At 71.3% G+C, this 115,343-nt stretch carries 95 protein-coding genes and 2 pseudogenes (2 of these 97 cut by a window edge); 33 read left to right on the forward strand and 64 right to left on the reverse strand.

Annotated features, from left to right (window positions below):
• Positions 1-30, forward strand: partial view of a TIGR04222 domain-containing membrane protein gene (locus ACFYXK_RS08115; protein WP_389410334.1) — the 3' portion only. The gene continues 1,083 nt to the left of window position 1, outside the view; only the last 30 of its 1,113 coding nucleotides appear in the window; its start codon lies beyond the left edge, outside the window; the stop codon is at positions 28-30.
• A gap of 136 nt (positions 31-166) precedes the next feature.
• On the forward strand, positions 167-1,882 hold the full coding sequence (locus tag ACFYXK_RS08120; protein ID WP_389410553.1) for an alpha/beta hydrolase: 1,716 nt from the start codon (positions 167-169) through the stop codon (positions 1,880-1,882).
• Between the two features lie 131 nt (positions 1,883-2,013).
• On the opposite strand, the gene hemQ is transcribed toward ACFYXK_RS08120, so the two are convergent.
• Together hemQ and hemG are read right to left on the reverse strand one after the other, a co-directional pair.
• Positions 2,014-2,727, reverse strand: coding sequence for a hydrogen peroxide-dependent heme synthase (hemQ, locus tag ACFYXK_RS08125; protein WP_389410335.1), 714 nt, complete (start codon positions 2,725-2,727; stop codon positions 2,014-2,016).
• Positions 2,728-2,750: 23 nt separating this feature from the next.
• Positions 2,751-4,217 (reverse strand): protoporphyrinogen oxidase, encoded by a 1,467-nt coding sequence (hemG, locus tag ACFYXK_RS08130; protein WP_389410336.1) that lies wholly within the window; start codon positions 4,215-4,217, stop codon positions 2,751-2,753.
• Between the two features lie 177 nt (positions 4,218-4,394).
• On the opposite strand from hemG, the gene ACFYXK_RS08135 reads away from it, so the two are divergent.
• Together ACFYXK_RS08135 and ACFYXK_RS08140 are read left to right on the forward strand one after the other, a co-directional pair.
• Positions 4,395-5,387: a DUF4349 domain-containing protein gene (locus ACFYXK_RS08135; RefSeq protein ID WP_389410337.1), complete on the forward strand. Its 993-nt coding sequence runs from the start codon at positions 4,395-4,397 to the stop codon at positions 5,385-5,387.
• A 60-nt stretch (positions 5,388-5,447) separates the two neighbouring features.
• Positions 5,448-6,845, forward strand: a complete 1,398-nt coding sequence (locus ACFYXK_RS08140) for an FAD-dependent oxidoreductase (protein WP_389410338.1) — start codon at positions 5,448-5,450, stop codon at positions 6,843-6,845.
• A 64-nt stretch (positions 6,846-6,909) separates the two neighbouring features.
• Here the strand turns inward: ACFYXK_RS08140 and hemE are convergent, their stop codons facing one another.
• Positions 6,910-7,974, reverse strand: coding sequence for a uroporphyrinogen decarboxylase (hemE, locus tag ACFYXK_RS08145; RefSeq protein ID WP_389410339.1), 1,065 nt, complete (start codon positions 7,972-7,974; stop codon positions 6,910-6,912).
• Between the two features lie 91 nt (positions 7,975-8,065).
• Between hemE and ACFYXK_RS08150 the strand changes: the two genes are divergently transcribed.
• From ACFYXK_RS08150 to ACFYXK_RS08205, 12 genes are all read left to right on the forward strand, one after another.
• Positions 8,066-8,722: a DUF3000 domain-containing protein gene (locus ACFYXK_RS08150; protein WP_383509028.1), complete on the forward strand. Its 657-nt coding sequence runs from the start codon at positions 8,066-8,068 to the stop codon at positions 8,720-8,722.
• Positions 8,723-9,027: 305 nt separating this feature from the next.
• Complete coding sequence (locus ACFYXK_RS08155; protein WP_007267191.1) at positions 9,028-9,690, forward strand: response regulator transcription factor; 663 nt, start codon at positions 9,028-9,030, stop codon at positions 9,688-9,690.
• 124 nt (positions 9,691-9,814) lie between these two features.
• Positions 9,815-11,086, forward strand: a complete 1,272-nt coding sequence (locus tag ACFYXK_RS08160) for an HRDC domain-containing protein (protein WP_389410340.1) — start codon at positions 9,815-9,817, stop codon at positions 11,084-11,086.
• Between the two features lie 118 nt (positions 11,087-11,204).
• A complete protein-coding gene (locus ACFYXK_RS08165; protein WP_389410341.1) occupies positions 11,205-11,942 on the forward strand; it encodes a ferritin-like domain-containing protein in 738 nt (245 codons plus the stop codon).
• Positions 11,943-12,117: 175 nt separating this feature from the next.
• Entirely contained in the window at positions 12,118-13,344 is a 1,227-nt protein-coding gene (locus ACFYXK_RS08170) for an acetyl-CoA C-acyltransferase (RefSeq protein WP_030234769.1), read from the forward strand.
• On the forward strand, positions 13,341-15,470 hold the full coding sequence (locus ACFYXK_RS08175; RefSeq protein ID WP_389410342.1) for a 3-hydroxyacyl-CoA dehydrogenase NAD-binding domain-containing protein: 2,130 nt from the start codon (positions 13,341-13,343) through the stop codon (positions 15,468-15,470). Before ACFYXK_RS08170 ends, ACFYXK_RS08175 begins: the two co-directional genes overlap by 4 nt.
• Positions 15,471-15,644: 174 nt before the next feature.
• Positions 15,645-16,685 (forward strand): signaling protein, encoded by a 1,041-nt coding sequence (locus tag ACFYXK_RS08180; RefSeq protein WP_389410343.1) that lies wholly within the window; start codon positions 15,645-15,647, stop codon positions 16,683-16,685.
• Positions 16,686-16,855: 170 nt separating this feature from the next.
• Positions 16,856-18,850, forward strand: coding sequence for a hypothetical protein (locus ACFYXK_RS08185; protein ID WP_389410344.1), 1,995 nt, complete (start codon positions 16,856-16,858; stop codon positions 18,848-18,850).
• Positions 18,851-18,943: 93 nt separating this feature from the next.
• Entirely contained in the window at positions 18,944-20,449 is a 1,506-nt protein-coding gene (locus ACFYXK_RS08190) for an SDR family NAD(P)-dependent oxidoreductase (RefSeq protein ID WP_389410345.1), read from the forward strand.
• Positions 20,450-20,451: 2 nt separating this feature from the next.
• The gene (locus ACFYXK_RS08195) at positions 20,452-21,270 is read left to right on the forward strand and encodes a rhamnogalacturonan acetylesterase (RefSeq protein WP_389410346.1); all 819 of its coding nucleotides are present in this window, start codon (positions 20,452-20,454) and stop codon (positions 21,268-21,270) included.
• Complete coding sequence (locus ACFYXK_RS08200) at positions 21,267-22,067, forward strand: Ig-like domain-containing protein (RefSeq protein ID WP_389410347.1); 801 nt, start codon at positions 21,267-21,269, stop codon at positions 22,065-22,067. The genes ACFYXK_RS08195 and ACFYXK_RS08200 overlap by 4 nt, the downstream gene beginning before the upstream one ends.
• Positions 22,068-22,083: 16 nt before the next feature.
• Positions 22,084-23,685, forward strand: coding sequence for a glycosyltransferase family 2 protein (locus ACFYXK_RS08205; RefSeq protein WP_389410348.1), 1,602 nt, complete (start codon positions 22,084-22,086; stop codon positions 23,683-23,685).
• A gap of 67 nt (positions 23,686-23,752) precedes the next feature.
• Here the strand turns inward: ACFYXK_RS08205 and ACFYXK_RS08210 are convergent, their stop codons facing one another.
• Positions 23,753-24,805 carry a hypothetical protein gene (locus ACFYXK_RS08210; RefSeq protein ID WP_389410349.1) on the reverse strand — a complete coding sequence of 351 codons (1,053 nt, stop codon included), beginning with the start codon at positions 24,803-24,805 and terminating at the stop codon, positions 23,753-23,755.
• Between the two features lie 221 nt (positions 24,806-25,026).
• Here ACFYXK_RS08210 and ACFYXK_RS08215 point away from each other — a divergent pair, with 221 nt between their 5' ends.
• Positions 25,027-26,094, forward strand: coding sequence for an LCP family protein (locus tag ACFYXK_RS08215; RefSeq protein ID WP_383509063.1), 1,068 nt, complete (start codon positions 25,027-25,029; stop codon positions 26,092-26,094).
• A gap of 68 nt (positions 26,095-26,162) precedes the next feature.
• Here the strand turns inward: ACFYXK_RS08215 and ACFYXK_RS08220 are convergent, their stop codons facing one another.
• The 6 genes from ACFYXK_RS08220 to ACFYXK_RS08245 all read right to left on the reverse strand — a co-directional run bounded on the left by ACFYXK_RS08220 (position 26,163) and on the right by ACFYXK_RS08245 (position 34,751).
• A complete protein-coding gene (locus tag ACFYXK_RS08220) occupies positions 26,163-27,647 on the reverse strand; it encodes an amino acid permease (RefSeq protein WP_389410350.1) in 1,485 nt (494 codons plus the stop codon).
• Between the two features lie 131 nt (positions 27,648-27,778).
• Positions 27,779-29,695, reverse strand: coding sequence for a 1-deoxy-D-xylulose-5-phosphate synthase (dxs, locus tag ACFYXK_RS08225; protein ID WP_389410351.1), 1,917 nt, complete (start codon positions 29,693-29,695; stop codon positions 27,779-27,781).
• A gap of 265 nt (positions 29,696-29,960) precedes the next feature.
• Complete coding sequence (locus tag ACFYXK_RS08230; protein WP_389410352.1) at positions 29,961-31,253, reverse strand: sugar ABC transporter permease; 1,293 nt, start codon at positions 31,251-31,253, stop codon at positions 29,961-29,963.
• The gene (locus ACFYXK_RS08235) at positions 31,250-32,038 is read right to left on the reverse strand and encodes an ATP-binding cassette domain-containing protein (RefSeq protein WP_363177442.1); all 789 of its coding nucleotides are present in this window, start codon (positions 32,036-32,038) and stop codon (positions 31,250-31,252) included. The genes ACFYXK_RS08230 and ACFYXK_RS08235 overlap by 4 nt, the downstream gene beginning before the upstream one ends.
• Positions 32,039-32,315: 277 nt before the next feature.
• The gene (locus ACFYXK_RS08240) at positions 32,316-33,431 is read right to left on the reverse strand and encodes a sugar ABC transporter substrate-binding protein (protein ID WP_389410353.1); all 1,116 of its coding nucleotides are present in this window, start codon (positions 33,429-33,431) and stop codon (positions 32,316-32,318) included.
• A gap of 117 nt (positions 33,432-33,548) precedes the next feature.
• A complete protein-coding gene (locus ACFYXK_RS08245; RefSeq protein WP_389410354.1) occupies positions 33,549-34,751 on the reverse strand; it encodes an ROK family protein in 1,203 nt (400 codons plus the stop codon).
• A 581-nt stretch (positions 34,752-35,332) separates the two neighbouring features.
• Between ACFYXK_RS08245 and mgtA the strand changes: the two genes are divergently transcribed.
• Both mgtA and ACFYXK_RS08255 read left to right on the forward strand, forming a co-directional pair.
• A complete protein-coding gene (gene mgtA / locus ACFYXK_RS08250; RefSeq protein WP_389410355.1) occupies positions 35,333-38,080 on the forward strand; it encodes a magnesium-translocating P-type ATPase in 2,748 nt (915 codons plus the stop codon).
• A gap of 33 nt (positions 38,081-38,113) precedes the next feature.
• A pseudogene (locus tag ACFYXK_RS08255) lies at positions 38,114-38,575 on the forward strand (MgtC/SapB family protein); the annotation flags it as partial.
• A 50-nt stretch (positions 38,576-38,625) separates the two neighbouring features.
• Here the strand turns inward: ACFYXK_RS08255 and ACFYXK_RS08260 are convergent.
• The 5 genes from ACFYXK_RS08260 to ACFYXK_RS08280 all read right to left on the reverse strand — a co-directional run bounded on the left by ACFYXK_RS08260 (position 38,626) and on the right by ACFYXK_RS08280 (position 46,195).
• Entirely contained in the window at positions 38,626-39,561 is a 936-nt protein-coding gene (locus tag ACFYXK_RS08260; RefSeq protein ID WP_389410356.1) for a carbohydrate ABC transporter permease, read from the reverse strand.
• Positions 39,562-39,574: 13 nt separating this feature from the next.
• The gene (locus ACFYXK_RS08265) at positions 39,575-40,519 is read right to left on the reverse strand and encodes a carbohydrate ABC transporter permease (protein WP_389410357.1); all 945 of its coding nucleotides are present in this window, start codon (positions 40,517-40,519) and stop codon (positions 39,575-39,577) included.
• Positions 40,520-40,541: 22 nt separating this feature from the next.
• Positions 40,542-41,969, reverse strand: a complete 1,428-nt coding sequence (gene ngcE / locus ACFYXK_RS08270) for an N-acetylglucosamine/diacetylchitobiose ABC transporter substrate-binding protein (RefSeq protein ID WP_389410358.1) — start codon at positions 41,967-41,969, stop codon at positions 40,542-40,544.
• 295 nt (positions 41,970-42,264) lie between these two features.
• Positions 42,265-44,979: an aconitate hydratase AcnA gene (gene acnA / locus ACFYXK_RS08275; RefSeq protein ID WP_389410359.1), complete on the reverse strand. Its 2,715-nt coding sequence runs from the start codon at positions 44,977-44,979 to the stop codon at positions 42,265-42,267.
• A 199-nt stretch (positions 44,980-45,178) separates the two neighbouring features.
• On the reverse strand, positions 45,179-46,195 hold the full coding sequence (locus ACFYXK_RS08280) for a LacI family DNA-binding transcriptional regulator (RefSeq protein ID WP_389410360.1): 1,017 nt from the start codon (positions 46,193-46,195) through the stop codon (positions 45,179-45,181).
• 104 nt (positions 46,196-46,299) lie between these two features.
• On the opposite strand from ACFYXK_RS08280, the gene ACFYXK_RS08285 reads away from it, so the two are divergent.
• Both ACFYXK_RS08285 and ACFYXK_RS08290 read left to right on the forward strand, forming a co-directional pair.
• A complete protein-coding gene (locus ACFYXK_RS08285; protein ID WP_389410361.1) occupies positions 46,300-48,207 on the forward strand; it encodes an amidohydrolase in 1,908 nt (635 codons plus the stop codon).
• Between the two features lie 151 nt (positions 48,208-48,358).
• Positions 48,359-49,888 carry a helix-turn-helix domain-containing protein gene (locus tag ACFYXK_RS08290; RefSeq protein WP_389410362.1) on the forward strand — a complete coding sequence of 510 codons (1,530 nt, stop codon included), beginning with the start codon at positions 48,359-48,361 and terminating at the stop codon, positions 49,886-49,888.
• A 12-nt stretch (positions 49,889-49,900) separates the two neighbouring features.
• On the opposite strand, the gene ACFYXK_RS08295 is transcribed toward ACFYXK_RS08290, so the two are convergent.
• From ACFYXK_RS08295 to ACFYXK_RS08365, 15 genes are all read right to left on the reverse strand, one after another.
• The gene (locus ACFYXK_RS08295) at positions 49,901-51,178 is read right to left on the reverse strand and encodes a tyrosine-type recombinase/integrase (protein WP_389410363.1); all 1,278 of its coding nucleotides are present in this window, start codon (positions 51,176-51,178) and stop codon (positions 49,901-49,903) included.
• A gap of 73 nt (positions 51,179-51,251) precedes the next feature.
• Entirely contained in the window at positions 51,252-51,482 is a 231-nt protein-coding gene (locus ACFYXK_RS08300) for a helix-turn-helix transcriptional regulator (RefSeq protein WP_389410364.1), read from the reverse strand.
• Positions 51,483-51,799: 317 nt separating this feature from the next.
• Entirely contained in the window at positions 51,800-53,338 is a 1,539-nt protein-coding gene (locus ACFYXK_RS08305; RefSeq protein ID WP_389410365.1) for a YfjI family protein, read from the reverse strand.
• The gene (locus ACFYXK_RS08310; RefSeq protein ID WP_389410366.1) at positions 53,335-53,700 is read right to left on the reverse strand and encodes a hypothetical protein; all 366 of its coding nucleotides are present in this window, start codon (positions 53,698-53,700) and stop codon (positions 53,335-53,337) included. The genes ACFYXK_RS08305 and ACFYXK_RS08310 overlap by 4 nt, the downstream gene beginning before the upstream one ends.
• The gene (locus ACFYXK_RS08315; protein ID WP_389410367.1) at positions 53,697-54,584 is read right to left on the reverse strand and encodes a bifunctional DNA primase/polymerase; all 888 of its coding nucleotides are present in this window, start codon (positions 54,582-54,584) and stop codon (positions 53,697-53,699) included. The genes ACFYXK_RS08310 and ACFYXK_RS08315 overlap by 4 nt, the downstream gene beginning before the upstream one ends.
• Positions 54,581-55,264, reverse strand: a complete 684-nt coding sequence (locus ACFYXK_RS08320) for an SAM-dependent methyltransferase (protein WP_389410368.1) — start codon at positions 55,262-55,264, stop codon at positions 54,581-54,583. The genes ACFYXK_RS08315 and ACFYXK_RS08320 overlap by 4 nt, the downstream gene beginning before the upstream one ends.
• An 82-nt stretch (positions 55,265-55,346) precedes the next feature.
• A complete protein-coding gene (locus ACFYXK_RS08325; RefSeq protein ID WP_389410369.1) occupies positions 55,347-55,526 on the reverse strand; it encodes a hypothetical protein in 180 nt (59 codons plus the stop codon).
• A 25-nt stretch (positions 55,527-55,551) separates the two neighbouring features.
• A complete protein-coding gene (locus ACFYXK_RS08330; RefSeq protein ID WP_389410370.1) occupies positions 55,552-55,881 on the reverse strand; it encodes a hypothetical protein in 330 nt (109 codons plus the stop codon).
• A gap of 6 nt (positions 55,882-55,887) precedes the next feature.
• Entirely contained in the window at positions 55,888-56,355 is a 468-nt protein-coding gene (locus ACFYXK_RS08335) for a hypothetical protein (protein ID WP_389410371.1), read from the reverse strand.
• A gap of 200 nt (positions 56,356-56,555) precedes the next feature.
• On the reverse strand, positions 56,556-58,607 hold the full coding sequence (gene traB / locus ACFYXK_RS08340) for a plasmid transfer protein TraB (protein WP_389410372.1): 2,052 nt from the start codon (positions 58,605-58,607) through the stop codon (positions 56,556-56,558).
• Positions 58,608-58,638: 31 nt separating this feature from the next.
• A complete protein-coding gene (gene traA / locus ACFYXK_RS08345) occupies positions 58,639-59,265 on the reverse strand; it encodes a plasmid transfer protein TraA (RefSeq protein ID WP_389410373.1) in 627 nt (208 codons plus the stop codon).
• Positions 59,265-59,780, reverse strand: coding sequence for a hypothetical protein (locus tag ACFYXK_RS08350; RefSeq protein ID WP_389410374.1), 516 nt, complete (start codon positions 59,778-59,780; stop codon positions 59,265-59,267). The genes traA and ACFYXK_RS08350 overlap by 1 nt, the downstream gene beginning before the upstream one ends.
• Positions 59,781-59,810: 30 nt before the next feature.
• Complete coding sequence (locus ACFYXK_RS08355; RefSeq protein ID WP_389410554.1) at positions 59,811-60,140, reverse strand: RRQRL motif-containing zinc-binding protein; 330 nt, start codon at positions 60,138-60,140, stop codon at positions 59,811-59,813.
• 14 nt (positions 60,141-60,154) lie between these two features.
• A complete protein-coding gene (locus tag ACFYXK_RS08360; RefSeq protein ID WP_389410375.1) occupies positions 60,155-61,165 on the reverse strand; it encodes a DUF2637 domain-containing protein in 1,011 nt (336 codons plus the stop codon).
• Positions 61,162-61,434, reverse strand: coding sequence for a DUF6284 family protein (locus ACFYXK_RS08365; RefSeq protein WP_389410376.1), 273 nt, complete (start codon positions 61,432-61,434; stop codon positions 61,162-61,164). The genes ACFYXK_RS08360 and ACFYXK_RS08365 overlap by 4 nt, the downstream gene beginning before the upstream one ends.
• A gap of 798 nt (positions 61,435-62,232) precedes the next feature.
• Between ACFYXK_RS08365 and ACFYXK_RS08370 the strand changes: the two genes are divergently transcribed.
• Together ACFYXK_RS08370 and ACFYXK_RS08375 are read left to right on the forward strand one after the other, a co-directional pair.
• A complete protein-coding gene (locus ACFYXK_RS08370) occupies positions 62,233-62,949 on the forward strand; it encodes an XRE family transcriptional regulator (protein ID WP_389410377.1) in 717 nt (238 codons plus the stop codon).
• Positions 62,950-62,951: 2 nt separating this feature from the next.
• Positions 62,952-63,425, forward strand: a complete 474-nt coding sequence (locus ACFYXK_RS08375; RefSeq protein ID WP_389410378.1) for an NUDIX domain-containing protein — start codon at positions 62,952-62,954, stop codon at positions 63,423-63,425.
• Here the strand turns inward: ACFYXK_RS08375 and ACFYXK_RS08380 are convergent.
• Both ACFYXK_RS08380 and ACFYXK_RS08385 read right to left on the reverse strand, forming a co-directional pair.
• Positions 63,413-63,985 (reverse strand): HD domain-containing protein, encoded by a 573-nt coding sequence (locus tag ACFYXK_RS08380; protein ID WP_389410379.1) that lies wholly within the window; start codon positions 63,983-63,985, stop codon positions 63,413-63,415. The two genes, ACFYXK_RS08375 and ACFYXK_RS08380, sit on opposite strands and share 13 nt — an antisense overlap.
• On the reverse strand, positions 63,982-64,449 hold the full coding sequence (locus tag ACFYXK_RS08385) for a GntR family transcriptional regulator (RefSeq protein ID WP_389410380.1): 468 nt from the start codon (positions 64,447-64,449) through the stop codon (positions 63,982-63,984). The genes ACFYXK_RS08380 and ACFYXK_RS08385 overlap by 4 nt, the downstream gene beginning before the upstream one ends.
• A 585-nt stretch (positions 64,450-65,034) precedes the next feature.
• Between ACFYXK_RS08385 and ACFYXK_RS08390 the strand changes: the two genes are divergently transcribed.
• The gene (locus ACFYXK_RS08390) at positions 65,035-66,519 is read left to right on the forward strand and encodes a hypothetical protein (protein WP_389410381.1); all 1,485 of its coding nucleotides are present in this window, start codon (positions 65,035-65,037) and stop codon (positions 66,517-66,519) included.
• A gap of 430 nt (positions 66,520-66,949) precedes the next feature.
• On the opposite strand, the gene ACFYXK_RS08395 is transcribed toward ACFYXK_RS08390, so the two are convergent.
• The gene (locus ACFYXK_RS08395) at positions 66,950-68,155 is read right to left on the reverse strand and encodes a DNA cytosine methyltransferase (RefSeq protein ID WP_389410382.1); all 1,206 of its coding nucleotides are present in this window, start codon (positions 68,153-68,155) and stop codon (positions 66,950-66,952) included.
• A 122-nt stretch (positions 68,156-68,277) separates the two neighbouring features.
• Here ACFYXK_RS08395 and ACFYXK_RS08400 point away from each other — a divergent pair, with 122 nt between their 5' ends.
• Positions 68,278-69,510 carry a restriction endonuclease gene (locus ACFYXK_RS08400; RefSeq protein WP_389410383.1) on the forward strand — a complete coding sequence of 411 codons (1,233 nt, stop codon included), beginning with the start codon at positions 68,278-68,280 and terminating at the stop codon, positions 69,508-69,510.
• Positions 69,511-70,236: 726 nt separating this feature from the next.
• Positions 70,237-71,619, forward strand: coding sequence for a cytochrome P450 (locus ACFYXK_RS08405; RefSeq protein ID WP_389410384.1), 1,383 nt, complete (start codon positions 70,237-70,239; stop codon positions 71,617-71,619).
• Between the two features lie 59 nt (positions 71,620-71,678).
• Here ACFYXK_RS08405 and ACFYXK_RS08410 read toward each other — a convergent pair whose 3' ends face one another.
• Positions 71,679-73,226, reverse strand: a complete 1,548-nt coding sequence (locus tag ACFYXK_RS08410; RefSeq protein WP_389410385.1) for an MFS transporter — start codon at positions 73,224-73,226, stop codon at positions 71,679-71,681.
• Between the two features lie 97 nt (positions 73,227-73,323).
• Here ACFYXK_RS08410 and ACFYXK_RS08415 point away from each other — a divergent pair, with 97 nt between their 5' ends.
• Positions 73,324-75,429: a prolyl oligopeptidase family serine peptidase gene (locus ACFYXK_RS08415; RefSeq protein WP_389410386.1), complete on the forward strand. Its 2,106-nt coding sequence runs from the start codon at positions 73,324-73,326 to the stop codon at positions 75,427-75,429.
• 48 nt (positions 75,430-75,477) lie between these two features.
• Here the strand turns inward: ACFYXK_RS08415 and ACFYXK_RS08420 are convergent.
• The 15 genes and pseudogenes from ACFYXK_RS08420 to ACFYXK_RS08490 form a co-directional block, all read right to left on the reverse strand.
• Positions 75,478-76,092 (reverse strand): annotated as a pseudogene (locus ACFYXK_RS08420) (HAD family hydrolase); the annotation flags it as partial.
• A 137-nt stretch (positions 76,093-76,229) separates the two neighbouring features.
• A complete protein-coding gene (locus ACFYXK_RS08425; RefSeq protein ID WP_389410555.1) occupies positions 76,230-77,165 on the reverse strand; it encodes an ABC transporter ATP-binding protein in 936 nt (311 codons plus the stop codon).
• A gap of 98 nt (positions 77,166-77,263) precedes the next feature.
• Positions 77,264-78,343 carry an ABC transporter ATP-binding protein gene (locus ACFYXK_RS08430; RefSeq protein WP_389410387.1) on the reverse strand — a complete coding sequence of 360 codons (1,080 nt, stop codon included), beginning with the start codon at positions 78,341-78,343 and terminating at the stop codon, positions 77,264-77,266.
• A complete protein-coding gene (locus tag ACFYXK_RS08435) occupies positions 78,343-79,329 on the reverse strand; it encodes an ABC transporter permease (RefSeq protein WP_389410388.1) in 987 nt (328 codons plus the stop codon). The genes ACFYXK_RS08430 and ACFYXK_RS08435 overlap by 1 nt, the downstream gene beginning before the upstream one ends.
• Positions 79,326-80,330: an ABC transporter permease gene (locus ACFYXK_RS08440; protein ID WP_389410389.1), complete on the reverse strand. Its 1,005-nt coding sequence runs from the start codon at positions 80,328-80,330 to the stop codon at positions 79,326-79,328. The genes ACFYXK_RS08435 and ACFYXK_RS08440 overlap by 4 nt, the downstream gene beginning before the upstream one ends.
• A gap of 20 nt (positions 80,331-80,350) precedes the next feature.
• Positions 80,351-82,093: an ABC transporter substrate-binding protein gene (locus ACFYXK_RS08445; RefSeq protein WP_389410390.1), complete on the reverse strand. Its 1,743-nt coding sequence runs from the start codon at positions 82,091-82,093 to the stop codon at positions 80,351-80,353.
• A gap of 287 nt (positions 82,094-82,380) precedes the next feature.
• Positions 82,381-83,091, reverse strand: a complete 711-nt coding sequence (locus ACFYXK_RS08450; RefSeq protein ID WP_327361363.1) for a GntR family transcriptional regulator — start codon at positions 83,089-83,091, stop codon at positions 82,381-82,383.
• A 55-nt stretch (positions 83,092-83,146) separates the two neighbouring features.
• The gene (locus tag ACFYXK_RS08455; RefSeq protein WP_389410391.1) at positions 83,147-84,109 is read right to left on the reverse strand and encodes an ornithine cyclodeaminase family protein; all 963 of its coding nucleotides are present in this window, start codon (positions 84,107-84,109) and stop codon (positions 83,147-83,149) included.
• Positions 84,106-85,152 carry a proline racemase family protein gene (locus tag ACFYXK_RS08460; protein WP_389410392.1) on the reverse strand — a complete coding sequence of 349 codons (1,047 nt, stop codon included), beginning with the start codon at positions 85,150-85,152 and terminating at the stop codon, positions 84,106-84,108. Before ACFYXK_RS08460 ends, ACFYXK_RS08455 begins: the two co-directional genes overlap by 4 nt.
• Positions 85,149-86,153 carry a proline racemase family protein gene (locus ACFYXK_RS08465; RefSeq protein ID WP_383509131.1) on the reverse strand — a complete coding sequence of 335 codons (1,005 nt, stop codon included), beginning with the start codon at positions 86,151-86,153 and terminating at the stop codon, positions 85,149-85,151. The genes ACFYXK_RS08460 and ACFYXK_RS08465 overlap by 4 nt, the downstream gene beginning before the upstream one ends.
• Before the next feature lie 17 nt (positions 86,154-86,170).
• Positions 86,171-87,106, reverse strand: coding sequence for a dihydrodipicolinate synthase family protein (locus ACFYXK_RS08470; RefSeq protein WP_383509134.1), 936 nt, complete (start codon positions 87,104-87,106; stop codon positions 86,171-86,173).
• A gap of 76 nt (positions 87,107-87,182) precedes the next feature.
• Positions 87,183-88,616, reverse strand: coding sequence for an NAD(P)/FAD-dependent oxidoreductase (locus ACFYXK_RS08475; RefSeq protein ID WP_389410393.1), 1,434 nt, complete (start codon positions 88,614-88,616; stop codon positions 87,183-87,185).
• Positions 88,597-88,911 (reverse strand): (2Fe-2S)-binding protein, encoded by a 315-nt coding sequence (locus tag ACFYXK_RS08480; RefSeq protein ID WP_389410394.1) that lies wholly within the window; start codon positions 88,909-88,911, stop codon positions 88,597-88,599. The genes ACFYXK_RS08475 and ACFYXK_RS08480 overlap by 20 nt, the downstream gene beginning before the upstream one ends.
• 50 nt (positions 88,912-88,961) lie before the next feature.
• Positions 88,962-90,113 (reverse strand): NAD(P)/FAD-dependent oxidoreductase, encoded by a 1,152-nt coding sequence (locus tag ACFYXK_RS08485; RefSeq protein ID WP_389410395.1) that lies wholly within the window; start codon positions 90,111-90,113, stop codon positions 88,962-88,964.
• Positions 90,114-90,215: 102 nt separating this feature from the next.
• Positions 90,216-92,609: a collagenase gene (locus ACFYXK_RS08490; protein WP_389410396.1), complete on the reverse strand. Its 2,394-nt coding sequence runs from the start codon at positions 92,607-92,609 to the stop codon at positions 90,216-90,218.
• 173 nt (positions 92,610-92,782) lie between these two features.
• On the opposite strand from ACFYXK_RS08490, the gene ACFYXK_RS08495 reads away from it, so the two are divergent.
• Positions 92,783-94,156, forward strand: a complete 1,374-nt coding sequence (locus ACFYXK_RS08495) for an aminopeptidase P family protein (RefSeq protein WP_389410397.1) — start codon at positions 92,783-92,785, stop codon at positions 94,154-94,156.
• Positions 94,157-94,205: 49 nt separating this feature from the next.
• Here ACFYXK_RS08495 and ACFYXK_RS08500 read toward each other — a convergent pair whose 3' ends face one another.
• The 3 genes from ACFYXK_RS08500 to ACFYXK_RS08510 form a co-directional block, all read right to left on the reverse strand.
• Positions 94,206-94,775, reverse strand: coding sequence for a hypothetical protein (locus tag ACFYXK_RS08500; protein ID WP_389410398.1), 570 nt, complete (start codon positions 94,773-94,775; stop codon positions 94,206-94,208).
• 89 nt (positions 94,776-94,864) lie between these two features.
• Complete coding sequence (locus ACFYXK_RS08505) at positions 94,865-95,290, reverse strand: RidA family protein (RefSeq protein ID WP_383509155.1); 426 nt, start codon at positions 95,288-95,290, stop codon at positions 94,865-94,867.
• On the reverse strand, positions 95,287-96,450 hold the full coding sequence (locus ACFYXK_RS08510; RefSeq protein WP_389410399.1) for an acyl-CoA dehydrogenase family protein: 1,164 nt from the start codon (positions 96,448-96,450) through the stop codon (positions 95,287-95,289). Before ACFYXK_RS08510 ends, ACFYXK_RS08505 begins: the two co-directional genes overlap by 4 nt.
• A 138-nt stretch (positions 96,451-96,588) precedes the next feature.
• Between ACFYXK_RS08510 and ACFYXK_RS08515 the strand changes: the two genes are divergently transcribed.
• The 4 genes from ACFYXK_RS08515 (at position 96,589) to ACFYXK_RS08530 (ending at position 100,445) form a co-directional block, all read left to right on the forward strand.
• A complete protein-coding gene (locus ACFYXK_RS08515) occupies positions 96,589-98,217 on the forward strand; it encodes an AMP-binding protein (RefSeq protein ID WP_389410400.1) in 1,629 nt (542 codons plus the stop codon).
• A 28-nt stretch (positions 98,218-98,245) separates the two neighbouring features.
• Positions 98,246-99,052, forward strand: a complete 807-nt coding sequence (locus ACFYXK_RS08520; protein WP_389410401.1) for a PaaX family transcriptional regulator C-terminal domain-containing protein — start codon at positions 98,246-98,248, stop codon at positions 99,050-99,052.
• A gap of 128 nt (positions 99,053-99,180) precedes the next feature.
• On the forward strand, positions 99,181-99,564 hold the full coding sequence (locus ACFYXK_RS08525; protein WP_389410402.1) for a hypothetical protein: 384 nt from the start codon (positions 99,181-99,183) through the stop codon (positions 99,562-99,564).
• 41 nt (positions 99,565-99,605) lie between these two features.
• The gene (locus ACFYXK_RS08530) at positions 99,606-100,445 is read left to right on the forward strand and encodes a GNAT family N-acetyltransferase (RefSeq protein ID WP_389410403.1); all 840 of its coding nucleotides are present in this window, start codon (positions 99,606-99,608) and stop codon (positions 100,443-100,445) included.
• Positions 100,446-100,464: 19 nt separating this feature from the next.
• Here the strand turns inward: ACFYXK_RS08530 and ACFYXK_RS08535 are convergent, their stop codons facing one another.
• From ACFYXK_RS08535 to ACFYXK_RS08575, 9 genes are all read right to left on the reverse strand, one after another.
• Positions 100,465-102,738, reverse strand: coding sequence for a bifunctional salicylyl-CoA 5-hydroxylase/oxidoreductase (locus tag ACFYXK_RS08535; protein WP_389410404.1), 2,274 nt, complete (start codon positions 102,736-102,738; stop codon positions 100,465-100,467).
• Positions 102,739-102,742: 4 nt separating this feature from the next.
• The gene (locus ACFYXK_RS08540) at positions 102,743-103,570 is read right to left on the reverse strand and encodes an enoyl-CoA hydratase family protein (RefSeq protein WP_383509172.1); all 828 of its coding nucleotides are present in this window, start codon (positions 103,568-103,570) and stop codon (positions 102,743-102,745) included.
• A 328-nt stretch (positions 103,571-103,898) separates the two neighbouring features.
• Positions 103,899-104,912: an ornithine carbamoyltransferase gene (gene argF, locus ACFYXK_RS08545; RefSeq protein WP_389410405.1), complete on the reverse strand. Its 1,014-nt coding sequence runs from the start codon at positions 104,910-104,912 to the stop codon at positions 103,899-103,901.
• Positions 104,913-105,006: 94 nt separating this feature from the next.
• Positions 105,007-106,233: an arginine deiminase gene (locus tag ACFYXK_RS08550; RefSeq protein ID WP_389410406.1), complete on the reverse strand. Its 1,227-nt coding sequence runs from the start codon at positions 106,231-106,233 to the stop codon at positions 105,007-105,009.
• A 100-nt stretch (positions 106,234-106,333) separates the two neighbouring features.
• Positions 106,334-106,801 (reverse strand): hypothetical protein, encoded by a 468-nt coding sequence (locus ACFYXK_RS08555; RefSeq protein ID WP_389410407.1) that lies wholly within the window; start codon positions 106,799-106,801, stop codon positions 106,334-106,336.
• A 197-nt stretch (positions 106,802-106,998) separates the two neighbouring features.
• Positions 106,999-109,569 carry a polynucleotide kinase-phosphatase gene (locus ACFYXK_RS08560; protein WP_389410408.1) on the reverse strand — a complete coding sequence of 857 codons (2,571 nt, stop codon included), beginning with the start codon at positions 109,567-109,569 and terminating at the stop codon, positions 106,999-107,001.
• Positions 109,566-111,029 (reverse strand): 3' terminal RNA ribose 2'-O-methyltransferase Hen1, encoded by a 1,464-nt coding sequence (locus tag ACFYXK_RS08565; RefSeq protein ID WP_389410409.1) that lies wholly within the window; start codon positions 111,027-111,029, stop codon positions 109,566-109,568. The genes ACFYXK_RS08560 and ACFYXK_RS08565 overlap by 4 nt, the downstream gene beginning before the upstream one ends.
• Before the next feature lie 144 nt (positions 111,030-111,173).
• Positions 111,174-112,109 carry a homocysteine S-methyltransferase gene (gene mmuM, locus ACFYXK_RS08570; RefSeq protein WP_389410410.1) on the reverse strand — a complete coding sequence of 312 codons (936 nt, stop codon included), beginning with the start codon at positions 112,107-112,109 and terminating at the stop codon, positions 111,174-111,176.
• Between the two features lie 16 nt (positions 112,110-112,125).
• Complete coding sequence (locus ACFYXK_RS08575) at positions 112,126-113,049, reverse strand: LLM class F420-dependent oxidoreductase (RefSeq protein WP_389410411.1); 924 nt, start codon at positions 113,047-113,049, stop codon at positions 112,126-112,128.
• A gap of 231 nt (positions 113,050-113,280) precedes the next feature.
• Between ACFYXK_RS08575 and ACFYXK_RS08580 the strand changes: the two genes are divergently transcribed.
• Positions 113,281-113,556, forward strand: a complete 276-nt coding sequence (locus ACFYXK_RS08580) for a hypothetical protein (RefSeq protein ID WP_389410412.1) — start codon at positions 113,281-113,283, stop codon at positions 113,554-113,556.
• A 90-nt stretch (positions 113,557-113,646) separates the two neighbouring features.
• Here ACFYXK_RS08580 and ACFYXK_RS08585 read toward each other — a convergent pair whose 3' ends face one another.
• The 3 genes from ACFYXK_RS08585 to ACFYXK_RS08595 all read right to left on the reverse strand — a co-directional run.
• Entirely contained in the window at positions 113,647-114,132 is a 486-nt protein-coding gene (locus ACFYXK_RS08585; protein ID WP_389410413.1) for a DUF6099 family protein, read from the reverse strand.
• Positions 114,133-114,255: 123 nt separating this feature from the next.
• Positions 114,256-114,663 carry a nucleotide pyrophosphohydrolase gene (locus ACFYXK_RS08590; protein ID WP_389410414.1) on the reverse strand — a complete coding sequence of 136 codons (408 nt, stop codon included), beginning with the start codon at positions 114,661-114,663 and terminating at the stop codon, positions 114,256-114,258.
• Positions 114,660-115,343, reverse strand: the 3' portion of a protein-coding gene (locus tag ACFYXK_RS08595; RefSeq protein WP_389410415.1) for an ATP-binding protein. Its footprint extends 537 nt past the window's final position; only the last 684 of its 1,221 coding nucleotides appear in the window; its start codon lies beyond the right edge, outside the window; its stop codon occupies positions 114,660-114,662. The genes ACFYXK_RS08590 and ACFYXK_RS08595 overlap by 4 nt, the downstream gene beginning before the upstream one ends.

Here is a 115,343-nt window from a genome sequence, read left to right on the forward strand (position 1 = left end):
GGTTCGAGCTGCGGCAGCAGCAGTTCCTGACCCGGCCCACCCCGCCCTACGGGCGGCTTGGGCCAGGGCAACGGGGGGATTGCGGCCGACACCCGGCGGTGGTCCTGTACAGGGCCCCGCCCAGGGCATCTCATCAGGTCATCCGAAGAGATGGAGGCGGCCCGTGATGCAGACTCCGCTCGCCCGCTGCGGAGTCGCCGCGGCGGTGCTCACCCTCACCCTGTGCATCCCGTCCCCACCCGCCCGCGCGGCCGCCCCCCGGCCGGACGCCAACGGCCCGGCGGCGGGCGGCGCCGCCCGAAGTGCCGGCTCCGCCGCGAGGGCGGCGGCCGCGGACGCCGGCGCCGAGCTCGTCGCCCGCCGCGCCGCCGAAGCCCCCGGGGCCTCCGGGTCCTTTGGTCTCCGCTTCCGGCGGTGTGCCTCCGTCGAGGAGCTGCCCTCCACCGTGCAGTGCGCGAGCCTGCGGGTTCCGCTCGACTACGCCCGGCCCGACGGGAAGCAGATCTCCCTCACCGTCAGCCGGGTCGCCGCCACCGGCCGCGGCGGCGCCGCGCGCCAGGGGGCGCTCGTCTACAACCCCGGCGGCCCCGGCGCCTCCGGGATGTTCTTCCCGCTCGTCGGCGACCTCCCCGAGTGGGAGCGCATCGGCGCCGCCTACGACCTCGTCGGCTACGCCCCGCGCGGAGTCGGCCGTTCCGCCCCGCTGTCCTGCGAGGACCCCGCCGTCCGCGCGAAGGGCCCCACCCAGGTCCCGGCGGAGCCCTCGGCCGCGTACAAGCAGCAGCGCATCGCCGCCGCCCGGGCCTACGCCCGCGGCTGCGCGCAGCGGGCCGGCGCGGCCCTGCCGTACTACTCGACCCGCGACAACGTCCGCGACCTGCACGTGCTCCGCGCCGCCCTCGGCGAGGAGAAGCTGACCTTCATGGGCGCCTCGTACGGCACCTACCTGGGCGCCGTGTACGCCACGCTCCACCCCGGCCACGTCCGCCGGATGGTCCTCGACTCCGCGGTCGACCCCGACCCGCGCCGCATCTGGTACCTCGACAACCTCGACCAGGCACCGGGGTTCGAGCGCCGCTGGTACGACTTCCGCGCCTGGGCCGCCCGGCACCATGCCACGTACCGGCTCGGCGCCACCCCGGCGGCCGTCCAGGCGAGCTACGAGCGCGTGCGGGACGCGGTGGCGCGCACTCCGGCGGGCGGGACGGTCGGCACCGGCGAGCTCCAAGCCGCGTTCCTGCAGGCCGCGTACTACGACGACGTCTGGGCGGAGCGGGCGGCCGCGCTCAGCGCCTTCCTGGCCGGCGATCCCGGCCCGCTGGCCGAACAGGCCCGCCCGGACCCGGAGTCGGCGGCCGCGCGCGAGAACGCGCGGGCCGTGTACACGGCGGTGCTGTGCAACGACGCCGCCTGGCCCGCGCAATGGGAGACCTGGGACCGCGACAACACCGAACTGGCGCGCCGGGCGCCCTTCGAGACCTGGGCCAACGCCTTCCTGAACCTGCCGTGCGCGTACTGGCCGGTCGGCGAGCGGCAGCAGCCGGTGGCGGTCGGCGCGCAGCCGGAGGTGATCCCCCGCACCCTGGTCGTCGCGGCGGAGCGGGACGGGGCCACCCCGTACCCGGGCGCGCTGGAGCTGCAACGGCGGCTCGGCAGCGGGGCCGCGCTGGTCACGGAGGAGGGGGCCGGCACCCACGGAGTGGTCGGCGGACGCAATGACTGCGTGGACCGTCACGTGGAGCGGTACTTGCTGACGGGTGACACCCCGGGGTGGCGTGTCACGTGTGCGCCGCATCCGGAGCCCGCACCGGTGTCGCTGGACGACCGGGCAGCACGAACCCCCGGGAAGGTACCCAGGGCTCTGCTGCCGCCAGTCGTCTGAACTTCCGGGCGGGATCTCCGGCTGCGTCGTTTCGGGGGTCAGGCCGTCATCCGGACCAGCCTCCCGATCCACCGGAGGCCGCTCCCCAGTCAAGAGAGCGGTACTCCGGTTCCTTCCCCCCAGGGGAGGTATCAGGCGAGCCCGGCCACCAGATCGGCGACGGACTTGCGGCGTCCGGTGTAGAAGGGCACTTCTTCACGGACGTGCATACGGGCCTCGGAGGCACGCAGGTGACGCATGAGGTCGACGATGCGGTACAGCTCGTCGGCCTCGAAGGCCAGCATCCACTCGTAGTCGCCCAGCGAGAAGGAGGCGACCGTGTTGGCGCGGACGTCGGGGTAGCCGCGGGCCATCTTGCCGTGGTCGGCGAGCATGCGGCGGCGGTCCTCGTCGGGCAGCAGGTACCAGTCGTACGAGCGCACGAACGGGTAGACGCTGACGTAGTCGCGCGCGACCTCGTCGGCCAGGAAGGCCGGGATGTGCGACTTGTTGAACTCGGCCGGGCGGTGCAGGGCCATGTTCGACCACACCGGCTCCAGCGCGCGGCCGAGCTTGGTGCGGCGGAACAGGTTGTAGGCGCCCTGCAGCTCGTCCGAGGTCTCGGCGTGCCACCAGATCATGATGTCCGCGTCGGCGCGCAGGCCGGAGACGTCATAGGTGCCGCGGACGGTGATGTCCTTGGCGGCCAGCTGGTCGAACAGCTCCTGGACCTCGTCGGCGTAGCCGGTGCGGTCCTCGGGCAGGACGTCCTTCAGCTTGAAGACGGACCACAGGGTGTAGCGGATGACCTCGTTGAGGTCCTTCGCCTTCTTCCCCGCGTTGGGAATCTTCTCTGGTGCAGTCATGTGTCCATTGTCCCGTGTGCTGATCAGTGGTCGGTGCCAGGGGTGCCCAACGTGGCCATCACCACGTCGGCGGCCTTGCCGGCGCTCGCGATGCACGCCGGGATGCCCACGCCGTCGTACAGCGCCCCGCACACCGCGAGGCCCGGCAGGGCCGCGACGGCGCCGCGGATCCGGGCCACGCGGGCGAGGTGGCCGACCGGGTACTGGGGCAGGCCGCCGTCCCAGCGGGTGACGGTGGAGGCGACCGGCCGGGCCGCGAGGCCCACGGCCTCGCCGAGGTCGCGCAGCGAGACCTCGACCAGCTCGGAGTCCTCGCGCCCCAGGTCGCCCTCGTCGCCGTACCGGCCGACGGAGGTGCGCAGCAGGAAGAGGTCGGGGTCGGCTCCCGCCCAGGCCCACTTGTTGCTGGAGAAGGTGGAGGCCTTGATCGTCCGGCCGTCGACGGGCGGGACGAGGAATCCGCTGGCGCCGCCCTCGGTGATCGCGGCGGGCAGCTCGGAGCGCCGGAAGGCCATCGTCACCAGGGCCATCGAGGCGTACTCGACGGACCGCAGCTCGGCGGCCGCGGCCGGCGCGAGCCCGTCCAGCAGCCGGGCGGCGGGCCCGGCCGGGACGGCCAGGACCACGGCGTCGGCGTCGATCACCTCCGCGTCGGTGACGACCGTCCAGCCCCCGGCGCCGCGCCGGACCTCGCGCACGGCCGTACCGGTGCTGATCCGTGCCCCCGCCGCCCGGCATGCCCCGGCCACGGCCTGCGGGAGCCGTCCGATGCCGCCGTCGATGCCGGAGAAGACGGGACGACCGGCCTGCTGGGGCTGCTGCGCGGCCGCCCGGTGCTGGAGTTCGCGTACGCCGTCGCCCAGCGAGGCGTGCGCACGGGCGGCCTCGAAGAGCTGCGGGACGGCGGCGCGCATGGAGATGCGGTAGGCGTTGCCGGCGTAGACCCCGCCGAGGAGGGGCTCCACCAAGCGGTCGACGACCTCGTGGCCGAGGCGGGCGGCGACGTACTCGCCGACGGCGACGTCCTCTCCGATCTCCGCGGGCGGCAGGTCGCGTTCGGCCTCGATCCGGGCCAGGCCCTCGGCGGAGAGCACCCCGGAGGCGGCGAGCGGGGCCAGGTCGCCGGGGACGCCCATGACATGGCCGCGCGGCATGGGCCGCAGCGCACCGCGGGTCCACAGGTGGGCGGTGGCGGTGGCGGGCGGCTGGAGGGCATCGCCGAGGCCCACGGCGCGGGCCAGCTCCAGGGCTTCGGGGCGGCGGGCGAGCACGGACTCGGCGCCGAGGTCGACGGGGGCGCCCGCGAGCTCGCCGGCGAGCAGCTTGCCGCCGAGCCGCGGCCCGGCCTCGAGGAGCGTGACGCGCAGGCCGTCGGCGAGCAGCCGGTGGGCCGCGGCGAGGCCGGCGATGCCGCCGCCGATGACGACGGCGTGGCGGGGCGGGGCCGCCGCGCCCGCTGCGGCGTCCGTACGCATGTCCGCTTCGTGCATGGACACATCGTCTCAGACCGTTCACCGGCCGATCACCGAGGCCGGACCGTGACCGCATCGGGATCGGCTCGGGACCGCCGGAGCGAAACCCGCGACGGGACCCTGTACGTCACAACGGCGACATCAGCCGATCCTCGGGGGGTACCACCGATGCGCACCAGCAGTAGAGGCACCGCTGTGAAACACCGCACGGCGGCCACCCTGGCCGCCCTGTCCCTGGCCGGAGCGCTCGCGCTCACCGGGTGCGGCGCCGGCCAGGACACCGCCGGCCCGGCCTCGGCCGACAAGGCCGCGGCCGGGGCTGCGCAGGGCGCGGCCCGGGGCAAGCCGGGGGCGGCCGCGGCGGCCCCCTCGGCCGCCGCCGGGACCTCGGGCTCCGATGCGGCCGGGAAGGGCCAGCCGCCGGCCGCCGTACGCCCGCACGTCATCCGTACGGCGACCCTGGCCCTCGAGACGGCGGACGCGCAGAAGGCGCTGGCCGCGGCCCGTACGGCGGCGGAGGGCGCGGGCGGGTACGTCGGCAACGAGTCCACCAGGCGCGGCGAGGACGGCCGGATGACGTCCACGCTGACCCTGCGCGTGCCGGGCGACCGCTTCGACGCGGTGCTCGGCGCGATGGAGGGCAGCGGGAAGCTCCTGAACCGCAAGGTCGAGGCGCAGGACGTGACCGAGAAGGTGGCGGACGTCGACAGCCGGGTCAAGTCGCAGCAGGCGAGCGTGGCCCGGGTGCGGGAGATGATGGACAAGGCTTCGGCGCTCGGTGACGTGGTGATGCTGGAGAGCGAGCTGAGCAAGCGCCAGTCGGACCTGGAGTCGCTGCTCGCACAGCAGACGGCGCTGAAGGACCAGACCTCGATGGGCACGATCACGATGGAGGTCTCGGAGCCGGCGCCCGAGGCGGCGCAGAAGCCGAAGGACGAGGAGCCGACCTTCCTGGGCGCCCTGAGCGGTGGTTGGAACGTCTTCACGACGATCGTGCGGTACCTGACCCTGGTGATCGCCGTCCTGCTGCCGTTCGCGGTCACGGCCGCGGTGGTGCTGCTGTGCTTCCGCGCGTACCGGCGGCTGCGCCCGGCGAAGGCGAAGGCGGGGCTGACGCCGGGGAAGGTTCCGGCCGTACCGGGGGCTCGGTCCGCGGACCCGACGGAAAAGACCCACCTCCCGGACTGAACACGCATTCGGCCGTAGCGTGTTGGGTACGAGACGGCGGCGCGCAGGACGGGGCGGACGATGGCGACGGAACGACTGGTGGTGGTCGGCGGCGACGCGGCGGGGATGTCCGCCGCGTCCCAGGCCCGGCGGCTGAAGGGCCCGGCGGAGCTGGAGATCGTCGCCTTCGAGCGCGGGCACTTCACGTCGTACTCGGCGTGCGGGATCCCGTACTGGATCGGCGGCCAGGTCCCCGGGCGGGACGCGCTGATCGCCCGTACGCCCGAGGAGCACCGCGCCCGGGACATCGACCTGCGCATGCGCACGGAGGTGGTGGAGCTCGACGTGGCCGGGGGCCGGGTCCGTGCCCGCGATCTGGAATCCGGATCCGAATCCTGGACGGGCTACGACAAGCTCGTCCTGGCCACGGGGGCCCGGCCGGTCCGGCCCCGGCTGCCCGGGATCGGCGCGCACGGGGTGCACGGCGTCCAGACCCTGGACGACGGCCAGCGCCTGATGGCTTCGCTGGAACTCACCGAGGGGCCGGAGCACCGCGAGGGCCGCAGGGCGGTGGTCGTCGGTGCCGGCTACATCGGCGTGGAGATGGCGGAGGCGCTGGTGGCGCGGGGGCACGAGGTCACCGTCCTGCACCGCGGTCGGCAGCCGATGGCGACGCTGGACCCGGACATGGGCGCCCTGGTGCACGCCGCGATGAACCGGATGGGGATCCGCACGGTGTCCGGGGCGGAGGTCACGAAGATCCTCACGGACGATCGGGGCGCGGTCCGCGCGGTGGCCACGGCGGCGGGCGAGGAGTACCCGGCGGACGTGGTCGTGCTCGGCATCGGCGTGGAGCCCCGCACGGCGCTGGCCCGCGCGGCGGGACTGCCGCTCGGCGAGTCCGGCGGGCTCCTCACGGACCTCTCGATGCGGGTCCGGGGCCACGAGAACATCTGGTCGGGCGGCGACTGCGTGGAGGTCCTGGACCTGGTGGCGGGCCGGATGCGGCACATCCCGCTGGGCACGCACGCCAACAAGCACGGCCAGGTGATCGGTTCGGGCGTGGGCGGCGGCTACGCCACCTTCCCGGGAGTGGTGGGCACGGCGGTGAGCAAGGTCTGCAACCTGGAGATCGCCCGTACGGGCCTGCGCGAGAAGGACGCCCTGGCGGCGGGCCTGCGGTTCGTCACGGCGACGATCAGCTCGACGACGACGGCGGGCTACTACCCCACCGCCGCGGACATGACGGTCAAAATGCTGGCGGAACACCGCACGGGGCGCCTGCTCGGCGTCCAGATCGTCGGCGGCGCGGGCTCGGCGAAGCGCGTGGACATCGCGGCGGTCGCCCTCACGGCCGGCATGACGGTGGACCAGGTCGTATCCCTGGACCTGGGCTACGCCCCACCGTTCTCACCCGTGTGGGACCCGGTCCTGGTGGCGGCCCGCAAGGCGGTGAGCGCCGTCCGCGCGGCGGCCTAGGCGGGCCCTGCGGACCCGTCCCCGCCCCGCCCCGGCAAAGGGCGGGGACGAGAATCCCCGGAGCTCAGCGCTGGGTCCGGGTGTGGACGTAGTCCACCAGGCGGGTCAGGGCGTCCGGCGGGGTCGTCGGGAGGACGCCGTGGCCCAGGTTGAAGACGTGGCCCTCCAGGCCCGACGCCGCCGCGAGGACCTCGTCGGTCTTCGACCGCACGGCCTCCTCGGTGGAGAACAGCACCGCCGGGTCCAGGTTGCCCTGGAGCGCCTTGCCGGGGCCGACCCGGCGGGCGGCCTCGTCGAGCGCGACGCGGTAGTCGACGCCCACGACGTCCGCGCCGGCCTCACCCATCAGGCCGAGCAGCTCGCCCGTGCCCACGCCGAAGTGGATGCGCGGGACTCCGTACGAGGCGACGGACTGCAAGACCTTCGCCGACGCCGGCATCACCGAGCGGCGGTAGTCCGCCGGGGCCAGCGCGCCGACCCAGGAGTCGAAGAGCTGCACCGCGGAGGCGCCGGCCTCGATCTGGACCTTCAGGAAGGCGGAGGTGATCTCCGCGAGGCGGTCCAGCAGGTCGGCCCAGAGCTCCGGGTCGCCGTACATGAGGGCCTTGGTGTGCTCGTGGTTCTTCGACGGGCCGCCCTCGACCAGGTAGCTCGCGAGGGTGAAAGGCGCACCCGCGAAACCGATCAACGGCGTGGCGCCCAGTTCACCCGTGAGCATGCCGATCGCCTCGGTGACGTACGGGACGTCCTCCGGTGTGAGGTCGCGCAGCTGTGCGAGGTCCTCGCGGCGGCGGATCGGCTGGGCGACGACCGGGCCGATGCCCGGCTTGATGTCCAGGTCGATGCCGATGGCCTTGAGCGGAACCACGATGTCGGAGAAGAAGATCGCCGCGTCCACGTTGTGGCGGCGGACCGGCTGGAGCGTGATCTCCGTGACCAGGTCGGGCCGCATGCACGACTCCAGCATCTGGGTCCCCTCGCGCACCTTGCGGTACTCGGGGAGCGAGCGCCCGGCCTGCCGCATGAACCACACCGGGGTGTGCGGCACCGGCTCCCGCCGGCACGCCTTCAGGAAGGCGGAATCGTACGTCTGACTCGGCTGGCCCTGGGGGCGGTGGTTGGCGCTCACGCGCCAAATCTTCGCACGTATGAAGAAGTGCCCGGCCCGGCGCGGGTGTCCCTGCACCGCGGGGACGCTCGTTCCGCCTAGTCTTCCCCGCATGGCTGCGGCTCAGGGACGATTTTCAGATGGCGCTGACGGCGTGGACAGCGCGAAGGAGAGCTCCGTTCCGCTCCCGTTCCGACGCGCGGTCGACGGCTTGAAGAAGGCGCGCCTGCGTCCGGGGATCGAGATCGACCCCACCAGACCGCCCCAGCGCCTGGCCCCGCACGCCTATGCCCTGGAGGCCGCGGTCGTGGACGGGGAGGACGACCTGGCCGACGGCCGGCTCATCCTGCTCCACGATCCGTCCGGGCACGAGGCCTGGCACGGGACGTTCCGCCTGGTGACGCTCGTACGCGCCGAGCTCGAGCCCGAGATGGCCGCCGACCCCCTCCTCCCCGAGGTGTGCTGGTCCTGGCTGACGGGAGCGCTGGAGGCGCGCGGTCTGGCGTACGGGGAGGCGAGCGGGACCGTGACCATGGCGGGCTCGCACTACTTCGGCGGACTGGCGGAGCGGCGGCCGGCCACGCAGATCGAGATCAGGGCCTCGTGGACGCCGCGCGAGGGTGTGGGCGGGGTGCCGGACACCTCGGCGCACCTGTCGGCGTGGTGCGAGCTGCTGTGCCAGATCGCGGGGCTCCCGCCGGTCGGGCCGACGGACTCGGGGACGGGCGTGGTCTCCCTGCCACAGCGGCGCGGTCCGCACCACCCGTAGCCGTGGCGCCGTACGGCGGCGCCCGGGCGGCCGCCGGGGCCGCGCACCGTCCGAATGCACCGCGCCCCGTAGAACGGCCGATCGAGCGACGGCGGCGGGATGTCGGAACCGGGCAGCCGTTGTGGGCTTCTGATCACCCGATGATCGATCGTGCGTCCGAATTGCCCGAATTGTTACTCACCAAATCGTGATCATTCCCTAAAGCCGGGCGGGTGACGTGCCGAAGGAGTCAGTGACCATCCGCACGGTTCGCACCGGCTTCCTTCCCCGAGCCGGCCGTCCCGCCACTCCCCCAGGAGGCCTAGGTGTCCGTTCTTCTCGAGCAGCCCGCAAGCCTGGTCGCCTACCGCCCGAACAAGCCGACGGCCATGGTCGTCGTGGCCGACCCGCGCGTGCGTTCCACCGTGACCCGCCATCTGTGGGCCCTCGGAGTCCGTGACGTGATCGAGGCGTCGTCCATCGCGGAGGCCCGCCCCCGCGTCGGCAGCCCGCGCGACATCTGCGTGGCCGACGTACACCTGCCCGACGGTTCCGGTCTCACCCTGCTCTCCGAGACGCGGGCCGCCGGCTGGCCGAACGGCCTGGCCCTGTCCGCCGCCGACGACATCGGCGCCGTACGCAACGCCCTCGCGGGCGGAGTGAAGGGCTACGTCGTCACCGGCACGCGGACCAACATCGGGCTCCCCACCCGGCCCGGCGCCGCCCCCATCGGGGCTGCCGCCGCCCGTATGCACCGCCGCCCCCCGGGTGCCCCGAGCCACCCGGGCGGCTACCGCGAGCTCTCCGGCCGCGAGGTCGAGGTCCTGCGCCTCGTCGCGGAGGGCCAGTCCAACAAGGCCATCGGCGTCTCGATGGGCCTGTCCGCCCTGACCGTCAAGTCCCACCTCGCCCGGATCGCCCGCAAGCTGGGAACCGGCGACCGGGCCGGGATGGTCGCCGTCGCCCTGCGGACCGGGATCATCCACTGACACCTCCCGGCGACCCCCCGGCAAACCCTGGGGAAAGCCGGGGATTCGCCCCCACCTCCACCTCGCGCCCGTCGACGGAACGTTCCGGCGACGGGCGCGCCGTATCCGCGGATACCCTTGAGCGGTGACCGACGCCCAAGAGACCGCAGCAGACCTGCGCACCACCACCGGGGGCGGCCCCCCGGACGACGTCGAAAAGGCGCCGATTCCGTTGCTCGAGCCCCGCGAGGGGATCCCTCCGGTGGTCGCCGACGAGGACGCACTCGCCCGGGTGGTCGCGGCCTTCGCCGCGGGCACCGGGCCCGTTGCCGTCGACGCCGAGCGCGCCTCCGGATACCGCTACGGCCAGCGCGCCTATCTGGTGCAGCTGCGCCGCGAGGGCGCAGGATCCGCGCTGATCGACCCGGTCGGCTGCCCCGACCTGTCCGCACTGGGCGAGGCCCTGTCCGGTACCGAGTGGATCCTGCACGCCGCCACCCAGGACCTGCCGTGCCTGCGCGAAATAGGCATGGTTCCCACCTCCCTGTTCGACACCGAGCTGGCCGGCCGCCTCGCCGGCTTCCCCCGGGTCGGACTGGGCGCGATGGTCGAGAGCGTGCTCGGCTACGCGCTGGAGAAGGGCCACTCCGCCGTCGACTGGTCCACCCGCCCGCTCCCCGAGCCGTGGCTGCGCTACGCCGCGCTCGACGTGGAGCTGCTGGTGGACCTGCGGGACGCGCTGGAGAAGGAACTGGACCGGCAGGGCAAGCTGGAATGGGCCCGGCAGGAGTTCGACGCCATCGCCGCCGCCCCGCCCGCGCCGCCGCGCAAGGATCCCTGGCGCCGTACGTCCGGCATGCACAAGGTGCGCCGGCGCCGGCAGATGGCCGTCGTACGCGAGCTGTGGGAGTCCCGGGACCGGATCGCGCAGCGGCGTGACGTGTCGCCCGGCAAGGTGCTGGGGGATGCGGCGATCGTCGAGGCCGCGCTCGCGCTGCCGGCGAACGTGCACGCGCTGTCGGCCCTGCCCGGGTACGGGCAGCGGATGGGCCGGCGCCAGCTGGAGCAGTGGATGGCCGCCGTGGACCGGGCGAAGGCCCTGCCAGAGAGCTCGCTGCCGCAGCCGGGGGCGACCCCGGCCGGCCCGCCGCCGCCGCGTTCGTGGGCGGACAAGGACCCGGCGGCCGCGGCGCGGCTGGCGGCGGCGCGCACCGCCGTCTCGGCGCTCGCGGAGGGGCTGAACCTGCCCCAGGAGAACCTGATCACCCCGGACACGGTCCGCCGGCTGTGCTGGGAGCCGCCGCAGCGGCTCGAGGCGGACACGGTGGCGCAGGCACTCGCGGTCCACGGCGCCCGTCCGTGGCAGATCGAGCAGGTGACGCCGGCGCTGGTCACGGCCCTGGCCGCGACCGCCTGACGCCCCGGTTCCCCAAAGAGCCCCCGGCCCACCGGCCGGGGGCTCTCTCTGTCCCGGTTCCGCAACAGGGACGCCGAGCCACTTTTGAACATGCTCAAACCTCGCTAGCTTTTTGAACATGATCAATAGGGGGTACGGGGAATGGGTACGCGACTTCGAGGCCGAGCGGGAGCGCCGCGCCGCGGTCGGGGATCCGCAGTGGGACCGGGGGGCCGCCCTCGATCCGGCGCTCGTCCGGAGCCTGCAGCGGTTCCAGGTCGGTGAGGACGGGGACGGCTCGGCCCTGATCGGCAAGGCGGACCGAGCCGGGGACCCGGTCTACGCGCAGGCCGCGCGGCTCTTCGTGGCGGAGGAGCAGAACCACGCGCGGATGCTGGCACTGCTCCTGACGGCCGGCGGGGCCGAGACCCTGGCGGGGCACTGGAGCGACGCGGCGTTCGTACGGCTGCGGCGGCTGCTGGGGCTGCGGGTGGAGCTGCTGGTGCTCATGGTGGCGGAGGCCGTGGCCCTGCGGTACTACCGGGCGGTGCGGGACGGGGCCCCCGATCCGCTGGCCGCGGAGGTGGCCGGGCGGATCCTCGCGGACGAGGAGCGCCACGTCCCCTTCCACTGCCGGCGGCTGCGCGAGGCACTGGCGCCCCTCCCGGCTCCCGCCCGCCGGGCCGCCACCCTGGCCTGGCAGGCCATGCTCGCGGGGGCGGGCGCGTTCGTGGCGGTGGACCACGGCCCGGCGCTGCGCCACCTCGGCCTCCGGCGCCGCCGCTTCGTGGCGAACGTGATCCGCTCCTCCGGCCCCCTGGCCAGGGCGATGTCCACCGCTCCCGCCCCGGCCGGGTCCAGCCCGGCCGGCGTCTGAGGCGCGGGGCCCGGGGTCGAGCGCCCGCGCGGGAGTGTGACCTTCGCCGCTCCTCCGGGAGGGGGTGTGCACGCCGGTTACCGGCAAGTAGCATGGCCGGGTGAGCGGGCGCTCAGCCACCGGCCGACCGCGCCCCCGCGCAGCAGTGCACACCCGCACCTGGAGGAGAGCCAACGTGCCTCGTACCGTCAGGGACGTCGTCTTCGTCGACGGCGTCCGCACCCCGTTCGGCAAGGCGGGCCCGAAGGGCATCTACCACGAGACCCGCGCCGACGACCTCGTCGTGAAGGCGATCCGGGAGCTGCTGCGCCGCAACCCGGACCTGGACCCCAAGAAGATCGACGAGGTCGCCATCGCCGCGACCACGCAGATCGGTGACCAGGGCCTGACGCTGGGCCGTACCGCCGGCATCCTCGCGGGCCTCCCGCAGTCCGTCCCGGGCTACTCCATCGACCGCATGTGCGCCGGCGCGCTGACCGCCGTCACCGCCGTCGCGGGCGGCGTGGCCTTCGGTGCGTACGACGTCGCCCTCGCCGGCGGTGTCGAGCACATGGGCCGCCACCCCATGGGCGAGGGCGTCGACCCGAACCCGCGCTTCGTCTCCGAGAAGCTGGTCGACGAGTCCGCCCTGTTCATGGGCATGACCGCCGAGAACCTGCACGACCGGTACCCGACGATCACCAAGCTCCGCGCCGACGAGTACGCCGTGCGCTCGCAGGAGAAGGCCGCCAAGGCGTACGCCGACGGCAAGATCCAGCAGGACCTGGTCCCGATCTCGGTGCGCAACACCAACGAGGCGGCCGGTGAGACGGGCTGGGGCCTGGTCACCACCGACGAGCCGATGCGCCCGGGCACCACGCTGGAGAACCTGGCCGGCCTGAAGACCCCGTTCCGTACGCACGGCCGGGTCACCGCGGGCAACGCCGCCGGTCTCAACGACGGTGCCACCGCCGCCATCATCGCGTCCGAGGACTTCGCCCGCGAGAACAACCTCCCGGTCAAGATGCGCCTCGTCTCGTACTCCTTCGCGGGTGTCGAGCCGGAGGTCATGGGCTACGGCCCGATCCCGGCCACCGAGAAGGCCCTCGCCCAGGCCGGCCTGTCCATCGAGGACATAGGCCTGTTCGAGATCAACGAGGCGTTCGCGGTCCAGGTCCTCGCGTTCCTGGAGCACTACGGCATCGCCGACGACGACGCCCGCGTCAACCAGTACGGCGGCGCGATCGCGTTCGGCCACCCGCTGGCCTCCTCGGGCGTCCGCCTGATGACGCAGCTGGCCCGTCAGTTCGAGGAGCAGCCGCACGTCCGCTACGGCCTGACCACCATGTGCGTCGGCTTCGGCATGGGCGCGACCGTCATCTGGGAGAACCCGAACTTCAACGCCGAGGGAGACTCCAAGTGAGCACCACCGCTGAGCTCCTGAAGGGCGCGGCCGAGCTGTTCCCGGACGAGGTCGTCACGTCCGCGCACGTCCGCCACCTGGACCTGCCGTTCGGCGCCGGGCGCTTCGCGCTCATCACGCTGGACAACGGCTTCGACCACACCAAGCCGACCACCTTCGGCCCGCAGTCCCTCGCCAACCTGAACGCGGCGATCGACCAGGTCGAGCAGGAGGCCCTCGCGGGCTCCATCGTCGGCGCGGGCATCACCGGCAAGCCGTTCATCTTCGCGGTCGGCGCCGACCTCAAGGGTGTCGAGCTGCTGAAGCAGCACGACGAGGCGCTCGCCATCGGCAAGGGCGGCCACGACGTCTTCAAGCGCCTGTCCGCGCTGGCCGTCCCCACGTTCGCGTACTACAACGGCGCGGCGATGGGCGGCGGTGTCGAGGTCGGTCTGCACTGCACCTACCGCACCGTCTCGAAGGCCATCCCGGCCTTCTCGCTCCCCGAGGTCTTCCTCGGCCTGGTTCCCGGCTGGGGCGGCTGCGCCATCCTGCCGAACCTGATCGGCGCCGAGCGCGCGGTCTCGGTGATCATCGAGAACTCGCTCAACCAGAACAAGCAGCTGCGCGGCAAGCAGGTCTTCGACCTGGGCATCGCGGACGCCCTGTTCGAGGGCGCGGACTTCCTGGAGCAGTCGCTCCTGTGGACCGCGAACGTGCTGAACGGCACCACCGAGGTCGTCCGCGCCGAGATCGACCGCGGCGAGGCCTGGGACGCGGCCGTCGCCAAGGGCCGCTTCATCGCGGACTCCAAGGTGCACGGCGCCGCTCCCGCCGCCTACCGCGCGCTGGACATCATCGCCGCGGCCAAGTCGGGCGACCTCCAGGCCGGCTTCGACGCCGAGGACACCGCGCTCGCGGACCTCATCATGGGCGGCGAGCTGCGCTCGGGCATCTACGCCTTCAACCTGGTCCAGAAGCGCGCCAAGCGCCCGGCCGGTGCCCCGGACAAGTCGCTGGCCCGTCCGGTCACCAAGGTCGGCGTCGTCGGCGCGGGCCTGATGGCCTCACAGCTGGCGCTGCTCTTCCTGCGCCGCCTGGAGGTGCCGGTGGTCCTCACCGACATCGACCAGGAGCGCGTGGACAAGGGTGTGGGCTACGTCCACGCCGAGATCCAGAAGCTGCTCGGCAAGGGCCGCATCAACCAGGACAAGGCCAACCGCCTGACCGCCCTGGTGACCGGTGTCCTGGACAAGGCCGAGGGCTTCGCGGACGCGGACTTCATCATCGAGGCCGTGTTCGAGGAGATGTCCGTCAAGCAGAAGGTGTTCGCGGAGGTCGAGGCGGTCGCCCCGGCGCACGCGATCCTCGCCACCAACACCTCCTCGCTGTCGGTGTCGGAGATGGCCTCCAAGCTCCGGCACCCGGAGCGCGTGGTCGGCTTCCACTTCTTCAACCCGGTCGCGATCCTCCCGCTGCTGGAGATCGTCCGCGGTGAGCAGACCGACGACGCCTCGCTGGCCACGGCCTTCGGCGTCGCCAAGAAGCTGAAGAAGACCGCGGTCCTCACCAAGGACGCCCCGGCGTTCGTCGTGAACCGCATCCTGACCCGCTTCATGGGCGAGATCCAGAACGTCATCGACGAGGGCACCCCGGTCGTCACGGCGGAGAAGGCCATCGAGCCGCTCGGCCTGCCGATGTCCCCGCTGGTGCTGCTGGAGCTCGTCGGCCCGGCGATCGGCCTGCACGTCTCGGAGACCCTGAACCGCGCCTTCCCGGAGCGCTTCACCGTGTCCCCGAACCTCGCTGCGGTCGTCAAGGCCGGCAAGCGCGGCTTCTACGTCTACGATTCCGGCAAGCCGGAGCTGGACCCCGAGGTCGCCGCGCTCCTGGTCCAGGGCGATGTCGTCCTGACCGAGGAGCAGGTCCGCGACCGCGTCCTGGACGCGGTGGCGCAGGAGATCGGCCTGATGCTGGAGGAGGGTGTCGTGGCCGAGGCCCAGGACATCGACCTCTGCCTCATCACGGGCGCCGGCTGGCCCTTCCACCTGGGCGGCATCACGCCGTACCTGGACCGCGAGGGCGTCTCGGAGCGCGTGAACGGCAAGAAGTTCCTCGCCCCGGGTCTGGCGAGCGTCCCGGCCTGAGGCCTGCACGCCCGTACGTCCGCCCGTACCGCGGGCGGTGCGTGAGCACCGCGGACGCCCGTCCCCCTCGTGGGGGCGGGCGTCCGCCGTTCTGCGGGGCTGGGCGGGGCGGGGCACGGCCCAGCGCCCGGCCCGGCGCGGAACTCGCCCGTCCGGGCTGGCAGAATACGGTCCATGGCGGATGGCAAGACACCTTTCAGCCGCCGGACCCTGCTGTTCGCGGGCGGCGCCGTGGCCGCCGGCCTCACCACGAGCGGTCTGTCCTGGGCGCTGCGCACCGGGGCCGGCGAGCAGGACGATTCCCGGCCGGTGGCCGGTGAGTTCGACATGCGGACCGGTACGCAGCTGCTCGCTTCGACTCCGCTGTTCAATACGACGGGGCCGCAGTCGTTCGCGTTCGACGACACGAACGGCCAGGTCTACACCCTGCAGACCGTCCAGGCCGGTATCCGGCTCGACGACGAGGAGGACGCGGTCGACGCGGGTGACCGCAAGACTTCCGGCGACATGTGCCTGACCCGGCTGAGCAGTTCGGGGAAAACGCTCGGGCACATGTATCTGCGCGGCTTCGGCCACGGAATTTCCTGTGGCGTCGAGCCGACGGGCCAGCGCACGTACATATGGGTGGAAGGCAGGGCCGACGCCGGGAGCGGCTACGGCCGCACGGTGGTCCGGGTGCCGTTCAAGGACGGTTCGGTCCTCGACAGTTCCGACGAGTCCGTCCGCCATTTCGATCCGGTTCCCGGATCCACCGAGGTCTCCCCCGCGCTTGACCTGCCCGGCGAGCGGGTCCTGGTGAGCCACGAGGAGGAGGGCGTACACCGGTTCTCGGTGTACGGGATGGCGGATTTCCTGGCGGGGCGTTTCACCCCCGCACAGGTCATCAAGGCCGGGGTGCAGGTCCAGGAAGAGGAGTGGTTCCAGGGCTGCGCGCTGTACGGGGACTTCGTCTACGTACTGACCGGCAACCCGTATACCGGGCAGAACGGGAACAATCCCCGGAAGTCCGGTGGAAATACATATGTCTCGGCAATTGACGTCCGCACCGGCAAGGCGCAAGGGCGTCACCTCGTGACCGTGGCACCCGATCTGGCCTACCGGGAGCCGGAGGGAATCGCGGTCGGCCTGGCCGGCGGACGGCCGGCATTGTGCGTCGGATTTTCCGTGAAGGCGAAGGACCGGCGCGAGCTGGCGCTGTATCGCTACACCCTCTGAGGACCCCCGCAAGAGGGACTCGAGAGGGACTGATGTCACATGCCTTTGTGAAGAAGCCCTAAATCATTGGCCTGTGGTTCACCAGGCGTTCTAGAGCCGTCCATGAGGCTGCTTATACTACTGCGACACTTCACAGGATCCTTATACCTCCACGGGGGAGGCACCGCACCATGGGCTCCAAGCGGCTGCGAGCCGTGTTCGGCGTTCTGATCACGGCTGGGCTCATCCTCAGCTTCGTCGGGATGCTGGTCGCCGTCGCCTTCGTCTCGCTCCCCCTCTTCTCAGGCTGCGCCGCACTCAGCTACGTCGCCGACCTGATGCTCCACAACACCGAGTCGCCGACGCTGGAGAAGCTGCGCGACTCGCGCTTCGGCCTCACCATGCGCTTCCTGATCCGGCAGTTCCTGCTGCTCGGCCTGTGCGGGGCCATCGCCGACATCGAGTCGTTCGTGGCGCAGATGACGACCATCGGCCTGCTCCTGCTGTTCATCCTGCAGCTCGCGTACGGGGCGCTCCTCAAGCACGTCCGCAAGATGCGCAACGAACTCCCGTTCACCACGCGCGGGCTGGACCTGGAGGCGCTCGGCATCCGCCGCATGCCGCACCCGTTCCTGATGAACAAGCACGTCCGCAAGACGCTGCACCTGGACATCCCGCTGGTGGCCGGCTCGCTCGTCACCATCGCGACGGACGACTGGCGCTTCGTCACGTACGGCATGATCACCACCGTCTTCCTCGCCTACTTCTCGCTGCTGGTGCTGGTGCCCGACGCGCGCAACGCGCTCAAGCTGCCCACCACGGACGAGGCCATCGAGGAGCTCAACCACCAGCTGGCCGAATACCGCCCCCAGGTCGCGCTCTACTTCACCTTCGCTGCCGTCTCCAAAGACTTCATGTACCAGGTGAACATGTGGCTGGAGTCGCTGGAGTCGCTGGAGCTGCGGCCCATCATCGTGCTGCGCGAGCGGGCGACCCTGCGCTACCTGGACGCCACCTCGGTTCCCGTCATCTGCATTCCGAAGGCGGACAATCTCGCACGTATCGAGATGAACGAACTCCGTGTCGCCCTTTACCCCGGCAATGCGGGCAAGAACGTGCACATGCTGCAGCGCGCCGAGGTCAAGCACGTCTTCATCGGCCACGGCGACAGCGACAAGCTCGCGAGCAGCAACCGGGTCAGCAAGGTCTTCGACGAGATCTGGGTGGCCGGCCGGGCCGGCCGCGACCGCTACGAGCGCATCAAGCACGCCGTGTCGCACAACCAGATCGTCGAGGTCGGCCGCCCCCAGCTGATGCCCCTGCACCGCTGGACCGGCAGGGTCGCGAACGCCGTCCCCACCGTCATCTACGCCCCCACCTGGGAGGGCTGGACCGACGACGCCTGCTACACCTCGGTCATCCCGGCCGGCGAGAAGCTGATCAAGGCACTGCTCGACTACGACCGCGACATCCGCATCATCTACAAGCCGCATCCGCTGACCGGTTCGCGCTCCGCCGAGGCCGGTGCGGCGCACCGCCGCGTCATCGCCCTGCTCGAAGAGGACAACGCCCGGCGCTTCGGCCGCAACCTCACCGACTCCAAGGCCGCCGCCAAGAAGCTCGCCCGGATCGACCAGCGCATCGCCGACCTCTCCGAGCGCGGCGTCCGCTCCAAGTACCCGGACCTCACCGAGGAGGAGCGGACCGCGCGGATCCGGCGCAGCCGCAACCAGGCCGGGGCCCTGTACTGGAGCGCCGTCCCCGACGCCGCGCACCACGTGGTGACCGAGCGGATCCCGGCCCTGTACGACTGCTTCAACCAGTCCGACCTGCTCATCGGCGACATGTCCAGCGTCGTCTCCGACTTCGTCGCGACCCTGAAGCCGTACGCGATCTTCAACCTCGACGGCCTGCCGGACGACCAGTTCCGCAACGAGCAGCGGACGGCGTACGCCTCGTACCTGCTGGACGGGGACTGCAACGGTCTCGCCGAGGCCATCGAGGCCACGCTGAACCCGCGCGAGGACGTCATGGCCCCGTACCGCGAGCAGCTCAAGGAGTACCTCCTCGGCGAGGAGTACCCGCCGTCGATCGTCCGCTTCAACGCGGCCGCGAACAACCTCTACCGGCGGGGGCTGCGCGACTTCCCCATCGAGTACCCGGAGCAGGCCCCCTACCCCGTGTAGGCGAACCTCCCCGGTCCTCGCGTCGCACCGCCCGTCCACCCACCGCCCTGCCCGACCGCCGTGCCGCACCCCTCAGCTCAGGAAGAAGGAGCCTTGTCCTCCAGGCCCGTCCCCCACCGCACCGTCGCCGTCGTTCTCGCTGGGGGCACCGGCCAGCGCATCGGTCTCGAGATACCGAAGCAGCTGCTCAAGATCGCCGGCAAGCCGATCCTGGAGCACACGCTCCACGTCTTCGAGAACGCGCCGGACGTCGACGAGGTCATCCTCCTCATGACGCCCGCGTTCGTGGACGACGCCCGCCGCATCGTCGAGCGGGCCCGGCTGGGCAAGGTCACCCGGGTACTGGCCGGCGGCTCGACCCGCAGCGAGACCACCCGGATCGCCATCGAGGCCGCGGCCGCCGGGCTCGGCGAGGGCGAGGACTGCAACCTCCTCTTCCACGACGCGGTGCGCCCGCTGCTCTCGCAGCGAGTGGTGCGCGAATGCGTCGAGTCCCTCGAGCGCTACCAGGCCGTCGACGTCGCCATCCCCTCCTCCGACACCGTCATCGTGACCCGCACCCACGGCGACGACGGCGAGTTCATCACCGAGGTCCCCGACCGCTCCCGGCTGCGCCGCGGCCAGACCCCGCAGGGCTTCAGGCTCTCCACGATCCGCGCCGCGTACGAGCGGGCGGCCGCGGACCCCTTCTTCCAGGCCACCGACGACTGCTCCGTCGTCGTGAAGTACCTGCCCGACGTCCCGGTCCACGTGGTCACCGGCGACGACTACAACATGAAGGTCACCCAGCCCGTCGACGTCTTCATCGCCGACAAGCTGTTCCAGCTCGCCTCCCACGCCGCGCCCGCCCAGGCCGGCGAGGCCGCCTACCGCGAGCAGCTGGCCGGCAAGACGATGGTGGTCTTCGGCGGCTCGTACGGCATCGGTGCCGACATCTCCCGCATCGCGGAGGGCTTCGGCGCCCGCGTCTTCGCCCTGGGCCGCTCCACCACCGGCACGCACGTCGAGAACCCCGAGCACGTCGAGGAGGCCCTGGCCAAGGCCTACGCCGAGACCGGCCGCATCGACTACGTCGTCAACACCGCGGGCGTGCTGCGCGTCGGCCGCCTCGACGCGACCGACAACGAGACGATCCGCGAAGCGCTCGAGGTCAACTACCTCGCCCCCGTCAACATCGCCCGGACCTCGTACAAGTACCTGAGCGAGACCCAGGGCCAGCTGCTGCTCTTCACCTCCAGCAGCTACACTCGCGGCCGCGCCGAGTACAGCCTGTACTCCTCGACCAAGGCCGCCATGGTCAACCTGACCCAGGCGCTCGCCGACGAGTGGGCCGAGGACGGCATCCGCGTCAACTGCGTGAACCCGGAGCGCACCGCCACCCCGATGCGCACCAAGGCGTTCGGCCAGGAGCCCTCTGGATCGCTGCTCACCTCCGAGTCGGTCGCCCTGACCTCGCTGGACGTCCTGCTGTCGGAGATGACCGGCCACGTCATCGACGTGCGCAAGCAGGACCCCACCACGACGCCGGCGCAGCGCTCGGGCTTCGAGGCCGCGCTGGCGTCCGTACTGATCGCGACCACGGAGGACCAGGGGGTCTAGGCGTGACGTACGCACCCGGACAGCAGCGGCCGCCGCGCAGGATCTTCGTGGCCGGCGACTCCGAGGCGGTCGCCCGGCCGTACAGCTATCTGCCGATGGTGGGCTGGGCCCAGGCACTGCCCCTCTTCCTCACCGATGCGGTCGAGGTCGTCAACTGCGCCCGCGCCCGCGCGAGCTCGAAGAGCTTCCGCGAGCGCGGCCGGCTCCAGTGGATCCTCGACAACCTGGAGCCCGGCGACTACCTGCTGTTCGGCTTCGGCCAGATCGACTGGAAGACCGACCCCGGCCTGCACACCAAGCCGTTCTCCACCTTCCAGGAGAACATGGCCGCCTTCGTGCACGGCGCGCGCGAGCGCCAGGCCCACCCGGTGATCCTGCTGCCGTACGAACGGCGCCGCATGGACGCGCACGGCAACGTCGCCCGCTTCCTGGGCGACTACCCGCTCGCGGCCCGGCAGCTGGCCGAGGACGAGCACGTTCCGGTCGTCGACCTGTACGGCCAGAGCGTGCAGTGGTGGGAGGAGCTCGGGCCGGAGCAGTCCAAGCTCGTCTTCACCTATCTGCGGCCCGGTGAGCCGCTGCTGGAGAACGTGCAGGACGGGGACAACGTGCACCTGCGCGCCGAGGGCGCGATCGAGTGCGCCCGGTTCGTCGCGCGCAGCCTCGCCGAGCAGGGCGTCATCCCCTCCCCCTGGGTCCGCGACCTCGACCGCCGCCGGTTCTCCTACGAGGAGATGGGCTGGCTGGACGAGGAGACGTTCTCGCACCGTACGAAGTCCCGGGTGTCCGAGCCCGCGGCACGCAAGGAGTCCACCGCGTGAACCTCCTCCGCCGCGGGCAGGCCGTCGGCGACACCCCGTCACTGGGCGCCGTGTACGCGGCCCTGTACAGCTCGGCCGACCCGCGCCGCGGCGTCTCCCCGGGCGAGACCGTCCAGTTCGGCCTCTCCGTCGCCCCCGATCAGGGCGCCTCGCGCGGCTGCGCGTACCTGGCGGAGGAGCCGCTGACCGCCGTCGGCGAGATCGTCGGCGTGCAGGGGCTGGAGTACTTCCCCCGCCAGCGCTGGTTCCGGGCCCGCGCCGACGCCGGGGAGCAGACGACGGGGGTCCTGCACCTGCGCGTCGACGCCTCGGCCACGGCACGCAGCATCCGGCCCCGGATCCTCGTCGGCATCCCGGACGCCTCGGGCCGCAAGCTCGTACGGACGGGCAAGCTCGCCGCCGAGCCCCTGCCGCTGCGGCCGGCCACCGCCCGCGGCCTGCGGATCGCGACCGCACCGGACCGGCCGGGCACCGTCAACGTGCTCTCGGCGGCCCCGGCGGGAAGCACGGCCATCTCCGTGACGCAGCCGCGGGAGGGCCGGGCGCAGCTGTCGCAGGACGGCTGGGTCACGTACGCGCCCGCCCCCGGCTTCACCGGCTACGACCGGTTCGAGTACACGGTGGGCACGGCCGCGGCCGCCGAGCTGACCTCGCACGTGAACGTCTTCGTGGGCTCCCTGGAGCACATCCCGGGCGCCTTCCCGCCGCATCCGTCGGACAGCGCCCCGCGGCCTTGGCAATGGCCCGAACTCACCGGGGAAATGCCGTGGCCCCGCCCCGCCGCCCCGCAGAACTGACGAGGATCCCGCCATCATGAACACCGCCGTCGTCGGCCCCACCGACGTCAAGGACGTGACGGTCGCCGTCCGGGTCTGCAATCAGGCCGCCGCGCTCGACGCCTGCCTGGCTTCCGTCTTCGTGCAGTCCATCGGAACGGAGCGGCTGGAAATCATCGGCGTCGACGACGGCTCGACCGACGAGAGCGGGTCCGTGCTCGCGCGCGCGGCGCACCAGTACCCCGCCTTCGTCCGCGTGGGGCAGGTGTCGCACGGGCTGAGTCCGGCGGCCGCCCGCAACTGGGCGCTGAGCCAGGTGCGCGGACGGTACGTCATCTTCCTGGAGGCCACGGACCGGCTGACGCCCGACGCGCTGGAGCGGATGGTCGCCGCGGCCGACGCGAACGAGGCCGACGTCGTGCTGGGCAAGCTGGAGAGCTCGGGCCGGCATGCGGTCGCGACGTCGATGTTCCGCAGGAACCAGGCCCACACCGATGTGTACGCCTCGCGCGTCTACTGGTCGCTGACGCCGGACAAGCTGTTCCGCTCCAGCATGCTGCAGCGCCGCGGGCTGGCCTTCCCCACCGACATGGTGATCGGCGACGACCAGGCCTTCACGGCCGGCGCCTTCATCGGGGCGGACAACGTCTCGGTCGTCGGCGACGCGACCTGCGTGGTCAAGGGCCCCGCGCCGGCGGAGCGGGTGACGCTGCCGGACCGGGTCGCCCTGGTCTCCCGGATGCTGGCCCTGGTCGGCTCGCAGCTGCCCGAGGGGCCGCGCCGGGACAAGCTCCAGTCCCGCCACCTGGAGGTGGAGCTCGGCAAGGCGACCGCGGCCGCGCTGCTGTCCGCCACCGACGCGGCGGAGCGGGACCAGGCCCTGTGGGCCGCCGCCGAGGTGCTGCGCACCCAGGCGTCCCCGGGAGCACTGGCGCTGCTGCCGCGCATGGTGGCCGTACGGTTCGCCCTGCTGGCGCAGGGCCGCTTCGCCGAGGCGCAGCGGATGGCCGCCTTCGAGGCGGACAAGGAGCGTCCGGCCGTCCGCAAGACGGTGGAGAACGGGCGGGTCTACACGACGCTGCCGTTCTTCCGCGACCCGCAGGTCGCCCTGCCGGACGAACTGTTCGACATCACCGGTGACATGACGGTCACCCACCAGTTGGAGAAGGCCCGCTGGGACGGGCCGATGCTGCTGCTGGAGGGCTTCGCGTTCTTCGAGCAGCTGTCGACGAAGGACCGCGCCACCCGGGTGGTGCTGCGCGAGCGGACGAGCGGTGCGACGGAGAGCTGCCCCGTCACGGCCCGCCGGGACGATGCGCTGACCAACGCCAAGGGCAGGCCCCGGGCGATGGGCCGCTTCTCCTGCCGGGTCAACCTCGCGCAGACCTCGAGCGGCTGGCCGCTCCCGCCGGGCACCTGGGACCTGCACCTCGCGGTCGGCTTCGAGGGCGTGACCCAGGAGGTGCGGCTCGGCCCGCGGCGCGCCGCGGAGCTCGACACGACGGCCCGGATGCCGGTGCGGATCGCGGCCGCGCCCGGTGCGCAGGGCCTGGAGCTGGCGGCCACCCCGTACTACACGGAGTCCGGCGGTCTCAGCATCGAGGTGTCGCAGCGGACGCCGCTGCCGCAGCACGCCTGACGGCCGGGCGGCGCGGCGGCCGGGCCGTTCGGCGCGGCGGTCTTCCCGCCCGGCGCCGGCGTGCGCCTCAGGCGGCGTCCCAGGGGCCGAAGACCAGCCCCTGCTGGGTGGTGTCCTGACGGGTGCAGATCAGTGCGCCGTCGGCGTCGAGGGCGGCCACCACGATGCGGCCGGCCGCGTCGACCGCCACCTGGGGCGCGTGCGCGCCGTGGCCGCCGAGGGAGGCCCACCAGGTGCCGTAGCCCTCGTTCTCGGTGACGTAGGCGGTGAGCTCGATGTCGCCCTCGGCGCCGGTCTGCGCGAGCACCGTGCAGTCGTAGCCGCCGATGACGGCCCGGACCACGCCCGGCGCGCCCGTGCCGCCTGCGCCGCCGAGGGCCATCAGGCCGCCGCCCTGTGCGCCCTGCTGCCCGGCCCGCCAGGCGACCAGCGATCCGTCGCCCGGGTAGCGCCAGAAGTACGTCACCCTGCGCGGGCCCGTCTCGCACAGGACCGGGGTGCCGGGGACGACCGGCGTGGGGATGCGGTCGGCGAGCTGGAAGCGGCCCTGGCCGACACCCACCCAGCGGTCGGCCCCGGCCCGGCCGAGGGCGAGCAGCTCGAGCGGCCCGCCGGCCGACATGAGCGGGGGCACGTCGCCCGCGTACGGCTCCGGTGCCACCTGCTTCCACCCGCCCCAGGCGCCCTCGGCGTTGCGGCTGCGCCGCAGGACGCCGCCGCGGCGCAGGGAGACGAGGACGTGCGTGGAGCCCGAGCGCTGGTTGACGGCGATGCGCGGCGGGCCGGCCAGCCGGTCGTCGGCGGGTCCGCCGCGCAGGCCGGGGGTGCCGAGGCTGTGCCACTCGGTCATGGCGCGGCCCGGCTGGAACTGGGTGGAGACGATGACCTCGGGCCGCTCCGAGCCGTCCTGGGCGGTGCGAAGGGCGACGAAGTGCACGTACCCCTCGCGGCTCTGCGCCATCGAGACGGTGCCCAGCCAGCCCGGGACCCCGAACGCGTCGGGGCCGGTCCAGCCGGCGCGGGGTGCCGCGGCCTCGGTCCAGCGCAGCAGGCCGTCCGGGGTGCACGCGTAGGCCGTCAGGCGTCCGTCGCCGCCCTTGAACAGCCAGTTTCCGGCCACCGACGGCGACCGACGGGAACCTGGTCCGGCGGGGGCCGGATCCTGCGCCGTGCGGTCGGAAGTGGCGCCCCGGCTACCGCTTTTGCCTCGGATCACGCCACTGTCCACCCTTCTGCCGAGTATGTCCTGCTCAAGCGGCAGGGCTCTTCACCGGAAAGAACCAGCCACTCGAAAGTGTGTCTTATGATGCACCCCATCGATAATAGAAGGGCTCTGCCTCCATGACCGACCGGCCCTCGGCCACCACTCCCCCGTCCCGGCGCAGGCCGCGGCGCGGCGGCAGGCGACGTGCCCTGCGAATCGTGCTGCTGACGGTGGCCGTGCTCATCCTCGCGGCCGGTGGCGCGGGCTGGTGGGCCTACAGCCATCTCAACGGCAACATCGACAGCGTCGACCTGGACCAGGCGATCGGCGACAACCGCCCGAAGAAGGTCGTCGCGGGCGCGCAGAACGTCCTCGTACTCGGCTCCGACTCGCGCGCCGGGGCCAACGCGGACCTCGACCACGGCGATGTGAGCGGCGCCCGCTCGGACACCGCCATGCTGGTGCACATACCCGAGGGCCGGTCCAAGGCCACCGCGGTGAGCATCCCGCGCGACACCCTGATCAGCCGGCCCGAATGCAAGGACGCCGACGGCAAGACCGTCAAGGCGGCGAACCGGGTCATGTTCAACTCGGTCTACTCGCTGGCCGGACCGGCCTGTGTGGTCAAGACCGTGGAGCAGATGTCCGGGGTCCGCGTGGACCACTTCGTCGAGGTCGACTTCGCCGGGTTCAAGGGCCTGGTGGACGCGCTCGGCGGGGTCACCGTCACCCTGGACAAGCCGATGAGCGGGGCCAAGGGCGGGCTCAAGCTCGACGCGGGCACGCACCGGCTGAACGGCACCGACTCGCTGAAGTTCGTCCGTACCCGCTACGGCTACGGGGACGGCAGCGACCTCGGGCGCATAGGCCTCCAGCAGCAGTTCATGATGGCGATGCTCTCGGAGATCAAGAAGCAGGACGCGCTCGGCAACCCGGCCCGGCTCTACAAGCTCGCCGACGCCGGCACGAAGTCGCTGACCACCGACTCCGACCTCGCCTCCCTCACCTCCCTGGCCGACTTCGCCCAGAGCATGAAGGGCGTGGACCCGGACACCATGGAGACGATCATGCTTCCGGTCGCCTACGACAAGGTGGACCCGAACCGCGTGGTCGTGGCCGAGCCGCAGGCGACCCAGCTGTGGGAGGCCCTGCGCACCGACCAGAAGATCCCGGCGGAGGCGAAGAAGTCCCCCGCGAAGGGCTGACGCGCCCGCGCACACGGAGGCCGGCCGTACGGGTGACCCGTACGGCCGGCTTCCGTCTTTCCTCCGCGCTAGAACTTCGCGTCGGCGCCGACCTTGCCGAGGCGGCTGTGCGAGCGTCCGTAGGCGAAGTAGACGACGATGCCGATCGCCATCCAGACGCCGAAGCGGATCCAGGTCTCGGCCGGCAGGTTGAGCATCAGCCAGAACGAGGCCGCGATCGACAGGATCGGGATCACCGGCACCCACGGGCAGCGGAACGCCCGGTGCAGGTCGGGGCGGGTCCGGCGCAGGATGATCACGCCGAGGGCGACGAGCACGAAGGCGAACAGGGTGCCGATGTTCACCAGTTCCGCGAGCTTCTCCAGGCTGGTGAACCCCGCGACGACGGCGATGATCCCGCCGAGCAGGAGGGTCGCCCGGTAGGGGGTGCGGTACTTGGGGTGGGTGACGGAGAAGACGCGCGGCAGCAGTCCGTCGCGGCTCATCGCGAAGAACACGCGGGTCTGGCCGAGCAGCAGGATCATGCTCACGGTGATCAGGCCGACGGCCGCCCCGAGGCTGATCGCGCCGGAGAAGAAGGGCTGGTTCACCGATTTGAAGGCTTCGGCCAGTGGTGCGGTCGGTGACATCTCCGAGTACTTCTGCATGCCGGTGACCACCAGCGTCACGGCGACGTAGAGGAAGGTGCAGATCAGCAGCGAGCCGAGGATGCCGCGCGGCATGTCCCGCTGCGGGTTCCTGGTCTCCTCGGCGGCGGTGGCCACGACGTCGAAGCCGATGAAGGCGAAGAAGATGAGGGAGGCCGCGGTGAAGATGCCCATGACGCCGAAGTTGGTGGGCGCGTAGCCGAACAGCAACTGGACCAGTGGCGCGTGCAGGCCGCTGCCGGCCTCCTGCGGCTGGGCCGGCGGGATGAACGGCGAGTAGTTGTCGCCCTTGATGAAGAACAGGCCCGCGACGATGACCAGCAGGACCACGAAGACCTTGATGGCGACGACGACCGCGGTGATCCGCGCCGAGAGCTTCGTCCCGACGACCAGGATCGCCGTCAGCACCAGGATCAGCAGGAAGGCCAGCAGGTCGAAGCTGCCTCCCGCGTCCGGTCCGGACAGCGCGGTGGGCAGGTCCCAGCCCAGGTTGGTGTGCATGAGGTGGCGCACGTAGCCGGACCAGCCGACCGCCACGACGGCGGTGCCGAGCGCGAACTCCAGCACCAGGTCCCAGCCGATGATCCAGGCGGGCAGCTCACCGATCGAGGCGTACGAGAAGGTGTACGCGGATCCGGCCACCGGCACGGTGGACGCGAACTCTGCGTAGCACAGCGCCGCGAGGGCGCAGACGATGCCCGCCGCCACGAAGGCGAGGGAGGTGGCGGGTCCGGCGTTGTTCCGGGCAGCGATGCCCGTGAGGACGAAGATGCCGGTGCCGATGATGACACCCACACCGAAAACCGTCAGGTCCCAGGCGGAGAGCGACTTCCGGAGCGCGTGTTCCGGCTCCTCCGTGTCACGGATGGACTGCTCCACCGTCTTGGTGCGGAAGGGGCTGTTCATATCCCTACTCACCGACGCACCTCCGAAACAGGTGTCGACGCACGCGAACGGGCCGGGAGGCCCACCCCTTCAAGGGTGATCTCCCGGCCCGTGACGTGCAACCGCGCGGCGATCTAGTGGCCGGTACCGCCCTAGTCGACGGCGGCGGCCGGCTCGCTGTCGTAGCGCCCGTCCAGCTTCGCCACCAGGCCCGTGACCTGCCGGGCGATGTCCGGCGCGGTCAGCCCGATCTCGGCCATGATCTCCTTGCGCAGGGCGTGGTCGAGGAAGCGCTGCGGGATGCCGAAGTCGCGCAGCGGCACGTCGACACCCGCGTCGCGCAGCGCCTGCGCGACGGCGGAGCCCACACCGCCGGTGCGGCCGTTGTCCTCGACGGTGACGACCACGCGGTGGCGGTCCGCGAGCGGGGCCAGGGCCTCGTCCACGGGCTTGACCCAGCGGGGGTCGACGACGGTCGTGGAGATGCCCTGCTTGTCGAGCAGGTCGGCGATCTCCAGGCACATCGGGGCGAGCGCGCCGACCGAGACGAGCAGTACGTCCGGCCGGGTGACTTCGGGGGCCGGGGCGCGCAGGACGTCCATGCCGCCGATCCGGCCGACGGCCGGGACGGCCGGGCCGACGACGCCCTTGGAGTAGCGCACGACGGTCGGGGCGTCCTTGACCTCGACGGCCTCGCGCAGCTGGGCGCGCAGCTGCTCGGCGTCGCGCGGGGCGGCCAGCCGCAGGCCGGGGACGACCTGGAGGATGGACATGTCCCACATGCCGTTGTGGGAGGCGCCGTCGTCGCCGGTGACGCCGGCCCGGTCCAGGACGAAGGTGACCCCGCACTTGTGCAGGGCGACGTCCATCAGGACCTGGTCGAAGGCGCGGTTGAGGAAGGTCGCGTAGACCGCGAAGACCGGGTGGACCCCGCCGGTGGCGAGGCCGGCCGCCGAGGTGGCGCCGTGCTGCTCGGCGATGCCCACGTCGTAGATGCGGTCCGGGAAGGCCTCGGCGAACTTGTTGAGGCCGACCGGGTGGAGCATGGCGGCGGTGATGCCGACGATGTCCGCGCGCTCGTGGCCGAGCTTGACCATCTCGTCGGCGAAGACGGAGGTCCAGCTGGCGGCGGCGGTCTTGACCGGCAGTCCGGTGTCCGGGTGGATCACGCCGACCGCGTGGAAGCGGTCCGCCTCGTGCTCGAGGGCCGGGGTGTAGCCGCGGCCCTTCTGGGTGAGGCAGTGCACGATGACCGGGCCGCTGAAGCGCTTGGCGCGCTGCAGGGCGGACTCCAGGGCCTCGATGTCGTGGCCGTCGATGGGCCCGATGTACTTCAGGCCGAGGTCCTCGAACATGCCCTGCGGGGCGATGAAGTCCTTGAGGCCCTTCTTGGCGCCGTGCAGGGTCTCGAAGAGCGGCTTCCCGACGACCGGGGTGCGCTCCAGGAGTTCCTTGCCGCGGGCCAGGAAGCGCTCGTAGCCGTCCGTGGTGCGCAGGGTGGCCAGGTGGTTGGCGAGGCCGCCGATGGTGGGGCCGTACGAGCGCTCGTTGTCGTTGACGACGATGACCAGCGGGCGGTCCTTGGCGGCGGCGATGTTGTTCAGCGCCTCCCAGGCCATGCCTCCGGTCAGCGCGCCGTCGCCGATGACGGCGGCGACGTGGTGGTCCTCCCGGCCCAGCACCTCGTTGGCCTTGGCGAGGCCGTCGGCCCAGCCCAGCACGGTGGAGGCGTGGGAGTTCTCGATCACGTCGTGGTCGGACTCGGCGCGCGAGGGGTAGCCGGACAGGCCGCCCTTGGTGCGCAGGCCGGCGAAGTCCTGGCGGCCCGTGAGCAGCTTGTGGACGTAGGCCTGGTGGCCGGTGTCGAAGAGGACCTTGTCCTTGGGCGAGTCGAAGACCCGGTGCAGAGCGATCGTCAGTTCGACCACCCCGAGGTTGGGGCCGAGGTGCCCGCCGGTCTTGGAGACGGCGTCGACGAGGAAGGACCTGATCTCGGCGGCGAGCTGGTCGAGCTCCTCCTGGCTGAGCCGGTCCAGATCGCGCGGTCCCTTGATGCGGGTCAGCAGCACCCGTGCCTCCTTGCAGTTGCTTGCTGGTCTGTCGAGTCTAATGTTCCGTCGGCGACGTCGGTCATCGGGCTGCCGCACACGGGTCACAGCTTTGTCATGGCTGTAGACATCCCTGTGCAGATCACCCCGATGTCACACCTCACATTCGGGCGTATACCCACACAGGCGTACGCACAGATGTACGTACGGACGTACGCACGGATGCCCGGTGCCACACGGGGTGGCACCGGGCACTGTGACCGGTCTTACCGCAACGGACGCGGTGTCAGGCGCGTCCGGCCGTCTTCTGGGTCTTGCGGGTGACCGAGTCGATCACCACGGTGGCCAGCAGCACCGCACCGGTGATCATGTACTGGATCGGCGTGGCGATGCCCTGGAGAGCCAGACCGTACTGGATCGAGGTGATGACCATGACGCCGAGGAGGGCGTTCCAGGTCCGGCCCCGGCCGCCGAAGAGGCTGGTGCCGCCGATCACGGCCGCCGCGATCACGTTCATCAGCAGGTCGCCGCCGCCGGCGCTCTGGTTGGCCGCCGCGATCTTGGAGGCCCAGAAGAGGCCGCCGATGGCCGCGAAGGTGCCCGAGATCGTGAACACCGCGATACGGATCCCGACGACGCTGATGCCCGCACGGCGGGAGGCCTCGACGCTGCCGCCGAGGGCGAAGACGTTCCGGCCGAACGTGGTGCGGCGCAGCAGGAAGTCCGTGCCGGCCAGCACCACCACGAAGAGCACGACCGCCAGCGGCAGGCCCTTGTACTGGTTGAACACCGCGGCGGGACCGAAGGTGAAGACCGCCAGCAGGCCCGTGCGCAGGGCGATCTCGCTCATCGGACGGGACGGGACGCCCGCGGCCGCGCGGCGGCGGTTGTCGAAGAAGCTCGCCAGGAAGTACCCGATCACCGCGACCGCGGCGAGGCCGTAGCCGGCCGCCACGTCCGTGAAGAAGTACGTGGTGAGCTGGCCCACGACACCGTCGGAGTCGATGTTGATCGTGCCGTTGCTGCCGAGGATCTGCAGCATGGCGCCGGACCAGAAGAGCAGGCCCGACAGCGTGACCGCGAAGGCCGGCGCGCCGATCTTCGCGAAGAAGAAGCCGTGGATTGCGCCGATCAGGGCACCGCCGGCGACGGCGGCCAGGATCGCCACCCACTCGTTGACCCCGTGGGTGACGGCCAGGACGGCGAAGAGGGCACCCGCGACACCGCTCACCGAGCCGACGGAGAGGTCGATCTCGCCGAGCAGCAGCACGAAGATGATGCCGACGGCCATCATGCCGGTGGCGACCATCGTGATCGCGATGTTGGTGAGGTTCTCCGGGGACAGGAAGTTCGCGTTCAGCCCCTGGAAGATGCCGCAGATGATGATCAGGCCGATGACGACCGGGAGGGAGCCCAGGTCGCCGGCCTTCATCTTGCGACCGAACTCGCTCAGGTAGCCGGCCAGCCCCTGCTCGCGCACGAGCAGGCGCGGGTCCACCGCGGGGATGGCGTCCGCCGGGGCGGCGGGGTTGGCGAGCTGGGCCACCTCTTCCGCATGGGTGTGGTGTTCGGTGCTCACTTGCGGGCCTCCCCGGTACGGGCCGCCCGGCGGGTCACGGCGTTGTCCGTGGCTCCGGTGATGGCGGAGATGATCTCTTCCTGCGACGTGTCCTTGACGTTGAAGACGCCGTTGTTGCGGCCCAGCCGCAGGACCGCCACCTTGTCGGCGACGGCCTTCACATCGGCCATGTTGTGGCTGATGAGGATGACGGCGTGGCCGCGCTCGCGCAGCCGCTCCACCAGGTCGAGGACCTGTGCGGTCTGCTCGACGCCGAGGGCGGCGGTGGGCTCGTCGAGGATGACGAGCTGGGGCTCGCCGAGCATCGAACGGGCGATCGCCACGGTCTGGCGCTGACCGCCGGAGAGCGAGGCGATGGGGATGCGGACACTGGGGATCCGGATGGACAGGGTGGTCAGGAGCTCGCGGGCGCGGCGCTCCATCTCCACCTCGTCCAGGACTCCGCGGCGCTTGAGCTCGCGGCCCAGGAAGAGGTTGCCGACGACGTCGATGTTGTCGCACAGCGCGAGGTCCTGGTAGACCGTCGCGATGCCCAGGTTCTGGGCGTCGTGGGGCTTGCTGATCGAGACCGGCTTGCCTTCCCACTCGATGACTCCGTCATCGATGGGGTGGACGCCGGCGATCGTCTTGACGAGCGTGGACTTGCCGGCGCCGTTGTCGCCGACCAGGGCGACCACCTCGCCGGAGTGGATCTCGAGTTCTACGTCGGTGAGCGCCTGGACGGCACCGAATCGCTTCGAGACCCCTCGCAACGCCAGCACGGGCGCAGCGGACACATGAACCATCTCCTTCGCCGCCTGACCGGCGGGGATGTCGTGCAGAAAGTGCAGGAGCGGGGTGGGATAAGGAATCGTTTCTGCCCGGCGCCCCACGCGTGGCGGGGGAAGAAGGGCGGGGCGCCGGGCAGGCGCGGGGGTCCTGGTGGACCGGAGGCCGCGGGGGCGGGCCTCCGGCCGGCAGGACGCTGGGGCCTCGGCAGGCCCGGGGGGACCTGCGTGCGGCCGGGACGGCCCGTTCCGGGGCCGGGATGGCCTACAGGGGCCCGTGCCGGGCCCCGTCGGCCTACTTCAGGCCGAGGGTGGTGCAGGCGGCCGCGTACTTGTCGGTGCAGATCTCGTCGGCCGTGTAGACACCGTCCTTGATGACAGTGTCCTTGATGTTGTTCTTGGTCAGCGAGACGACGGGGACCAGGACCGAGGGGATGCCCTTGTCGGTCGGGCTGTCGACCTTGGAGGTGGTGACACCGTCCAGCTTCTCGCCCTTGGCGAGCGCGACGGCCATCTTCGCGGCGGCCTCGGCCTCGGGGGCGTACGGCTTGTAGACGCTCATGAACTGCTCGCCCGCAACGATCCGCTGCACACCGGCGAGTTCCGCGTCCTGGCCGGTGACCGGGGGCAGCGGGTCCATGCCGGCCGCCTTGAGGGCGGTGATGATGCCGCCTGCCATGCCGTCGTTGGCGGAGTAGACGCCGACGATCTTGTCCTTGCCGATCGCGGAGATCGCACCCGCCATGTTCGTGTTGGCGTTCTCCGGCTTCCACTCCTTGGTGTCGTACTCCTTGCCGATGGTCACCTTGCCATCGAGGACGGAGTGCGCACCCTTCTTGAAGAGGGCGGCGTTCGGGTCGGTGACCGACCCGTTCATCATGACGATCTCACCGCTCTTGGCCTTGTCGCCCAGGGCCTCGAGCAGGGCCTTGCCCTGGACCTTGCCGACCTCTTCGTTGTCGAAGGAGGTGTAGGCGTCGATCGGGCCCTCGGCGAGGCGGTCGTAGGCCACGACCGGGATGCCCTTCTCCTTGGCCTTCTTCACCGAGCCGGCGATGGCCTTGGAGTCCACGGCGTCGATGACCAGGACGTTCACCTTGTTGGTGATCATCGTGTCGACCTGCGAGTTCTGCGTGGTCGCGTCCTGCTTGGCGTTGGCGTAGACCACCTCGGCCTTGCCGCCGGTGAGTTCGGCGACCTTCTTCTCGAAGAGCGGCTTGTCGAACTTCTCGTAGCGCGCGGTCTGGTTCTCCGGCAGGAGCAGACCGATCTTGATCGCGCCACCCGCGGCGGCGGAGCCGGACTCCTTCGGCTTCTCACCGGCCTCCTTGGCGCTGCCACAGGCGGCAAGGGAAGCGGCCATCGCGGTGGCGGCGACGGCTACGGCGGCTCTACGCATGCGCGTGTTCATTTCTTGAACCTCCCTGACGAGGCCGCAACATTGCGGCCGAGGTGGACGTGAGTCAACCTCGGCCGCAGTTTGCCGTCAAGGAGTGAATCCTTAACGAGATGACAACGGTGCCATCCGTTATCTAACTGAAGGCAAGAGCTTGAGGCTCGGAGAATCGGCCAGAAGGGTCGAATCGCCCATCTCGCTCAGCACCAGGGCCAGTGCGCCCAGTACTTCTGCGCGGCCGCCCAACGACCCGGTGAGCACGGACAGTTGCCGTGCCGCGCTGGGGATCGCGTACCGCCCCACCGACTCACGTATGGGGGCCAGGATCAGTTCACCGGCCTCCGCCAGGGAGCCGCCGAGCACCACGCGGCTCGGGTTCAGGACGTTGCACAGGTTCGCGACACCACTACCCACATGGCGGCCCACGTCGGCGATGACCCGGCGGCAGCCCGGATCGCCCTCCCGGGCCAGTTCGACCACCCGCTCCATGGTGAGCTCGGGCCCGTGCGTGCTCTGCAGCAGCGGCAGCACGTAGCGGGCCGCGGCGAAGGTCTCCAGGCAGCCGCGGTTGCCGCAGCGGCAGACCGGGCCCGACTCGTCGAGGGTGATGTGCCCGATCTCGCCGGCGGTGCCGCCGGGCCCCCGGTAGATCTGCCCGTTGATCACCAGGCCGGCGCCGACACCGCTCGCGACCTTGATGTACGCGAGGTCCTTGACCCCGCGGCCGCTGCCCCACACCAGCTCCCCGAGCGCCCCGAGGTTGGCGTCGTTGTCCACGTACACGGGCACGCCGAGGCGCTGCGAGAGCTCCTGGCGCGGGTTGATCCCGGCCCAGCCCGGCAGGATCGCGGTGGAGCCGAGGGTCCCGGACTCCACGTCGATGGGGCCCGGCACGCCGAGCCCCACTCCGATGACCTTGTCCAGGCCTACCCCGATGCCCGCGATCAGCTCTCCGACCAGGGCTTCCGCCCGGTCGAAGCCGTCCGCCCAGGAGGCGTCCACGTCCAGCGGCGCGGACTCCTCGGCCAGGACCTGGTGGGCGAGGTTGCCGACCGCCACCCGCAGGTGGGTGTGGCCGAAGTCCACGCCGATCACGATGCCGGCGTCGCCGCTGAGCGAGACGCTGCGCGCCCGCCGGCCGCCGGCCGAGGTGTCCGTGACCTCGACGGTCCCACCGTCCTTGAGCTCGCGGACGATGTTGGAGACCGTGGCCGCCGACAGTCCGGTGGACCGGGCGATCTCGGCCTGGGTCAGCGAACCCGCGAGCCGCACGGCCCGCACGACCCGTTCGAGATTCGCGCGGTGCAGCGAAGACTGCGATCCGGGAGTCTGCACGACTCATCCACTCCTGCCCATAAGCGACGGCCGACCGTCGCCCCCCGAGCCGGCGATCGCGGCTTGGTGCTCCGAGACCCCGGCGTCTCTCCAACTTGTGAACCTTAAGTCGAGCCTTTGGCCCTCCAGACGTCAAGAGGCTGACACAGAACGAATCGGCCACTACCGGTCATAAGTATGAGAGACATCCCTCTAGATCGTGTTACGGTCGCTGAGGCGCCGGTCCTCTGCGGCCTTTCCGGCCGGATCGGGCGCCCTGTAAATGACGGCGCTGCGCAAGGAGGTGTTCGGGATGAGTCCCGATCGAAGTCCTTGCAGCGCTCTCGTCGGCTGACCTTGATCAGCTGAACCTTCCCTGAGTGCGCACGGTGCGGCACACCGCCGCGATCCCCGTGCGTTTCTGCATTTCTTCCTTCCCCCGCCCTTCCTTCCGCATGCCCCGGCCCTTGTGCCGGGCGTGCGTCATCCATGCCCATCGGCGTGCCCGCCGGCGCTTCGCGCCGCCCTGCGCCGACCCGTGATCACTCCACGTGACCGTGCGGCTCCGTGCTGCCCGGACGCAGTGGAGGGAGGTATTCGTCATGACCATGCTCACCCCCCGTACCCCGACCAAGCTCGCACCGCCGGGCAGGGGCCGCCGCGAGCGCAAGGCCGCCGAGCTGGAGTCCCGTACCCGGCTCGCCGGCGAGCAGCTCGCCGGATTCAGCGCCCGGCCCGGCGCCCGGGTCCTGCAGGACCTCTCCACCACCCCGGGCGGCCTCACGCACGCCGAGGCGGCGCTGCGCCTGGAGCGGCACGGCGCCAACGTCGTCGCCCACGAGCGCGCCCCGCGCTGGTGGGTCCAGCTGGCGAAGGCGTTCCGGAACCCCTTCATCGCCGTCCTGGTCTTCCTGGCCGCCGTCATGTGGTGGCAGGACCCGGCCGATCCCGGCGTCGTCATCCTCTCCGTGATGGTGGGGATCAGCGGGCTGCTGCGCTTCTGGCAGGAGTTCCGCTCCGGCCGCGCCGCCGACGCACTGAAGAAGCTCGTCACCACCACCTGCGCCGTGCAGCGCCGGGCCGGCGGCGGCGCGGGGCCGATCACCCTCGAGGTGCCCATGGACCAGGTGGTCCCGGGCGATGTGGTGAAGCTGGCCGCGGGTGACCTGATCCCGGCCGACCTGCGGCTGATCACCTCCAAGGACCTGATGGTCGGCCAGGCCGCGCTGTCCGGCGAGTCCCTGCCGGTGGCCAAGGCCGACACTCCCCCTCGCTCCGCCGCGGGCAACCCCGTCACCGAGGACCTCGGCCAGTTCGAGACCACCGACCCGGTCGAGGCAGGCAACCTGGTCCTCATGGGGACTTCGGTCACCTCCGGCACCGCCACCGGCGTGGTCGTCGCCACCGGCGCCGACACCTACTTCGGCTCGATGGCCGGCTCGCTGGTCGGCGAGCGGCCGCAGACCAACTTCGACAACGGCGTGCGCAAGGTCAGCTTCCTGCTGATCCGCTTCATGCTGGTCATGGTCCCGGTCGTGTTCGCGATCAACGGCCTCACCAAGGGCGACTGGGACGAGGCCTTCCTCTTCGGCATCGCCGTCGCGGTCGGCCTGACCCCCGAGATGCTGCCGATGGTCGTCTCCGCCAACCTGGCGCGCGGCGCGGTCGCCATGTCCAGGCGCAAGGTCGTCGTCAAGCGCCTCAACGCGATCCAGAACCTGGGCGCGATGGACGTGCTCTGCACGGACAAGACCGGCACCCTCACCGAGGACCGGATCGTCCTGGACCGCTACCTGGACGTGCACGGCAACGAGGACGACGAGGTCCTGGAGTACGGCTACCTCAACTCCCACTTCCAGACCGGCCTGAAGAACCTGATGGACCAGGCGGTCATCGACCGGGTCGACGAGGCCGAGGAGGTTGTCGTCGACGCACGGTTCTCGATGGTCGACGAGATCCCCTTCGACTTCGCCCGCCGGCGGATGTCCGTGGTACTGGGCCGCAACGGCACCGTGGGCGACCTCGGCCGCTCCGAGCACGTCATGATCACCAAGGGTGCGGTGGAGGAGGTCCTGGACCTCTGCACCCACATGACGGACCGCGGCCGGAGGGTCGAGCTCACCGACGAGCTGCGCCGGCGCGTCACCCGCATCGCCGAGGGCAACAACCGCCAGGGCCTGCGCGTCCTCGCCGTCGCCACCCGCACGATGAGCACCCCGCGCGACTCCTACGGCGTCGCGGACGAGGACGGGCTGACCCTGGTCGGCTTCCTCGCCTTCCTCGACCCGCCGAAGGCCGACGCCGCCCGGGCCCTGCAGGGCCTCGCCGACAAGGGCATCGCGGTGAAGGTCGTCACCGGCGACAACGACCTCGTCGCCGCCCGGGTCTGCGCGGACGTCGGCATCGACGTCGGGCACGTGGTGCTCGGCGCCGAGATCGACGCCCTCGACGAGGCGGCACTGCGCGCGCTTGCCGCCCGTACGACGGTCTTCGCCAAGGTCAACCCGGTTCAGAAGGCCCGGATCGTACGGGCCCTGCAGGCGGACGGCCACACCGTCGGCTTCCTCGGGGACGGCATCAACGACGCCGCGGCGCTGCGCGACGCGGATGTCGGCATCTCCGTCGACACCGCGGTCGACATCGCGAAGGAGTCGGCGGACGTCATCCTGCTCGAGAAGGACCTGACGGTCCTGGAGCAGGGCGTGATCCAGGGCCGGACCACCTTCGGCAACACGATCAAGTACATCAAGATGACGGCGTCGTCGAACTTCGGGAACGTCTTCTCGGTCCTGGTGGCGAGCGCGTTCATCCCCTTCCAGCCGATGCTCGCGATCATGCTGCTGGTGCAGAACCTGGTCTACGACATCGCGCAGCTGGCGACGCCGTGGGACCGGATGGACGAGGAGTACCTGCGCAGGCCCCGCAACTGGGACGCCAAGGGCATCGGCCGGTTCATGGTCTGCATCGGCCCGATCAGCTCGATCTTCGACATCGCGATGTTCGTGATCATGTGGAACGTGTTCGGGGCGGACAGTGAGGCCGACCAGGCGCTGTTCCAGTCCGGCTGGTTCATCGAGGGGCTGCTCTCACAGACCCTGATCGTCCACATGATCCGTACCCGGAAGATCCCGTTCATCCAGTCCCGGGCCTCCTGGCCGGTGATGGTGATGACCGTCCTCGCGGTGCTGACCGGGCTGTACCTGCCCTTCTCGCCGCTGGCCGGCTCGCTGGGCTTCGTGCCCCTGCCGGCGGGCTACTTCCCGTGGCTGATCGGCGTGCTGCTGGCGTACTGCACGCTCACCCAGCTCCTGAAGACCCTGTACATCCGCACGTTCGGCACCTGGCTGTAGGAGCCCGGTAACGGGAAGAGGAGGGGAGAGGCCATGCTGCTCACCGAATGGGAAATGGCCGGGCACCTCGCCGCCGCCCTCGGCTTCGGGGCGGCGATCGGACTGGAACGCCAGTGGCGGGCCCGGATGGCCGGACTGCGGACGAACGCCCTGGTGGCGGGCGGTGCCGCGCTCTTCGTGCTGCTCTCGCAGTACGGGTTCATCGGCGCCGTCTCGGAGGTCCAGTACGACGGCTCCCGGGTCGCGGCCCAGATCGTCTCGGGGATCGGCTTCCTCGGCGCCGGGGTGATCATGCGCGACGGGCTGAGCGTTCGGGGCCTGAACACGGCCGCCACCCTGTGGTGTTCGGCGGCCGTGGGCTGCCTGGCCGGAGTCGGCATGTTCGTGCTGGCCGCCTGCGGCACGGCGGGCGTGGTGGGGGTCAACCTCCTGCTGCGCCCGCTGGGCCGACGCATGGACCGCGAGCCCGGGCGGACGGCCGGCGCCGATTGCGCCGAACGGACGGCCGGGGGCGATCGGCGTCGCCCCCGGCCGTCGCCGCCCCGCTACTTGAGGGTGGCGGAGGTCAGGCCGGCCTGGATCTGGCGCTGGAAGGACAGGTAGACCACCAGCATCGGGATCATCGCGATGGTCACGCCGGCGAACAGCACCGGCAGGTCCGTCTCGTACCCCATCTGGTACTGCAGCTGGATCAGGCCCTGGGTGAGCATGTAGCGCTCGGGGTCCGATCCGGTCTGCGGCTGCATCAGCACGGAGGGCAGGATGTACTGGTTCCACTGGCCCAGGACATTGAATATCCCGACGCTGATCAGGCCGGGCTTGGCCATCGGCAGCATCACCTGGAAGAAGATCCGGGTGTCGGAGGCCCCGTCGATCACCGCCGCCTCGTGCACGGCCGTCGGCAGCGTGCGGAAGAACGAGTGCATGAAGAAGACGGTGAAGGGCATCGAGTAGGCCACGTACACCAGGATCAGACCCTGGTACGTGTTGAGCATGTCCAGGCGCTTGACCATGAAGAACAGCGGGACGAGCGCCAGGAAGACGGGGAACATCGCCCCGCTGACGAAGAAGTAGTAGAAGAGCCGGTTCCCCGGGAAGGGGTAGCGGGCCAGGACGTACGCCGCCATCGAGCCGAGCAGCATGGTCAGCGGGACCGAGAACACCATCACGATCAGCGTGTGGGCGAAGTAGTCGCCGATGCCCTTGTCCCAGGCCCTGGAGAAGGCGTCGAAGTGCCAGTTGGAGGGCCAGCTGAGGGCCGATCCGCCGATCTGGGAGTCGGTCTTGAACGAGCCGAGCGCCAGCCAGATCAGGGGCAGGACGATCAGTATCGCCCAGACGGCGAGGAACCCGTGCGAGAAGACGTTCAGCACCGTGCCGTCGGAGCCGGTGTTCCCGCCCCCCTTGGAGCGGCCGCTGCCGCCGGACCGCTCGGCCGAGGCCTCGCCCGGCGCCTTGATCACTGTGGACTGTGCAGTCATCGGGGAGCTCCTCTCAGAACTCGATGCGTTCGCGGCGGGTGGCGCGCAGCGTGACGACGGAGAGGATCATGGTCAGGACGAGCATGACCACGCCCATGGCGCAGGCGTAGCCGCTCTTGCCGAAGTACAGGAAGTTGCGCATCAGCACCGTGGCCATGACCTCGCTGTGGTGGTCGGGCCCGCCGCCGAACTGGCCGGAAGTCATGGTCGACACCAGCACGAACATGTCCATGGCGGCGATGCCCAGGTAGACCGCGGAGGTCTGCACGGAGTCCCACAGCAGGGGCAGGGTGACCTTGAGGAAGGTCTGGGCGCGCCCCGCGCCGTCGAGCAGGGCTGCCTCGTAGATGTCCTTGGGTACGGACTGCATGGCGGCCGAGAAGAGGACCAGGTAGAAGCCGACTCCGTGCCAGACCACCACCAGCAGCAGGCACCACAGGACGAGGTCCGGCTGGTTGAGCCATTCGACGGGGTGGGCCGGGTCGACCAGGCCCAGCTTGGTGAGGAATCCGTTGAGCAGGCCGCCCTCGTCGCTTCGGTACACCGCGCCGAACAGCACGGCGAGGATGGCCAGCGACAGGACCTGCGGGAAGAAGTAGACGATCTTGTAGACGGAGGAGCCGCGGACGCCCCGCACCCCGCCCGCCCCGCTGCGCCCGCCCGCGTTCACCATGAAGGCGAAGAAGAGGGCCAGCAGGATGGTGACGGTCGGGACGAACACCAGGAGCAGCAGGTTGTGCCACAGGGCGCCGCGGAAGACCTCGTCCTTCATCAGCGCGGCGTAGTTGTCCAGGCCGACGAAGTCGAACGTGGGCGACTGTCCGGACCAGTTGGTGAAGGAGTAGCCGAACGTCTGAATGTACGGCCAGATGACGAAAGTCAGGTACAGCGCGAGCGGCAGGATGAGGAAGCCGGCGATGAAGCCGATCCTTCCCTTGCCCTGGGCTACTTGGCTCATGGTGTCCGTCCCTTGGACGATGTCAGCTGCGGTGGTTGTTCTTGGCGTTCGGGTCCTTGGCAGCCTTGTCTACCGCAGCCTGGGCCCGCTTGATCCATTCCTTTGGCTGGATCCGCTTGGCCATCAGCTCATTGGACGCGTTCTGGATCTCGGTGTCCATTTCGCTGTACCAGTCGGGGTACAGGTAGTTGAAGGTGTTCGTCCCGGCCGTCTTGACGGCCGCGACCGCCGATGCCGTGCCGGGGCGCAGCTTGACGTTCGGGTCGACGCCGTCCTTGACGACGGTGAGGGAGTTGGCCTGCTGGGCGAAGAGGGTCGACCATTCGCGGGACAGCATCGAGCGGAGGAACTCCAGGCCGCCGGCCTTGTTGGCGGCCTTCTCCGGGACGACGAACGGCTCGCCCGCGCCGGCCCGGATGGCCTCGAAGGGCAGCTTGCTGTCGGCCAGCGTCGGCACCGGCAGGAACTTCATGTCGAAGTCTTCCGGGGTCTGCTTGAGCTGCTCGTTCTCCAGCCAGGAGCCGGAGGGGATGAAGGCGGCCTTGTACTGGTTCCAGGCGGTCTGGGACTCCGTGTGGGTGAGGCCGTTGGTGCCGGCCATCAGCAGGTCCTTCTCGACGATCTCGTAGACCGCCTCGACGGCGGCGAGGGCGGCGGGGTTGCCCTCGAAGGCGTTGGGCTCGAGGTTGTCGATCGCCTTCATGGCCTCCAGACCGCCCTTCTTGGCGATCAGGTCCATGATGACGACGTTGATGTAGTACGGGTACTTGCCCTGGTGGGCGAGCCCGCCGATGCCGGCGGCCTTGGCCTTGGTGCAGATGTCGAGGAACGCGTCCCAGGTCTTCGGCTCGGCCCAGCCCTTCTCCTTGAAGAGCTTGCCCGAGTACCAGAAGCCGAACACCGTGTAGACGTAGTAGAGGGCGACGAACTTGCCGCCCTGGGTGCCCTGTTCGACGGTGCCGGGGATGAGCATGTCCCGGACCTTCTTGCTCGGGTCGTCGAGCGAGGGCGCCTCGAGCACCGGGGTGAGCTCGGCGAGCTGGCCGCCCTTGGCGAGGACGTCGATCTTGATCTGCTGCGCGCCGGAGTCGTCGATGACGTCCGGCGGGTTGCCGCCGTTGAAGCGGGGCTGGAGCTTGGCCGCGATCTCCTGGGTGCCCAGGTGGGAGCTGGTGGTGCCCCACTTCTTGTCGAAGGCGGCCTCCCAGGCCTTCGCGTAGTCGTCGCCGAACCCGCCCTTGAAGACGACGACGTCCAGCTTGCCCCCCTTGGCCACACCGAAGGGGTTCTCCTTGGTCACCGCACCCTTGTCCGGCCCCTTCGTGGACGTGTCCTCACCCCCGGAGGCGCAGGCGGACAGGAAGCTCATCGTGGGCACCGAAATCAGTCCCAGTGCCACGGAGCGCTTGATCAGGTCACGGCGGCCGATGCCCTCACCAGTGGATCCCATGCTCATGTCCTCGCCTTCGTCAGAAGTGTGAAGGAGGCCGGAAATCGCGACGGTCACCGCGCATACGGACATCACCGCAGGTCCCCGCCATCCCCCGGTCCGGCGCCGCTCGTGACGCGGTGATCCGGACGGGCACAGGTATAGTCCACTTCCGCTCGTGTGAGCAAGATCATGCACACGGTTGTCCGTCAGCTTTTCCGAGTTGAGACCTCCCCGAAACCTGGCCCGGGCCTGGAAAAGCGGAAGGGCCGTACCCCCTTAACGGGGATACGGCCCTTTGGTGCCGCTGGGGTGATCAGCCGCGGATGAGGTTGCGGAGCACGTACTGCATGATGCCGCCGTTGCGGTAGTAGTCCGCCTCGCCCGGGGTGTCGATGCGGACGACCGCGTCGAACTCCACACCGGTGTCGGTGGTGACCTTGACCGTGCGCGGGGTGGTGCCGTTGTTCAGCTCCTCCACACCGGTGAAGGAGAAGGTCTCCTCGCCGGTGAGGCCCAGCGCGGCCGCCGAGGCGCCCTCCGGGAACTGCAGGGGCAGCACGCCCATGCCGATCAGGTTCGAGCGGTGGATGCGCTCGTAGGACTCGGCGATGACGGCCTTGACGCCGAGCAGCGCGGTGCCCTTGGCCGCCCAGTCACGGGACGAGCCCGAGCCGTACTCCTTGCCCGCCAGGATGACCAGCGGGATGCCGGCGGCCTGGTAGTTCTGCGAGGCGTCGTAGATGAACGCGACCGGCGCGCCCTCGACCGTGAAGTCGCGGGTGAAGCCGCCCTCGGTGCCCGGCGCGATCTGGTTGCGCAGGCGGATGTTGGCGAACGTACCGCGGATCATGACCTCGTGGTTGCCGCGGCGGGAACCGTACGAGTTGAAGTCGCGGCGCTCGACGCCGTGCTCGGTGAGGTACTTGCCGGCCGGGGTGTCGGCCTTGATCGCACCCGCCGGGGAGATGTGGTCGGTGGTGACCGAGTCGCCCAGCTTCGCCAGCACGCGCGCGCCGGCGATGTCGGAGACCGGGGTGGTCTCCATCGTCATGCCCTCGAAGTAAGGGGGCTTGCGGACGTAGGTGGACTGCGGGTCCCACTCGAAGGTGTTGCCGGTCGGGATCGACAGCGCCTGCCACTGGGCGTCGCCCGCGAAGACGTCCTGGTAGGACTTGCTGAACATGTCCTCGCCGATGGCGTTCGCCACGACGTCGTTGACCTCGGCCTCGGACGGCCAGATGTCCTGGAGGAAGACCGGCTTGCCCTCGGTGTCGATGCCGATGGCGTCCTTGGTGATGTCCACCTTCATGGAGCCCGCGATGGCGTACGCGACGACCAGCGGCGGTGAGGCCAGGTAGTTCATCTTGACGTCGGGGTTGATCCGGCCCTCGAAGTTGCGGTTGCCGGAGAGCACCGAGGTGACCGCGAGGTCGTGCTCGTTGATCGCCTTCGAGATCTCCTCGTCCAGCGGACCGGAGTTGCCGATGCAGGTGGTGCAGCCGTACCCGACGAGGTTGAAGCCCATCTTGTCCAGGTACGGGGTCAGGCCGGCCTTGTCGAAGTAGTCGGTGACGACCTTCGAGCCCGGGGCCAGGGTGGTCTTGACCCACGGCTTGCGGGACAGGCCCTTCTCGACCGCCTTCTTGGCCACGAGCGCCGCGGCGACCATGACGTAGGGGTTCGAGGTGTTGGTGCAGGAGGTGATCGCGGCGACGGTGACGGCGCCGTGGTCGATCTCGAAGGAGGTGCCGTCGGCCAGGGTGACCAGCGTCGGGCGGGTCGGCACGCCGTTGTGCTCGGCCGGGGCGTCGGACGCCGGGAAGGACTCCTTGCCGGCCTCCTCGTCCTCGCTGACGTAGTTGCGCACGTCCTGCGCGAACTGCTCGGCGGCGTTGGCCAGGACGATGCGGTCCTGCGGGCGCTTCGGGCCGGCGATGGAGGGGACGACCGTGGAGAGGTCGAGCTCGAGCTTCTCGGAGAAGTCCGGCTCGGCGGCCGGGTCCAGCCACAGGCCCTGCTCCTTGGCGTACGCCTCGACGAGCGCGACCTGCTGGGCGTCGCGGCCGGTCAGGCGCAGGTACTTCAGGGTCTCGTCGTCGATCGGGAAGATCGCGGCGGTGGAGCCGAACTCCGGCGACATGTTGCCGATGGTGGCGCGGTTCGCCAGCGAGGTGGCGGCGACGCCCTCACCGTAGAACTCGACGAACTTGCCGACGACACCGTGCTTGCGCAGCATCTCGGTGATGGTCAGCACGAGGTCGGTGGCGGTGGTGCCGGTCGGCAGCTCGCCGGTCAGCTTGAAGCCCACGACGCGCGGGATCAGCATGGAGACCGGCTGGCCGAGCATCGCGGCCTCGGCCTCGATGCCGCCGACGCCCCAGCCCAGCACGCCCAGGCCGTTGACCATGGTGGTGTGCGAGTCGGTGCCGACGAGGGTGTCGGGGTACGCCTGGCCGTTACGGACCATGACCGTGCGGGCCAGGTGCTCGATGTTGACCTGGTGGACGATGCCGGTGCCCGGCGGGACGACCTTGAAGTCGTCGAAGGCGGTCTGGCCCCAGCGCAGGAACTGGTAGCGCTCCTTGTTGCGGCCGTACTCCAGCTCGACGTTCTGCGCGAAGGCGTCCTTCGTGCCGAACTTGTCGGCGATGACCGAGTGGTCGATGACCATCTCGGCGGGCGAGAGCGGGTTGATCTTCGCCGGGTCGCCGCCGAGGGCCTTCACGGCCTCGCGCATGGTGGCGAGGTCCACGACGCAGGGGACGCCGGTGAAGTCCTGCATGATCACGCGGGCCGGCGTGAACTGGATCTCCTCGCTGGGCTGGGCCTGCGAGTCCCAGTTGCCGAGCGACCGGATGTGGTCGGCGGTGATGTTCGCGCCGTCCTCGGTGCGGAGCAGGTTCTCCAGCAGCACCTTCAGGCTGTAGGGAAGGCGGGCAGAGCCCTCAACCTTGTCCAGCCGGAAGATCTCGTACGACTCGTCGCCCACCTGCAGCGTGCTGCGGGCGTCGAAGCTGTTCGCCGACACGACAGTCTCCTTCATGCATGAAATTCGCGCGTTTTACCGCAATCCTGCCGCCACGCCCTGTGGCCAATCCGCTAAGGTAAGGCTAAGTTAGGCAATCCTTACCAGCAGGGGCGGCTGCGGTACGCCTTCGGCAGATATCTCGATGTCGAGATAACTCTAGTGCATTGCCGCGCCCTGGTCATGCACGGCATGGGCCAGATCACAGCGAAGGCGTGCCCGGAGCCGTGCGGGAGGACGTACGCACGGTCAGCGCGGCCGGGACCGTCAGCCGGCCGGGCGGCGGGCCCTGCGGGGACTCCAGCAGTGCGACCAGTGCGGCGACGGCGCTCTCGCCGATCACCTCCGGGCGCAGGGTCACGGTGCTCACGGGCGGGTCGCCCGCCGCGTACGAGGGGTCCTCGCTCGCGCAGACGAGCAGCAGGTCCCCCGGTATCCGCAGCCCGTGCCGGGCGGCGGCGGCCAGCACCTGGCGGCCGCCGGGGTCGTACACGCAGTACACGGCGTCGGGGCGGGAGCCGCCGGGCGCGGCGAACGCGGCGTCGAAGGCGTGCCCCTGGGTGTCCCCGGGATCGAAGGGGACCACCAGCGGGGTCGCCCCGCGCGCGGCGCACCAGCGGGTGTAGGCGGAGGTGACGGCCTGCGTGTAGTACTCCCGGCCGTACGCGGAGTGCAGCGCTGTCCGCCGGGCCCCGGAGGCGGCGAGGTGGTCGAGGACCTCGTGCGTGGTGGCCTCGTGGTCGTTGTCCACCCACACGTCCCCGGGCCGCGGGTCGGGGGGACGGCCGTCGAAGACCACCGGCAGGCCGCGTGCGCGCAGCGCGCGGAGCACCGGGTCGCCGGCCGGGCTGTCGAGCAGCAGCATCCCGTCGACGGCGAGGGTGTGCCAGAGCGGCTCGGCGCCCCGGTCGGCGGGCAGCACCGTCAGGGCGTGGCCGCGGGCGTGGGCGGCTGCGGTGGCGGCGGTCAGCAGCCGGGAGAAGTAGGCGATCTCGACGTAGTTCCAGGCGGAGCCCGCATACGTGGTGACGGCGAGGCCGAGCGTACGGGTGCGGGGGCCGCGGCGGGCGCTGTAGCCGAGGGCGGCCGCCACCTCGCGGACCCTGCGGCGGGTGGACTCGCCGACGCGGCCGGTGCCGCCCAGCGCGTGCGAGACGGTCGCGGTGGAGACCTCCGCGGCGCGCGCGATGTCGGCGATGGTCGGTCCGGGCCCGGGCACGGGGTCATCGTACGGACGGCGGTGCGGATTTCGTCGGCGGCGGCGGGTTCCGGTTAAGGGATTAATCAAACAGTGTCCTGGCCACACCGACGTTTGGAGTGGCCATGACCTCTACTTCTGCCGGGCCTTCCGCCCTCTCCCGCCGGGGCCTCCTCGGGGCCGTCGGCGCGGCGGGCGCGGCCGGTCTGCTGGGCCCGGGCCCCGCCGCCGCGGCCGCCTCCTCCGGCGGGCGCGCCTCGGCCGCCCTGGTGATCCACAACGCCCGGGTGTTCACCGGGACGGCCGGCGGCGGGGCGCCGGCGCAGGCCCTCGCCGTCGGGCGGGACGGGAAGGTCCTGGCCACCGGGAGCGGTTCGGCGGTGCGCCGGCACGTCGGGCGGGACACCGAGGTCGTCGACGCCCGCGGCAACACGGTCATGAGCGGGATCCACGACGGGCACGTGCACCCGCTGGGTGCCGGCGACCGCTCGCTGCGTCCCTCGCTGGACGGGGCCGAGACCACCCCGCCCGAGCTCCGGGAGCTGCTGGCCGGCTTCCTCGCCGACACCGGGGGCGCGGGCGCGGAGCCGGACGCCTGGCTGGTGGTGGAGGACTGGAACCCGGTCGGGCTGCTGCCGACCGGGAGCGTGCCGCACCACTCGGTGCTGGACGCGCTGGCGACCCGCAGACCCGTCGCACTGGTCGGCGGCGACGGGCACAACCTCTGGGTGAACCGGCGGGCCCTGGACATCGCCGGGATCACGGCGGCCACCCCCGACCCGGTCGGCGGCCGCATCGTGAAGGGCGCGGACGGGCAGCCCACGGGCGTCCTGAAGGACGACGCCCAGGACCTGGTGAAGCGGCACGTCCCGGAGCCCTCGCGGGCCGAACTGGTCGCGGCCTGCGCCGAGGTGCTGGAGCTGGCGGCCGCGTCCGGGGTCACCACGATGATGGACGCCCTGGTGGGGCGGCACGAGCTGGAGCTCTACCGGGACCTGTCGGCGGCGGGGAGGCTGCCGCAGCGGATCGTGCCGGCGATCCGGCTGGACGCGGAGCAGACGAAGGACCCCGCGGGCGCGCTGGCGTACGCGCACGGGCTGCGAAAGGAGTTCGAGGGGGTACCGGGCCTGCGGTTCGGGACGGTCAAGGTGTTCCTGGACGGGGTCATCGAGTACCCGGCGCAGACGGCCGCGCTGCTGGAGCCGTACCTGGACGGGAACGGGAAGCCGACGGCGAACCGGGGCGAGCTGTACACCTCGGCGGCCGACTACGGCCGGCTGACGGCGGCGTTCAACAGGGCCGGCTGGCAGCTGCACGCCCACGCACTCGGAGACCGGGCGGTACGTACCGCTTTGGACGGATACGCGTACGCCCGCCGGGTGACCGGGCAGCGGGACGCGCGCAATGCGATCGCCCACCTGCAGCTGGTGGACCCCGCGGACCTGCGGCGCTTCGCGCAGCTGGGCGTCGCGGCGTGCATGCAGCTCCAGTGGGCGGCCGAGGACACCTGGACGATGGACGCGCTGCTTCCGCACATCGGTCCGCGGCGCCACCGGTGGATGTACCCGGCACGCAGCCTGGAGCGGGCCGGGGCCCGGCTGGCCGGCGGCTCGGACTGGCCGGTGGACGCGCTCCAGGTGTGGAACCAGGTGCGGACCGCGATCGACCGGCGGGGTGCGCACGGCACGGGCGAACTGCACCGGGAGTTGGAGGGGCTGGGCCGGACCTCCGTCCTGCGGATGCACACGTCGGGGACGGCGTGGCAGCTGCGTCAGGAGGGGCTGACGGGGACGGTGGAGCCCGGCAAGGCTGCGGACCTGGTGGTGCTGGACCGGGATGTGACCCGCTGTCCGGTGGCCGACATCAGCGGGACCGGCGTACGGATGACCCTGGTCGGCGGCCGGGTGGTGCACGACGCGGACTCGGCGGCCGGCCGGGCCGCGGCGGCCCGGGCGGCCCGGGCGGGATCCGGTCCTCGCCCGGCCTCGTACGCGGCGGTGCACGGCGGCCGGCACCACGCCTGCGGGCACTGACGGGTGACGACGGATTGTCGATGCAGATAAAGGGGTAGATGTCCGTAATCGGTGGGACGAATAGGAAGGTCCGGACGGAGCTGACGGTCCGTAACACCCGTCTGCCACACCCGAAGCAGGCGGCATCTCATATCTGAGATACGGTGCACCCATGGCAGACGACTACCTCGTACGCATCGGCAAGCTCATCCGTGACGCCCGGCAGCACCGGGGCTGGACGCAGAGTCAGCTCGCGGATGCACTCGGCACCAGCCAGAGCGCCGTGAACCGGATCGAGCGCGGCAACCAGAACATCAGCCTTGAGATGATCGCCCGAATCGGTGAAGCTCTCGACAGCGAGATCGTCTCTCTGGGCTACGCCGGCCCGATGCACCTGCGGGTCGTCGGCGGGCGCCGGCTGTCCGGCGCCATCGACGTCAAGACGAGCAAGAACGCGTGCGTGGCGCTGCTGTGCGCCTCGCTGCTCAACAAGGGCCGTACGGTCCTGCGGCGGGTCGCCCGCATCGAGGAGGTCTACCGGCTCCTCGAGGTCCTGAACTCCATCGGTGTCCGCACCCGCTGGATCAACGAGGGCGTGGACCTGGAGATCGTCCCGCCGGCCCGCCTCGACATGGACGCCATGGACGCGGACGCGGCCCGCCGCACCCGGAGCATCATCATGTTCCTGGGCCCGCTGCTGCACCGGATGGACCAGTTCCGCCTGCCCTACGCCGGTGGCTGCGACCTCGGCACCCGCACCATCGAGCCGCACATGATCGCCCTGCGCCGCTTCGGCCTGGACATCACCGCGACGGAGGGCATCTACCACGCGAAGGTCGAGGCGGGGGTCTCCCCGGGCCGCCCGATCGTCCTGACCGAGCGCGGGGACACGGTCACCGAGAACGCGCTGCTGGCCGCCGCCCGGCACGACGGCGCCACGGTCATCCGCAACGCCTCCTCCAACTACATGGTCCAGGACCTGTGCTTCTTCCTGGAGGCGCTGGGCGTCAAGGTCGAGGGCATCGGGACGACGACCCTGACCGTCCACGGCGTCCCGAACATCGACGTGGACGTGGACTACTCCCCCTCCGAGGACCCGGTCGAGGCGATGAGCCTGCTCGCCGCCGCGGTCGTCACGGAGTCGGAGCTGACGATCCGCCGGGTCCCGATCGAGTTCATGGAGATCGAGCTCGCGGTGCTGGAGGAGATGGGCCTCGACCACGACCGCTCGGCGGAGTACACGGCGGACAACCACCGCACCCGCCTGGTCGACCTGACGGTCCGCCCCTCGAAGCTCGAGGCGCCGATCGACAAGATCCACCCGATGCCGTTCCCCGGGCTGAACATCGACAACGTCCCGTTCTTCGCGGCCATCGCCGCCGCCGCCCAGGGCCAGACCCTGATCCACGACTGGGTGTACGACAACCGGGCCATCTACCTGACGGACCTGAACCGCCTCGGCGGCCGCCTCCAGCTCCTGGACCCCCACCGCGTCCTGGTCGAGGGCCCGACGCGCTGGCGCGCGGCGGAGATGATGTGCCCGCCGGCCCTGCGCCCGGCGGTGGTCGTCCTCCTGGCCATGATGGCGGCGGAGGGCACCTCGGTCCTGCGCAACGTCTACGTCATCAACCGCGGCTACGAGGAACTGGCGGAACGCCTCAACTCGGTGGGCGCCCAGATCGAAATCTTCCGCGACATTTAAGTAAGCCGCAGGTCAGGACACCTCCCCGTCCTCCTGGGCCGTCTGTGGGCCGTCGCCGGTGTCTCCGCCCCCGCGGAAGACCCCGTCGACGGCCCTTCGCGCTCGCGCCTGGCTGTTGGGCATGAGGTGCGTATAGGTCCGCAGGGTGAACCCCGGGTCGCCGTGGCCGAGGTACTCCGACAGAGCCTTGACGTTCTCCCCCGCGTCCAGCAGGACGGACGCGTAGAAGTGCCGTAAGGCGTGCATCCCATGCTCGCGCGACGGAGGGAACCGCTTCCCCGGCTCGCGGGGCGGGATGACGCCGGCCGTGACCAGCGCGGGCTTCCACACCCGCATGTTGAAGAAGTTGCGGTTCACCGTCTTCCGCTCCCGCGAGTAGAAGAGCAGCGAAGCGGTGACCGGCGGCCCGTCCGGCGTCTTCCACGGCAGCGTGACGCTGATCGGCGGCCGCTGAGTAATGTGCTCGGCGAGCGCGAAGGCCACGGAGTCGGGCAAGGGAACGTCCCGCATCTTCCCGCCCTTCGGCGGGGCGAACACCAGCTTCGCCCTGACCATCTTCACCTGACGCACGACGTGCACTACGCCCCCGGGGAAGTCGACTTCGTCCACGGCCAGGCCGAAGATCTCCCCTTGCCGCAAGCCGCATCCCGCGCCGACGTCCACCACCTTCCGGTACGGCACGGGCAGGGCCTCGCGGACGGCGAGGACACGTTCCTGCGGCCACGGCTTGAGCTTCCTCACATCCCGGCGGGGCGGCCGCACAGATCCCGCACGGCAGGGATTCCGATGGATGATCCCGTCGTCGACTGCGGCGCCGAAGACCGCTGACACGTTGGCGAAGATGACCCGCTGGTACGACGTTGCAAGTCCCGCGTCTTGCAGGACGCGTCCCCAAGCCCGGATGTGTGCCGGCAGGAAGACGCTCATGGGGCGGTGGCCGATGTGCGGGAAGATGTGCAGCCGAAAGCGCTGATCGATCGCGTCGATGGTCGACATGTCGGTCGTCTGGGAGGCCAGCCACGTGGTGGCGTAGTCCTGGAACGTCACCTTGCCCGCGGCGGGATCGATGTACTGCCCGCGCGACATGTCGGCGGCGATCTGCGTCAGCCACGCCTCGGCGAGGCGCCTCTGCTTGTCGGGGAACGACTTGCTCTTCTCGGCGCCGCTCGGGCTGACGTAGCGGGCCCGGTACCGCATCCCTGATCCGTACCGGTCGCTCTTGACTCGTGTGCTCTTGCCGTCGGGGCTGGTCTCGCTCTTGAACCAGCGGTCTTGGATGTGTCCTGCCACGTGAGGGGCCTTTCGCGGGGAACGGGAGAGGGCGGGCCCGGATGGGCCCGCCCTCGGCGGTGACGGTGGTGATTCAGGCGGCTCGGCTGTGTTCGGCGGCGATCTGCTGGGCGTACCAGTCCTGTACGGCCTGGGGGTGGTAGCGGACGTGCCTGCCGACGCGAAAGCCGACCGGCCCGGTGCGCTTCTTGCGCCACTGATAGACGGTCTCGAGCGGGACGTCGAGGAGGTATGCGACTTCCGAGGGCCTGAGGAAGCGGTCGGGAAGCGGGGGCAGGGGCGTGAGCTTGGGCTGTGCAGGCATGGCGCCTCCGGCGGCCTGAGGGGCGTTGTCGGCTGGGCTGCGGGGTGAAGGCCCCGGATCCCGTGACAGAACTGACAGAACCGCGCCGTCTAGCTCCTGACCTGCGACTTCACCTTGTTCGTGATCTCTGACAGAACTGAATTAAAACTCGACAGAACCTCCTCGCGGAGGTTCTGTCACGGACTCCCGTTTGCCGGGTGGGGGAGTTCTGTCGAGTTAAAACCAGGTTCTGTCACGACCACAATCACGGGTGTTTTCGCAGTTCAGACGGCTTGTTGGGGAGTTCTGTCAGTTCTGTCAGCGGTTTGGGGGTTGCGTCAGACGCATCGGGCGATGCGTGGGTGGGTCTCGTAGCGCGGGGAGGGCGGGCGGCCGCCGCGCGTCGTGCGCGGGGGCGGGGGCTGCTGGCGGATCCACCCGTGTTCCTCAAGCAGCGCGAGGGCGGGGTCCAGGTCCGCGATGGCAGGGAAGTCGGCACGGGGCAGAGCCCTGAACAAGTCCCGCTTAGAGAACGCGCCGGCGGCAGCGGACTGCAAGTGGGCCAGGACGCTGTAGGCGGCATCGTGGGCGGGATCCGCGCTCATGGTGTCGAACACGTCCAGCGCATGGGCGGTGAAGTAGTCGCCCAGCGAGGTCGCAGCGACCATGGTCACGGCCTCGATCGGCCGGTGCCATCCGTCCTCTGGGTGGGTGGCTAGGTGAAGGAGACCCGCAATCCGGGCGACCGCCCCGTCCCGCTTGGAGGCCCACTTCACGATGGACGCGTACGACTTGTCCTTGCCGAGCCGGGATTCGGTGACCTTCTGGTAGGCCAGGATCACCGCGTCCGCCTCGGGTGTCAGGGTGAGGACCGCGGGATCGGTCCATCCGGCCAGCGCGAGCGTGAGGCCTGCAAGTTGGCGGGTGTACGTATCCGCTGTCTCCTCGGCGAGCAGGGCGGGTGACAGGTTCCGGCGGCCGACCAGGGACACGGGCTTGGAGTACAGGAACCGGGCGAGCAGGCCGCGCCCGTCGGCCCCGTCGATCCGCGCGAGGGAGTCCAGGACTTCGGGCTGGATGGCCAGGCCGACGGTGACGGCGGGGGCGTCGATGTGCTGAGCCTCTCGGCCCTGCCGGTTGACGCGGATCATGTCCCCGGCATGGCCCTTGAGGAACATGCCCATGTTGGGCTTGCCGGTGTACCGGCCGGCGATGATGTCGAACAGCTCGCCCTCGGCGGAAAGGCAGGAGATACGGCCGCCCTGCTGATCCAGGAGCGTGCCCACGTTCTCCGGGGTCACATCGTCCGCGACGAGCTGAGGGACGGCCGGGACGGTCATTTCGTCCACTGCCTGAGCCAGGCTGACGGCCTCGGCAGTGAGTGCGTCGCGCAGGCCGGGTTCGGCGGCCGCGGCTTTCTGGGCGGCCTTGTCGGCGGCGGACTTGGCCAGGTTCCTGGTGGTCTCCGCCTCCGCCCGTACGGGGCCGGAGAGTTCGATAAGGGCCTTCTCCGCTGCGAGCAGCGGGCGGACCATCAGGTCGAAGACCGCGCTCTTGCGGTTGCCGGGGTCCAGGGCGACGGCGGTGTAAATGTTCACGGGCTCGCGCCAGTGCCCGCGTACGCAGACCTTGGCCCGTCCGCCAGCGGCCGTCGCGATGACCGCCAGGGCCAGGCATCCGGCAAGGTCGACCGGGGTCTGTGTCTCCTCGGCGACCCCGCTCACCATGTCCCCCAACCACGACGGCAGGGTATGAACGGGGAAGGCAGGCAGCGCCGGGCGGGCCTTGATGGGGATGGGCTCGTCCCAGGCGGGCCCGGTGATGTCCTGCGGATCGAGGGCCTCGAACCCTTCCCACAGGTCGGACTCGGTGGTCATGCAACCTTCCTCCCTTCCTGGACGGGGTTGAGCAGCGGGCACACGGTGCGGTGCTGGTTGTGGGCTTCGACGAGCTGGAGCACTCCGGGGCGGCCAATCGCGGTCCGCTCGTATCCGCACGAGCACCAGGCCCGGGCCTTGGCCCGGGCGTCGAACGAGGGCGGGGCAACGATGTGGAGCCAGGCCACGGGCTGGCGCCCGTCGACACCGCGCGGGTCAAGGCAAACAGCAGAAGGGACGCCCTGGCGGGCGACGACCCTCGGCGCCCCACTGCCGACGGCAGCGGGGGCCGGTCCGGCGGAGCTGATGCCGTCCGGGGTGCTGGCAGTGCCTTCCAGGCGGGGATGGGGGTGGGTGCTCATGCCGTCTCCCGGGGCCGGGCCTGACGAACCGAGCCGTCGAGGGCGCTGCGGATGGTGGCGCGGCACTCGGCAGCGGTGAGTCCCCGCTCCTCCCCCGCCGCTTGGAAGGCCTGCTCAACCTCATGGCGGGGGATGTCGCCCCACGCGACGAACCGACCCACCTTGAAGGCGCATCGGTTGAGGGTGTTGTTCGCCTGCTTCGGCGGCGCGGCGCGGACGACGTCGCATTCCCGCTCCAGCGCGGCGTTCGCAGTCAGGCTGCCGCTGACGGCCGGGAGCCTCAGTGGGGTGACCATCGTGGGCTTGGGCGGTTCAAGCAGGCTGGGGATCCAGGCGGGCAGCTCCGCCAAGGGGGCGGGGTCGATGACCTCGTACATGCCGGCACGGGTGGTGCTGCCGGGGGCGACGGCGTATCCGCCGTGGGCGCGGGTGTCGATGAGCGGGCCGAGCCTGCCCGCCGTGTTCCCGAGCCGTAGCCCGGCCGGGGCGGTGAAGTACAGGTGCTGTCCGCCGCTGGGGGTCCGCACCCGGTAGGTGGTGGGGATGGCCTGCCCGGCGCGCTCGCAGAGCGCCCTGAGGGTCGCCGCGCCGTCAGGCGCGTCGCTCTTGCTGTTCGTCTTGGGCTTGTCGAGGTCCACCACGAGCAGCCCGGCGGGGCCGGTGGCGATGCCGACGTTGTACGGCTTGTGGGTCCAGCACCGGATGATCGCGGCGCGGTCGGTGGTGGCGCGCTGCTCCCACTTGACGTGCCCGCCCGTGCACGGGCCGGTCAGGGTGCACTGGTCTTCGCCGTGCAGGGCGGGGCGCTTGTCTCCGGGGCGGAGGGGGAAGACGGGCCAGCCCGCCGCGGCGGCGGTGAGGGCTGCAGTAAGCAGGGCGTTCATGCGGCCACCGCCCCGGTGCCGGTCAGGGCGAGGGCCTGGTGGCCGATCCACTGGGCGTAGGCCGGGGGGATGCATTCGCGGATGCCGTCGCGGTTCATCCAGGGCACGCCCATGATGTGGCGGGCCTGGTCGACGCCGGAGAAGTTGCCGACGTACTGCCCAAACCAACCTTCCGGGACCGGGCGGCCCATCTTGGCCTGCGGGGCGGTGTGGGCGGGATGCGGGGGCGGGGTGAGGGTGAAGCCGCCGCCGGTTTCGAAGTACCGGTGCCGGTAGGTCCGCAGGCCGAACATGGCGCCGCAGAGCATCACCGGCGACCTCAGCTTGTGGGCGGCGCCGCGGACGTTCTCCATCACCCAGGGGCGGCCGGTCGCGTTCAGGGCGTCACGGGTGGGCCCAATCAGGTCGGGGTGGGTGCGGCCCTGGATGCGCTGGCAGTCGGTGTCGTGCTGGCAGGGCGGGGAGGCGTGGATGAAGTCGAAGCCGGCACCGAACTTCAAGATGAACGCGATGGCGTCGTCCTGGTGGAAGCCGAGGGGGTAGCGGGTCTGGGCATCCTTGTCGACGCCGGTCACGTCGAATCCGGCGCGGTGGTAGCCCATGCCGGCGCCGCCCTGGCAGCAGAACGCATCGAGTAAGCGCGGCTGGTGCTCTCGCGGGGTGTCGGTGGGTTGGGTCATGCTGGTGCTCTCCAGTTCTTGAGAGTGCTGGGAGACGAGGGCGGCCCCGCTTCATTGGCGTGAGGGGGCCGCCTTCGGCGTTTCAGTGGCGGGTGTGGTCGGTGGCGAGGCCGGTGAGGCGCTTGGCTTCGTCGGGGGTGACGGCGCGGTAGCGGATGCTCACGTGGCATTCGGGGTGCGGGCAGCGGATGGTGCGCTTGCCGGCGAGCAGGGCGGCGGCATCCGTGATGCGCTCGCGCAGGGGCAGAGTGGTGCGGTCCATCGGGAGACTCCTCAGTGAGGTCGTGTCATGCGGCGAAGAGTTCGAGGGGGCCGTCATCCGGACCGAGCGGGCGAAGTTCGGTGACCGTGGTCCGGCGCAGCGTCGGGGTGTTGGGGCCGTCGTTGTGGAAGCGCCAGGTCCCGACGTCGTACTGCGGCTTGCGCTTGACGGGCAGGGTGTAGCGGCGCGGCTGGTCAGGGCTGGTGGCGTTCCAGTCCTCGGCGCACACCTTGTGGACGGGCTCGCTCGCGTGGGAGCGGAGCGGGGTGGGCCTGCCGCACAGGACGCAGGGCAGGTCCCGGGTTCGGTCGTAGTGGCTGGCTTCGCCCCAGTTCAGGTACTGGTACGCGGCCATGCCCGGCTACCGGTGGCCGATGCTGCCGGTGGCCCGGCCGAAGAAGCCGGTCGCGGTGATGTGCTGCGTGATGTAGGTAGAAGCCGGCGCCCGGCGGGTGCGGCCGAGGAGGAGGGCGGCGCCGCCGGCGGCGATGAGGGCGACGGCGGCCCAGAGGGCTTCGGTCATGGCGATCAGTCCCGGGGCGGCGTAGGAGATTCCGATTCCGGCCGCACCGATGCCCCCGCCGAGGGTCGGGGCGAGGAGCGCGGTCGTCTTCGCCCACCCCGGGATGGACCCCGCGGGTGTCGGGGCGGGGGCCGGTTCGGTGGGGGTGGGGTGGGTGTAGGCGAGGGTGCGGGCGCCGCTGGGGAGGGTGACGTACTGGACGCCGGGCGGTATCTCGGCGGGCAGCATCTGCGGCTCGGGAACGCCAGGTGGGTAGAGGACGGCCTCCCCGTACCGGAGGGGCACGGGCGGGCTCTCGTGGGACATGTCAGGGCTCCCTGGGGAAGGGGGCGGGGCCCGTGCCAGGTAGCTCGGGCCCCGCTCGGGTGTGGGTGTCAGGTGTGTCAGGCCGGGTGTCGGGTGGGGGTGTCAGATGCGTCAGACGCCCGTCTGACACCCCTCGCGCACGCGTATGACCTGTGTTTTGGCGCTGTTCGCTGTCGGGGGTGTCAGACGCGTCTGACGCGTCAGGCCGCGATCCGGTACGGCACGATCCGGTACCGGCCGACCTCATTGGTCTCGGCGAGGCGGCCGGCCATGACGAACGCGGCAACCTGTCCGGAGACCCAGGAACGGGAGCGGCCGTGGCGGTCGCAGTGCTCCATGAAGTCCGCGGGGCGGACCATCTCGCGGCCCTCCTCCTCGAACTCGTCGAGGAGGTCCTCCATCGCGGCCCGGGCCTCGGCCAGCGTGAGCTTCACCCGTGGCGCCTCTTCGGCGGGCTGAGCGAACTCGACGACTTTCTCGACCGCGGGCAGCTCCTCCTCGGGGTCGGTGAACTCCTCCTCGTGGTCCTCGGCGTCGTACAGGTCATCCTCCGGGCTGTCGTAGTCGTCCTGGTCGCCGTCGTAGCTGTGATCGTCGTCGTAGGTGTCGTCCACGTAGGGCTCCAACTCGGCGGTGCCGGGCAGGGGGTATCGGGTACGGGCGGTGAACGCCCGGTCCACGGCGCGGGCGGCCGCCCCGGCGGTGACCGGGTCGATCGCCGCCCGTACGTCGGCGAAGGTCAGCACGACCCACCGGAGGTAGTCCACGCTGCACAGGTAGTCCCGCAGCGGCGTGGCCCAGGCGTCCTCGGGGATGCCGTTGGCGACCAGGTAGGAGTAGCCGGGCTTCTTGTCCTTCCAGATGTGCGGCGCGGCGCCGGCGTCCAGCACCTCGCCGTCCAGAGCGAACTGTGCGTCCCGCTCGGTTCGTACGCCGTGGCACCAGGAGGAGCCAAGGGAGGCGCGGGTGTCGGTGGAGACCTGGTTGCCGGATGCGCGCTGCATGGAGATCACCAGGGAGACGCCGGAGGAGCGAGCCTCCTGTGCGATGCCGGTCAGGGCGTCCTCGTCGATCTCGCGTAGCAGCTTGGCGGCTTCCTCGAACCAGGCCACCAGGTAGGGCATGCCGGGCGTGCCGTCAGCCTGCACTTCGGCGCAGGCGGGTTCCCACTGCTTGTAGCCGTACTTCGCCAGCCACGCAGTACGGGCCGGGATGACGGCTTTGAGGGCTTCGACCATGGCCACGGTGGACGGCATGTCGAGTGCGGCCCAGTCGATCGCCGGAAGGAGCGGGCCCAGGGTCTGGTCTGCCTTGGCCGGGTCGGATGCCCACACGATCACGTCGCGGCGGGTGAGGATCTCCGCCAGGGCGGTCAGGCCGCCCTCGGACTTTCCGGAGCCGGTCATGCCCATGAGCAGGAGCATCATGGCGTTCCGGGCGGCCTTCGCATCGCCGGGGAACCACATCGGCACGAGGGTGCCGTCCTCGTAGATCCCCACGATGACCGCGTCCGCGATCGACCCGCCCGGGCTGGACGGTCCGGGGCAGGGCACGGTGTTCTTGAGCAGGTCCAGCGGCACGACCGTGAGGGTGACCCGGGATGCCGAGTCCGGGTTCTCCTGGACACGGATCGCGTTCCTGGGCACGTCCAGAGCGCCCGCGATGCGGGTGATGTTCTTCGAGACGTCCTCGGGAGTCAGCTCCCCGCGCGGGAGCTGCAGGTCGAAGGTCGCCTTGTTCGGACCGACCTCGGAGCGGACCACCTGTGTCTTGGCCAGCCCGACCTTTTCCAGGAACCCCCCGTCCGTCCCGGCGCTGGGGCCGTCAACGTTGCGGCGCAGGATCTGACGGATGTTCCACGACAGGGCCAGCGCCGGGGTGCCGATGAAGTACAGCTCCCCCAGCGGCCCGGCAGCCGGTCCCGCGATCGCGGCCGCCGTGAACCACGAGGACGCTGCAGCGACCGTCACCGCGGAGTGCAGGCGCCGCTGCTGCGTGGTCGAGCGGCCGGCCCACCAGGTCAGCCCTGTCAGGCCGACCGAGGCTAGGGTGAGGCCGGCAGTGACGCCAGCCTCACCGGACCAGAAGTAGTGGGCGGGCAGGGAGGCCAGGCCGACGCCGAGGCCGGACAGCCACGGGGGAAGGTGCGGCTTCGCGCGGTGGAGCAGGTACTCGCCCACCCCGGCCCCGTCGCCATGGGCGGCGCGCAGCCTCTCGTCGTACTGCTGATCCTCAGTCTTCGTGCTGGACATGGCCTAACCTCCTTACCGGTCCAGGGGTGGGCTAGGAGCCGAAGTCGAAGCGCCGGCCGCCCTGGCGGGGGCGCTTCGACTGGTAGGGGGCGAGTTCGGGGTCGAACTCCCGCTGGAACGCCGCATACGTCGCGGCCAGGTTCTTCGCGGTGTCCCGGGCGTCCTCGGCGGCCTTCTGGAGCCGCTTCGACACCCGGCGGGCCCGCATCCGCGACCCGAACGCACGGCCCTCGGGGTCCGGGACCTCCTTCAGTACGGCGTTGAGAAGCTCGGCGGCGTTGGCCAGCTCGAACGACATCTGCAGGAACAGACCCCGGCCGCTCTCGCAGTAGTTGCGGATGTCCACGTTGGAGAAGAACTCCGGATCACCGAGCGGGCTGTGAACCCGGCCGCCGCCGCCCTGGCCCCGCCCCTGACCGGCGCGGCTGCCCTGCTGGCCCCCGCCACGGGCGCCACCGCCGTTGTCGTTGATGTGGAAGTGGTACTCCCGCGACTTGCTGCGGTTCGTCGTCCGCGACCGGTTGGCACCGCCCTGGGCAGCGCCAGCGTTCTGCTGTCCGCCGCCCGGCGGGGTGGTCCTGCGCTGCCCGCTGGTCGGGGGATTGGTGGGGCGCTGAGCGCCGTTGCCGCTGGTCGGCATCCAGGAGTTGTTGGCCATCAGTTGGACCCCTTAGCGGCGAAGCGGCCGACGGTCAGCCACAGGATCTGAACGGTGAGGGCGGTCAACGACCACAGGCCCATCAGCGCAGCGCTGAGGGGGCCGAACCACAGGGCCAGCGCAAGCCAGCCGAGGCCGGCCAGGGCCAGGGCGGCGAGGGAGATTCGCCAGGCCCACACGGTCTGGCTGGCCGGGCGGGTCTTGGCCATCCACGCCAGGTACCCCAGCGGTGCGAGACCGGTCACAGCAACTACCAGGCCCGTCCACGGGGCGAACAGGTGCAGGATCGCGGCCACCACGAGCAGCCCGACGGCGACGCCGGTGGGGGCCCAGGCGCGGCGGTGGCGCCACATGAACCGGCCAGTCGCGACGGTGGCGCGGGCAGTCCAGGTGGGCTGTTCGGAGACGACGACGATGACCGGCGGCGCCTGACGGCGCCGGCCCCGCTGCCGGGGAATGTGCACAGTGGTGGGAGCAGCCGCCTGGGCGGCCTGCGAGCGAGTACGGCGAGGCACAGCAGAACTCCTTCAAGACAGGGCGGAGATTCAGGCGGCACACTGATCAGTTCGGTCGTGGCAGGGCACGCACACGCCGAGCGAGACCGGGATGACGTATCCGGCGTCGCGTCGGCAAGCCGGGCAGCGGCGGCGGGCCGCATTCGCCCGCTCCAGCGCCACCCAGCGAGCGGGGGTCATCGGCCGAACCGGCCGAGCCCTGTCGATCCGGTAGAGGTAGGCGACCAGAGGGCCACGTCGGCGGCGGGGACGCTCCACCTGTGCGGCCACCTCCTGGCCACCGGGTCGAAGCCCGGCAGCGCGAAGCTGACGCCGGGTGGCCAGACCTTCCGGAGCCAAGCGCCACCGGTAGACAGGCAGGCCGGCCGGAGACGTCACGACGCGGCCCCTTCGAGCACAGGGGCAGTGGCGTGTCCGGCGTCGCGCAGTTCCTGGTAGCGGGTGGAGATCCAGCCGACAGACCAGCCGGTCAGCTCTGCAGCAGCCCGTACAGGCAGGCCGGCCGTGAACGCGGCCTTGACCGTGGCGCGGGCCCGGTCCTCGGGAAACTTCTCTACTGCGGGCCCGGCGGACAGAAGGGCGGCGCGTTCACGCTCGGCCTGCTCGGCACGGGCTTGGCGTTCACGGTGTTCACTCTCGCGCCGCTGCCGAGCCTCCTGCTCGCGCTGCTGCGCGGCCTGGTGCTCACGCTGTTCACGCTCGCGCTGCTGCTGTTCATGCGCACGCTCACGGCGTTCACGCTCCTCCCGCTCCGCGCACGCGGCGGCCTCGGCCCGCTCCCGGTCCTCACGCCGGATGCGGTCCTGCCGCTCGTTCTCCTCACGGAGCAGCCGGGCTTCGTGCTCACGCTGTTCACGGGCGAGCTGCGCGTCATGCTCGCGGCTTTCACGAGCGGCCCGCTGCCTGGCTTCCTCCCGGTCCGCCGCGGCCTTCTCGCGATCCTGCCGCTCGGCCTTCTCCCTGGCTTCCACCGCGAGCACGGCGGCGGTCAGGGCCCGCCGGTAGGCGAGACCGGCCTCAGCCGTGACGATCAGGAGAAGCGGCGCGACCGAGTGGACGGCCACCCCGACCAGGTCCCCGACCAGGGCCGATGAGCCAACGTTCAGGGCCAGGGTCATTGCGCCGGTCATCCAGCGCAGCGTGACCGGCCAGCGTCCACCGTGCCCACCGAGGCGAGCCAAGACCGAGTCGAGGCGGACCACGATCACCACCGCCGCATCGACGACCAGCGGCAGGATCGGAGCCGTCCACCGCCACTCGGCGGGGGTGTGGATGACCATCAGCGGGGTCACTGTCAGGATCGAATAGAGCATCGCGCCGCCGACGATCAGCCACGTCCCCACCGACAGCGCGCGCTCCGCTGAACCGATGTGAACACGGTTCATGCCACACCATCCCCGACCGTGAACGCGGCGCCGACGCGGTTGGCCAGCTCCGTCCGGGCCGCCAGCACCCGGCGCCGCGCGCGCCGGAGCCGACGCCCGTCCAGTTCCGAAACGGGCCGATCCAGCAGGCTGATCTGAACATCCAGCAACTCGACCTCGGCCGAGATAACCGGCATCTCCGCCTCGATCGCATCCAGCTCCGTCAGCGTCGGCTCGCGGTCGAACTCGGCGGCGGTAACGACCGCCTGAACAGCACCGATGAACAACATTGGGTCTTGCTCCTCTCACACAGGAACGGGACCGAACAGCAGCCCCCGGCGCTCCAACGCCGGGGGCTGCACTCATTCGGGAGCGGAAACCAACGCGGCTCCCCTCACCCCGCCCGTACAGCGCAAGAGCGCCGGACGGGCGGAGGAGGCAACCGGCCGCAGCCACGCTGCGGAACCCTGACCTGCTGGAATCACCTGGTTAGCCCGGTGCGCTCAGCGGCAGCGTCAGGGGATGACGCGAGGGGCAACCGCGAACGTGCCGGTCCAGCACGATCGGGGCCCAAGGTCTTAAGTGACTCACCACAACCTCCACAGGTAGACGAGAACGGGTACTGCACTGCAAGGGGGACCACGTCCCCACTCTCCGGCCGTTGCTCGCGGTCACCGGGCCACCTCGCCAGTCGGGCCGAAGCCCTGATCTCTGGCCTTGCGCGGACTTGCAGCGTCCTCCGCCTTGCGCAGCCCGCTCTGCCGCGGGCCTTTCGTCCGTACGCACCTTCGCTCCACCGGCCGTCACGGGCAGGCAGGGCTAAGGCTTCGCACCGAGCCCTTCCGCCGATGCGGTACCTCTATTACAGGTACCGCATCAGGGTTCCGTCAAGTAGGGCTGCGAAGTACCTCGTTTTCGCGCCGGGACTTCCTGGCGCTCCATCAGAATCCCTCCAGGTCAGGGGCGTTGGTTACCCCGCGCGTAGACAGCTCCGGGCCTTCTGGCTACCGTCAAGAGCTCCCAAGACGTCCCACCCGGGGGTGCAGATGTCCAACGAACGCTTACGCTCCGCCCTCTTGGCGCGAGGCATGACGATCCAGGACCTGGCGGATGCGATCGGGGTCAACCCGAAGACCGTGGAGCGCTGGATCACGCAGGACAAGCCGCCGTACCGTCGCCACCAGTACGCCGCTGCCGCCAAGCTGGGCATGAACGTGACGTCCCTCTGGGATGACTCGCGAGCCGTCGAGAGCTCGGCAGATCTGAGCAAGGCGGAGATCGTAACCGTGTACCCCCATCGCCACCTGGTACCTGCCGGGCTCTGGCGGGAGATATACGGCCGCGCCGACAAGCACGTGGACGTGCTCGTCTACGCCGGGCTATGGCTGTCTGAAGACCCTCAATTCCACCGGCTCCTCAAGGAGAAGGTGGAGAAGAACGCTCAGGTGCGCATTCTTCTCGGGGATCCCATCTGCGCAGCCGTCCGGCAGCGGGGCATTGACGAGGGCCACGGAATCATGGACGGCAAGATTCGCAACGCCCTCATGAACTACCGCCCCCTGTTCGCGAGCCACCCCGAGATTGGGTTCCGGCTGCACGATGCGACGCTGTACAACTCCCTGTTCCGAGCAGATGACGAGATGCTCGTGAACACCCACGTGTACGGCATCGGGGCCTACATGGCGCCGGTTCTCCACCTGCGGCGGATTCCTGGCGGCGGCCTCTTCGACACGTATGCGAATAGCATCGAGCAGACCTGGGGAGGCGCGCGCCAGGTAGCCGACCACGACATCACGGGAGCATGAGCATGGGACGCATCGACTATCTCCACGATCCTCAGGCGCCGGCGGCCAACTCCGTCGTGCCCTCCGTCGTGGCTTTCGTGCAGAACGACGAGGGTCAGGTGCTCGTGATCCAGCGCTCCGACAACGGGCGATGGGCCCTTCCGGGCGGTGGCCACGACGTCGGTGAATCGATCAGTGACACCGTGGTGCGCGAGGTTTGGGAAGAGACCGGGATCAAGGCCGAGGTGGTCGACATGTCGGGGATCTACACCGACCCCGGGCACGTCATGCTCTACGACGATGGCGAGGCCCGGCAGCAGTTCAGTATCTGCTTCCGGGCCCGGCCGATCGGCGGAGACATCCGTACGAGCAACGAGACGACCCAGGTGCGTTGGGTGGATCCGGCAGATCTCGCGGCGTTGGACATCCACTCGACCATGCGCATGCGCATCGAGCACGCGATGGACACGTCTCGGAGCGCGCCTTACATCGGCTGACGCTTGGCGGCGGCCAGCCGCTCGTGCACGCGCGCACAGCTCAGCAGGATCTCGGGCTCCGCGCGGCGGATGAACATTCCGATCAGGCTGTCCGGGCCGTACCGACCAGCGATCTCGTCCACCCGGTCCACGGGGTTGGTGGGTACGCCGTCGGGGGTGGTGTTCATGTCGCAGAAGCAGAGCGCATCGGCCAGTTCGGGGGCCTCGCGCGGGAACTCGTCCTCGAGCTCCTCGCGGAGCCCGCGGGCCTCCGCCTCCATCCAGGCACAGGAGTGGTGAGCGACCAGTCGCACCACCCGTTCGTCCGCGCCGGCCGTGTCCCGGAGATACCGCGCACCGTCGAGCGGATGGAACCCCGTCTTCGCGAGAGCGGAGGCGTAACCGATGTCGTGCAATACCGCCGCGGCCTCCAGCAGCTCAGCGTCCGCACCCAGAATCGGCACCAACTTGCGAGCCCTCCCCGCGACCCCGAGGGAGTGCTGCCACCGGCGCGGGAGTTCTTCGGCCAGCAGCGACTCCGCGAGCGGGTATGCCCACTCAGTCAGCGTTGTGGTGCTCAAGACTTCGAGTCCTCCTCCTGGTTCGGAAGAGCCCGAACCGTTCGCCGCTTGCCCTGCCCACCCTCGCTCAGCACTCCTGCAGCCTCAAGCTGCGTCAGCGCTTTGCCGATGGTGGGGCGGGACGCCCCGAGTCGCGAAGACAGCTCGCCTGCGCTCAGAAACGCTGCCCCGACTTCTAGCCGTTCAGACACGATGAGTGCCGCCACGCGCTCAGCCAACGGCCGCCGGTCCGCGCTCTCACCTTCGCGGACCACTCGCCACCGAGCACCGGGCACCGGCTCGGCTACCCCTTCCTTCTGGAGCACCTGAAACGCCCTGAGCGCCACGCCCCGTGAGACGCCATAGGCGTCCATCACTTGCGCCAGTGACGGCAACTCGGCCATCTCCGGGGTAGACGCGATCTGGACCTTCAGCGCGTCAGCGACCCTCAAGAAGGTCCCGCGAGGGCTGGCCTGCTCCGACACATGATCTCCCTGTCCGCTCCCGACGTCGCCCTTAAGACTCGCATGAACGGATGGAGGGTCATCGTCGTCTGCAAGCTACTGGCACCAGCGCACACCCCGAACCTCCAGGACAATTGGAGCGCGGTGAAGCCTTCCCCTCCCGTGACGGGGCCCACTCACACGCGGCGAGCTCGGCCCGTCGCCCTCAGAGTGCCCCGACAGCGGTGAAGGTGGATCCTGATTGTAGGCAATGCCGAGTCTTGGTAGCTGCCAGAGTCGCATCACGCCGGGCGGGGTGAACGGTATGGCGGGGCAAGGAATTATTGGACTGCCAATTCCGCTCCTGGCGCCATTGACGACTGCAGCAAGGTGCGGTGGGAATCGCCATCAAAGACCGCCGCATGCCCTGCCGAATGCAGGAACTGATCCGGGACATTGAGGCGCCTCAACGAAAAGCCGCGGATACTCTTCGGCTTGAGGAGCGCTCGGACGAAGAACAGTAGAACTCGAGCGCCGAGTTAACGTGAGGATTGAGGAGCCCCCCCCCCGCAGTATCTGCACCGCATATCTGGCGAAACGGGGGCGGCGCGCGGAAGGCGAATAGCGATGGCTAACATCTCCCAAGATTCACCCAGGGCGGAAGGAACACGGACAGAGACGCTCACACTGGCCGATCGGAATCAATTTGAGGATCCAGATGCCGGTAGGCGGCTGGGGTTGAATTGGCTATCCCGATCACAGTGGATGCATCGACGGGTAGATACGCTTGAGCTTATCGATGCAGAGATCGTTCGCTGCAAGATTGGATTCCATTTCACCATTCCATCGAATGGCGTGATACTCGAAGGTTCAACAGGCCAGCGTCAGTCCGTCGTTCCCTTGATGCTTCTAGACAAGGCAAAACTCTCGTATCGATTCTGCATGCGGGATTCGGAGGGTCACACGCTGCCAAGGCTACGCAGCAAAGAGTGCGCGGCCCTGGAGTTTAATTTTCTAAATGCCATTACTGAAGCTATCATTGGCGAGGCAATCCCTCAAACACCCTGGCTTCCAGGCCTCCCGGATGGCCTCACATCGGCTTTCAGGCGCATAACGACCTCTACAATCCGCGACGGCGAGACTACTTACAACCTGATGCGCTCCACGCCTTGGGGCTTGAGGGACGAACAACATGATCTCCTCTTTGGAGAGTCTAGCAATCCGGCCTCCGAATTCTTCAGGCTCTCCGTAAAGGTCCTGACCGAATGCCACATGCTCTGCGCCTTAGTTCCAGGCGAGCCGGACAGTGAATGCATGGTCAAAATAACTTCAGACACCGCTCATGACTGGTTCCTAGATAGAGGGAAGCTGTGGCGCGGAATTCCGCGACGCCTCGGATGGGTACCATTGGAGTTTCGGATACAACCTCCTGTAGGTGACCCCAGAAGTTATCATTGCGAGTTTTGGACCCCTTCAGGGGTCGAAATTGATTCTCGTTCACCAGGATTGACGCCAGCGCTCCCCAAAGCCCATTTCGGATTTCTGAGCAAACATGGGTTTCACCTGGCAGCCCACGATTTCAGTAACCGTCAAGCGTACACCTTGGTGTTGCAATTGAGGTCTGAGCTCACAGGCTGGCTGTCCGCCACCTTGGCGACTTGCCTGGTCGTACTCGCGCTCTTGTGGGTCGGCCGCGCGAAGAGTCCAGAGCTAGTGGATGCCAAGAATTCCACCGACGCACTATCCGGAACACCTTTGAATCTAACGGTGCTACTGACGACGATCTTTCTGGCAGTTGGGGCTGCATCCATCACAGTGCTGGCGAGATCATCCTCAAAGACCCACGCCCTAGAAGACAAAATTCTTGCGGCCCTTCGAGGTGTTTCGTGGTGCATTCCGATCGTCTGCTTCTCTGCGGTCCTCATCCTGTTTTGCGTAAATTCATCGGAGCGGATGAAACTAGGCTTTCTGGTGCTCCTCCTGATTCAATGCGCAATCTTTGTGCTCTTGATACTGCCGTCATATATACGCAGAATTACGAACCCAGGGCACAGGGTGACGGATGCGCGGCGGGAGGCCACGTACAGTCCAGGGCTTTCGTCGGACGAGTGAACGTGGGACAGTGGTGGCTTAAACGAGAGGAGGTGCGGCTATGCCCCGCAGCATTAAGGGACAAGGAGAAGGCGAGTTCGTGTGGGTGCAAACCCTCGATGGACGCCAGGCTTGGCCTGATGATGGTCTGAGTGATCAAGGCAGGGCGTTCGGGATCGAACTCCTCAGCAAGGCCTACAAGAGGCCTTCAAAAAGCACTAAGGCCGTCGCCTCCACCAGCAGGATCCGCGTTTCAGGTGGCAGTCGGAGCGATGGTTAATTGATCTTCCGTGCCCTCATGGACGGTACTCAGTCGTCACCTGGTTCGCGGGCGCTGACTTCGAAGCTTGAGCACTCCGTAAGCAGTGCTTCGCGGATGGTAGCCGTCGTAGCTCATCGCAAGTCGTAGGTTTCTACCAACGGCCCTGGAGGCTCCACGTGAGCAGCTCCGCTAGAAAACCCTAGCCCGTTCGCAGTCGCCCGTACCGAGTGCAAGCCGCTCATAGATGACACCGGCCAGTGCTCGGGCGAGGCCGACCGGGACGGCGTTGCCGATCTGCCTCGCAATGTCGGTCTTCGTGCCGTGCCACAGGTAGTCCTCGGGGAACCCCTGGATGAGGGCGGCCTCATAGTGAGTGATCGGGCGGTGCTCCACGGGGTGGAGGTACCGGCCCTTCTCAGGCTTGAAGAACTCAGTCCGGATCGTGACCGAAGGCCGGCCCAGCCTCAGACGCCCCATGACGTCGCCCGATCCGGTGTTGTGCCGGTCCCAGCTGTCCGTGCTGAGGTACGCCTCGCGACCGTCGATCAGCGCATGCTTTCCGCGCAGATCCATTCGGTTGCCACCAGGCGGGATCGCCATGTACCTCGCCAGCGACAAAGCCTCAGGCGTCCGCCCTATGTGCAGCTCAGACGTCCGAAACGGGCCAGGAAGACCATGAGCACCGGAACGGTCAGGAAGCGCTGTCCCCTTGATCGCCAGACGGCGGGAACGGTCGAACACCTCGTCCACAGGCTCCCAGGGCTGGAACGCTGCCTCGTCATCGAACGGCAGCATGCCAGCAGCCGGATGGAGAGCATCCCGGCTGTGGGTCGGCCTGGGCAGGGGAACAGGCGCACCAAGATTCCGGTGCGTGCCGATGACGATCATCCTCTTCCGCGCCTGCGGGACCCCGTAGTCGGCCGAGTTGAGCAGGCCCGAGACGAGGGTGTAATCGCCGAGCGGTCCGCCGGACTTGACCGTGTCCAGAAGCCCGGCGTACTCGTGCGATGTCTTGAAGCGGTCTACGTTTTCCATGACGAAGACCTTCGGCTGAAGGGTGGTGACGACCCGGACATACTCCCGCCAGAGGCTGTTGCGCGGATCGTCCCAATAGCCTTTGCCCAGGCCTGAGAAGCCCTGGCAGGGGGGTCCTCCGGTGATGACGTCGACGCGGTCCGCGAAGTGGCGGGGGTCGAACTGCTCGATGCTCAGCTCCATCACGTCGGCTGAAGGGTGGTTGGCCTGGAACGTCGCCAGCGCCGCGCGGTCAAAGTCCACTGCTGCGATGGTTTCGAACACCGCTCGGGTCCTTTCGCTGCCCACAGCGTAGGAGCGAAAGCCCTCTGAGAATCCGCCGCATCCAGCGAAGAGGTCCATCACGCGCACCGGCTCCATCAACCATCCCCCAAGGTCGTCCAGCAGTGGGCATGGATCCTACGTTCCGCCACTGACAGCCCAGACCGGAGAGGGGCAGCCAGCCAACCGGAGTGTCAGTGGAGCCTGGTAGATCTAGCAGCATGACCCTTCCTGTCGCTGCTGTGCCGCACGTGGCGTTCTCCGATTTGGAGACCGCCGACCTTCAAGTCGATGCGCTCTATGCCGGCGGGACGAACGGCAACTCCGGCGACGATCCGATGTCCAAGCTCATAAAGGGGATCGGCAACCAAGGAGGCTTCCGGTACGCCGGCTCGCCGACCAATGGCACGGTGAAGCTGGCCGTCCTCTACACCAGCGGCGGCGAGGTGGACTGGCCCGACTACCTGGACGTGCAGACCGGGACCTTCACCTACTACGGCGACAACCGGAAGCCGGGGCAGCGCCTTCACGAGACCCCGCGCTCGGGAAACGTCCTGCTGCGCGATGCCTTCGCAGCCTCCCACGAGGCGCCAGCCATCAGGGCCAAAGTGCCCCCGTTCCTGCTGTTCGAGAAGGCTGCGAAGTCAGGCCGTTCGGTGCTCTTCCGCGGACTTCTGGCACCGGGGGGCCCGACGATGACCTCGGACGACGAGCTCGCCGCCATCTGGCGGGCTACCGCGGGCAAGCGCTTCCAGAACTACCGCGCCCACTTCACCGTGCTCGACGTGGACAGGATCCCTCGCAGCTGGATTCAGCACCTGCTGGCAGGCGGCAATCCGCTGGGCGGCGAGTGCCCAGAGGTGTGGCGCACCTGGGTAGAGAGCCGGGTCTACCGCCCCCTGCTGGCACCCTCCACCACCACGATCCGGTCCAAGGCGGACCAGCTGCCGCAAGACACTGCTGGCCGGGCCATGCTGGAGGCGATCCGAGAGTACTTCCGCGGTCACGAGCACGATTTCGAGGCGTGTGCGGTGGCGGTCTGGAGGCTCATCGCACCGAGCACGGGCGCCGTTGACGTGACCCGGCCGAGCCGTGACGGCGGGCGGGATGCAGTCGGTACCTACGTCCTTGGGCCGGTGGCAAACCGGATCGCCATCGACTTCGCCCTTGAGGCCAAGTGCTACGCCGCGGACAACTCGGTGGGAGTACGGGAGGTCTCCCGGCTGATCTCCAGGATCCGGCACCGCAACTTCGGCGTGCTGGTGACCACTTCGTTCTTCAACAAGCAGGTGCAGGACGAAGTCCACGAAGACGGCCATCCGATCGCCCTGGTATGCGGACGGGACATCGTCGACGCGCTTCGTCAGCAGGGACGAACGACAGTGGACGCTGTACAGCAGTGGCTCAAGCAGAGCTTTCCCCAGCAGAAGCCGCGGCCTATTTGTGACTGCTGAGACCATCTCTGACCCCCTCGAGCCTCTGGCCTGGTGAAATGTTCGAGCATTCCAAACCCTCCAGAGCACTGTGCATGGCCGTGCACCCGTCCGCATGCAATGCGCCTCCCCCCGTGACGTCAACGGAGGCACGATGCCCGAGTCCGTGCGGCAGATATGGAAGACGGGTGGTCGAGTGACGCAGCCGACATGTGGAGCCCGCAACGCGGGCGGAGGGCGGTGCAAGAACAAGGCAATGTTGGGTAGCGGCCAGTGCGCCAAGCATCAGGGGGCTTGGACGGCCCAAGCCAAAGCGCAGCGGCAGAAGAAGGAGGCCGAGGAGAAGCTACGGAAACTTCGCAAGGGGCGGTAGTTTCCAGCATCCCTGGGGCGCTGGCATCGGGCCGTAACCGATGCACCCGCAGGGAGCCGCCCTCGAAGGCAGCGCCTGTCGGGCCGCCGCTGGGCCGTCAGAGGGTGGCCCAGGGTGGCCGGCGACGACCATCGTCGACCACTCCCGGGCTGGTCAGGCGTGGTTGAGGATTCATCCGCTCAGGTCGCGGCGCTGCGGTGTAAGTTCCGCGACATCTAGGTCGGCCGCAGGTCAGGCCCGATCGCCCTGCGACAAGTCGTGACGAAAAGGCAAGCCGGACGGTGGGTTTCAGCCGCATGGCGGAGCGATCCTCGCCGCCTGCGGCGCGGGCCGGGCAGAATCGGCCCCGTCGGTACGGTGTCGAGGGGGCGGCCATGGCAGCAGTGGATGCACGGACGGAAACCGGTACGGAGGTCCCCGCGCTCGGGGGGATCCCCCTGCTCGGTTCCCTGTTCGACCTGAAATCGGACTCGCTCGGGACCTACCTGCGCGCCCAGCAGCAGCACGGTGACGTCGTGCGGATCACCGCCGGCCCGCCGGGGCTGCGCGCCGAGCTGTACTGCGTCTTCTCCGCAGAGGGCGCACAGCAGGTCCTGGCCTCGGAGTCGGCCAACTTCCGCAAGGACAACGCCTTCTACCAGGAGCTCCGGGACTCCTTCGGCAACGGCCTGCTGACCAGCCAGGACGAGGACTACCTGCGCCAGCGCCGGCTGGTGCAGCCGCTGTTCACCAAGCGCCGGGTGGACGGCTACGCCGGCGCGGTCGCGGCCGAGACCCGGGCGGTCGTCGCGGGCTGGGAGCAGGCCCCCGGCGGTGTCGTCGACGTCGGCGAGGAGATGATGCAGCTCGCCCTGCGCGCGGTCGCCCGGATCCTCTTCGGCACCGACGTGGAGGCCACCGTCGACGTCGTCGACCGGTGTTTTCCGGTCATCACGGAGTACGTGCTGCGCCGCGGCTACTCCCCCGCCAACTTCCCGCGCACCTGGCCCACTCCGGGCAACAAGCGGGCGGCCGCCGCGATGGACGAGCTGTACGCGGTCTGCGACAAGATCATCGCCGAGCGGCGCAGCGGGGACGGGGCCGAGGGCGAGGACCTGCTGAGCCTGCTGGCCGCCGCGACGAGCACGGACGACGGGGAGTTCGACGCCGCCGAGCTCCGCGACCAGGTACTGATCTTCCTGCTCGCCGGCCACGAGACGACGGCCACCTCGCTCGCCTTCTCCCTGCACCTGCTGGCCCGCCACCCCGAGCAGCAGGGGAGGGCCCGGGAGGAGATCTCCCGCGTGCTGGGCGACCGTACGCCGCAGGCCGCCGACCTGGACCGGCTCCCGTACCTCACGCAGGTCCTCAAGGAGGCGATGCGGCTCTATCCGGCCGCGCCGGTCATCGGCCGCAGTTCGGTCGCGGCCACCGAGGTCGGCGGACGGACCATCCCGGCCGGCTCGGACGTGATCCTGGCTCCGTGGGTGACGCACCGGCACCCCCGGTACTGGCCGGACCCCGATCGCTTCGACCCGGACCGCTTCACCCCGGAGGCGGAGGCCGGCCGCCCGCGCTACGCCTGGTTCCCGTTCGGCGGCGGCCCGCGCGCCTGCATCGGGCAGCACTTCTCGATGCTGGAGTCGGTGATCGCGCTGGCGATGGTCCTGCGGGCGTACGAGTTCGAGGCCGTGGACACCGACGTCCCGGTCAGCGCCGGGATCACCCTGCAGGCGGACGGCCCGATCCGCTGCCGGCTGCGGGGCGCGGCCGGTTAGCCGCCGGTCAGGGGCCGGCCGGCGGCCGGTCGGCGGCCCGCTCCCGCCGTCCGCGCGTCTCAGGCTGCGGCCGGCGCGTGGTGGCCCTTGAGGCGTTCGAGGTCCGATGGGCGGACCTGGATCGCGAGCAGCGCGATGACCGCGGCGATCAGGGCGAACGCGGCCGCGACGACGAACGCGGCGCTCACTCCCGAGGTGAGCACCTGGTCGCCCCACGGGTCCGGAAGCCGGCCGGTCCGCAGGAAGAGGGCCTTCTGGGCGGGGGCGGCCTGACTCAGGAAGGCCGGCACCTGATCGTGGGCCTCGTTGCGGCTGGCCGTACCGAAGACCGTGACCAGGATGGACAGCCCCAGCGACCCGCCCACCTGCTGCGTCGTGTTGAGCAGTCCGGAGGCCGCGCCGGACTCCCGGTCGGCGACGTTGGACAGGGCCATGAGGGTCAGCGAGACGAACTGCATGCCCATGCCGAGGCTGAAGACGAGCATCGGGCCCAGGATGCTGCCGAGGTACGTCGAGTCGATGTCGGTCTGCGTCAGCCAGGCCAGGCCGGCCGCCGAGCACAGCGCGCCCGTCACCATGAAGGGTTTGGGTCCGAGCTTCGGCAGGAGCTGGGAGGTGATGCCCGCGCCGACGGCGATGACGACGCTCACCGGCAGGAACGCGAGGCCGGCCTGGAGCGGGCTGAAGCCCAGGACGTTCTGCACGAACAGGGTCAGGAAGAAGAACATGCCGAACATCGCGCAGGCGAGGAAGAGCATGATGCCGTAGGACCCGGCCCGGTTGCGGTCGGCGAACATGTGCAGCGGGGTGATCGGCTGCGGGGAGCGCCGTTCGTTGAGGAAGAACAGCAGGAGCAGGACCACGGCCGCCCCGAAGGAGCCGAGGGTGATCGGATCGGTCCAGCCGTCCTGCGAGGCGCGGATGAAGCCGTAGACCAGCGCGACCATGCCGAGGGTGGACAGCAGTGCGCCCGCGAGGTCGAAATGTCCGGGGTGGCGTTCGGATTCGTGGATGACCCGGCGGGCCATCACGGCGATGGCCAGGGCGATCGGCACGTTGACGAAGAACACCCAGCGCCAGTTGAGCCATTCGACGAGGATGCCGCCGGCCAGGAGTCCGATCGCGCCGCCGCCCGCCGAGACGGCGGCGAACACGCCGAACGCCCGGTTGCGCGCCGGGCCTTCGTGGAAGGTGGTGGTGATCAGTGCCAGGGCGGTCGGGGAGGCGATGGCGCCGCCGACGCCTTGGAGGGCGCGGGCGGCCATCAGCTGGCCCTCGTTCTGCGCGAGCCCGCCGAGCAGGGAGGCCAGGCCGAAGAGCAGCACGCCGGAGATGAACACGCGTTTGCGGCCGAGGATGTCGCCGGTGCGTCCGCCGAGGAGGAGCAGTCCGCCGAAGGTGAGGGTGTAGGCGTTGACGACCCAGGACAGGCTCTCGGTGGAGAAGCCGAGGGCGGTCTGGATGTGCGGCAGCGCGATGTTCACGATGGTGATGTCGAGAACGACCATGAGCTGGCACGAGGCGATGACGAACAGCGCCAGCCCGTTGCCGCTGCCCCGGACCTTGCCGTCGGTCCCGTTGCTGGTCGGCGTCGTGTTCCGGTCCACCTTTTCGACGCTAAACCTGCTACCGGGGGTACACCACTCGAATGGCCTAGGCTGCATGACATGTACAGTGTGCCATTTCACATGACACACTACGATCATGGATGACTTCCTCAGGCTCTCCGCGAGCACCGGCCGCTTCACGTACGGCGCCCCGCGCGCGTTCTCCTTCGGGGACGACGGCCGGCTGCTCTGGTTCCTCCGCTCCACCGGCCCCGGCGACGCCTTCGACGGCCTCTGGGTCCTGGACACCGCCACCGGCACCGAGACCCGCCTCGCCGACCCCCGCGAGCTGTCCCCCGAGCCGGGCACCCTGCCGGCCGGCGAGCGCCGGCTGCGGGAGCGGATCCGGCTGGTCGCCGCCGGGATCGGCTCGTACGCGCTCTCCGGCGACGGCCGCAGCGCGGTGTTCCCGCTGTACGGGCGGCTGTACCGGGTGAGGTACGAGGACACCCCCGCGGGCGCGGCCGGCGCCGCCGGGCAGCCGGTCGGGAAGCCGGTCGGCCGGCCCGAGGAGATCCCGGCCGCCGGGCCCGCCCTCGACCCGCGGCTCGACGCCGACGGCTCCCGCACCGCGTACGTCACCGGCGACGCCCTGTACACCCACCCGGGCGGCCGGGTCAGCCCCGCCGACGGAGCCCGCTGGGGCGTGGCCGAGTTCGCCGCCGCCGAGGAGCTGGACCGGGGCCGCGGCCACTGGTGGTCCCCCGACGGGCAGAGCCTGCTGGCCGCCCGCGTCGACGAATCCGCCCTCCAGAGGCGCCACTTCGCCGACCCCGCGCACCCCGAGCTCCCGCCCGAGGACTTCGCGTATCCCGAGGCGGGCGGCCCCAACGCCGGGGTCCAGCTGTGGGTGCTCGGCCCCGGCGGCGCCCGGGTACGGCTCGACTGGGACGCCGAGGCGTACCCGTACGTCTCCGACGCCGACTGGGAATCGGCGTCCGAGATCCTGCTGACCGTCCAGGACCGGCTCCAGCAGAACGTCCTGCTGCTCTGCGCCGACCCGGCCACCGGCCGGACCCGCGAGCTGTCCCGCACCACCCACCCCCACTGGGTCGACCCGATGCTGCCCGGCACCCCGGCCCGGCTCGCCGACGGCCGGATGCTCACCGCCGCCGACACCCCGGACGGCGCCGCCCGCGGCCTCGCCGTCGACGGGAAACCGCTGACCGGGGACGGGATCCAGGTCCGCCGGGTGGCCGGCACCCACCGCGACCGGCTGGTGATCGAGGCCGGGCTGCGCGATCCCGCCGAACAGCAGGTGCTGCTCCTCGACCCCACCACCGGGGAGCTGACCCCGCTGGCCGACGGACCGGGGGTGCACAGCGTCCAGGCCTCCGCCGGAACGCTGCTGCTGACCTCCGCCGACGCCGACGGGATCCGGCGGACCGTACGCACCGCCGACGGGCGCGAGTTCGCGCCGGGCGACCTCTCGGCGCCGCTGCCCTACCGGGTGGTCCCGCTGCTGGAGCGGGTCACCGAACACGCCGTCCCCACCTCGGTGGTGTTCCCCCGCGGCCACGTCCCCGGCCGGCGGCTGCCCGTCCTCATGGACAGCTACGGCGGCCCCGGTTTCCAGGACGTGTGCGCCGAGCCGCGCCGCTGGCAGCACCGCCAGTGGTGGGCCGACCGGGGCTTCGCGGTGGTGACCGTCGACAACCGCGGAACCCCGTACGTCTCCCCCGCCTTCACCCACGCCGTGTACCGCGGGTTCTCCGAGGTCACCCTGGACGACCAGGTCGCGGCCCTGCACGCACTCGGCGAACGCCACCCGGACCTGGACCTCGGCCGGGTCGGGGTACGCGGCTGGTCGTACGGCGGCTACCTGTCCGCGATGGCGGTGCTGCGCCGCCCGGACGTCTTCCACGCGGCGGCCGCCGGGGCCGCGCCGACCGACTTCCGGCACTACGACACGGCGTACACCGAGCGCTACCTCGGGCTCCCGCAGGAGAACCCCGAGGTGTACGAGCAGGACTCGCTGATCCCGGACGCCCCGAACCTGGTCCGGCCGCTGCTGCTGATCACGGGCCTGGCCGACGACAACGTCCACCCCTCGCACACCCTGCGCCTCTCCCAGGCCCTGACGGACGCGGGCCGCCCGCACCAGCTCCTGGCCCTGCCCGGCGTCACCCACATGACCCCGAACGGCACCAAGGAGAAGCTCATGGCCCTGGAACTGGAGTTCTTCCGCCGCGAGCTGGCCTGACCGACGGCGCAGCCGGTGACGTCGCTCAGCCGGTGACGTCCCGGTGCGCCCCCGCGCGAAGGCGAGGATCGCCGGCGCCGCCTCGTGCAGGCTGCTGAAATGCCGGTGCACCCCGTCCACCGGCGTCGGCGTGTTGACCCCCCAGACCGTCATCCCGGCCCGCAGCCCCGACTCGACGCCGGACGGCGCGTCCTCGATGACCAGGCAGTCCTGCGGCGCGGCGCCGAGGCGCTCCGCGGCCAGCAGGTAGGGCACCGGCGACGGCTTTCCCTCGGCGACGCAGGCGGCGTCCACGACGACGTCCGGCACCGACAGGCCGGTCCGGGCGAACCGTCCGCGCACCCGGTGCCCGTAGTTCGAGGTCACCAGCGCCCAGCGGCCCTGGGGCAGGCCGGCCAGCATCTCCACCGCGCCGTCGAACGCGGCGTAGACACCGGACCGGACGTCCTCGTCCTCCAGCTCGTGCAGCGCGGCGAGGCAGGCCTGCGGGTCCTGCTCGGGGGCCACCTCCGCGAAGGTCTCCAGGGGACGCGTCCGCAGCGCCACCCGGTGGACGGCGGCGGGGTCGAGCCCGTGGCGCGCCGCCCACGCCTCCCAGACGCGACGCTGGTTGGCGACCGCGTCGATCAGCGTCCCGTCGACGTCGAAGAGGACGTACGGCACCGGGGCGGGACGGGGCGGTCCACTGTTTTCGTCGATCACGCCGCGATCATGTCATCGGCCCGTCGTACCGCGGGTGGCGGGAGGGCCCCGGGCCGATCGTGTCGGCCCGGGGCCCTCCTTCTTCCCCTGGATCCCCGTCAGTCACCGGGGAAGTGGCAGGCCACCTCGCGCGAGGCGGCGATGCGCAGCAGCGGGCGCTCCGTGCGGCAGATCTCCTGCGCCTTCGGGCAGCGCGGGTGGAAGGTGCAGCCCGGGGGCGGTGCGGCCGGGCTCGGCGGGTCGCCGAGCAGCACGATCCGCTCCCGCCGCCGCTCGGCCGCCGGGTCCGGCAGCGGTACGGCGGACAGCAGGGCCCGGGTGTAAGGGTGCTGGGGGTTCTCGTACAGGGCGCGCTTCTCGCCGATCTCGACGATCCGGCCGAGGTACATGACGGCGACCCGGTCGCTGACCCGTTTCACCACGGACAGGTCGTGCGCGATGAACACGTAGGCCAGGCCGAGTTCGCGGCGCAGGCGCTCCATCAGGTTGACGATCTGCGCCTGGACGGAGACGTCGAGTGCGGAGACGGGCTCGTCGGCGACGATCAGCCGGGGGCTGGTGGCCAGCGAGCGGGCGATCCCGATGCGCTGGGCCTGGCCGCCGGAGAACTCGTGCGGGTAGCGGTCGATGTGCTCCGGGATCAGCCCGACCAGCTCCATCAGCTCGGCCGCCCGGCGGCGCGCGTCGGACGCCGACCAGCCCTGCACGAGCAGCGGGTCGGAGATGATCCGGGCCACCGTCTGGCGGGGGTTGAGGGAGGAGTGCGGGTCCTGGAAGACCATCTGGAGGTGGCGGCGCAGCGGACGGAGTCTTCCCTGCGGAAGCCGGGTGATGTCCCGTCCGTCGAACGCGATGCTGCCCGAGGTGGGCTCCAGCAGTCGCACCAGCATCCGGCCGGTGGTGGACTTCCCGCAGCCCGACTCGCCCACCAGGCCGAGGGTTTCGCCCGCCGCGAGATCGAAGGAGATCCCGTCGACGGCGCGCACGGGCGCTCCCCGGCGCCCGGCCCCGGAGCGTCTGCCGGGGAAGGCCATGGTGAGATCCCGTACGGACAGCAGCGGATCGGGCGCCACCGGATCCGTCCCGGCCCGGTCCGGCCGTGCGGTGGTGTCCGGTGGACGGGCCTCTACGGTCATCGGGACGCCTCCGGGGCGGTCGGCGCGGTCAGGGCGGTCGGGGCGGTCGGGGCGGATGCAGTGCCCGGCACGGCGTCCGCCCCCGTGAAATGGCATGCGGCGGTGCGCCCGGCGGCGCCGTAGGGCCGTGGCTCGGGCCGCTCGGTGGCACAGCGGCGCTGCTGCTGCGGGGTGCCCGCCGCGGCGAGGTGGCAGCGCGGTGCGAACGCACAGCCCGGGGCGGGCGCGAGCAGGGAGGGCGGGGAGCCGGGGATGGCCCGCAGGGGCTCGTCGTCGGCGTCGTCCAGCCGGGGCAGCGAATCGAGCAGCCCCCGGGTGTACGGGTGCGCCGGGTCGGCGAACAGTTCGTCGACGCCTGCCTGTTCGGCGGCCCGGCCGCCGTACATGACCAGCACCTCGTGCGCGACGCGGGCGACCACCCCGAGGTCGTGGGTGATCATCACGACGCCGAGGCCGCGCTCCTGCTGGAGCCGGGCGATGAGCTCCAGGATCTGCGCCTGCACGGTCACGTCGAGGGCGGTGGTGGGCTCGTCGGCGATCAGCAGATCCGGTTCGCAGGCCAGCGCCATGGCGATCATCGCGCGCTGGCGCATGCCGCCGGAGAACTGGTGCGGGTACTCCCCGGCCCGGCGGGCCGGTTCCGGGATGCCGACCTCGCCGAGCATGTCGACCGCGCGCCGGCGCGCGGCGGCCCGGCCGGACTTGAAATGGACCCGGAAGTGCTCGGCTATCTGCTCGCCGACGGTGTAGTAGGGGTGCAGGCTGGACAGCGGGTCCTGGAAGATCATGGCCATCTTCCGGCCGCGCAGCCGGGACAGCTCCTTCTCGGACATGCCGGTGAGTTCCTGCCCGGCCAGTGCGATGGAGCCGCCGACCTCGGCGCCCCGGTGCAGGCCCATGACGGCGAGCGAGGTGACCGACTTGCCGGACCCGGATTCACCGACGATGCCGAGGGTCCGCCCGGCCTCCACGGTGAAGCCGAGCGCGTCGACGGCCCGTACGGAGCCGCGCGGGGTGGTGAAGGTGACGTGCAGGTCGCGCACTTCCAGCAGGGGGGCGGCGGCTGGTGCGGCCATCAGTACCTCACCCTCGGGTCGATGACGGCGTACAGGAGGTCGACGACGAGGTTGGCGACGACGATGAAGAAGGCGGCGAGCAGCGTGACCCCGAGGACCACCGGCTGGTCCGAGCTGACGAGGGCTCCGTAGAACAGCCGACCGATGCCCGGGAGCCCGAAGATGGACTCGGTGATGACGGCTCCGGCGAGCAGCCCGCCGAGGTCCATGCCGAAGATCGTGAGGATCGGGGTCATCCCGGAGCGCAGCCCGTGCTTGACGACGACCGTGCGCTCGGGCATGCCCTTGGCGCGGGCGGTACGGATGTACGGCTCGGCCATGGCCTCGATCATCGAGCCCCGGCTCTGGCGGGCGTACATGGCCGCGTAGAGCAGGGCGAGCGCGGTCCAGGGCAGCAGCAGGTTGGCCGCCCAGGCGCCCGGGTTGTCGGTGAAGGCCTGGTAGGTGGGGTAGGGCAGCAGCCCGGCGACGCGGATGACCCCGTAGATGAGCATCACGGAGGTGAAGTAGACGGGCAGCGAGGCGGCGGCGACCGCGCCGACCATCAGGGCCTTGTCGGTGGCGGTGTCCTTGCGCAGGGCCGCGGTGACCCCGGCGCCGAGGCCGAGGACGAGCCACAGCGCGGCGGCGCCGACGGCGAGGGAGGCGGAGACCGGGAGGCGGTCCATCAGCAGGTCCCACACGGGCAGGGAGTTCTCGTACGAGTAGCCGAGGCACGGGAAGTCGCACTGGACGGCGTACTGGCCGGTGCCGAGGGTGCGGCCGGTGAAGATGCCGGTGAGGAAGTCGGCGAACTGCCGCCACACCGGCTGGTCCAGGCCGAGGTACTCCCGTACGTCGGCCAGCCGTTCGGCGCTGCAGGTCTTGCCGCAGGCGGCCGCGGCCGGGTCGGAGGGCAGGACGTAGAAGATGAGGAAGGTGACGGCGGCGATGGCGAGCAGGACGCCCGCGAGGGCGAGCAGCCGGCGCCCGAGGTAGAGGATCACGTGCGGCCGCCCCTCGGGTCGAGGATGTCGCGCAGGGCGTCGCCGAGCAGGGTGAAGGCGAGGACCGCGAGGAAGAGGAAGGTGCTCGGGATGACGAAGTACATGGGGTCGGTCTCGTAGAAGGCGACGGACTCGGCGATCATCTGGCCCCAGGACGGGGTGGGCGGGCGCACGCCCACCCCGAGGTAGCTGAGCGCGGCCTCGGTGCTGATCATGCCGGGGATGAGCAGGGTGGTGTAGGCGATGACCGGGCCGGAGACGCCCGGGAGGATGTCGCGGGTCAGGATCCGCCAGGAGCTCGAGCCGCCGACGCGGGCGGCGTCGACGTACTCGCGGTGTTTGAGGGAGAGGGTCTGGCCGCGGACGACGCGGGCGACGCCGGGCCAGCCGAACAGGCCGATGACGGCGGTCATGAGCACGATCCGGTTGACGTCCTTGGCCACCGACAGCATCGCGATCATGAAGATGAGGGAGGGGAAGGACATGGTCAGGTCCATGAGCCGGGACAGGGCCGCGTCGGTGCGGCCGCCGAAGTAGCCGGCGGCGATCCCGGCGGCGGTGCCGGTGACCACGACGATGGCGGTGGCGGCGAAGGCGATGAGGAGGGAGACCTGGGCGCCGTGGACGACGCGGGCGAACAGGTCGCGGCCGGTGACGGGTTCGACGCCGAGCCAGTGCTCGGGGCTGATCCCGCCGAGGGAGCCGAGGGGCTGGCCGCCGAGGTAGGGGTCGATGGCGGACTTGTCGAACTCCTCGGGGGACCAGCCGCCGAGCGCGCCCAGCCAGGGGGCGGTGGCGGCCATCAGGACGAAGAGGAGGACGACGCAGAGGCTGACGCGGACGGCGGGGCGGCGCCGGAGCTCGCGCCGGGCGAGCTGCCAGGGGCTGCTGCCGGTGGCTGCCGCCGCGGGAGCGCCCTCGGCGGCGCCGGGGGCCGGTGCCCCGCCCGGAGCCGGTGCCGGGGCCGCCTGGCCGCCGGCACCGGGTGCGGTGGTGGTCATGGTGTGGGGGCCCGTCTTCCTCAGCCCTGGCTCTTCGAGGGGTCCTTGAGGCCGACCGTGCCGTAGTCGATGGTGCCGGTCCACACGGGGTGGCCGTAGGCGCCCGCGATGTTGGGGCCGACGAGCAGCGGCTTGCGCTCGAGCAGGATCGGGACGGACGGCGACTTCTTCATGATCTCGGCGTCGAGGTCGATCCAGGCCTGGTTGGCCTGCTTGGCGTCGGCCATGGCGTTGATCTCGTCGATCCGCTTCATGGTGGCCTCGTCGCGGAACTGGCTGTAGTTGCCCTGGTTGCCCTTGTCCTTGATGGTGCGTCCGTCGAAGACGAAGGGGATCCAGGTGGAGCCGGACGGGTAGTCGGGGCACCAGCCGGTGAGGGTCATGTCGGGGGTGGTGGAGAGGTCGCCGATGACGTCGTAGTACGCGCCGGGGTCGACGGTGTCGATGACGACCTCGATGCCTACGCGCGACAGGCCCTGCTGAACGGCCTCGGCCTTGCCCTTGTCGCCGGTGGAGACGGCGAGGGAGACCTTCAGGGTCTCCTTGCCGGCGGCCTTGAGGAGTTCCTTGGCCTTCGCCGGGTCGCCCGCCGGGGCGATCTTCAGGGTGTCGGCCTGCTTGCCGCCGGAGAGCGCCGGGGGCAGGTAGGCGGTGGCGACCTCGTTGAGGGCCGGACCGCCGCCCGCGGTGACGATGGCCTCCTTGTCGACGGCGTACTGGAGGGCCTCGCGGACCTTCGGGTCGTTGAAGGGGGCGCGGGAGTTGTTGAGGTGCAGCATCTCCGTACAGCCCTGGGACTCGGCGAGCAGGCGCGCCTTGACGTCCGGCTTCGGGAGCACCTTGGGGGCGCTCTCGGGACGCATGTCGGCGTACTGGACGGCGGAGCCGTCGGCGCCCTCGCCGGCGATGATGCGGTCGTCGATCTGGCCGCCCTTGAGGCCCATGACCACGACGAACTTGTCGGGGTAGGCCTTTCTGACCGTGTCGGTCTTCGGGTCCCAGTGCTCGTTGCGGACGAGGACGAGCTTCTTGTCGCGGTCGTACGACTCGATCTTGTACGGGCCGGAGGAGAACGGGCGGGCGTCGTACTGGGTGCCCTTCTCCTGGGACTGCGGGACCGGCGCGAAGGTGGGCAGGGTGGCGGTGGCGGAGAACTCGGCCACGGGACGCTTGAGTTCGAAGACGATCGTGCGGTCGTCGGGGGTCCTGACGGAGTCGAGGTGCTGCCCCTGGAGGGGCCCCTTGTAGCCCTCGGTGCCGGCCAGGTACTGGGCGGCGTAGTCGGGGCCGCCGGTGAGGTCGGGGGCGAAGGAGCGCTCGACGTTGTACTTGACGTCCTGCGCCTTGATCGGCGATCCGTCCTCGTACTTCACGCCCTCCTTGAGGGTGAAGGTCCAGGTCTTGCCGCCGTTGGAGGGGGTTCCGAGGTCGGTGGCGAGGTCGGGGACGAGTTCGCTGCCGGCCTTGCCGGGCTCGGCCTTGAAGGTGACGAGCGTGCGGTAGAGGAGGCGGGTGCCGAAGTCCATGGTCGGCATGACCCAGTTGCGGGCGGGGTCGAGGTGGGCGAAGTCCTGGTTGGACAGGACGGTCAGCGTCCCGCCCTTGACCGGGGTGCCGCCGAGCACCTTGCCGTCGTTGGCGGCGGCGGGGTTGCCCGCTCCGGCGCCGGTGGAGCCCTTCTTGGGGTCGGAGCAGCCCGAGGCACCCAGTGCGAGTGCGGCCACCAGGGCGGTGGCGAGGGCGAGTTGGGTGCGCTTGGTCATGGGTCACTCCAGTGAAGGGCCGCGCTCTATGATGTGACCGGTAACATAGTAATGTGAAATTGCACTGACAAGAGGTTGGTGCCGCCGTTACCCAGCCGTGTCCAAGTCCGGCCCCTCGAACGGGAGTCGAGGCCGTCGGACAGCCGCCCGGGTGCGGCGACCACCCGACGACGCGCAGCGCCAGGCGGTCGACGGTCGTCATCCCGTCACCACCTGGCGCTGCGCATCACGACGAACGGCTGAGCGTCACCCGCTCCCGCCGGGGATCAGCTCAATGCGGAGACGACCTAGACGCCCGAGCCGAGGCCCCCCGGAGTGCGGCCCACCGGCTCGTCGCGGCCCTGGGCCCACAGGGAGCGGACGTGCCCGAGGTGGCGGACCATGCAGGCCTCCGCAGCCTCCGCGTCCCCGGCGATCATCAGGTCCAGCAGCTCGATGTGCTCCTCGGCGGAGGAGACCAGCTTCCCGGCCTCGTCCAGGCCCGTCAGTCCGTACAGCCGCGAGCGCTTGCGCAGGTCGCCGACCGTCTCCACCAGCCGGTCGTTGCCCGCCAGGGCGAGCAGCGAGAGGTGGAAGCGACGGTCCGCCTCCAGGTAGCCGATGAGGTTGTGCTCGCGGGCGCTGGTGACGATCTCCTCCGCGATGGGGCGCAGCGCCTCGAGCTGCTCCGCCGTGGCGATCTTCGTGATCCGGCCGATGGTCGGGACCTCGATCATCGTGCGCAGTTCGGTGTACTGGTCCAGGTCGCGCTCGCTGACCTCGGTGATCCGGAAGCCCTTGTTGCGGACGGGTTCCACCAGGCCCTCGCGGGCCAGGTCGAGCATCGCCTCGCGGACGGGCGTTGCGGAGACCCCGAGTTCGGCGGCCAGGCCGGGCGCCGAGTAGACGCTGCCGGGGCGCAGTTCGCCCGCTATCAGGGCTGCTCGAAGGGCGTGGCCGACCTGGTCGCGGAGCCGTTCCTGAGCCTTGATGAGACTGTGCTGCTTCAGGTCACCCATTGCTGTTCCTCCGAACCCCTGTGCACCACCGAGTGCAGAGGAACAGCGTACAATGTCACGTTGCGCTTATTCCCCGGGCGGCGGTGTCCCCGGCGGCGCGATACATCGCCACCGCCACAGCGAGATCTTCCCAGGCCATGCCCACGCTCTTGAAGAGCTGTGGACAACTCGGAGGTCCGGCCGCCGGCATCCGGCCCGTCACCAGGTCGGCCAGGGTTCCGCTGATGTGACCGGGTCCGATGGCCCCCTCCGCCTCCGGCACCAGCAGGTCCCCCGCCTCGCGCAGCGCCGCCGCCCGCGACTCCACGTACACCGCCGACCGCCGCACGAGCGCGGTGTCGGTCTCCCGGGCGTCCGGCTCGTGGGAGCCGACGGCCACGACCGTCGCGCCCGGGGCCACCAGGCGCCCGTCGAAGAGGGGTTCGCGGGCCGTGGTGCAGCACAGCACCAGGTCCGCGCCGGCCACGTCCGCCGGGCTGCCCGTCCGGGCCTCGACCCCGAGGGTGCGGGCGTGCTCCGCCAGTTTCTCCGCGGCGACCGGATTGCGGGCGACGACCACGGCCTGCGCCAACTCCCGTACGGCCCGCACGGCTTCGAGGTGCCCGTACGCCTGCGGGCCGGCGCCGAAGAGCACCAGCCGCAGGGCCCGCCCGGCCGGCGCGAGGTGGCGCAGGGCGAGCGCCGAGACCGCCGGGGTGCGCAGGGCGGTCAGCGCCGCGCCGTCGAACAGGGCCAGCGGGCGCAGGGTAGGGCTGTCCAGCAGCAGGTACGAGCCGGTGATGCGGGGCAGGCCGAGAGCCGGATTGCCGGGCGCCACACCGGCGATCTTCACCCCGGCGTACGCCCCCGCCGCGGCCGGCATCAGCAGCAGCTCGCCGCCGCCCGGCACGGGGACGGACGAACGCTGCGGACAGGCCTCCGGGTCCAGCCCGGCCCGCAGTACTCCGGCCAGTGCGTCGGCGGCTGCGGCCGGGGTGAGCAGCGCCGCCGTCTCCTCGGCCTCGAACTGCGGGATCACAGCAGGAATCCGGGGCCGAGGGCGTCCTGCGGATCCAGCAGGAAGGTGTGCTCGCCGGTGCGGTACGCCGTGCCGGTGACCTCCGTGACGAGGCCGTCGCGGGAGCCCCCCGCCGCCACCCGGCCGGTGAACACCGTGCCGGCCACCGACTCGTGGAGCAGGTCCTCGCCCGCCCCGAGCCGCCCGTCCTCCGCGAGCAGCACGAGGCGCGCCGAGGTTCCCGAGCCGCACGGCGAGCGGTCGATCTGCCCGTCGGCGAACACGGTGACATTGCGCTGGTGCGGCCCGAAGGGCGTGTCGGGCAGTTCCTCGTGGAGGATCACCCCGTAGACCCCGGAGAGCAGGGGCCCGCCGGGGTGCCAGGTCCCCGGGTGGGTGGCCAGCGCGGCCCGGATCTCCTGCCCGGCCCGGACGAGTTCGGGCAGCGCGGCCCGGGAGACCTCCAGGCCGAGGTCCCGGGCGGCGACGGACGCGTAGCAGGCGCCGGCGTGCGCGAGGTCCACCTCCGCCATGCCCAGGGTGGTCGCCACCGGCACCTTGCGGGCGCCGACCCGGGCGGGGACGCCCCGGAAGGTGACCCCGGTGGTGCGGCCGCCGCTGCGGTGCACGGTCGCGGCGACCCGGCCCGAGGGCACGTCGATCCGCACCTGTGCGTCCCCGTCGTCCGGGGCGGCGACGCGCCCGGTGGCCACGGCCCAGGCGCCGAGGGCCATCGTGCCGTGGCCGCAGGCGGTGGAGTAGCCGTCCTTGTGCCAGAACAGCACGCCGAAGTGGGCCCCGTCGTCGTCCGGGGGCACGACGAACCCGCCGTACATCCCGGCGTGTCCGCGCGGCTCCTGCACGAGGAGCCTGCGTACGTCGTCCAGCGGGCTCCGGCGCGGGGCCGTGCCGGAGCCGCCGGGACCGATGGCGGTGGCGCAGCGCTCGGCGACGGTGTCCCCGGGTACGGGCGGCAGGCCGGCCGCGGCGACGTCGACGATCCGGAAGGGCTCCCCGGCCGTGTGGTAGTCGACCGTGCGTACGACGGCGCTCGCGCCGCTCACAGCAGGAACCCTGCGGGGAACGGGTCGGACGGGTCGAGGAAGTACTGGGCGGTGCCGGTGATCCATGCCCGCCCGGTGACGGTGGGGACGACGGCGGGGAGCCCGCCCACCGTGGTCCGCCCGATCAGCCGGCCGGTGAACTCGGTGCCGATGAAGGACTCGTTGACGAAGTCCGCGCCGAGCTCGAGGAGGCCGCGGGCGTGCAGCTGGGCCATGCGCGCGCTGGTGCCCGTACCGCAGGGCGAGCGGTCGAACCAGCCGGGGTGGATGGCCATGGCGTGCCGGGAGCGGCGGGCGTCGGAGCCGGGGGCGGCGAGGTAGACGTGCTTGACGCCGGCGATGGAGGGGTTCTCGGGGTGGACGGGCCGGTCGCCGGAGGCGTTGATCGCGTCCATGACGGCGAGTCCGGCGGCGAGCAGTTCGTCCTTGCGGTCCCGGTCGAAGGGGAGCCCGAGGGAGTCGAGGTCGACGAAGGCGTAGAAGTTGCCGCCGTAGGCGAGGTCGTAGGTGACCGTGCCGTGGCCGGGGACTTCGGCCTTCAGGTCCAGTCCGACGCAGAAGGAGGGGACGTTGGTGAGGGTGACGGCGGTGGCCGCCCCGTCCTCGACCCGGACGTCCACGCTCACCAGCCCGGCCGGGGTGTCGAGCCGGACGGTGGTGACCGGCTCGACGACCTCCACCATGCCCGTCTCCACCAGGACGGTGGCGACCCCGATGGTCCCGTGCCCGCACATGGGGAGCAGGCCCGACACCTCGATGTAGAGCACGCCGAAGTCGGCGTCGGGCCGGGTGGGGGGCTGGAGGATGGCGCCGCTCATCGCGGAGTGGCCGCGCGGCTCGTACATGAGCAGGGTCCGGACGTGGTCCGTGTGCTCGATGAAGTGGAGCCGTTTCTCGGCCATGGTGGCGCCGGGGATCACCCCGACGCCGCCGGTGATCACCCGGGTCGGCATGCCCTCGGTGTGCGAGTCCACCGCGTGGTAGATGTGGCGCGTACGCATTCCTGTTCCCCCCGTGACTAGTTGAGGCCCTCGGCGAGGGCCTTCTCGGTGGCGGCGCGGACGGCCGCCTCGGTCTCCCCGGTCAGGGGGAAGCGGGGCGGGCGGGTGGCGCCGCCGGGGCGTCCGGCGAGGTCCATGGAGAGCTTGATGGCCTGGACGAACTCGGTCTTGGAGTCCCAGCGCAGCAGGGAGTGCAGCGACTTGTACAGCGGCAGTGCGGTGGCGAGGTCGCCGGCGACGGCGGCCCGGTAGAGCTCGGCGCAGGAGCGCGGCAGCGCGTTGGGGTAGCCGGCGATCCAGCCGACCGCGCCGGCGAGGGCGAGTTCGAGGAGGACGTCGTCGGCGCCGATGAGCAGGTCGAGGCCGGGGGCGAGTTCGGCGATCTCGTAGGCGCGGCGGACGTCCCCGCTGAACTCCTTGACGGCGACGATGCTGCCGTCGCCGTGCAGGCGGGCGAGGAGGGCGGGGGTCAGGTCCACCTTGGTGTCGATGGGGTTGTTGTACGCGACGACGGGCAGCCCGGCGCGGGCGACCTCGGCGTAGTGGGCGCGTACGGCCTGCTCGTCGGCCCGGAAGGCGTTGGGGGGCAGCAGGAGCACGGAGCCCGCCCCGGCCTCGGCGGCCTGGTCGGCCCAGCGGCGGGCCTCGGCGCTGCCGTAGGCGGCGACGCCGGGCATGACGCGGCCGCCGTCACCGCCGGCCGCCTCGACGGCGGTGCGGACGACGCGGGCCCGCTCCTCGTCGGTGAGGGTCTGGTACTCCCCGAGGGAGCCGTTGGGCACCACGCCGTCGCAGCCGTTGGCGATGAGCCAGGCGACGTGCTCGGCGTAGGCGTCGTAGTCGACGCCGAGGTCCTCGCGCAGGGGCAGCGCGGTGGCGACCATGATGCCGTGCCAGGGGCGGGTGCGGGTGTCCGTACCGGTGGTGGGCGCGGGGGTGTGCGCGTCGGTCATGTGAGAGCTCCCTAGAGTGGTGTGTGACATTTTACTAGTGGGTGCGAGGTGGCCACAAGGGCTCCGGCCGGGTGGATCAGCCGTCCGCCGGGGGCAGTTCGGCCAGGAGGCGCAGCGGGACCGGACAGGACAGCGGCCGCCGGTCGGGGGCGGGCTCTCCCCCTGGGCCTGACGGCCCGGGAGGTACCCCCACCCCGGCCAGGGCGGCGACGGCCGGACCGCACATCCGGCCCTGGCACCAGCCCATTCCGGCCCGGGTCAGGAGTTTGACCGTACGGGCGTCCCGGGCGCCGAGGCCGGCGACCGCCTCGCGGATCCGGCCGGCCGGGACCTCCTCGCAGCGGCACACGTCGGTGTCGTCGCACAGCCAGTCGGTCCAGCCGGCGCCCGGGCGGTGGGCGGCGCCCATGGCCCCGGCGAACGCGCGCAGGCGCGCGCGGCGGCGGCCCAGGGCGGCCGGGACGGGCCGGCCGGCGATGGCGTGGGCGGCGATCTCCCCTTCGATCAGGGCCAGTTGGGCACCACCGATGCCGCCGGTCTCACCGGCGGACCAGATGCCGGGGACGGAGGTCCGCTGCTCGGCGTCCAGCGCCAGGGCGGCGGTGGCGTCGGCGCTGCGGCGGGTGGCGCAGCCGAGGCCGGTCGCCAGCTCCAGTTGGGGGACGAGCCCGTGGCCGACGGCGAGGGCGTCGCACGGGATCCGGCGGGCGGTGCCGGGCACGGGCCGCCAGTCCCGGTCCAGGCGGGCCACGGTGACGGCCTCGACGCGGTCGGTGCCGTGGGCGGCGGTCACGGCGTGCCGGGTCAGCAGCCGGATGTGGCGGCGGAGCAGGGCGCTGCCGTACGTGGCGGCCTCGGCGAGCTTGCCGGGGTTGCGCAGCAGGGCGGGGACGTGGCCGGCGTAGCCGCCGTACGCGGCGGCTTCGACGACGGCCGGCACCCGGGCCCCGGCGGCGGCGAGCGACCCGGCGACGGCCAGCAGCAGCGGCCCGCTCCCGGCGACGACGACCCGCCTGCCCGGCAGTACGAGCCCGCTCTTGAGCATGGCCTGCGCCCCGCCGGCCCCTACCACCCCGGGCAGGGTCCAGCCGGGGAAGGGCAGTTGCCGCTCGTAGGACCCGGTGGCGAGGAGGACGGCCCGGGCGTGCAGGGTGGCGGCCGCCTCGTCGGGGCCGGCGACGGCGTGCAGGGTCCAGGCGGGGCCGTCCGGCACGACGGTCCACACGTGGTGGGCCGGGAGGTACGTGATCCGGCCGGCCTCCTCGTGGGCCCGCAGGGCGGCTTCGCGGGAGGCGAAGGCGGCCCACCCGTGGTGCAGGGCTTCGGGACGGTCCGCCCCGAGCCCCGGCGCGGGGTGGCGGTAGTACTGCCCGCCGGGCCGCTCCCCCGCGTCCAGGAGGGTGACCCGCAGCCCGAGCCCGGCGGCGGTGACGGCGGCGGCGAGCCCGGCGGGGCCCGCACCGACGATCGCCAGGTCGGACGGGGCGGTGTCAGACGCCGAGCTCGGCATGACCGGTTCCCTCCTGGGTGGTGACGGTGTCCCCGGGGCGGGCGGGGACGAGGCAGGCGCGCTGGTTCGGGCGGCCGTTGACGGTGACGAGGCAGTCGTAACAGCTGCCGATCCCGCAGAACGCCCCGCGGGGGGCGCCGCCTTCGCGGGTGGTCCGCCAGGCGAGGATCCCGGCGCCCCACAGCACGGCGGCGATGCTCTGGCCCGCCTGGGCGGTGAGCTCGCGCCCGTCGAAGCGGAGCACGTACGTGGTTTCGGGGGCTCCTCCGACGAGGGTGCGCGGGGTCTGGCTCATCGGCGGTTCTCCTTGGGCGTGTTGCAGGTGGCGGGCCGGCGCCGGGGCCGTCATCGGGCTGCGTCCCCGGCAAAGCGGGCCGGGTGGAACGGGGCCGAGGGGAGCGGGGGTTCAGTGCCCGTCAGGGCGGCGGCGATCAGGACGCCCGTGGCCGGCGCCAGGCCGATGCCCGCGCCCTCGTGGCCGCAGGCGTGCAGCAGCCCCGGGACCCGGGGGTCCGGGCCGATCGCCGGGAGGTGGTCCGGAAGGTAGGGGCGGAAGCCGTGGTAGGTGCGCAGGATCCGGGCGTCCGCCAGGACGGGGAACAGGGCCGCCGCCTGTGTCGCCAGGCGGCGCAGGGCCTCCACCGACAGGGACCGGTCGAAGCCGACCCGCTCCCGGGTGGCCCCGATCAGCACCGGGCCCGACGGGGTGCCCTCCACCACCGCCGAGGACTGGAGCGCCGCCGAGCCGCTCGCGACGTCCGCGATGTAGTCGGCGGCGTAGACCTTGTGCCGGACCACCCTCGGCAGCGGCTCCGTCACCAGGACGAACCCGCGGCGCGGGAGCACGGGCAGGGACACCCCGGCCAGCTCCGCGATGCGGCCGCCCCAGGTCCCGGCCGCGTTCACCACGGCCGGGGCGAGGAGTTCACCACCGCGCGTGCGCACCCCGCGGACGCCCCCGGGCCCCGTCAGGATCCCGGTCACCTCCTCCCCCAGGTGCACCGAAGCCCCCGAGGCGGCGAGCAGCCTGGCCGCCGCCTGGGCCGGCTGGACCTGGGCGTCCTGCGGGTACAGGAACCCCCCGGCCGGCCCCGGGGCCAGATGGGGCTCCAGCTCGCGGAGGTCGCGGGCCCCCGCCTCGAGGGCTTCGACCCCGGCGGCGCGCTGGCCCTCGGCGAAATCTCGCAGCGCCTTCAGCGAAGCCTCGTCCGGGGCGACGACGAGCCCGCCCTTGGCCTCGTACTCGATCTCCTGCGGGAGGACCGCGGCGAGTTCGCGCCACAGGCCGGCCGACAGCAGGGCCAGGTCGAGCTCCGGGCCCGCCTCCTTGTCGGAGACGAGCAGGTTGCCTTCCCCGGCTCCCGTCGTGCCGCCCGCGACGGGGCCGCGGTCGACGACAGCCACGGAGAGTCCGGAGCGGGCCGCGTAGTACGCGATCGCGGCTCCGACGACGCCGGCGCCGATGATCACGACGTCCAGGGGATGTCTCTTGGGCACGGCAGTAATATGTCACATTCTTTAGTCGGTGCCTAGGTCGGCCGGCCGGTCCGCGGGCCGGTCCCTCCCCCCGTTGCGGAAGGGACCGGCCCGGTCGTCGGATCAGCTGCGCAGCGGGCCCTCACAGGTGTAGCCCGACGTCCCCGCCCGGTGGTCGGTCCAGATCTCCACGGGGCCGAAGGAGCAGTTCATGTCGGCCAGGTTGTTGGAGGCCGCGCCCGCCCGGTCGAGGATGAAGTAGTCCACCGTCTCCGACATGTCCTTGAAGTTCTGGTCGTCGCTGCGCCAGTTCTTCAGGTTCGCGGTGATCCGGCCGGTACAGGTGAACCGGCGCTTGCCCGGGTCCCCGTTCTCCACGCAGTCCGGGGTGTTGTACGTGGCCGTCGCGAAGGCCGACTTCACGTTCGCCAGCGCGGAGTCGCGCAGCTTGTCGTTGGGCGTGAAGACCGTGTTCGGCACGTAGAGCTGGTCGACCTTGGCGATCTGCGCGTCCAGGAAGCGGTCGTAGTCGCGCTGGAGGTAGGTGTCGGCGCCCATCCGGTGACGCCACGCGTCGTAGCCGGCGACGTCGTTTGCCCGCAGGTGGGTGTACATCTCGCGCAGCAGCGAGGGCTTCTCGGTCCACAGGAACTCGAAGAACGTGCCCGCGTAGTTGTAGAAGCGGAAGCCGTCGCCGTCGTACGTGGCGTTCAGCAGCTGCTCGACCGACATCCGCGGGCCGCCGCCGGCGGTGTCGTTGATGATGCCCTTGACCAGGGACTTGCGGACGGCGATGCCGTTGTCGCGGGTGGCGCCGTCGAAGAACTCGGCGGTGCCCTCGTCCATGGCGGTGGTGCGGTCGCCCTCGTACCAGGGGCCCTCGCCGAAGAACCCGGGGACGGCGAACCGGCCGTTGAGGTAGTGCGTGTACTCGTGGCGGAAGAGCTCCTCGAGGGTCAGGGAGGAGTCCTGCGGGACGCGCCGCTGGTACGTGTAGAAGGTGGCGCCGTTCTCGATGTACATGCCGCCGTTGCTGGTCCCGTAGCCGTACAGCATCGTCTGGTAGGTCACGTAGTCGGCGCGGGAGGCGTACAGCACGATGTTCAGCGTGGTGTTGGGGTCGCCGGCCAGCGGCTGGTCGGTCCCGAGCACCCGGTGGAACTGCGTCTTGACCTGCTTGCTCGCGTAGTACAGCTGGTCGACGGTGGCCCGGTCGAGGGCCGTGCGGACCTTGATGGCGCCGCTGTCGTAGGTGTAGGTGTTCGGGAAGAGCATCTTCTCGATGTCCTCCTTGCACACCCCGTACTGCTTGCACGCGTTGTAGGTGTTCAGCCAGGAGACGATCTTGGCCCACTGCTCGCTGCCGTTGCCCCACCCGGCCTTGACGGGCTCCAGGAGGGCTCCGAGGTCGGCGGCGATCTGGTCCTGGAGGCCGTCGATCTGGCCGAAGCGCCCGTACTCGCCGAGCGCGTCGCGGGCCGTCCAGTCGTTGGCGGTGCCCTTGAGGTGGGTGTATCCGGCGAAGGCCTTGAAGGCGGCCCGGTAGGAGGGGTCGGCCTTGGCCGCGGCCTGGAAGGCGCTGTCCTGGTTGCCCGGGTACACGCCGAGGTAGTTGACGGTGAGGGCGGCGAGGGCCGCGCCGCCCCAGGCCGCGTCGGTGTTGGTCGCGGCGTGCGACGCGTCCAGGGTGGCCAGGACCTTCTTGATCAGCCCGAGCTGGGTCTGGCGCATGCCGGGGCCGGTCGCGTAGAGGGCCTCGCGCAGGGTGCGGGCGTTGGAGGCGGTGGCGTCGAAGGAGCGGGCCGCATTGCCGAAGTCGGTGACGGCCTTGCTCATGACGCCGGCGGTCGCGGCGTCGGTGAGGTCGATCTCGGAGCGCGAGAAGTCGTGGTACACGGCCGCGTGCAGGTACGTGAACATCTCCTCCAGGTGCGAGGAGCCCCGGCCGTCGTGGGCGGCGGCCAGGCCGGATATCCGGCGGGAGACGGCCTGGACGTGCGCGTCGGACATGACGGGAGCCAGTCGGGCGTCCCAGGTCCAGATCAGCCCGCGCAGACAGCCGTCGGCGGTGACGGCCGGGTCGGCCAGGAAGTCGGCGAGCTGCTCGGGGGTCAGGCCCGTGATCCCGTCGAGGGTGCAGGGGACGCCCGCGGCGACGCTCTGCGCGGTGGGCGCGGCCTGGGCGGCGGCGAGCTTGCGGCTCTTCTCGGCGCGCTCGGTGCGCCCGGCGGGAGCGGTGGCGGCCGGGGCGGCCCCGGGGACGCGGCCGTCCGCGGCCAGCCCGCCGGGAGCCTGGGCCGTGGCGGGCGCGGCCTCCTTGGGCGAGGCGAGGTGGTCGACCTCGTCGAAGGGGTTCGGGGCGGGCGCACCCGAGGTGAAGGTGCCGGGCACGGCGGCGGGGGCGGCGAGCGCGGGCCGCTCGGCGGTCTGGGACACGGCCTGGCCCGCGGAGGCGAGCAGAGTCACCGCGACGGCGGCGGAGAGGAGAGACGTACGCACAGCTCTGTGCTGAGACACCAAAGACTCCTGGTTGGGAGGGGAGGTGGGGGAAGTGGTGCGTGAACTGCCCTGCGTCACGCGGCGTTTGACGGGGATTAACGTGCCGCGGTGTGAGCTGTAACATAGTAATGTGAAATTGCACTGACAAGACCTGTGCGCCCACCAGTTCGCATCTTCTCGAGGGAGCCCCTGTGACCGACACCCCCTCCCGCCTCAACATCGGCAGCCACGACCTGCCGGTGTCGCCGGAGTTGTCCCGCTTCATGGCCGCCGACTGGGCGGCGTCCCCCCTCCCCGATGCCGCGCGGGTCTCCGCGTACGAGGTCACCCCGGCCCGGCGCGCCCGGCTCTCGGCGCGCTTCCCGGGTGAGCGGCTGATCGTCCCGGCCGGCGAGCTCAAGGTCCGCTCCAACGACTGCGACCACCGCTTCCGCCCGCACAGCGCGTACGCCTGGCTGACCGGGCTGACGGGCGAGGACCAGGTGGGCCACGTCCTGGTGCTGGAGCCCTCGGGCCCGCACGGCCACGAGGCCGTGCTCTACCTGCGCCCCCGCTCCCCGCGCGTCGACGGCAACGAGGAGTTCTACCGGGACCGCCGGTACGGGGAGTTCTGGGTCGGCCGCCGCCCCGACCTGGCGGAGGCGCAGCGCCTGACCGGCCTGCGCTGCGCCCACCTGGACGACCTCGGCTCCCCGGCGGGCCGCAACGCCGCGGCGGACCCGGAACTCGCCGCCGCGCTCAGCGAGTTGCGCCTGGTCAAGGACGCGTGGGAGGTCGGGCAGCTCCAGCTCGCCGTCGACCACACGGCGGCCGGTTTCGAGGACGTCGTACGGGCGCTGCCCCGCGCCCTGGCGCACCCGCGCGGCGAGCGGTGGATCGAGGGGGTCTTCGGCCTGCGCGCCCGGGCGGAGGGGAACGGCACCGGGTACGACACGATCGCGGCGTCGGGCGCGCACGCGTGCGTCCTGCACTGGATCCGCAACGACGGCCGGCTCGACCGGGACGAGCTGCTGCTGCTGGACGCAGGGGTGGAGACCGACAGCCTCTACACGGCGGACATCACGCGCACCCTGCCGCTGTCGGGGCGCTTCTCCCCCGTCCAGCGGCAGGTGTACGAACTGGTGCTGGCGGCGCAGGACGCGGGCATGGCGGCGCTGCGCCCGGGCGCGAGCTTCCGCGACTTCCACCGGGCGGGCATGCGCGTGATCGCGGAGGGCCTGGCGGAGTGGGGCGTCCTGAAGGACGCGCGGGGCGACCTGCACCGGCGGTACACGCTGTGCAGCAGCGGTCACATGCTGGGGCTGGACGTGCACGACTGCGCGAAGGCGCGCGCGGAGACCTACCTGGACGGGGTCCTGGAGGAGGGCCAGGTCCTGACGGTCGAGCCGGGCCTCTACCTGCAGCCGGACGACGAAACACTGCCCCCTGAGCTGCGCGGCATCGGGGTGCGCATCGAGGACGACCTGGTCATCACGGCGAAGGGCGCCCGACTGATGTCAGGCGCCCTGCCCCGCACGGTCGCGGGGATCGAGGAATGGATGGGGACCCTACTGGAGAGCCGCTGAGGGCGGACCGCCAGTGGCGGGTGATGCCGGAAGGCCGGCGGCCGAGTGGTCAGCGGCCGCCGCCACCGCCACCGCCGCCTCCGCCGCCCCCGCCTCCGCCGCCGTGGCCGCCACCGTCGCCGCCACCGCCGCCGCCGTTGCCCCCGCCTCCGCCGCCGTCGTGGCCGCCGCCACCGCCACCGTCGCCGCCACCGCCGCCACCGTCGTGGCCGCCGCCACCGCCGTCGCCGCCGTATCCGCCGCCGTCGTGGCCGCGGTCACCGGACCAGCCGTTGTCGTGGCCGCCGCCCCAGTTGTCGTTGTTCCGGTTGTCGTGGTTGGAGCGGCCGTCGTTCCAGTGGTCGTTGTTCCAGTTGTCGTTCCAGTTGGCATTGCTGTGCCGGCCGTCGTTCCAGGAGTCGTTGTCCCAGCACCAGCTGGGGCGGTCGTTCCAGTTGTGCCAGCGGGAGGAGTCGCAGCAGTCACGCCAGTTGTCCCCGCGCCAGTTGTCGGAGCACCATCCCGTGTTGTTCTGCTGGGTCTGAGGAAGACCCGCGGCGAACGCCCCGCCGACAGGCATCAGGCCGAGCGCGAGGCCCGCGGCTCCTGCCACGACCGTCGCGGTGATCACACGGCGCATGACCATGCACCTCCGAGCATTGAGACATTGGTTACAAAAAGGTCATTTCCACCCTCACCCCTCCGTGGCCCGCTGTCAAAACCACCTGGTCAGCGATCCGGCAACTCGAAGACGGATGTGCCGAGTACGGCAATACCGTCCAGTTCGACCAGCGCGGGCTCGTCCCAGAGGCGGACGACCCCGATGACCGCCATGGCCGGGTAGTCGCGGCCGGCCAGCCGGCGCCAGAGGCGGCCGAGTTCGGGCGCATGGGTGCGGTACGCCTCCACGTCGACCGTGTAGACCGTCACCCGGGCCAGGTCGGCCGGGGTGCCGCCGGATGCCGCGAGGGCCGCCAGGAGGTTGGCCAGAGCGCGTTCGAACTGCTCGGGCAGGGTGTCCCCGACCACCTTGCCCGAGGCGTCGAGCGCGGTCTGGCCCGCCAGGAAGACCAGCCGGGAGCCGCTCGCGGCCACGGCGTGGGAGAAGCCCGCCGGCGGGGAGAGCTCCGCCGGGTTGATCCGCTCGAGACTCACCGGTACAGCTCCTTCGCGATGATCGTGCGCTGGACCTCGCTCGCGCCCTCGTAGATGCGCGGGGCCCGGACCTCCCGGTACAGGTGCTCGAGCAGGTGGCCGCGCTGCAGGGCGACGGCGCCGTGCAGCTGGACCGCGTGGTCCACCACGTACTGGGCCGTTTCCGTGGCGAGCAGTTTCGCCATCGCCGACCGGCGCGGGACGTCCGGCGAGCCGGCGTCGTACGCGCCCGCCGCCGCGTAGACCAGGAGCCGGGCGGCCTCGGTGCGGGTGGCCATCTCGGCCACCCGGTGACCCACCGCCTGGAGGTCTCCCAGCACCCCGCCGAACGCGGGCCGCGCCGCCGTGTAGGCCAGGGTCGCGTCCAGGGCGGCCCGGGCCATGCCGACGGCGAAGGCGCCCACGCTCGGCCGGAACAGGTTCAGCGTGTCCATCGCGACCCGGAAGCCCCGGCCGGGCTCGCCCAGCAGGTCCTGCGGGCCGACCGGGACCCCGTCGAAGGTCAGCCGCCCGATCGGATGCGGGGAGAGCATGTCCAAGGGCTCCCCCGACAGGCCGGGGCGGTCGGCCGGGACCAGGAAGGCGGTGACCCCCTTGGCGGCCGGACCCTCGCCCGTGCGGGCGAACACCGTGTAGAAGTCCGCCTCGGGGGCGTTGGAGATCCAGCACTTCTCACCGCTGAGCCGCCAGCCGCCGGCCCCGCCGCCGCTGCGGCCGCCACCGCGTCCGCCGCCGCTCGCCGCACTCCCGGTGTCCCGTACGGCCTGCAGCGCCAGCGCCGCCGCGTCCGAGCCCGCCCCCGGCTCGCTCAGCGCGAAGGCCGCCACCGCGCGCCCGGCCCGTACCTGCGGCAGCCAGCGCGCCCGCTGCTCCGGTGTCCCCGCACTGAGCACCGGATGGGCCCCCAGCCCCTGGAGGGCGAGGGCCGTCTCGGCCTCCGTGCACCCGTACGCAAGGGATTCGCGGAGCAGGCACAGCTCCAGCGCCCCCGAGGTGAACACCCGCTCCAGCAGGCCCAGCTCACCGAGTGCCGCGAGCAGCGGACGGTTGACCCGTCCCGGCTCCCCCTTGTCGGCGAGCGGCCGCAGCCGGTCCGCCGCCAGCGCGCGCAAGTGCCCGCACCACTCCTCTTGTTCCGCCCCGAGCGCGAATCCGGTCATCCGAATATCCCCGCTTCTATCGCGTCCTGTTGACTGCCGTCACCATCACGATACGCTCGTAGCGCACGTGCACGGCCTGCTCCGCCACTTCGGTCCCCCACCCGGGGGCCGCTGCCGTTGCAAGGGGGCGAACCCGCCTTGGAGCTCAAGCCTTCCGCCCACGCCGACACCTTCGCGCGCGACCACCTGCCACCGCCCCACGCCTGGCCGCGGCTGCTGTTCGAACTCCCCGAACTGGCCTACCCGGACCGGCTCAACTGCGGCGCCGAGCTGCTCGACACCACCGTCGCCCGGTTCGGGCCCGACCGCCCGGCCTTCCGCAGCGGCACCGGCGAGGTGTGGTCGTACGGGGAGCTGCGCGAGCGCGTGGACCGCCTCGCGCACGTGCTCACGGCCGACCTCGGCGTGGTCCCCGGCAACCGGGTGCTGCTGCGCGGCCCCACCGGCCCGTGGCTCGCCGCCTGCTGGCTGGCGGTGATGAAGGCGGGCGCGGTGGCGGTGACGGTCCTCGCCCAGCAGCGGGCGCAGGAGCTGGCCACGGTCTGCGCGATGGCCCGGGTGCAGCACGCGCTGTGCCACGTGGGCGTGCTGGACGACCTGGCCAGGGCCGCGGTGCCCGGCCTGCGGATCACCCCGTACGGCGGCGAGGCCCCGGACGACCTGCTGCGGCTGGCCGACCGGCACGAGGAGCCCTTCCGTGCCGTCGAGACCTCCGCCGACGACGTGGCCCTGATCGCCTTCACCTCGGGGACCACCGGCCGCCCCAAGGGCTGCATGCACTTCCACCGCGATCTGCTCTCCGTCGCCGACACCTTCTCCCGCAGCGTCCTGCGCCCCCGCCCCGACGACGTCTTCGCCGGCAGTCCGCCGCTCGGCTTCACCTTCGGCCTCGGCGGCCTGGTCGTCTTCCCGCTGCGCGCCGGCGCCTCCGCGCTGCTGCTCGACCAGGCGGTCCCGCGCCGGCTGCTGCCCGCCCTCGCGGCGCACCGGGTCACGGTGCTGTTCACCGCGCCCACCGCGTACCGGGCGATGCTGGACGCCCTGGGCCCGTACGACGTGGGCGCCTACGACCTGTCCGCGCTGCGCCGCTGCGTCTCGGCGGGCGAGAACCTCCCGGCGGCCACCTGGCAGGCCTGGTACGAGCGCACCGGACTGCGGATCATCAACGGCATCGGCGCCACCGAGCTGCTGCACATCTTCATCTCGGCGGCCGACGAGGACATCCGCCCGGGGACGACCGGCCGCGTGGTGCCGGGCTGGCAGGCGCGGGTCGTGGACGCCTCCGGCCGGCCGGTCGCGGACAACGAGCCGGGGCTGCTGGCCGTACGCGGCCCGGTGGGCTGCCGCTACCTGGCGGACCCGCGGCAGGAGGAGTACGTACGGGACGGCTGGAACCTGACCGGGGACACCTACGTCCGCGATCCGGAGGGATACTTCCGCTACGTCGCCCGTGCCGACGACATGATCGTGTCGGCGGGCTACAACATCGCCGGTCCGGAGGTGGAGGAAGCCCTGATGCGCCACCCGGACGTGGTGGAGGCGGCGGTGGTGGGCCGCCCGGACGAGCGACGCGGGCAGATCGTGGTGGCGTACACCGTCCTGCGGGCGGGCGCGGCGCTGACGGAGGAGGCCCTGCGCACCTTCATGCGGGCGGAGCTGGCCCCGCACAAGTGCCCGCGCGCCTTCGTCTTCCTGCCCGCGCTCCCGCGGACCGCGACGGGAAAACTGCAGCGGTTCCGGCTGCGCGACGCCGCGAGCCCGGGCTGACCGGCAGGACGCCCCCTACAGTGAACCCGTGGTCGAGCAGCACACCCCGCGATCCCTGATCGTCACGTTCTACGGAGCCTACGGGCGGTCCTTCGAGGGCCCGGTCCCGGTGTCGGCGCTGGTCCGCCTGCTGGGCGCGGCCGGCGTGGACGCCCCGTCGGTCCGCTCGTCGGTGTCCCGGCTCAAGCGCCGCGGCTTCCTGCTGCCCGCGCGCGCCGCGGACGGCTCGGCGGGGTACGAGCTCTCCGCGGAGGCGCGGCAGCTGCTGGACGACGGCGACCGGCGGATCTACGGGGACCGCGACGCGCACCCGCCGGGGGAATGGCTCCTGGCGGTGTTCTCCGTACCGGAGCAGGAGCGGCACAAGCGGCACCTGCTGCGCTCGCGGCTGGCCCGGCTCGGCTTCGGCGCGGTGGCGCCGGGGGTGTGGATCGCCCCCGCCCACCTGTACGAGGAGACCGGCCACACCCTGGACCGGCTGCACCTGACGGCGTACGTGGAGCTGTTCCGCGGCGGCCACCTCGGCTTCGCCCCGACCGCCGAGGCGGTGGCCCGGTGGTGGGACCTGACCTCGCTGGCCAAGCAGCACGAGGAGTTCCTCGACCTGCACGAGCCGGTGCTGCGCGCCCTCCAGTCGGGCCCGGCCCCCACCCCGGAGGAGGCCTACCGCGGCTACCTCCTGGCCCTGGACACCTGGCGCCGGCTCCCGTACGCCGATCCGGGCCTGCCGCGCGAGCTGCTGCCGGCGGACTGGCCCGGCGACCGGGCGGCGGCGGTCTTCGCCGAACTGCACGCCCGGCTGCGGGACATCGGGGCGGGATTCCTGGAACCGTAGCCGAGGGGGCGGCGTCAGCAGGGGATGTGACACATCGTGATCTTCCTCCGCCCCCGCCGCCGCTGCCCACCCCGCGACGGCCCTCGTACCCGCCGCAGACCCAGCCGCAGACCTGGTACCAGGCGCCCGTGACACCACCCGGGCAGCGGGCCGCGCGCCTCCAACTGGCCGGAGCGGCGCTGGTCGGCGCCGTGGCGGGGTTCACGGCCTCCCGGCTCGCCGCCAACGCCCGCGCGTACTGCGACGCGGGCTGGGAGGCGGGCGGGAAGTTCGAGCTGAACTTCGAGATGCTGTTCCTGGTGCCGGGTTGTGCGGTCCTCGCGCTGGTCCTCGCACTGCTGACCCGTCGCCTGCCCCTGCCGGTGCGGGCCGTCCCGATCCTGGCCGCGCTGGCCGCGGTGGTGGTCTGGTACTTCGCGGTCACTGGCACGCTGGACGGCTACCCAGGGCATTCGGGGCTGTGCGGGCCCGACAACGTGCCGCCGTGGTGGCCGGCCTGGCTGCCCTCGTAAACCCATGTGCGCGGGGAAACGGTCCGGCGCCATCATGAGCCATGACCTGGACCTTCACCCATGACCTGGCGGCCTATCTGGCCGTGGCGGGCCCGGCCGTGGCCGACGAGCCCGTCGCCAACACCTCCCTGCTGACCGTGGCCGACGCGCTGGAGCGGCGCGGTCTGGACGCCTACGGATCCGCCGAGCCGTTCTTCGGCTGGTGGACCGGCGTCGACGGGAGGGTCGCCGGCGCCCTGCTGTGCACCCCGCCGCGCCCGCTGCTGATCGGGGCGCTGTCGGACGAGGCCGTCCGCGGCCTGGGGGCCGCGCTCGTCGCCGAGCCGCTGCTCGCCGGGGTCGAGGCGCTGATCGCCCGCCGCCGCGACGCGGAGGCGCTGGCCGCGGCCTGGGGGAAGCCGAGCGAGGTCACCGAGGAGAACCGCCTGTACCGGCTCGCCGGACTCGTCGCCCCGGATCCCGTCCCGGCCGGGCGGGCCCGGAGCGCCACCGAGGCCGATCTGCCGCTGCTGACGGACTGGGCCGGTGCCTTCAAGCGGGAGACCGGGGAGCCGGGCGGCCCCTCCGAGGCGTTCCTGCGCGACCGGCTCTCGTACGGGGGCATGCTGCTGTGGGAAGACGCCGGGACGCCGGTGTCGATGGCCGGGTTCTTCCGCCCGATCGGCTCGGCCGCCCGCGTCGGCCCGGTGTACACCCCGCCGGAGCTGCGCGGCCGCGGCTACGCCGCCGGGGTCACGTACGCGGTGAGCGAAGCGGCGTACGCGGCCGGAGCCTCGGAGGTGCTGCTCTTCACGGACCTGGCCAACCCCACCAGCAACGGCGTCTACCAGCGGCTGGGCTACACCCCGGTCGAGGACCGCATCGAGGTGGCCGCGCTGTGAGCCTCCCGCAGGAGCCCGCTCAGCCGCGGCCGGTCGGCGGTTTGCGGCTGCCGGCGCGGTAGGGGGCGGGCCAGGGTGCCGCCGGGCCGGCGTAGGACTGGTCGGCGGCCGCGTGCAGGGTCCAGTGCGGGTCGTACAGGTGGGGGCGGCCGACGGCGCAGAGGTCGGCGCGGCCCGCCAGCAGCAGGGAGTTCACGTCGTCCCAGGAGGAGATCGCGCCGACGGCGATGACCGGGACGCCGAGCGCGTTGCGGATCCGGTCCGCGTACGGGGTCTGGTACGAGCGCCCGTACTCGGGGCTCTCGTCCGCCACCACCTGGCCGGTCGACACGTCGATGGCGTCGGCGCCGTGGGCGGCGAAGGCGGCCGCGATGTCCACCGCGTCCCGGGCGGAGGTGCCGCCCGGGGCCCAGTCGGTGGCGGAGATGCGGACGGTCATCGGGCGGTCGGCGGGCCAGACCGCGCGGACCGCGTCGAAGACCTCCAGCGGGAACCGGAGCCGGTTCTCCAGCGGGCCTCCGTAGGCGTCCGTGCGGTGGTTGGTGAGCGGGGACAGGAAGCCGGACAGCAGATAGCCGTGGGCGCAGTGCAGTTCCAGCAGGTCGAACCCGCAGCCGGCGGCCCGTACGGCGGCGGCCGCGAAGTCGGAGCGGATCGCGGCCAGGTCCGCCGCCGTCAGGGCGCGCGGGACGGCGGAGACGCCCGGCCGGTAGGGCAGTGCGGAGGCCGCCACGACCGGCCAGTTGCCCTCCGGGAGGGGGTCGTCCATGCCCTCCCACATCAGCCGCGTCGAGCCCTTGGGACCCGAGTGGCCGAGCTGGACGCCCAGCGCGGTGCCGGGTGCGCAGGTGTGCACGAAGTCGGCGATCCGGGTCCAGGCCGCCGCCTGCTCCGCCGTGTACAGGCCGGTGCAGCCGGGGGTGATGCGTCCCTCGGCGGACACGCAGACCATCTCGGTCATCACCAGGGCGGCCCCGCCGAGGGCCCGCGCGCCCAGGTGCACCAGGTGGAAGTCCCCGGGCGTGCCGTCGCCGTCCTGTGCGGAGTACATGTCCATCGGGGAGACCACGACCCGGTTGCGCAGGGTCAGCCCGCGCAGCTTCAGCGGCGTGAACATCGGCGGGGTGTCCTCGTCCGGGCAGCCGAAGTCCCGTTCCACGGCCCGGGTGAACCGCTCGTCGCGCAGCCGCAGGTTGTCGTGGGTCACCCGGCGGCTGCGGGTGAGCAGGTTGAAGGCGAACTGCCGGGCGGGCTGGTCCACGTACCCGGCGAGTTCCTCGAACCACCGCATGCTGGCGGCGGCGGCCCGCTGGGTCGAGGCCACCGCCGGCCGCCGTGCGGTTTCGTACGCGGCCAGCGCGGCGGGCACGTCCGGCTCCGCGGCCACGGCTTCGGCGAGCGCGAGCGCGTCCTCCACCGCCAGCTTGGTGCCGGAGCCGATGGAGAAGTGCGCGGTGTGTGCCGCGTCGCCGAGCAGGACCACGTTGCCGTGGGACCACCGCTCGTTGACGACCGTACGGAACTGCGTCCACGCCGAGCGGTTTCCGTGCAGCGGCCGGCCGCGCAATGCCTCGCCGAAGGTCTTGGCGCAGCGGGCGGCCGATTCGTCCTCGTCGCACAGGTCGAGGCCGGCGGCCCGCCACACCTTCTCGTGCATCTCCACGATCACCGTGGAGGCGTCCGCGGAGTACGGGTAGGCGTGCAGCTGCATGACGCCGTGCTCGGTCTCGGCGATCTCGAAGCGGAACGCGTCGAAGGCGAAGTCGGCGGCGAGCCAGATGTAGCGGCAGTGCCCGCTCGTGAGCGTCGGCCGGAAGTGCGCGGCCCCGCCCTGCCGGGTCGCGCTGTGCACCCCGTCGGCGGCGACCACCAGGTCGTAGGAGGCCGCCAGCAGCGCGGCGGCGGGCGCCGCGGTGCGGAAGCGGAGCTTCACCCCGAGGCCGGCGCAGCGCTCGTGCAGGATCTCGAGCAGCCGGCGCCGGCCGATGGCGGCGAAGCCGTGGCCGCCGGAGGTCAGCAGCCGCCCGCGGTGGACGATGTCGATGTCGTCCCAGCGCACGAACTCCGCACCGAGGGCGGCGTAGACCACCGTGTCGGCCGCTTCGATGCCGCCCAGGGTCTCGTCGGAGAGCACCACGCCGAAGCCGAAGGTGTCCTCGGGGGCGCCGCGTTCCCAGACCTCGACGGTGTGGCCCTGGCGGGCCAGCAGTGCGGCGGCGTACAGGCCCCCCGGCCCGCCGCCGACGACGGCGACCCGCAATGCGCCGCCGACCCGCGCGGTGCCCGCAGCCATGGCGCTACCTGCCCTTCCACTCCGGGGGCCGCTTCGTGGTGAAGGCGGCGTGGAACTCGGCGTAGTCCCGGCCGTTCATCAGCAGGGCCTGGGTGTTGGCGTCGAGCTCGACCGACGCGGCCAGCGGCATGTCGAGCTCGGCGGTCAGCAGCGCCTTGGTCTGCGCGTACGCGAGGGCCGGGCCGGCCGCGAGGTGCGCGGCGAGTTCGGCGGCCCGTACGCCGGCCTTGCCCTCCTCGGTGACCTCGCTGAGCAGGCCGATGCGCTCGGCCTCCGGCGCGTGGACGGGCTCGCCGAGCATCAGCAGCCGGGTGGCGTGGCCGAGGCCGACGACGCGGGGCAGCAGGTACGCGGCGCCCATGTCGCCGCCGGAGAGGCCGACGCGGGTGAAGAGGAAGGCGAAGCGGGCGGTGGGGTCGGCGATCCGGAAGTCGGCGGCGAGGGCGAGGACGGCGCCGGCCCCGGCGGCGACCCCGTGCACGGCGGCGATCACCGGGAAGGGGCATTCGCGGACGGCCCGCACCACCTGGCCGGTCATCCGGTTGAAGTCGAGGAGCTGGGCGGTGTCCATGGCGAGGGTGGCGCCGATGATCTCGTCCACGTCCCCGCCGGAGCAGAAGCCGCGGCCCTCGCCGCCGAGCACGAGGGCGCGTACGGACCGCTCCCGGGAGAGCTCGGCGAGCAGGTCGCGCAGGTCGGCGTAGGCGCCGAAGGTGAGGGCGTTGAGTTTTCCGGGGCGGTCGAGGGTGACGGTGGCCACGCCGTCCTGCCGGGTCACCCGCAGGTGGCGCCACCGTTCGGTCGCTGCTGTGGAACCGATGAAGGGGCTCACACGATCGACGGTATCACTGCATCGTGACTGCCGTCACAGAAACGCGACACATGGGCGAGTCCCTCGCACGTGCGCCGGCGGGAAGGCCGTCCGCTTCACCCGTCCGGTTCACCCTGCCGCCCCGGCCCGCATGACTATGCGGTGCCACGCACCATCAGCCCCGACTAGGCCGTCTCTTCCGGATCTTGCCTGACCCGCGTCGTCTGGTGCCGCACCTCGCCGCGTTGTCGGGGCGCCCGAGTACGTCCAGTACTCGGGCGCCCCTCCGCCTTGCGATGCACGGCGCCAGACGACGCGGGCTTGACCGGCAAGATCCGAAAGAGACGACCTAGGCGCCGGCCGGGCGGGCGAGGGTCGCGACGAGCACGGCCTTGATGGTGTGCAGCCGGTTCTCGGCCTCGTCGAAGACGAGGGAGTGCACGGATTCGAACACCTCGTCCGTCACCTCCAGCGACTCCAGCCCGTGCCGCTCGTGGATCTCCCGCCCGACCTTGGTGCCCAGGTCATGGAAGGCGGGCAGGCAGTGCAGGAACTTCACGTCGGGGTTCCCGGTCGCGCGCAGCACGTCCATCGTGACGGCGTACGGGGCGAGGGCGCCGATCCGCTCGTCCCAGACCTCCTTGGGCTCGCCCATGGAGACCCACACGTCGGTGGCGACGAAGTCCGCCTGGGCCACGCCCTCGGCGACGTTCTCCGTCAGTGTGATCCGGGCGCCGCTGCCGGCCGCGAGGCGGCGCGCCTCCGAGACCACGGACTCGGCGGGCCAGTAGGCCTTCGGGGCGACGATGCGCACGTCCATGCCGAGCAGCGCGCCGGTCACCAGGTAGGAGTTGCCCATGTTGAAGCGGGCGTCGCCGAGGTAGGCGAAGGTGATCCGGTCCAGCGGCTTGGCGCAGTGCTCGGTCATGGTGAGCACGTCGGCCAGCATCTGGGTGGGGTGCCAGTCGTCGGTGAGCCCGTTGAACACCGGCACGCCGGAGTGGGCGGCCAGCGCCTCGACGGCCGCCTGGCTGTCACCCCGGTACTCGATGCCGTCGAACATCCGGCCGAGGACCCGCGCCGTGTCCTTCACCGACTCCTTGTGGCCGATCTGGGAGCTGGCCGGGTCGAGGTAGGTGGTGTGGGCGCCCTGGTCGGCGGCGGCGACCTCGAACGCGCAGCGGGTGCGCGTCGAGGTCTTCTCGAAGATCAGCGCGATGTTCCTGCCCTGGAGGCGGCGCTGCTCGGCCCCGGCCTTCTTGGCGGCCTTGAGGTCGGCGGCGAGCTCGATCAGGCCGCGGAACTCGGCGGCGGAAAAGTCGAGCTCCTTGAGGAAACTGCGGCCGACGAGGTCGGTGGCCATCGGGGTACTCCAGGGTCGCGCTGACAGGGGATGCTGGAAGTGTATACGCCCTCATGCATTGATATACAGCCCCCATCCCACCGGCCCGCCCGGGTCAGGCCGGATCCCGCTCCACCGGGCAGCTCATGCACCGCGGCCCGCCCCGGCCCCGCCCCAGCTCGCTGCCGGGGATCTCGATGACCTCGATGCCCTCCTTGCGCAGGTGCGTGTTGGTCGTCACGTTCCGCTCGTACGCCACCACCACCCCCGGCTCGACGGCCAGCACGTTGCAGCCGTCGTCCCACTGCTCGCGCTCCGCCGCGTGCACGTCCTGCGTCGCGGTCAGCACCCGGATCGAGTCCAGTCCGAGCGCGGCCGCGATCGCCCGGTGCATGTGCTCCGGCGGATGGTCGGTCACCTTCAGCTCCTGCAGCCCGGCGCCCGGCTCGATCGTGTAGGAGCGCAGCATGCCGAGGCCCGCGTACTGGGTGAACGTATCTCCGTCCACCATCGTCATCACCGTGTCCAGGTGCATGAAGGCCCGCCGCTTCGGCATGTCCAGCGCCACGATGGTGCTCGCCGAGCCGGCCGCGAAGAGGCCGCGCGCGAGCATCTCCACCGCCTGCGGCGTCGTCCGCTCGCTCATCCCGATCAGCACCGCGCCGTTGCCGATGACGAGCACGTCCCCGCCCTCGATGGTCGACGGGTAGTCCGCCTGCCCCTGCGACCAGTAGTGGAAGGCCCCCGAGGAGGTGAAGAGCGGGTGGTGCTTGTAGATCGCCTCGAAGTGCACCGTCTCGCGCTGCCGGGCAGGCCAGCGCATGGCGTTGATGGACACCCCGTCGTAGATCCAGGCGGAGGTGTCCCGGGTGAACAGGTGGTTGGGCAGCGGCCCGAGCAGGAAGTCGTCCAGCTCCATGGCGTGGAAGCGGACCGACACCGGCTCGGCGTGCCGCTCCAGGTACTCCCGCTTGGTCATCCCGCCGACCAGCGCCTCGGCCAGCCCGGTCGCCGGCAGCTGGTCGAAGACCGCGCGCAGGTGGTCGGTGGCGAGCGGCCCGTACTCCTTCTCGTCGAACACCCGGTCCAGTACGAGGTGTCTGGCCTCCGGGATGTCCAGGGCCTCGCACAGCAGGTCGCCGAAGAGGTGCACCTCCACACCGCGGTCGCGCAGGACGTCCGCGAAGCCGTCGTGCTCCTGGCGGGCCCGGCGCACCCACAGCACGTCGTCGAAGAGCAGTGCGTCCTTGTTGCTCGGTGTGAGCCGCTTCAGCTCCAGGTCGGGCCGGTGGAGGATGACGCGGCGAAGCCGCCCGGTCTCGGAGTCGACATGGAATCCCATGGCGTACACGTTCGCAGACCGGACGGCTTTTTGACGTGGCGTTCGCTCAGGAGACCGGGCGGAACCGGCAGCCCCTGCAGGCCCGGCAGCCCCCGCGGGATCAGCGCAGACCGAGGAGCGCCGTCGGGGTCCCGATCAGCTCCGGGGTGGTCAGGCCCAGCTTGGGCGTGGTCAGGTCCGGGATCCCGAAGTTGTCGCCGTTCGGCATCGTCAGCGGGGCGCCGACGACCGCACCGGGGGTGCGGGCGAGCAGGTCGGTGGCCGGGGCCTCCAGCGTGCCCTCGCCGTCCGTCTTCGGGTCGCCGAGCAGGTTCGGCACCGGCGTGCCGACCAGGGTGCTGCCGAGCTCGGTGGTGACGGGCAGCACCGGGAGGATCGGGTTGGGGAGCAGATCCCCCGTGTGGTAGCGGGGGGCCTCGGGGGCGCCGACGACCGGCACCGGCACCGCGGTGGCCACGCGCGGGGTGTCCACGCCCAGCGTGGTCTTCACGGCGTCCAGGGGCACAGCCACCGGAACCGAGTCGGCCACGGCCGGGGTGGCCGCGCCGGCCGCAGCCATACAGGTCATGAGTGCCGCAATGCTTCCGCGCGCGGTCATCTTCATAAGTGACGTTCCGTCCTTCCAGGGTCGCGGACATTCCGCTGCCCTGGATGAACGATCCCGCCGGCGGTTTTCCCGGCGTTCTTCGGGAAAGTTCCCCCATACGACCTAATTCGGGGCCGTACGGGGGCCTCGCCTTTACGGCTCCGCCTGCCGTCCCCCCCTCACAACCGGGGGTCGACCGGCTCCGATTCGAGCGCGAGCACGCCGAAGACCGCCTCGTGCACCCGCCACAGCGGCTCCCCGCCCGCCAGCCGGTCCAGGGCCTCCAGCCCGAGCGCGTACTCGCGCAGGGCCAGCGAGCGCTTGTGCCCCAGGAACCGCTGGCGCAGCTTCTCCAGCTGCTCCGGACGTGTGTACTCCGGCCCGTAGATGATCCGCAGGTACTCGCGGCCGCGGACCTTGACACCGGGCTGGACCAGGCGGCCCTTGCCGTCCCGGGCGTATGCCTGGAGCGGCTTGACGACCATGCCCTCCCCGCCCGCGGCCGTCAGCTCGAGCCACCAGTCGGTGCCCGCCCGTACGGAGTCCTCGTCGGCGGTGTCGACCAGGATCCGGCCGGTGCGGCGCAGCAGCCCGGTGCCGGCCGCCTCGTCGGCGGCGACGAGCCGGTCCAGCCAGAACAGCTGCTCGTCGTGCGGTACGGCGGCAAGCGAGCGCCCGGCCGCCGCCAGGAGCTGGAAGGGCGCGAACCGTACGCCGTCCAGCCCGTCGGTGGTCCAGCAGTAGCGCCGGTAGGCGTCGGTGAACCGCTCGGCGTCGGCGGCCCGGTCCTGCTGGCGGGCCAGCAGGTCGCCGGTGTCGATGCCCCGCCCGGCGGCCGCGGCCAGGGCGGCGAGGGCGTCCGGGAAGACGGCGCGGGAGGCCGCGCCCACGGCGGCGTACTGGTTGCGCAGCAGCCCGGTGGACTTCAGCGACCAGGGCAGCAGCTCCCCGTCCAGCAGCACCCAGTCGGTCGCCAGCTCCTCCCACAGGCCCGCGTCGGTGACGGCGCCGCGGAGCCGGGCCAGGACCTCCTCGGTGACCTCGGGGTCCTGGAAGAAGGGCCGTCCGGTGCGGGTGTAGACGCAGCCGCTCGGTCCCTCGACACCGAAGCGCGCACGGGCCGCCTCGGCGTCCTTGCAGACGAGGACGGTGGCGCGGGAGCCCATGTGCTTCTCCTCGCAGACGACCTGGGCGATGCCGTCCTTGCGGTACTGGGCGAAGGCCTCGGCCGGGTGCTCCAGGTAGCCCGCTTCGTTCGAGGTGGCGGTGGGCGCCATGGTGGGCGGCAGGTACGGGACCAGCCGCGGGTCCACCGCGAAGCGGCTCATGACCTCCAGGGCCGCCGCCGCGTTCTCCTCGCGCACGGTGACGTTGCCCAGGTGCCGGGTCTCTACGATCCGGCGCCCGTGGACGTCGCCCAGGTCGAGCGGGCGCCCTCCGCCAGGGTCCGTCCGGGGGGACCCCCAGTCGCCCGGCGCCTCGGTGGCGAGCGGCTTGACCGGCTCGTACCAGACCTTCTCGGCCGGTACGTCGACCAGTTCGCGCTCGGGCCAGCGCAGGGCGGTCATCTTCCCGCCGAAGACGGCGCCGGTGTCCAGGCAGATGGTGTTGTTGATCCAGGAGGTGTCGGGGACCGGGGTGTGGCCGTAGACCACGACCGCCTTGCCGCGGTAGTCCTCGGCCCACGGGTAGCGCACGGGCAGCCCGAACTCGTCGGTCTCGCCGGTGGTCTCCCCGTACAGGGCGTGCGAGCGGACCCGGCCGGAGGTGCGGCCGTGGTACTTCTCGGGCAGGCCGGCGTGGCAGACCACCAGTTTGCCGCCGTCGAGGACGTAGTGGCTGACGAGGCCGCGGATGAACTCCCGCACCTCCTCGACGAACTCCTCCGGCTCGTGGCTCAGCTGCTCGATGGTCTCGGCGAGCCCGTGGGTCTGCTGGACCTTGGAGCCCTTGAGGTAACGGCCGAGCTTGTTCTCGTGGTTCCCGGGCACGCACAGGGCGTTGCCGGACCCGACCATGCCCATCACGCGGCGCAGGACGCCGGGGCTGTCCGGGCCGCGGTCGACGAGGTCGCCGACGAAGACCGCGGTGCGGCCCTCGGGGTGGACGCCGTCCTCGTACCCGAGCTTGCCGAGCAGGGTCTCCAGCTCGGAGGAACAGCCGTGGATGTCGCCGATGATGTCGAAGGGGCCGGTGAGGTGGGTGAGGTCGTTGAAGCGCTTCTCCAGCACCACTTCCGCGCTGGCGGCCTCCTCGGGCGTGCGCAGCACGTGCACCTTGCGGAAGCCCTCGCGCTCCAGTCCGCGCAGCGAGCGGCGCAGGTCGCGGCGGTGCCGCTGGATGACGGCGCGGGGCAGCCCGGCCCGGTCCGGGCGGCCGGCGTTGCGTTCGGCGCAGACCTCCTCGGGCATGTCGAGGACGATGGCGATGGGCAGCACGTCGTGCGCGCGGGCGAGCTGGACCAGCTGCCGGCGGGCCTCGGGCTGCACGCTGGTCGCGTCGACGACGGTGAGGCGCCCGGCTGCCAGCCGCTTGCCGGCGATGTAGTGGAGGACCTCGAAGGCGTCCCGGCTCGCACTCTGGTCGTTCTCGTCGTCGGAGACGAGGCCCCGGCAGTAGTCGGAGGAGATGACCTCGGTGGGCTTGAAGTGCTTGCGGGCAAAAGTGGACTTGCCGGATCCGGTGGCCCCGATCAGGACGACGAGGGACAGGTCGGTGACGGGAAGTATGCGCGTGCCGGTCGTGGTCATGCGACCTCGTCCTCCTTCTTGCTGTCGGTGCTGATCCGAGTGAAAACGGCCATCTGGGTCGGCGGCCCCACCTCGGGGTCGTCGTCGCCGACGGGAGCGAACTCGGCGGCGTACCCGTACCGTTCGGCGACCCCTCCGGCCCAGGTGCGGAACTCCGCGCGGGTCCACTCGAAGCGGTGGTCGCCGTGCCGGACGTGCCCGGCGGGCAGGGTCTCCCAGCGGACGTTGTACTCGACGTTGGGAGTGGTGACGAGGACGGTGCGGGGGCGGGCCGAGCCGAACACCGCGTACTCCAGGGCGGGCAGCCGCGGCAGGTCCAGGTGCTCGATGACCTCGCTGAGCACGGCCGCGTCGTACCCGGTCAGCCGCTTGTCGGTGTAGGCGAGCGAGCCCTGCAGCAGCTGCACGCGGCTGCTCTGCCGCTCCCCCATCCGCTCGAGGCGCAGCCGCTTGGCGGCCATGCCGAGGGCCCGCATGGACACGTCCACACCGACGATCTCGGTGAAGGCGACGTCCTTGAGGAGGGCCTGCACCAGCTGGCCCTGTCCGCAGCCGAGGTCGAGGACCCGGGCCGCGCCGGCGGCGCGCAGCGCGGCGAGGATCGCCTCGCGGCGCTGCACGGCGAGCGGCACGGGCTTCTCCTCGATCTCACCCACGGCGTTGTCGAGCTCCTCGACCTCGCTGCCGTCGGCCTCGGCCAGCCGGACCAGCTCCAGCCGCTCCAGGGCGTCGCGGGTCAGCCGCTTGTGGCGGGCCAGGTAGCGGGCGCTGATCAGCCCGTTCTCGGGGTGCGCGGCCAGCCAGCCGTCTCCGGCGCGCAGCAGCTTGTCCACCTCGTCGGGGGCGACCCAGTAGTGCTTGGCGTCGTCGAGCACGGGCAGCAGGACGTAGAGCTGGCGCAGCGCGTCGGCGAGCAGCAGCTCGCCCTCCAGGACGAGCCGCACGTACCGGGAGTCCCCCCACTCGGGGAACTGCTCGTCGAGCGGTACGGGTTCGGCCTGTACGAGGTCCCAGCCGAGCGGGTCGAACAGCCGGTGCACGAGGGCCGCTCCGCCCCGGGCGGGCAGCGCCGGGATCTCGATCCGCAGCGGACGGGCCTGCTCCGGCAGCTCGGGCCGGGCGGTGCACTGCCCCTTGAGCGCGCTGCGGAAGACGGAACTGAGCGCGACGGCGAGCAGCGAGGAGGCGGCGTACGGACGGTCGTTGACGTACTGCGCGAGCGCGGCGTCGGGCGCCCCGCCCCGCCCCTTGCCCTGCCCGCGCCGCACGAGCGCGACGGGATCCACCTCCAGCAGCAGAGCCGCCGTGCACCGCGCATCCGTGGCCTCGGGGTAGAAGACGTGGGCGGTGCCGTGGGAGGTGGAGAACGCCTGCACCTTCCCAGGATGCTTGTGCAGCAGAAAGCCCAGGTCGGTAGCCGGGTGCTCGGCGCTGCCAGTGGCGGAGATCGTCAGGAACATGCAGCTCAGCATGCCTGCGGCCCGCTACCGGCGGCCACCGGATTTCCCTCCCTCCCACACCCCCGCCCACCCCACGGCCCCCGATCCGGACAAGTGCCCGTCACTCATCCGGTGGGTCCGACAGCGGCGGCGGAGGGGTCCCGGTCAGGAGCGCCGGCGTCGCTGAGCGCTCTCGCCTCCCTGAATTCCGGCGGCCAGTTCCGTGATGTGGGACGGGCCGATGCGGCAGCAGCCGCCCAGTAGGCGGGCGCCCGCCGTGCGCCAGGACTCGACGGGCCAGGGGGCGGGGTCGGGCGGGGCGTGCCAGGTGGCCGTGGCCGGGTCCCAGGCGGAGCCGTCGTTGGGGTAGGCCAGGAGCGGCTTGGCGGTGACGGAGGCGGCTGCCTCGAGGGCGGGCAGCACGTCCGCCGGGTCGCAGCAGTTGACGCCGAGGGCGATGATCTCGGGGGTCCCGGCCGCGAGGGCGAAGGCCTCGGGGAGGGGCTGGCCGGCGCGGGTGCGGGCGTCGGCCACGGTGTAGCCGAGCCAGGCGGGGGCGCCGGTGCCGGCGAGGACGGTGAGGAGGGCTTCGGCCTCGTCGGCGTCCGGGACGGTCTCCAGGGCCAGGACGTCGGGGCCCGCCTCGAGCAGCGCGTCGATGCGCGGGCGGTGGAAGGCGGCCAGCTCGCGCACGCTCAGCCCGTACCGCCCGCGGTACTCGGAGCCGTCCGCGAGCACCGCCCCGTACGGGCCGACCGAGGCGGCGACCCAGACCTCGTGGTCCGCGGCCTCGGCCGCCCGGGCGGCGAGTACGACGCTGCGGTGCAGCAGGGCGGTGGTCGCGGCCCGGTCGTGGCCGTGGGCGGCGAAGGCCTCGTACCCCACCTGGTAGCTGGCGGTGATCAGCACCTCGGCGCCGGCCCGCGCGTACGCCGTGTGGGCGGCCTCCACCTGGTCCGGCCGCTCGGCAAGCACCCGGCCCGACCAGAGGCCGCCGGACAGGTCGCAGCCCTGGTCGGTGAGCTGGTTGCTCAGCCCGCCGTCCAGGAGCACGACCCTGCGGGCCAGGGCTTCGGCGAGCGGGCCGGACGCGCGGGGCATCGGTCGTGCGCCTCCCTCAGCCGAGCTGGGACAGCACCTGGGCCGAGATCAGCTCCAGGTGGTCCAGGTCGTCGAGGTCGAGCAGCTGGAGGTAGACGCGGGAGCTGCCGACGGCCGCGTAGGCGCCGATCTTCTCCACGACCTCGGCCGGGGATCCGGCCAGGCCGTTGGCCTTGAGCTCGTCCACGTCCCGGCCGATGGCGGCGGCGCGGCGGGCGACCTCGGCGTCGTCCCTGCCGACGCACACCACGAGGGCGTTGGAGTAGACGAGGCCGTCGGCGCCCCGCCCGGCCTCCTCGGCGGCCCGGCGTACCCGGCCGAACTGCCGCTCGCTGTCCGCGATCGACGCGAACGGCATGTTGAACTCGTCGGCGTAGCGGGCGGCGAGGCGCGGGGTGCGCTTCGCGCCGTGGCCGCCGATGAGCACGGGCACCTTGGCCTGGGCCGGCTTGGGCAGTGCCGGGGACTTCTCCACCTGGTAGTGGGTGCCGGCGTAGTCGAAGGTGGCGCCGGGCTCGGTGGCCCACAGGCCGGTGACGATGGCCAGCTGCTCCTCCAGCCGGGCCATCCGCTCCGCCGGGAACGGGATGCCGTACGCCTTGTGCTCCTCCTCGAACCAGCCCGCGCCCAGACCCAGTTCGACCCGGCCTCCGGACATCTGGTCGACCTGGGCCACCTGGATGGCGAGCACGCCGGGCAGCCGGAAGGTGCCGGCCGTCATCAGCGTGCCCAGCCGGATCCGCCGCGTCTCCCGGGCCAGGCCCGCGAGGGTGATCCAGGCGTCGGTGGGCCCGGGCAGGCCGTCCGCCGAGCCCATCCGCAGATAGTGGTCGGACCGGAAGAACGCGTCGAAGCCCAGGTCCTCGGTGGCCTTGGCGACGGTCAGGAGGGTGTCGTAGCTGGCGCCCTGCTGGGGTTCGGTGAAAATACGGAGATCCATACCTCCCATCCTGCCTCCCCCTGCCGCCTCCGGCAGGCGCCCCCGTCCCGCCCCGGCAGGGTGAATCCGCGTCAACGCGGCGGGCCGCCCCGCGCCCGGCCAGTGACCAGCCCGGACGGGGATCGTTGGCTCGGACGGAGCCGGACCGCCCGGCCCGCGCGCCGGCGGCCCGTCGCCGGTGCGTCCACCGCCCCCTTCCGCCGTGGAAGGGCCAGGGCCGAGGAGGCCGCCATGTCCCACGAGGCCGTGCCGGAGACCCGCCAAGAGGACGGACAGACCGGACAGGCAGCACACGACCACGCACGTCAGGAGCCCGCGACGGCCGCCCGGGGCAGCGCACCGAAGGGCCTGCTGCAGCAGATGGAAGAGCTGATGGCGGCGCTGAACGCCGACCTGTCGCAGCTCGACGCCGACCTCCAGTCCTCCACGGACCGCACCCCCGGCGCGCCGTCGGCCCCGGGCAGCCGTACCCCCGAGAGCGAGCGCCCGTCCCACCGGTCGTACTGACGCCCGTCCTACCGGCCGTACTGACCGTGCGGGTCCCGTCGCGCGCGGCGGGACCCTCGACCCCGTCCTCCCGTCGTTCGCCCGCTCCCGTCAGGCCACGCCCGAGGCGGACCCCCGTTCGCGGACCGCCAGGCGCCGCAGGACGGCCCGGACCCGGTCGCTCGATTCGTCGGCCGCGTCGATGGACTCTATGCACTGCCAGTACAGGCCTTCGTCGTCCGTCGCACAGGCCACCCCGACCAGGGCTATCCCCACTTCGCCGAGCAACGCCTGCAGTCCGAGCAGAGCCTGGCGGACATCCGCCACCTCGGTCAGCTGCGCCGCTCTCGGCGGATAGTCGGGCGCGCTGCCCTCGCCGCGCAGGGCGGCTCTGTCGAACACCCCGCAGCCTCTGCCCCCTGCTTCACCCAGTCCCCGTGCCTCCGATCTCAGCTCCGGCGGCCCGGTGACCGCCAGCCAGCTCCCTATCCCCTGCGCGAGCGCCTGCGCCTGCCAGGCCTCGCCCACGATGTCCATCGACGCCCCGCTCTGTGCCAGCGCGTGCCGGCCGGCCGCGATGAGCCGTACCGCATCCATATGCCGTCCCCCGTCCGCACGACATCCACCGTTCTCACCACTACCCAGAGTGAGGGCAATGAGCCAGTAAAGCCAGGGGTATTCGGAAATCTATGGACACAAACATGGTTGTGGACGACGCCATCACTCCGAAGAGTGACAATTCGATGTCGGAGGCCCCGTCACCGGGAAGCGGAGCTCGTTCCTCTCGATCTTCGCGGCGAGCGCATCCAGCACATCCACCCCGAGAACCTCACAGAATTGCAGCAGATACGCCAGCACGTCGGCCACCTCATCGGCCACGCGGTGCGCGGTTTCCGGCTTCTCCATGACCTTCGCCGACTGTTCCGGGGTCAGCCACTGGAAGATTTCGACCAGTTCGGAAGCCTCCACGCTCAGCGCCACGGCCAGGTTCTTGGGCGTGTGGTACGGCTCCCAGCCGCGTGCGGCGGCGAACTCGGCCAGCCGCCGCTGCAGTTGCTGCAGCCGCTCGTGCGCGTGCGGCTCGTCCCCCTGCTGTACGTCCTGCTGTACGTCCTGCTCATCACTCATGACGTCAGGTCTACCACCGCGACCCCCGGAGTGAGGCGGGCGGCCGCTGCCGTCTCCTCCCCCACCGCGGCGACCAGCCGGACGTGGCCGCGGCCGCAGCTCAGCAGGGCCAGCCGCAGCAGCTCGGCGTTCTGCCGCCGGTCCAGGCCGCGGTCGAAGCCGTCGGCGAGGACGGTCAGCGCCTGCCGGGCGGAGAGCAGTTCGGCGGCCGGGTCCATGGCCAGCACCCCCGGGCCGGTCAGCAGGACCAGCGCCAGCGCGAGGAAGCGGAGCTCGCCCGCGCCCAGCCGGCCCAGCTCCGTGGCGGGCCCGGCGGAGCCGCGGTCCAGCAGCGCCGTGACCGGGCCGTGCGCGGGGGCCCGTACGTCAAGACCCTCCACCGGGCCCGAACAGCCGGCCCGTGCCGCCGCGGCCAGCAGCGCGTGGCGGGTCCCGCACTCGTGGCGGGTCCGGCGCAGGACGTCGGCCAGGTTGGCGCAGTCGCCGAGCAGCCGGCCCGCGCCCGGCGGGACGGGGGCCCGCATCCGGTCCGGGCGCGGGTCGCAGGGGAACACCGAGCGCAGGGCCACCACCACCTGCTCGGCGGCGGCCAGGACCTGCCGCTGTCCGGCCGTGGCGCCGGCCACGCGCAGCGGGAGCAGGGCGGTGCCGAGCCGGTCGTCGGGCAGCGGGGCCCGGGT

Origin of the sequence: Streptomyces sp. NPDC002209 (assembly GCF_042890265.1) — a bacterium.
Lineage (GTDB): Bacteria > Actinomycetota > Actinomycetes > Streptomycetales > Streptomycetaceae > Streptomyces.

Bases quoted from the DNA above. Each gene is read 5' to 3' on its own strand.
- ACFYXK_RS08120 (WP_389410553.1), top strand. From the start codon at position 167: ATGCAGACTCCGCTCGCCCGCTGCGGAGTCGCCGCGGCGGTGCTCACC.
- hemQ (WP_389410335.1), bottom strand. From the start codon at position 2,727: ATGACTGCACCAGAGAAGATTCCCAACGCGGGGAAGAAGGCGAAGGAC.
- hemG (WP_389410336.1), bottom strand. From the start codon at position 4,217: ATGCACGAAGCGGACATGCGTACGGACGCCGCAGCGGGCGCGGCGGCC.
- ACFYXK_RS08140 (WP_389410338.1), top strand. From the start codon at position 5,448: ATGGCGACGGAACGACTGGTGGTGGTCGGCGGCGACGCGGCGGGGATG.
- ACFYXK_RS08150 (WP_383509028.1), top strand. From the start codon at position 8,066: ATGGCTGCGGCTCAGGGACGATTTTCAGATGGCGCTGACGGCGTGGAC.
- ACFYXK_RS08165 (WP_389410341.1), top strand. From the start codon at position 11,205: ATGATCAATAGGGGGTACGGGGAATGGGTACGCGACTTCGAGGCCGAG.
- ACFYXK_RS08180 (WP_389410343.1), top strand. From the start codon at position 15,645: ATGGCGGATGGCAAGACACCTTTCAGCCGCCGGACCCTGCTGTTCGCG.
- ACFYXK_RS08185 (WP_389410344.1), top strand. From the start codon at position 16,856: ATGGGCTCCAAGCGGCTGCGAGCCGTGTTCGGCGTTCTGATCACGGCT.
- ACFYXK_RS08205 (WP_389410348.1), top strand. From the start codon at position 22,084: ATGAACACCGCCGTCGTCGGCCCCACCGACGTCAAGGACGTGACGGTC.
- ACFYXK_RS08215 (WP_383509063.1), top strand. From the start codon at position 25,027: ATGACCGACCGGCCCTCGGCCACCACTCCCCCGTCCCGGCGCAGGCCG.
- ACFYXK_RS08220 (WP_389410350.1), bottom strand. From the start codon at position 27,647: ATGAACAGCCCCTTCCGCACCAAGACGGTGGAGCAGTCCATCCGTGAC.
- ACFYXK_RS08235 (WP_363177442.1), bottom strand. From the start codon at position 32,038: ATGGTTCATGTGTCCGCTGCGCCCGTGCTGGCGTTGCGAGGGGTCTCG.
- ACFYXK_RS08240 (WP_389410353.1), bottom strand. From the start codon at position 33,431: ATGAACACGCGCATGCGTAGAGCCGCCGTAGCCGTCGCCGCCACCGCG.
- mgtA (WP_389410355.1), top strand. From the start codon at position 35,333: ATGACCATGCTCACCCCCCGTACCCCGACCAAGCTCGCACCGCCGGGC.
- ACFYXK_RS08260 (WP_389410356.1), bottom strand. From the start codon at position 39,561: ATGACTGCACAGTCCACAGTGATCAAGGCGCCGGGCGAGGCCTCGGCC.
- ACFYXK_RS08265 (WP_389410357.1), bottom strand. From the start codon at position 40,519: ATGAGCCAAGTAGCCCAGGGCAAGGGAAGGATCGGCTTCATCGCCGGC.
- ngcE (WP_389410358.1), bottom strand. From the start codon at position 41,969: ATGGGATCCACTGGTGAGGGCATCGGCCGCCGTGACCTGATCAAGCGC.
- ACFYXK_RS08285 (WP_389410361.1), top strand. From the start codon at position 46,300: ATGACCTCTACTTCTGCCGGGCCTTCCGCCCTCTCCCGCCGGGGCCTC.
- ACFYXK_RS08290 (WP_389410362.1), top strand. From the start codon at position 48,359: ATGGCAGACGACTACCTCGTACGCATCGGCAAGCTCATCCGTGACGCC.
- ACFYXK_RS08300 (WP_389410364.1), bottom strand. From the start codon at position 51,482: ATGCCTGCACAGCCCAAGCTCACGCCCCTGCCCCCGCTTCCCGACCGC.
- ACFYXK_RS08305 (WP_389410365.1), bottom strand. From the start codon at position 53,338: ATGACCACCGAGTCCGACCTGTGGGAAGGGTTCGAGGCCCTCGATCCG.
- ACFYXK_RS08310 (WP_389410366.1), bottom strand. From the start codon at position 53,700: ATGAGCACCCACCCCCATCCCCGCCTGGAAGGCACTGCCAGCACCCCG.
- ACFYXK_RS08315 (WP_389410367.1), bottom strand. From the start codon at position 54,584: ATGAACGCCCTGCTTACTGCAGCCCTCACCGCCGCCGCGGCGGGCTGG.
- ACFYXK_RS08320 (WP_389410368.1), bottom strand. From the start codon at position 55,264: ATGACCCAACCCACCGACACCCCGCGAGAGCACCAGCCGCGCTTACTC.
- ACFYXK_RS08325 (WP_389410369.1), bottom strand. From the start codon at position 55,526: ATGGACCGCACCACTCTGCCCCTGCGCGAGCGCATCACGGATGCCGCC.
- ACFYXK_RS08330 (WP_389410370.1), bottom strand. From the start codon at position 55,881: ATGGCCGCGTACCAGTACCTGAACTGGGGCGAAGCCAGCCACTACGAC.
- ACFYXK_RS08335 (WP_389410371.1), bottom strand. From the start codon at position 56,355: ATGTCCCACGAGAGCCCGCCCGTGCCCCTCCGGTACGGGGAGGCCGTC.
- traB (WP_389410372.1), bottom strand. From the start codon at position 58,607: ATGTCCAGCACGAAGACTGAGGATCAGCAGTACGACGAGAGGCTGCGC.
- traA (WP_389410373.1), bottom strand. From the start codon at position 59,265: ATGGCCAACAACTCCTGGATGCCGACCAGCGGCAACGGCGCTCAGCGC.
- ACFYXK_RS08360 (WP_389410375.1), bottom strand. From the start codon at position 61,165: ATGAACCGTGTTCACATCGGTTCAGCGGAGCGCGCGCTGTCGGTGGGG.
- ACFYXK_RS08365 (WP_389410376.1), bottom strand. From the start codon at position 61,434: ATGTTGTTCATCGGTGCTGTTCAGGCGGTCGTTACCGCCGCCGAGTTC.
- ACFYXK_RS08370 (WP_389410377.1), top strand. From the start codon at position 62,233: ATGACGATCCAGGACCTGGCGGATGCGATCGGGGTCAACCCGAAGACC.
- ACFYXK_RS08375 (WP_389410378.1), top strand. From the start codon at position 62,952: ATGGGACGCATCGACTATCTCCACGATCCTCAGGCGCCGGCGGCCAAC.
- ACFYXK_RS08390 (WP_389410381.1), top strand. From the start codon at position 65,035: ATGGCTAACATCTCCCAAGATTCACCCAGGGCGGAAGGAACACGGACA.
- ACFYXK_RS08395 (WP_389410382.1), bottom strand. From the start codon at position 68,155: ATGGAGCCGGTGCGCGTGATGGACCTCTTCGCTGGATGCGGCGGATTC.
- ACFYXK_RS08400 (WP_389410383.1), top strand. From the start codon at position 68,278: ATGACCCTTCCTGTCGCTGCTGTGCCGCACGTGGCGTTCTCCGATTTG.
- ACFYXK_RS08405 (WP_389410384.1), top strand. From the start codon at position 70,237: ATGGCAGCAGTGGATGCACGGACGGAAACCGGTACGGAGGTCCCCGCG.
- ACFYXK_RS08415 (WP_389410386.1), top strand. From the start codon at position 73,324: ATGGATGACTTCCTCAGGCTCTCCGCGAGCACCGGCCGCTTCACGTAC.
- ACFYXK_RS08425 (WP_389410555.1), bottom strand. From the start codon at position 77,165: ATGGCCTTCCCCGGCAGACGCTCCGGGGCCGGGCGCCGGGGAGCGCCC.
- ACFYXK_RS08430 (WP_389410387.1), bottom strand. From the start codon at position 78,343: ATGGCCGCACCAGCCGCCGCCCCCCTGCTGGAAGTGCGCGACCTGCAC.
- ACFYXK_RS08440 (WP_389410389.1), bottom strand. From the start codon at position 80,330: ATGACCACCACCGCACCCGGTGCCGGCGGCCAGGCGGCCCCGGCACCG.
- ACFYXK_RS08445 (WP_389410390.1), bottom strand. From the start codon at position 82,093: ATGACCAAGCGCACCCAACTCGCCCTCGCCACCGCCCTGGTGGCCGCA.
- ACFYXK_RS08450 (WP_327361363.1), bottom strand. From the start codon at position 83,091: ATGGGTGACCTGAAGCAGCACAGTCTCATCAAGGCTCAGGAACGGCTC.
- ACFYXK_RS08465 (WP_383509131.1), bottom strand. From the start codon at position 86,153: ATGCGTACGCGCCACATCTACCACGCGGTGGACTCGCACACCGAGGGC.
- ACFYXK_RS08470 (WP_383509134.1), bottom strand. From the start codon at position 87,106: ATGACCGACGCGCACACCCCCGCGCCCACCACCGGTACGGACACCCGC.
- ACFYXK_RS08475 (WP_389410393.1), bottom strand. From the start codon at position 88,616: ATGCCGAGCTCGGCGTCTGACACCGCCCCGTCCGACCTGGCGATCGTC.
- ACFYXK_RS08480 (WP_389410394.1), bottom strand. From the start codon at position 88,911: ATGAGCCAGACCCCGCGCACCCTCGTCGGAGGAGCCCCCGAAACCACG.
- ACFYXK_RS08500 (WP_389410398.1), bottom strand. From the start codon at position 94,775: ATGCGCCGTGTGATCACCGCGACGGTCGTGGCAGGAGCCGCGGGCCTC.
- ACFYXK_RS08510 (WP_389410399.1), bottom strand. From the start codon at position 96,450: ATGACCGGATTCGCGCTCGGGGCGGAACAAGAGGAGTGGTGCGGGCAC.
- ACFYXK_RS08530 (WP_389410403.1), top strand. From the start codon at position 99,606: ATGACCTGGACCTTCACCCATGACCTGGCGGCCTATCTGGCCGTGGCG.
- ACFYXK_RS08535 (WP_389410404.1), bottom strand. From the start codon at position 102,738: ATGGCTGCGGGCACCGCGCGGGTCGGCGGCGCATTGCGGGTCGCCGTC.
- argF (WP_389410405.1), bottom strand. From the start codon at position 104,912: ATGGCCACCGACCTCGTCGGCCGCAGTTTCCTCAAGGAGCTCGACTTT.
- ACFYXK_RS08550 (WP_389410406.1), bottom strand. From the start codon at position 106,233: ATGGGATTCCATGTCGACTCCGAGACCGGGCGGCTTCGCCGCGTCATC.
- ACFYXK_RS08555 (WP_389410407.1), bottom strand. From the start codon at position 106,801: ATGACCTGTATGGCTGCGGCCGGCGCGGCCACCCCGGCCGTGGCCGAC.
- ACFYXK_RS08560 (WP_389410408.1), bottom strand. From the start codon at position 109,569: ATGACCACGACCGGCACGCGCATACTTCCCGTCACCGACCTGTCCCTC.
- ACFYXK_RS08565 (WP_389410409.1), bottom strand. From the start codon at position 111,029: ATGTTCCTGACGATCTCCGCCACTGGCAGCGCCGAGCACCCGGCTACC.
- mmuM (WP_389410410.1), bottom strand. From the start codon at position 112,109: ATGCCCCGCGCGTCCGGCCCGCTCGCCGAAGCCCTGGCCCGCAGGGTC.
- ACFYXK_RS08575 (WP_389410411.1), bottom strand. From the start codon at position 113,049: ATGGATCTCCGTATTTTCACCGAACCCCAGCAGGGCGCCAGCTACGAC.
- ACFYXK_RS08580 (WP_389410412.1), top strand. From the start codon at position 113,281: ATGTCCCACGAGGCCGTGCCGGAGACCCGCCAAGAGGACGGACAGACC.
- ACFYXK_RS08585 (WP_389410413.1), bottom strand. From the start codon at position 114,132: ATGGATGCGGTACGGCTCATCGCGGCCGGCCGGCACGCGCTGGCACAG.
- ACFYXK_RS08590 (WP_389410414.1), bottom strand. From the start codon at position 114,663: ATGAGTGATGAGCAGGACGTACAGCAGGACGTACAGCAGGGGGACGAG.